This window comes from Ruegeria arenilitoris, from assembly GCF_013035315.1.
GTDB lineage: Bacteria > Pseudomonadota > Alphaproteobacteria > Rhodobacterales > Rhodobacteraceae > Ruegeria > Ruegeria arenilitoris_D.
Window position 1 is genome coordinate 177,292 of record NZ_WQHP01000005.1, and the last position, 111,520, is coordinate 288,811.

The window sequence follows — 111,520 nt, forward strand, 5'->3', positions numbered from 1 at the left end:
CAAGCGGCTGTTCGGCTGCCTGCCATCGGAAACACTGCATCGCAATTAGACGGAAGTTTAGTCTCAAAAACCCAGTCTCAAGAGATGTTTGCAGATTTTGGATAAGAATGATGCGTGATTTTGACAGCCAAAGAGGCCACCATTGTCGAGTAGTCTGATGGTTGCGCAGCGGCGCCTTCAGCCACAAGAATTCCGATCAAATTTTTTAGGAGAGATACATGAAACTTCTTACCAATCATTTATCGGCGGCAATTGCCCTCAGCCTCATTGCGGCGGGCGCCAGCGCCTCCAAGGCCCATGCAAATGAGGACACTGTCTCAACGGAGCTTCCGCCATTGATGCAGCAAATCAACAATGGCAACTGGCTTGAGGAGTCTGAGGCGCAGAAATTGGTAGACGAACTCTACTATCATAGAGCGATTCAGGCCTACTACGACATGTTACCGGCAATGAACACCATTGGCCTGCGCGATGGGTCTGAGGCAGTGTTTGGAGCGGGCTACAACGTCATTCCGATCTGGAAAGAAAGAATGGACTCCCGCGCCTGGGTTCCGACACCTAACGCTGACGTTATTTATTCAATGGGTTACGCAGATCTCAAAGAAACCGGCCCATTGGTTGTTGCGGCTCCACCCAATACAGTGAGCATGCTCACAGATTTCTTCCAAGTAACGTTGACGGACGTAGGCGCCGCTGGTCCAGATGGCGGAAAAGGCGGACTGTATCTCCTTCTTCCACCCAACTACGATGGCCCGGTTCCGAATGGCGGGTATTACACGTTCGAGTCTCCGACATACAACGTGTTTATCTTCTTTCGCACAATCATGAAGCAGGGTGATGGTGGTCCAGATCCCTCCGAGGCGGTCGCGACGGCGGAACAAATTCGTATTTACCCACTTTGGGAAGTGGAGAAGGATATTCCGGCAATGGAGTTCCCGAACGCCTCGGGCAAGCGCCTCAACATGATGTATGAAACCGATTTCGACTTTTGGACGAAAATGAAAGAGTTCGTGGACCATGAGCCTTACTCGGCCATTCCGCCGGCTACTCGCGGTGTTTTGGCTTCCCTCGGCATCAAGAAGGGTGAGCCATTTAATCCAACTGCCAAGCAAATGGAATCCTTGAACAAGGCGATGGAAGTTGCACCAAAGATGATCTTTGCCTCCAGGCAGGTCGGTCGACCGGATGGCCGTAACTTCTATTACTATGACAGACAGTATGAACGCGTTTGGTCTGGAGCTACCGCCGAGTTTATGCAGGACGGCTACCTCGACATCGACCAAAGGGCTGCCTTTATGCAATTTGCATACAGCACGTCACCAGCAATGGTTAAACGCGTTATCAATGGTGGTGCAAAATATCCGGTTACTGCCAGAGACGCGGACGGCGAATTCTTGAATGGTAGCCACCACTACAAGCTACATCTGCCGGCGGGTATTCCGGCGAAGCTGTTCTGGGCAGTAACGCTCTACAACGTAACCGATGGGACGATGCCGGAAACTGACCAGTTCATGCCGTCTATCAATCAATTCAACGATTACGAGAAGAATGATGATGGTTCGGTTGATCTCTACTTCGGTCCGACGCTGCCAGACGGCGCTCCTGAGTCCAATTTCATCAAGACCGTTGAGGGAAGAAACTTCCTGACAGCTGTGCGACTGTTTGGAACGGGTATCGAGTTCTTCGACCAAACTTGGAAACCCGACGATGTTGCGAAAATTGACTAATTTTCAAATCGTTGGATAAAAAAGTTCTGAAAGCCCGCAGGGAACTGTGGGCTTCCTGGACAACTGTGATCGCAGCGCACCAAGGAATCTGACCTTTCACAATCGCGAAGTATCTATTGCTCTCGTGGCAACCGGCAGAAAAGCAATTCCTCGTCGAATCCACAACATTTTGTAGCTTTCTGAAGTTGACCACAAAATGACACCCCCAACGAGGCGTCGGGGGCACAACTTAAGTGAACGGCTGGGGACTTACCCCCCCTATTTCTGTTTAACGGAAATAGGGGGGGGGTAAGTCAGGGTATGTCCCTCTCCCAAAACCCATTTCTTAATCTTTCGTTAACCTTTGATCCTAGAAATCCAGTTCCTTCGCTCTGAATCCGCCCGAATTTCAGCCGGTCCCAGGAAACCTCCCAGCTTTAATTCTGGCGAAACCCAGATGTCCGAGTGTGCGCGTGCCGGCAATCCCGCCGGCCAACAGCAAGAGCCGCCGGGCCGGAGAATGTGCAGTGACCAACGAAAGACCTATTTCAGCACCAATTCATTTTGATCGCTTTCCGTCCTGCGGATCCAAGAGCAGTCAATTTGAAACAGAAAACACATTCCGAAGAATACCAGCCTGCCAAATTCACAATATTGGAAGCCCGGCCAGGACGTATTCAAACAAAACGATTTCATGAAGGTGGCGTAGACAACTCGAGCCGGGCACGAAACTTCACATTTGAAGAGCGAGAAGTTTCGGATTTTGAAGACCTTCTTGCCCTAATCTCCGAACTCTCTCAATCAGTGCAAAAGGTTGCGGTGTCTGGATCTGTGAAGGAAGAGGTCCGCCATCACAAAAAAATCCGCCGTTTGGCCAAACCACGAAATGGCGCGAATCCAACTCTCGAAGACCTTGGCTGCTCCTGGCTACATTTCGACATCGATGATGTTGAACGCCCAGATCACCTGGACTGGGGAGATCCGCAGGCCCTGGCCGAATGGACCTGGCGCAATATCTGCCATGGATTGCCTGCGCTCAAGGATCTCTCGGTTGTCTGGCAAGCATCCTCGAGTGCTGCGACTGCCGGCAAAGACCATCTGGCCAAATTCCATTTCTACTGCCTTGCAGATCGCCCCCTCCTTGCACATGAGCGGCACCACCTTTTTGAACAGGTTGGCAGCGACGAAAGTCTGGCTCGGATTGCACAGCCAAACTACATCGCAGCCCCGGTATTTGACGGGGTTCCCGATCCATTGGAAGGAACACCAAGGATTGGGATCATAAGGAAAGAGCAAGAAAGACTGGACACGAGTTCGATAGCGTTTCCAAAAGAAGTGAAGAGAAGCAAACGCCAGACAAGGAATGGAAAGCCTTCCAAATCCTTGCCTTCGAAGGCCAATTCTTCTTCAGCAAAGACAATCACTACCAAGACAGGCGAAGCGCAGCTTTCGAAATCCTGTGCCAAGCTTGCCAGAGGAACGGATCGGAACACATCCATCTATAATGAATCCCAACTCATCGGAGGGTTTGTCAGTGCTGGCGAAATCTGTGAAGCCGAAGCGCTTGAAAGGCTTCTGAAGGCCGCCCACCAAACCGGGCACGACCGATATGAGGAAGCCGTAAGAAACGGGCTTCGGGATGGCCTGGCGCGTCCAATAGGTGGGGCCTCAGATGCGGAGGAACCCGCCCCCTATTATCCGCATAGCGCGATCCCAAAAGACCAAGCCATCGCAATGCATGCCAAGACTATTGAGGTCTGGGGAAACGAAGCTTTGGCATTTCTTCGCAAGCAAAGCCCAGGCAACCCTTCGCAAGGCAAAGATAGTCCACCCCGTGTTTTGCTTTCCGGGGCGCAGGGGGTTGGCAAAACCGCTGCCCTAGTTGGCCGCAATAGGCGGCCTGGCTTTCTACACAGCACTGAAGGCTTGGTGTCATTGATGCTTTTGCCAGATCACGAGAAGGTAGAAGAAGCCTTCAATGACTATAAGAGAAATGCACCCGCATCGGCTCCGCCAGCCATTTCCCTCAAGGGGCGCAATCGACCCGATCCAGAGGCCGACAATGACACCGTCAAAATGTGCCGGATCTATCCAACGGCGAGGAAGTTGTCGGAGCTTGGCTTTTCGATCCGATCCACCCTCTGCAAGAAATGCCCTTTTCAGATGGATTGTGGCTATCTCCGTCAGGAAGCTGACATCAAAGCACAGCTGAAGACCAAAGCTGGCTTGGTGATCTTTGCCCCGCATGAATACGGTCATCTTCCTTTGCCAGCAGAAACTTTGCCAGATCTTACCGTTTTTGATGAGCGGCCGCGCGATTTTGGGAAGGAAGAAGCCCATGTGTCGCTCATTGAGCTGACTGAAACTCTTCTGCCGCCTGCTAAAAACCAAAACCAACGAGGCGTTGAAATCGGGGATGCCATCGTCCTGCAAGATCAGGCGATTTCTCCAGTGAAGTCAGCCCTGCTGGCTGTGGCTGGAACCGGAGCGGGTGTTCAAATGGAGCGACTGCGCGATCTGGGCGTCTCACCTGAGCTGTTGCGAACCGCCATCAGGCATCTGGAGGAGCTAAAAACTGGCAATACGAACCGGGCTCTAAGGCCTCTTTTCGCATGCAAGGATGACACCATCGGTGAGGCCCAGCTTGGTGTCATCGGCAGTCGCCTTAATAGTAGCAAGGCCAGCCACGCAAGGCGTCTTCAGATGCTATGCGAATGCCTGCTGGCCGATATGGAAAGCGGTTTGGCCACCTCAAGTGCCGTGTTTGCTGATGTCGAAAGAGCGCGTCCGGCGCAGCATCAGGCAGGCTATACTGCGGTTCGCCTGCGCAATCTGAAAAATATCACCGGACGCCCGTTTTTGTATCTGGATGGCACAGCAAATGCTGATCTGTCTCGTCTGCTGTTCGGCTCGGATTTGGAAACGCATCACTACCCGGTGGAACGAAACGCAAAGGTCATGCAAATTTTGGGCTGCAATTTTTCCAAGCGCAGGTTGAGCCTGAAAGCACAGGAGAAACAGCGCACTTACGGAAGTATTAGAACGCAAAACGATACACTGCGTGACTTTGTAAATGGCGTGGTTGCGCGATACCCGAGTGCCGCTGTGTTCGGGACAAAAGACGTGATTGCTTCCTTGGATTTTGACCGCCCCGGACGGGCTGGCCACTTCGGCAAGCTCAGGGGTCAGAACAAGTGGGAAGCGTTTAACCAGGCTATCGTCATTGGTCGCGAACAACCTGGGCATTTGGATGTCGAACGCATTGCCAGAGCCTATGCCTCCGCAGCGGGAGAAGAATTCCAGCCGGGTGACTACGTCAAGCAACGCCGCGGCATCAGAGTGAAAAAAGGCAGCCATTCAATAGATGTATTTGCACATCGTGACCCTTGGGGAGACCGCATTCTGCAACAGATACGCGAAGCCGAGATCGAGCAGGCAATGGATCGTGTCAGACTAATCCACAATACCCAGCCAAAGGAGGTCTTCTTGATGTCACCCGTGGTGGCGAACGTAACCGTAGGTAGGATCGTAGAATGGCTGGATTTCAAGAAGGGAGGCAGCAAGGTTGACAAGGCCATTGCGAAATACGGGCTGATTTTCCAGTCACCGGCCGATTGCAACCGGTACATGCCTGAGTTCTGGCGGTCCAGACAAGTTGCCGCCACCGACAAAAACCGCGCGAAGCTTCTGTCAAAAGATCCATGTAGTATAGAACCATATGGGGGATTTGACGGTGAGAGCCTCCCTCTCCGTATCGAGTTCTGGCCAACGGTTGAGGCGGGCAAGAAGCCACCAAGCAAAGAGGCCTTGGTGTTTGCCCCGGAAAGTCAGGTGCGGGAAAAACTGGAGCGGTTCCTGAAGATCTCAGAGTTCCGCGTTCTCAACTTGTAGGACTCCAAAGAAACCGCCATCGTTGCCGAGAGGACCGTTCTCAAACGGTTAGCCTGCGGGAGAAAATAGAATGATCAAATATGTTTTAGGCGACGATGTCGGTCCTCTTGAGCACTGGCCTTTCGACAATCCCGCAAGCGGATATCAGATCAAAGAAGGCTCCCCGCAGGCATCAGGCCGCATGGATGCTGGCGGGCCAGGCCATACGACGCGCACGGGCATCTGGCGCTGCACCAAGGGCGTTTTTGAATGCACCGAGCAAGGCGATGAACTGATGACCATCCTGTCCGGTCGATGCCGGATGACCAACCTGACCAGTGGCGAGGTTCAAGAGTTGGGCCCGGGCGACAGTCTCTTTGTGCGTGATGGCAGCCGGGTGGTCTGGGACATCATCGAAGACGTGACAAAGGTGTTTTTCGGCCATAAAGCGGACGGGTTTTGACGGTGCACCGGCCACATGATTGAGTTTCGCCCGCTTTTCTAGGGCGTCCAGATTTGGAGCCAACGCACAAATTCTTTAACGTCAGATAAATCGAAAGATCTTAAAAATCGGGCAAACAAAAACAGAGGCATAGCCCGATGCATGTAGAATTTCACGAGGCAAATAGTTTCCCTGCCAGCCGCAGTTTTTCGGATCTCAAGGCAATTAATAAATACACCAACAGAGCTCGCGACGGTCAAAAGTTTGGTCCTCAAAAAAGAAAGGCAGAAAGAACGTTAGTTCGCGAAATCGCTCGTGTGACGTCCGCGCTCGAAAAGGCTGCGCTTCTTGTGATCAAGGACCCAACTTATGTTCCTATAATGGAGCGGCTTGAACATGAACTTTGTCAGATGCAGGAACAGCTTGCCAACTGCCCGGTGGAAAGGGCGTTGGCCATTGTTCAAAAGAAGGAAATTTCTTGAAGGATGCGGGCTTTGTGCTCAAGCGAAGCACCATCACCATATCGTTGTTCTTGAAGAGCATGGCCGAAGAGATCGCGTCTAATCCGGTTATCAACTTCAGCCGCGATCATTCGATCCTCAAATGCATGACGGAGTGAGTACATAACATGTCTATCGGACTCCATCAGACCATTGGATCTCAAATACTTGTTAACTGTGTTAGAAAGTGACGCTTTGCCTTTGTAGCTGGGAAAACCGTTCGGACATTCTTGGAACGCTTCAAGGCTAACGCCAACAAGAGGAATAGTTCGCTTGGAGGCATTGTTCTTCAAGTGTCGCCCGACCGGTGCGATTTCAATGTAGGGAACAGAACCCTCAAGATGGATGCGAGCCCTGTCCAGATTTGCGGCTTCGCTAGGTCGATACCCTGTATTGATCATACCCAACAAAATGCACCGCGCCTCGGTGTTTAATCCACTCAAAGCACCTTCAGACAAAATACGATTACGAATCCAATCGTCGGAGAATGATGGTCGAGATCGCCTCTCTGGTTCCTTCAAACTCAGACCAGACAGAGGCAAATCAATCTTAAGTCGCTTTTTTTCGTTAACTGTTTTTAGAATATCACCTAGGTGCGTGAAGTCCTTGTTAGCAGAGTTCTGTGTAACTTCGCCCATTTCAATTCGCTCAATCCACATCTCCCGGAAATCCAACAAATCATCCCGAGTGATCTCGGAAATTGCCACGTCTCCGGCGACCGCGATGAAATTCTTCACCGCTTTCTTCCGTGGGTTCTTCCACCTGCGAATCTGATCAGCGTCTTTACCTAGTGTCCTATCCCTGGCGAGGGACCAATACATTTCCAACGCTTGGGAAACCGAAATCTCCGGTGCAGCAACGGCGCCCAACAGAGCCTTCGCTTCGAACGTGTCTGGGCTGCCTTGCACAACTGGAATCGCCTCAACTCGTTTCAGCAATTCTTCGAGAGGAAGCTCAGCAACCTTCGGCATTTCCAAGTACCGAAACCCCCTCGATCTAGCCAAGTTTTGTGCTGCGCTAAACTGCTTTTCAGCTTCTACGGTGTCGCCGGCAAGGCGAGCTTCCCAGCTATCCAACATCTTCGCCCAAACAGATGGCGCTTTCTCCATTGCCAAACTCAGTGAATCGGTTTTCAGGCTGATCCAGACGGTTTTTCGTTCTTCGACGCTGGCGAAACGGCGTGGAACGCGCCTAACGATACAGTAAATAGAGCCTCTGAGTTTAACATTCACAGTTCAACAGCCTCCAAGCATGAAGAGATTTGTGCAGCAAAATGTGCAGCAAAAAACATCCAGCCTCAAGCGGGGAGTCAGTCAATCCAGCTGAAAATCAACTATTTACAGTGATTTAGAGGCAGGCTCTTGCTGGATAATGGCGGAGACGAAGGGATTCGAACCCTCGAGACGGTTTCCCGCCTACTCCCTTAGCAGGGGAGCGCCTTCGACCACTCGGCCACGTCTCCGCTGGCCGGTATATCCTTGCCTGTCGACCAGATACAAGGCGATTTTGATCGACGGAGGTATTTTTCTGAAAACGACCTCGCCAGTGACTTTGCGGATACGAAACTGATGCAAATGGACGTTTCAGTGTCCCGCCAACTTTCACAGCAAGCGAAGCCAACTGTTCCGTCAGCCCGGCGCATTGCCAGCAATCGTGGTGCGGATCAGGAACTCGGTGGCTGGGTCCAGAGCGTCACTGGCCATTAGTGCCTCGAAGGTAGGGGTTAATATGTCCGTGTCCCAAGGGCGGACTGCAAGTGCAATCCAGATCGCGAGGGTGCTGTCTGAGTCCAACAGGCGCTGAAAGACGTCGAGGATTTTCGGCTGCAATTCTGGGTGAGCCGAGCCAGCATCGGACAGGCTGCGGATCAGCAACCGTTTTTCGTCAATCGCGCGATCAGAGCGAGCGAGCGCGCGTTCGATATTGGAAACTGCTAACGCGCGATCGACCTCAATCCCTGCGAGTCCCCAATCATAGAGGTTTAAGCCGCCGCCGCGCAGTGCATCCTGATACCGAAGCCGCACGCGGTCTTTGGCCTGCGGGTCGGACTGAAGCCCAAGCAACCGGATGAAAGCAGGAGCATAGGCAAGGCGATTGGGATTTCGCATCTCTTGCAGCAATTGCGCGGTGGGTACAGCGTCCGTCAGATGCGCGACAGACTGATACGGTGCGCGATGGATTTCAATCAACGCCGCATTGCGCAACAGGCGGTCCTCGTGCGTCAGGTATGGGCTGAAAAATGCAACACGCACATCCTTGTCAGACCAATCTTTGCCCTCCTCCCGTAGGGCATTCAGAAACTGCGCGCGTTGTGGCGTCATCAGGAATGCTTTGGTCCAGCTGCTGCTCCCGCCTCGACCGGCTTTGTCCCGATACCCGGACCCATAAATCATCAGAACCGTCCGGCTTGGATCAGCACGAAAGGCTGCGCGGGTCACGCTATCGACCAGAAACGGGATCTCAGGCAACGCCGCGACTTGCTCTGGTGTGCCTTTCACAACCGAGATGGGTACGAAACGGAACGGGTTTTCGGGCGACGGCGCGGCCAACACAAGGACACGAGCCGACAGGATGCGATCGGCCAGCGAATACTCCGGCAACTCAACGCACACGCCGCAGGCCTGCGCCGGGCGCGGAACAGGCCCGAATCCAACGCAAAATAAAAGAACCGCAATCATATGCAGTATATGCCGCATGGGTGATGCTCCGTTCCCCCAACAGCCCAGTGCACAGGGCTGCTTTCGGATTTAGCGGGTAGCGTACCCTATTAATCCGGTTTCGGCGAATGGATTGCGGCTTCAGTTGCCGTGACCCTCACATCAGGTCGTTTTCCACATCCTCTGCCGAGATGCCCAAAGCGTCCAAACCGTTTTCCAGATGGTCCGACAAATGTGGTGTTCCAATCAGATAGTCGGCGCAGGGTGTCGACGCCTCGGACTTGGCGGTGGCGATAGCCTCGGCCAGATCTTCTGCGAAAAAGCTTTCGCGACCCACCCACATGACGGCCACCAACTCGGCCTGTTCGTCCTCGCTCATGCGGTCGATGAAGGCGCGCAGCTCACCCTCGGCACGACCCAACTCGCGCCCCATCATGGCGACCTGAGCGATCTTCCTTGCCGAAATTTCCATCATGACCAAACTCCTTGTGTTCGCGGTTCCACGAACAACCCAATCATTGGACTAGGACCGCGTCTTTGATCTTGGACAAAAAACCTCGCTTATGATTCGCGACTGCGCGAGATCGGGTGGTCGGGGACCGGAGACGTGCGGAACGGAACGAAACGCGCCTTTTTTATTTTCAGTTTCAGCGCCTGCCACACAATCAGAATGAACGTCCGCCGCGCCCCGAAAGGTCGGCGCAGCAACGACCACGCAATGCTGCGGTTGCTCAACCGCACGCGGGGGCCGGTCAGGGTGGCGATCAAGCCGCCATTGGCGCGCCCATAGTCGATCCAGACGCCCACACGTTCCGGCCGGTAGTCAAAGCGAAACGTGTAGTTGCCTTCGATCTTCTGGAACGGCGAGACATGCATCAGCTTATCCGCAACAATGCGGTCCGATGGCTGGATCGCTGCAAAACCGGGGTTGTGGCACAAATAGCTGTGGCGCGTGCCATAGGTGTTCGTCACCTCGGCAACGACCGCATACAGTTGCCTGGCCGCATTGAAGCAGAACCAGAAGCTGACCGGGTTGAAAACATGCCCCAATACGCGTGGCTGCGTCAGAAGCTCAAGCCTGGCGGGTTGTTCCACACCCATCTCGTCAAAACGGTCACGCAGCCATATTGCGCCTTGACCGTGCCCCGGCTCGCCTCCGTGATCCCGCTCGCGCCAACTCATGGCATTTGGGCGATTGATCGAAAACAGAAACGGAGTCTTCGGCAGGTTTTCCGGGTCCAGCAGAATATAGTCGATCGAGTAACGGAATGCGTTTTCGATCGCGCCTTTGCGTCCATGAAACGTGTGGCCTGAAATGTGGTCGATTTGGTTCATCTCGGGCTGATTTCCACTTTGCCTGTAAACCGTTCAAACGGCATTGTTTTTCGCAGGGTGTTCATACTTGGTATACGAATTCGGGCCTGAAATGGATTAATTTATTCGCGCAAGGTGATCCAGCTTGGGGCGCGCTGCGTAATGTGGTTATGTTTACCGAGATCGATACCGCGACCTTGGATGAACCGGTGGCCATCAGGCCTGCACAAAAACCTTGGCGCGCGAAGAAACGCATCAGGGGTAAACCGGTGAACGGAGCGGGAGACAGTTGTGACGCACGGGCTGAGTGGGTTGACCACGTCAGACGCATAAGGGACGCGCAGGATCAGGCCGCGTTTGCTGAACTGTTTCAGCACTTTGCGCCGCGTATCAAAGCGTTTCTGATCAAGTCGGGTTCTGATCCCGCCCTTGCGGAAGAATGTGCGCAGGAAGTCATGGCCACTCTATGGCACAAGGCGCACCTGTTCGATCCCGCGCGGGCAACCGTGGCCACATGGGTGTTCACGATAGCCCGGAACAAGCGCATTGACGTCCTGCGCAAGCAACGCCGACCCGAACCCGAAGATCTGGGATGGGGTCCCGAGGCGGAACCTGAACAGGACGATGTTATTGCGCTGCAACAGGAAACCGCGCAACTGCGGGACGCTCTGTCAGCGTTGCCAGAGGCGCAGAGACAACTGATCGAGAAAGCCTATTTTGGCGATCTGAGTCATCGGGAAATCGCATCCCAGACCGGATTGCCACTGGGTACGATCAAATCACGGATACGGCTGGCGCTGGACCGCTTGCGCCATGCGATGAACTGAGATGACGAGTATGAGCAACAAGATCAAACATCACCTGACAGACGACCTGCTGATGGCTTACGCCGCAGGCTCTCTGCCCGAGGCTTTCGACCTGATGGTCGCTACGCACTTGTCCCTGTGTGATGATTGCCGCGCGCGGGCAGAAAGTTTTGACGCTGTCGGCGGGCACGTTCTCGAGGAACAGGGCGACGTCGTTGCGATGAACGAAAAGTCGCTGGCCGAAACAATGGCTCTGATTGCCAAGGGTGCGCCGATTGCCAAACCTAAGCGCGCGCAGTGCTCGGTGCTGCCAACCCCGCTGCAAGATTACGTCGGAGGTGACGTGAACGACATTCGCTGGCGCCCCATTGGGATGGGTGTGAAGCAGGCGATCCTGCCAACTTCCGGCGACGCCATGGCGCGTCTGTTGTTCATCCCTGCCGGAACGGCAGTGCCGGACCACAGCCACAAGGGCATGGAGTTGACCATGGTCCTGCAGGGTGCGTTTTCGGACGAGGTTGACCATTTCGCGCGCGGCGATGTCGAGATTGCAGACCAAGACCTGCATCACACGCCCACGGCCGATATCACCGAAGACTGCATTTGTTTGGCGGTCACGGACGCGCCACTGAAATTCAACAAACTGATGCCGCGTCTGTTCCAGCCGTTCCTGCGAATCTGATCGGCTGGCGTCAACGTGCTACGCTGGCTCGGTAAAACGATTGGTGGAGACACAAATGATGTTGCGTTTTTTGATCCTGACACTCGCCCTTTTGGGTTTTGCGTCTTTGGCGTCGGCCCAAAGGGTCGCTGATGTAAAGTTCCAGCCCGGCAACTTCGGCACAATGGTCAACGGCACCATCACGGGCGACGAGTATTTCGACTACATGCTGGGTGCAAAAGCCGGGCAAGAGATGTTTGCCGATCTCAAGGTCAGTGACACGAATGGCAATGGCGTGATCTACTTCAACATCCTCCCGCCCGGAAGCGATGGTGCCGCGATCTATAACGGTTCAATCGACGGCAACACGGCCCGCATCGATCTGCCAAAGGACGGAGATTATACGATCCGTGTCTACTTGATGGGCAACGACCGCGATACCGGTAAGACGGTCGGCTACAATCTGGACCTGTCGATCCAGTAGCGCTCAGGCCTCAGACTTGCCCAGCGGCACGACGTTGGGATGTTCGTCCGGGGCCAGTTCTTCGAAATCGAAGTTGTCCAAACGCTGAGCCCGGCGCCCGGCTTTTTCGGCGCTGATCTTGATTTCCGAGATGTCCTTGGCCGCTTGCCCGAAATGCCGATCTAGGTTCGAGACGCGGTCTCCCAGACGCTCGACATCTTTGTGCAACATGCCAAGCTCTTTGCGGATCGCCCCCGCCTGTTCCCGCATACGCGCGTCTTTCAGAATTGCGCGCATTGTGTTCAACGTTGCCATGCAGGTGGTGGGCGACACGATCCAGACACGTTTGCTGAAACTCTCTTGCACCAGTTCGGGGAACTTTGCGTGCAGCTCGGCATAGACCGCCTCGGACGGCAGGAACATCAGCGCACCATCGGCGGTTTCGCCATCCAGTATGTATTTTTCCGAGATATCGGTGATGTGCTTGCGCACCGTACTGCGGAACATCTGAACGGCTGCCTTCAGCTCAATGTCATTGGTCGAACCAATCAGCGCTTCGTAGGCTTCCAAGGGGAACTTACTGTCGATGACAATCGGTCCCGGAGGGTTCGGCAGGTTGATCAGGCAATCCGCCCTTCGCCCGTTCGACAGGGTTGCCTGCAACTGAAAGCTGTCTGATGGCAGTGCCTTGGACACAATATCGTTCAGCTGAATCTCACCAAACGCGCCGCGCGTTTGTTTGTTCGACAGGATATCCTGCAACGACAGAACATCGCCAGAGAGTTTGGTGATGTTGTCCTGGGCCTTGTCGATGGCAGCCAGACGTTCCTGCAATTGGGTCAGTGAAGTTGCCGTCTGCTTCGATGAGCCATGCAGCGACTCCTTCATCCGCTCTTGCATCTCGGCCAACGCACGCGCCGATTTCATCGCGTTATCCGCCAGCCGGTCGTTCATCTGCTGCTGAACCGAGGACAGGCGGGACTCAACCGTCTGGATCACTTGCACCTGCGCATTAGCCTGCGTGTCCGAGACGTGCTGCAAACCGCCGCGCAGTTGTTCTTGCCCCTGCCCCAGTTGCTGAACATGCTGCCCCAGATGCGCCATCTGCCGGGCCAGTGGTTCTGCCATCCGAGCGGACCGCTGCGCGGCCCGCAACGACAGGAACAACAGCAGCAGGATCAGCGCGACAAGCCCGCCCACGGCAAGGATCACGGGGTCGTTCAACGCATATTGGGTTCCTGCAACCTCGATCATGTCGCCTCTGATGTTCTTGTTTTATTCTTCATAGCCCGACAAGGCCACCGGATCAACTGCGTCCGAACAGGCGTTCGATATCGCTCAGTTTCAATTCCACATAGGTTGGTCGCCCATGGTTGCACTGTCCTGAGTGCGGCGTCGCCTCCATCTCGCGCAGCAAGGCGTTCATTTCCTCGGCCCGCATACGGCGGCCCGACCGGACCGAGCCATGGCAGGCGACCCGGCTGAGGATGGCCTCGATCCGCGCCTTTACTGTCTGGCTATCCCCCTGATCGGCCAGTTCGTCCAGAATATCCAGAATCATCGCCCGGGCGTCGACCTCACCCAGAATGGCAGGCGTTTCCCGCACGGCGATGGCCCCACCACCAAAGGGTTCCAGCGTCAAACCAAGGCGTGAGAGGTCATCCGCAACTGCCATTAACCGCGTGCAGTCGCTGTCGGACAGCTCCACGATCTCGGGGATCAGCAGAGCCTGTGCAGCGACCCCGTTCTCAGCCATCTGGTTCTTGAGCTTTTCGTACACCAGACGCTCATGCGCTGCGTGCTGGTCGACGATGACCATGCCATCGGCAGTCTGGGCGATGATGTAGTTCTCATGCACCTGTCCGCGCGCGGCCCCCAAGGGCAGATCCTCGACCGGAACCTCCGGGGCGGGTGCCGGAGTCGGCTCTACTACACTGCCGCTGTAGTCATGGGACAGCTCGGCAAAGCCCGGAGCCTGCGCCTGATACGCAACTTGCCGCGCAGCGAGTGATGGGCGGTCCATCTGATACACTCGCGCAGGCGTGGGCTGCGCGGGTTCCGGTCGCATCGCGCCCAAAGTCGCGTTCGCCACGGTCGTTGATGCGCGGTGCCCTGCATTGGCCAGCGCGTGCCGAAGGGCCGAGACAATCAACCCCCGCGCCACGCCGGGATCACGGAAGCGAACCTCAGATTTGGCGGGGTGGACGTTCACATCCACCAATGTAGGGTCGCAGTCGATGAACAGAGCTGCCGCCGGATGACGGTCGCGGCTGAGGAAATCGAAATAAGCCGCGCGCAGCGCGCCTGTCAGCATCTTATCTCGCACGGGGCGACCATTCACGAACAGATACTGCGCCACCGCAGCACCGCGGGAATAGGTCGGCAAGGCGGCATAACCGTACAGTCGGATTCCTTCACGGGTGGCGTCGATCTGTAAGGCGTTCTCGGCAAATTCGCGCCCGATCACCCGGGCCAGACGGGCATGCAGCGCATCGAACAGATCGCCATTCTCACGATCGGCGCGGAAGGTCACGCGCCCCTCGCCCCCGCCCGAAACATCGCGCAGCGTGAAGGTGATTGCCGGCTCCGCCATGGCCAATCTTTTGACGGTGTCAGTGATCGCCTGAGCCTCTGCCCGGTCGGTGCGCATGAACTTGAGGCGCGCGGGCGTTGCAAAGAACAGATCGCGCAGCTCGACCACCGTTCCCGCACGCAATGCTGCGGGTTTCACAGCCTCCATCCGGCCACCGGATACGTGGACCTGCGCTGCCTCGCCCCCCGGCACACGGCTGGTGATGGTCAGCCTGCCAACCGCGCCCAGAGAGGGCAGCGCCTCACCCCGGAATCCGAATGTGTGGATATTCAGCAGATCAGAGCCGTCGATTTTCGAGGTCGCGTGGCGAGACAAGGCCAGAGGCAAATCCGCGGCGGCAATCCCACATCCGTCATCGGTGACGCGAATCAACGTCTTGCCGCCATCGGCAATGTTGATCGCGATCCGTGTTGCACCTGCGTCGATGGCGTTTTCCACCAACTCCTTGACCGCAGAGGCCGGACGTTCAACAACCTCGCCCGCTGCAATACGGTTGATCGCTGCGTCGTCAAGCTGCCGGATGACCGGGCGATTTTCGCTGATATTGGGGTTTGCCTGCGCCATACCACCAGACCTAGCACAGGCGCGCACGATTCTGCCACCGGTTTGGATAACATAAAATCAGGTGGGAGGGGGGCGTTCGAACAACCGTGCCCGTGCCGCCAGAAGGGCGAACAAACCGGTCACAATTGTTCGAACGATCCAAGTGAGTGGTGGTCATCCAAAATTCAATGAACAAATTTGTACCACGAATCCGGTCACATAAAGTGAAGACTCTGTATCTGGCATACAGGGTGGCGAAGTTCAGCCGATGGGGTGCAAAGGCCGGTGGCGGGAAGATGCCGGGTCAAGCAGTATTGGGCGCACCCGCGCGGGTTCGACAAGGACCCCAAATCGCCGCGCCTGCAAGGATCAGGCCGGACATCGTTGCGATCATGCCCGCCGCGCTGACCGCATCCGCTGCCCCCAGCCAAAGCGGGCCATACCCGGCCAGGATGTACCCTGTGACAGCCGACAGGATGGCGAAAACAACGCTCCATCCGATTTGAGTTTCCAACCGGTTGGTCATCATGCGTGCTGCCGCCGGTGGGCAGATGAACATCGCAATCACGATGATCGAACCGACGGCATCAAAGGCCGCAACTGCTGCGATTGCAGCCGTGATCACCAGGGCCATCCCCAGAGCGCCGGTTCGGATACCGACGGTACGCGCGAACCCCTCGTCAAAGGTGGAAATCTTCAACGGTCGCCAGAAAAGCCAAATGAACAGGGAAACCCCCAGCAAAGTCAGCGCGATCCGGGGCAGTTCTGGCGGCAATCCCGCCAGCGCCACCGGGTCCAGAACCGAGGGCCAACCCGTCGCGTCCAGCCAGATCAGGCTTTCCAGATTGCCATAAAGCGCATGCTCCACATCCAGGTGCACACTCGACGTGTCGGTCTGTTCCAGCAACAGAACCCCCGCGGCGAACATCGTGGTAAAAACCACGCCCATCGCGGCACCTGCTTCGATCTGGCCAAGCCGCCGAACGGCCTCGATCATGATCACGGCAAGGATGGCCGCGCCCGCAGCGCCCAGCATCATGGGCCAGGTGGAGATCGCGCCAGTCAGGATAAAGGCGACCACAATGCCCGGCAGCACCACATGGCTGATCGCGTCTCCGATCAGGGCTTGTTTGCGCAGCACCAGAAAGTTCCCAGGCAAGGCGCAGGCAATGGCCGCAAAGGTGCCAATCAGCAGCGGCGTCAGGGACAGGGGAACGAATTCTTCACCGCTCATGCCGGAACCTCCTGCGGGCCGCCAATCTGGCGATCAACCTCGGCGATCTGGTCGCGGGTCAAAACGGTTTCGATATCCCGCAACCCGTCATAAAGGGCAGCTGTCGCTTCGTGTGCCTGATCGGACCGGACAACCTCCCACCGTTTTTCGTCCCGCAGCGCCTTGGCCGCACGGGCCTTGCCAGTCTCCGTCGCGACGCCGTCAGCGCGCACCAAACCCGAACGCCGCAGCAGGCGCAGTGTCAGCGGCTCATAGATCTTCTGGCCCTGCGCCAAGGCCAGCAGACCCTGCCGGATATGCACCCGGCGCTGAAACCGAAGGTGCCTCAGAACGGCGGCAAGAACCCCACGAACGGGTGCGAACAGCAGAGACAGCGCGAAGAACCCAAAGCTGACCAGCACGATGATCGGACCGGTCGGAAGGTTGGGGGCCGAGGCAGACAGCGCCGCACCCAGATAACCCGCCAGTCCCCCGGCCAGCCCAGCCAGCAACACGACCCTTTCAGATCGCTGCGACCAGAACCGCGCCGTGACGGGCGGTATGATCAGCAAAGCGACGATCAGGATAAGGCCAACGATCTTCAGCCCCACGACAGTCACCGCCATCACCAGCCCCATCATGGCCAGGTCAACACGGTGCACTGGCAGACCCTGCGCAGCGGCGTATTCCGGGTCAAAGGCCACCATGGTCATCGGACGCCGAATGATCATTACTAACAAAAGCGTCGCTGCCCCACCCAACGCGATGATCAAAGCATCCGTCCACAGCATCCCGGCGGTCGAGCCCAGCAAGAACCCTTCCAACCCGGCCTGACGACCTACGCCCATGGTCTGGATAACGGTCAGCAAAACGATGCCAAAACCGAAGAAGACCGACAGAACTGCCCCAATCGCTGCGTCCTCGGCCAACCTGGTATGGCGCGTCAGCCAGTTCATGCACAGCAAACCGACCCAGGCCGATACCGCGGATCCGGCCAGCAATCCGAGTAGATTGCGCCCGTCCCCCCCCAACGCGACCAGCAGCATAAAACCGATGCAAACACCCGGCAGCGTCGCATGACTGATCGCGTCGCTGACCAAAGCGCGCTTGCGCAGAAACAGGAAAGTTCCTGTCACACCGGCCGAGATCCCAAGCAGAGTCGCACCAATCGCGACCAGCGTGGCGTTATAGCCCAGCTGAAGGGTCAGAGCGTCCCAGAGCATGATTACCCAAGCGCACGCGAGATCTGGTCGATCTGCGCCGTGGCCAGACGACCCCCATAGGCCGATTGCAAGGTCTCGGCGGTGAAGGCTTGAGCCACAGGCCCTTCGGCCACTTTGCGCGTGTTGATCAGGAAGACGTGGTCGAAATAGTCGGTGACGGTGGCCAGATCATGATGAACAACCACAACGGTCTTGCCGTCCTGTTTGAGCGATTTCAGGACCGCGATGATCGCCTTTTCGGTTGCCGCGTCGACACCTGCGAAAGGTTCATCCAACAGGTACAGGTCCGCGTCCTGCGCCAGAGCGCGGGCAAGAAACACACGCTGTTGCTGGCCACCGGACAGCTGACCGATCTGCCGATTGGCAAAGTCGTGCATTCCAACCCGGTTCAGGCACTCCATCGCGCGCGCCATGTGTCGGCCGCGGATACGGCCCAGCAATCCCAGCTGCCGGGACAGACCCATCAGCACGACATCAATTACACGGGTTGGAAAATCCCAGTCCACGCTTGCACGCTGCGGCACATAAGCGATCCGAGCGCGTTGTTTTTCAAGCGGTGCACCAAATACAGTAACCTGGCCAGACAAGGGCTTCACGATACCCAAAGCGGCTTTGAGAAGGGTCGATTTCCCTGCCCCGTTCGGCCCGATGATCGCGGTCATCGCACCGGGTTGCACTGTCATGTCCACCGAAAACACGGCGGGTTTCTGACCGTAAGACACGGTCAGACCACGAATGGCCAGCGGGCTGTCTTCAATATTCTGCTCGGTGATCGAAACACCCTGATGAGCCGCCAGCGAAAGCATCACTCAAAACCCCGCAGACAATTTGCCATTCAAACCTCGCTGGGGCACTTCGGCCCCCAACGCGCCTGCGATGACGGTAATGTTGTGGTCCAGCATGCCCACATATGTGCCCTCGTAGGTGCCCGGCTCTCCCATGGCGTCGGAATACAGCTCGCCCCCGATCGCGACATCATGACCTTTGGTCGCAGCCCCTTCGATCAGGGCGCGCATGGACCGGTCCGAGACCGAGCTTTCAACGAACACCGCCTTCAGCTGTTTGTCGACCAGCGTATCCACAAGCTCTCCGATCCGGTTCAGACCGGCCTCGGACTGGGTCGATATGCCTTGAATGCCCATGACCTCATAGCCGTGTTCGGCACCGAAATAGCCAAAGGCGTCATGGGCAGTCACCAGAACACGGTTGTTTTCGGGAACGGCGGCCAGCGCCTGATCGGCATAGGCCTTCAGCGCGTCAATCTCGGCGAGATGATTGGCCGCATTGGCCGCAAAGACATCGGCCGCCTCGGGGCGTGCCTGGGTCAGAGCGTTCTGAACCTCGACCACCACGTCGCGCCACAACGCAGGGCTCATCCAGACGTGCGGGTCGAATTTGTCGGCATAATCATCATGGGCGCGCAGCCGGGATTTATCCAACCCCTCGGCCACTGCCACGACTGACCGCTTTCGGGCAAGATCGTGGAAGAACTCTTCCATTTGAGCTTCCAGATACAGACCGTTCCAAAGGATCAGGTCTGCGCGTGTCATTGCCACGATGTCACTGCGGGTCTGGCGATACGCATGCGGGTCAACACCGGGACCCATCAGTCCCTTAACGTCCACCTGATCGCCACCGACCTGGCGCGCAGCATCCGCGATCATGCCCGTCGTTGCCACAACCTTCAGTGGCGCTTCGGCCCAGGCGGCAATCGGCGTGGCCACGACAAATGCCAAAGCAGCAAGGAATTGACGACGAATCATTGCAGACCTCATGGTGACGACCTCTTAAGAATGAATATGAGAACCATTCGCAACTAAGTCAACGCTCTTGCGAATTATTCGCAAGAAACTGCTATTTTTGTCCATTTGGTCAAAAAAATTGCATTCGCAAGCCCGCTATGCCTTCCATTCAGGCGCAAGCCATGCGAATTTGGCGCAAACCTCCCAAAGGATGTGAAGATGGATACGCAGAGCTCAGAAAGCCCCGTGCGCACAGCGCATCTGCCGCAAGTGACCGAGCCCAGAAACCCCGGCATGGATCTGGATCTGGACTGGGTGCGCGCCGTGCAAGCCAACACCTCGGCCATTGAGCGCCGCGCCGCGACCCTGCCCGGTCGCCGGTCGGTGAAAAAGGACTATCAGGCCGCGTGGCTCCTGAAGGCGATCACGATGATCGACCTGACCACCCTGTCGGGCGATGACACCGTAGGCCGCGTGCGCCGACTATGCGCCAAGGCCCGCCAGCCCGTGGCCTCTTCGGTTCTGCAAGCGCTGGACATGCCGCCGATCACAACGGGTGCGGTCTGCGTCTATCATGACATGATCGAAACCGCCGTCGACGCGCTGCATGGTACTGGCATTCCGGTTGCCGCCGTGTCGACCGGTTTCCCGGCTGGCCTGTCCCCGTTCCACCTGCGCGTGGCCGAGATCGAGGAAAGCGTGAAGGCCGGGGCCGAAGAGATCGACATCGTGATCTCGCGTCGTCACGTGCTTTCGGGCGACTGGCAGGCTTTGTATGAAGAGATGAAGGCCTTCCGCGTTGCCTGCGGCGATGCGCATGTCAAAGCCATCCTCGCAACCGGAGAGCTGGGCAGCTTGCGCAATGTCGCGCGCGCCTCGCTGGTGTGCATGATGGCAGGTGCGGATTTCATTAAGACCTCGACCGGCAAGGAAAGCGTCAACGCCACACTGCCCGTGTCGTTGGTCATGATCCGCGCAATCCGCGACTACTATGATCGCACCGGGTATCGCGTTGGCTACAAACCCGCAGGCGGCATCTCGAAAGCCAAAGACGCGCTGGTTTACCTGTCGCTGATCAAGGATGAGCTGGGCGACCGCTGGCTGGAGCCGGATCTGTTCCGCTTTGGTGCCTCGTCGCTGCTGGGAGATATCGAGCGGCAATTGGAACATTATGTCACCGGGTCCTACTCGGCTGGCTACCGTCACTCCATGGGCTGAGGACAAGAACAATGACAGTCAAAGAGATTTTCGAAACCATGGATTACGGCCCTGCCCCCGAAAGCGCTGCCGAGGCCTTGGCCTGGCTGGTCGATCAGGGAGACAAGTTCGGTCACTATATCGACGGTGCCTTCACTAAACCCGGCAAAGGGTTCGAAAGCCGCAACCCGGCGACCGGAGAGGTTCTGGCTAAGCTGACGCAGGCGAAACAGGTTGATGTGGACGCCGCCGTTGCCGCCGCCCGCAAGGCACAGCCAAAGTGGGAGAAGTTGGGCGGCGCAGGTCGTGCGCGGTACCTCTATGCTATCGCGCGCCTGTTGCAGAAGCATTCACGTCTGTTTGCCGTGCTGGAGAGCCTCGACAACGGCAAGCCGATCCGTGAATCGCGCGACATCGACATCCCTCTGGTGCAGCGGCATTTCTATTACCATGCAGGTATGGCGCAGTTGATGGAAAGCGAACTGCCCGATGCCGAGGCTCTGGGCGTTTGCGGGCAGATCATCCCGTGGAACTTCCCGCTGCTGATGCTTGCGTGGAAAGTCGCGCCTGCGATCGCGATGGGCAACACTGTGGTCCTGAAACCAGCTGAGTACACCTCGCTGACCGCTATGCTGTTTGCCGACATCTGTTCGCAGGCTGGCCTGCCGAAAGGCGTGGTCAACATCGTCACCGGAGATGGTGCTGTGGGTGAGATGATCGTGTCTTCGGACGTCGACAAAATCGCATTTACCGGCTCGACCGTCGTGGGCCGTCGTATCCGTGAGGCGACCGCTGGCTCTGGCAAGGAACTGACGTTGGAACTGGGCGGCAAGTCCGCCTACATCGTCTTTGACGACGCGGATATTGATTCAGCCATCGAGGGCTTGGTCGACGCGATCTGGTTCAATCAGGGCCAAGTCTGCTGTGCGGGCTCGCGCCTCTTGGTGCAAGAGGGCATCGCGGATCGCTTCCATGACAAGCTGCGTGCCCGGATGGACAAGTTGCGCATCGGCGATCCACTGGACAAGTGCATCGACGTAGGTGCGGTTGTGGACCCCGTTCAGTTGCAGACCATCAAGGGCATGGTCGAAAGCAACACCGTTGGGCATGTTCATCAAGCGGCTTGCGATCTGCCTGCGAACGGCTGTTATTACCCGCCGACGCTGATCTCGGGCCTCGAGACATCCGATCCGCTGATGCAGGAAGAGATCTTTGGTCCCGTGCTCGTTTCCTCTACCTTCCGCACGCCGGAAGAGGCGGTCGAGCTGGCCAACAACACCCGTTACGGGCTGGCCGCGACAGTTTGGACCGAAAACGTGAACCTCGCGCTGGATATCGCACCCAAGCTGGTCGCGGGTGTGGTCTGGGTGAATGCCACCAACCTGTTCGACGCCGCCGCTGGTTTTGGCGGTGTGCGCGAAAGCGGCTTTGGCCGCGAAGGCGGTTGGGAAGGTCTGGCGGCCTATACCAAGCCCAAGGGCAAGGCCAAGCCGCTGGCGAAGGTTGAAGCGATTATGGGCGAAGGTGCACCGGTCGATCCCATCGACCGCACCGCCAAGATGTATGTCGGCGGCAAGCAGGCGCGGCCCGATGGCGGCTATTCGAAGCCCGTCTGGGGCAAGTCTGGCCTGCTGGGCCATGTGGGCCTTGCCAACCGCAAGGACGTCCGCAATGCGGTTGAGGCTGCAGCGGGTGCCAAGGGCTGGTCCAAGACCACCGGGCATTTGCGCGCGCAGATACTTTACTACATCGGTGAGAACCTGTCGGCCCGCGCGGACGAATTCGCTGCGCGCATTGACGCCATGACCAGCAAGAAAGACGGCGCGAAAGAGGTTGAGGCCTCGATCCAGCGCCTGTTCACAGCCGCCGCATGGGCCGACAAGTATGACGGTCAGGTACATGGTGTCCCGATCCGCGGCGTGGCGATTGCCATGAAAGAGCCTGTTGGTGTCATCGGAGCGCTCTGCGCCGACGAAGCCCCTCTGCTTGGGTTGGTTTCGGCGATGGCCCCGGCGATAGCGATGGGCAACCGGACGGTTCTGGTGGCCTCGGAACCCTATCCGCTGGCCGCGACGGATTTCTATCAGATCCTTGAGACGTCCGACGTTCCCGCTGGCGTGGTCAACATCCTGACCGGCAACCATTCGGAGCTGGCGAAACCGCTGGCCTCGCACCTGAACGTCGATGCGGTCTGGTCCTTCTCGTCCACCGACCTGTCGAAAGAGATCGAGGCCGTCTCGGCCGGGAACCTGAAACGGACCTGGGTGAATAACGCGACGGCATTTGATTGGGGCGTGGACCATTCGCGCCGCTTCCTGCAGGCTGCGACCGAAGTGAAGAACATCTGGGTGCCCTACGGCGAGTAGGGCCCCCGACCAAGGGAGGCCCTCATGGATTTTGCAAACAAAACCGTCATCGTCATTGGCGGAACCAGCGGTATCAATCGCGGCATTGCCGAGGCCTTTGCGGCTTCGGGGGCAAAACTGGCCGTGGCCAGCCGGTCGCAGGATAAGGTCGATGACACAGTCGCCGCGCTGAAAGCTGCGGGCGCACAGGACGCCATCGGTGCGGCCTTTGACGTCCGCGACCCCGAGGCGGTAGCGGCGGGCTTGAAGCAGTTCCACGACGCGTTTGGTGACTTCGACGTGCTGGTGTCGGGCGCGGCAGGCAATTTCCCTGCGCTAATGTCAGAGATGTCCGTGAACGCGTTCAAGACCGTGGTGGACATCGACCTGATGGGCACCGTCCACGTGATGAAAGGGGCCTATCCCTTCCTCAAACGTCCCGGTGCCAGCATCATCAATATCTCGGCCCCGCAATCCTATCTGCCCTACGAAGGGCAGTCGCATGTCTGCGCAGCCAAGGCCGGCGTGGATCAGATCACCCGGTCGCTGTCGATGGAGTGGGGTGTCGAAGGCATTCGCGTGAACTCAGTCGTGCCCGGATTTATCGAAGGCACCGAAGGGGCCAAACGACTGGCTCCGACCGAAAACGCCCATGAAGAGCTGCGCAAGGACGTACCCTTAGGCCGTTGGGGGCAACCGCAGGACGTTGCAAATGCTTGCCTGTTCCTTAGCTCGGATCTGGCCAGTTACATCAGCGGCACTGTTATGGCGGTGGACGGCGCGCTGTATCAACGCGGGTCGGGTAAATTTGGCCAGATGATGGGTCAGATGCTGCGCGCGCAGGCGAAAGCACGCTCATAACCCCGATTAAGTTGTGAAGCTGTTCATATACAGTTTTGCCAGATTGACCCAGCGTAAGGCCCATCCAACACGAGGGTGGGCCAAGCATGCTGGATTTACCAATCGATATTCCCGAAGCCATCCAACTGGCGACAATGATCGGTGTGTTTGGGGCTGGGCTGTACATCCTGAACTACTTTCTGCTGCAGATCGGCGTCATCCGGGGCAACGGGGTCCTTTACCCCGTTCTGGTGATCGTCGCCGCGGGCTGCGTAATGATCAGCATGGCAGAAGAATTCAATCTGGCCGGGGCGATCATCCAGATGGCCTATATCGCAATCTCGGTCATCGGTTTGCTGCGCGGTTACCTGTCGCGCCATCTGGTTCGCTTTTCCCATCCCGAACGTCAGTTTATCTCTCACCACTTGGAGTCCCTGAAACCGCATCAGGCGCGCAGGTTGCTGAACACAGCCTCCATACGCGAATACAAAACCGGAGATATCCTGATCGAAGAAGGCAAGATCACGGATTTCCTAGGCTACGTCCTGAGCGGACAGACAACCATTTTGAAGAACGGTCAGGTCATCAACACCTGCGGGTCAGATGAAATACTAGGAGAGCTGACATTTAGCCTTGGTCTGCCTGCAACAGCCACGGTAATCGCCACAGAACCCACCACGTGCCTTGTGTTCGACAACATCCGCCTGTCGCGTCTGCTTCGGCGCAACCGGCATATCGACGATGCGCTGAAGGCCGCGCATTTCCGTCATGCGCGGCAAAAGCTGCTGAGCAGTAACAAACACACGCTGCGGGCCCAAAAGCAGCCCGCAGCGGCCTAAACGGGTTTAGCCGTCCAGACCCTCGGGTTTTCCGACGATGGTGAAATGCAGCCCCTCGGGGTCTAGTAACTCGCTGGCCACGCGGTTGACCTCTTCCAGCGTCACCGCGTTCACCTTGTCATTGCGGGTGGCGATATAATCGATGGGAAGGTCTTCCATCTGCATTCCGACCATGATCCCTGCGATCTGGCCGTTGCCGTCGAACCGCAACGGGTATGCGCCGGTCAGATAGGTCTTGGCGTCATCCAACTCTTCCTGCGTCACACCTTCGGATGCCGCGCGTGCCCATTCGTCCCGGATGACTTCAACCGCCTCGGCGATGCGATCATTGCTGGAGGAGACCGATCCCAGATAGACCGACGCCAGATCCTTGGGCACAAGATAGGTCGCGATACCGTAGGTCAGACCACGTTTTTCGCGCACTTCCTGCATCAGTCGGCTTTCAAAGCCCCCGCCACCCAGAATGTGGTTCAGGATAAAGGCCGCAAAGAAATCGGGATCATCGCGGTCAATGCCCGCATGACCGAACAGAGCAACCGATTGCGGGGTATTGAATTCGACTACGCTGACGCCGCCGGGGATGGTCACGTCGGCGCGTTCCGGGATCGGTTTACCGGCTTCAGGCAGGTCAGCCAGCAACTTGTCCAGCAATACGCCCAACTCTTCGGCGGTGATATCGCCCACAGCACCGACATACATGCGGTCTTTGGCAAAGACATCCTCATACGCCGTGACCACGTCATCACGGGTCAGGGCCGACACGCTTTCGATTGTCCCCTTGCCTTCCGAGCCATACGGATGTTCGCCATATGCCATCCGTGCAAAGTTGCGGCCTGCGATGTCATTCGGGTCGGTCTGATCCGATTTCAAACCCGACAGCACCTGCGCCTTCACACGCTCAACCGCGTCCTGATCAAAGCGCGGTTCGTGGATTGTGGTGCGCAGAAGGTCGATCACCTCATCCCGGTTTTCGGTCAGAAACTGCGCCGAGATCGATACCGTGTCGTCAGTGGCATTGTACCGGAAGGACGCGGCCAGAGACTCCAGTTCGCGCGCATAGGTGCGGGCATCCATGTCACCCGCGCCCTCTTCGATCAATCCGCTCATTAAATAAACCGCGCCGCGTTTGTCCGGATCATCCAGCGAAGTACCCCCGCGAAAACGCAGTTCCAGCGCTGTGAAGGGGATCGAATGATCCTCGACCAGCCAGGCTTTGATTCCGCCGGGCGAGGTGACCTCTTTTATTTCGATTTCGGCCCAGGCGGGCAGAGCAATCACAAAGGCGATCAGAGTTACAAAAATCCGTTTCATTGCGTCACCTCATCGTCACGCATCAGCCATCCGGTTACCGATGTTTCGGGCTGTATCACTTCGCGGGCAGCGGCGATGATCTCGTCGCCGGTCACGGCCTGCAGGATCTCGGGCCACGCCTGCACATCCTCGACGGTCAAACCGCTGGTCAGAGCCCGGCCATATCGGTTGCCAATCCCGTCCACATTGTCGCGAGCATAGGTTTGCGCGGCACGCAGCTGCATCTTGATCCGGTCCAGGTCTTCTTCGTTCACACCTTCGGCGATGAAATCGGCCACAGCCTGATCCATCGCGTCTTCGGCCTCTTGCAAAGACACCCCTTGCGCCGGAACCACCAGCAAATCAAAGGTCGTGTCATCCAATGAGACGCCGCGATAGAAAGCCCCGGCGTACACGGCCTTTTGCTGCTCGAACTGCAGCTTTTCGTTCAGATAAGACGTGGTGCTTCCGCCAAGAAGTTCAGCCAACAGAAACAGCGCAGCGGCCTTTTCCTGCTCGCCCGGATCGCGTTCTGGGGCCAGATAGCTGCGCTGAACGTAAGGTTGCGACACCCGCGCGTCCTTGAACGTCAGGCGTCGTTCCGCGGTCTGGGGCGGTTCCTGCGAACGGAACCGTTCGGGCAGGTCCGGGTTGGCCGGGATCACACCATAGTATTCTTCGGCCAGGGTTTTGACCTCGTGGGGTTCGACATCGCCCGTGACGACCAGAATGGCGTTATTGGGCGCGTAATGTGTCTGGTAGAAGGACAGCGCATCCTCCATGTCCAGCGTCTCCATCTCGTGCCGCCAGCCAATGATCGGGACGCCGTAGCGATGGTTAAGATACTGCGCTGCACTCATCTGCTCGCCGAACAGGGCCCGAGGGCTGTTGTCGGTGCGCTGGTTACGCTCCTCTAGGATCACGTCGCGTTCGGTCGCAATGTCCTCTTCGGTCAGACGGATATTGCGCATCCGGTCCGCCTCCATCCGCATCATCAATTCCAGACGGTCTGCAGCGACACGCTGGAAGTAGGCGGTGTAGTCGTAAGACGTGAACGCGTTGTCGTTGCCACCATTCGCTGCAACGGTGGCCGAGAATTCACCCGGTGCCAGCGTGTCGGTTCCTTTGAACAGCAGATGTTCTAGGAAATGCGCGACACCCGAGGATCCCACGGGCTCATCCGCGGATCCCGCGCGATACCAGACCATGTGCTGCACGACTGGCGCGCGATGATCCTCGATCACGACGACATCCATGCCGTTATCCAGCGTAAAGGTTGTCACCGCTTCATGCCCCTCGCTTGCAGCGAGAGGGGTCGCGGCCATCAGGGCAGCCGACAGGGCAAGGGCCCGAACCATGGGGCGTCCTCCGTTTGATCTATTGTGTTCAAACTACGGTGACGCCGCGCGGGTTCAAGCCTGATGACGAAAAGTTAAAGATTATTCATTAACCGGCGGCGACGACGGAGTTTCGATGCCGGCGCGGCGGGCCGCTTCGTTCTGGGCGTCTGGATTCAGAGTCTCGCGGCGGTAAACCTGCGAATAGCGGTCCACATTGAACAGGCGCAGACGCGTCAGGCGAGATTGCTTTCTGCGGAACTCGGCATCTTCGGCATTGACCACCTGCCGTGCGTTGGCTGGGACGCCATAGCGGCTGGTCGCGGTCACAAGCGCTGCATCGGTCGACGGAATGGCTGTGTTCGGATTCAACGCAGCCGCGTTACCACCAAGGGCTGCGACCGCTTCGGCCTTTGGATTAGGATCAGTCAGGTTGCCGCCACCGGGTGTCGGCGCAGGTAGGAACGCGTAATCCTTTGGCTGGGTCAGGGGCTTGACCGGCAGGACAGAGAACTCGTCCGGCCCCGGCCCCGGTGCCTGAAGATGGCGCAGGCCAATATCGGAACAGCCCGCAGCAGCAAAGGCCAATGTCACAGCAAAAATGGAACGCGGCAGCCGCATCAGAGTCTCCAGCCTGTTTGAGGCGCTTTTATCGCATTTCAAATGGCGCGTCACGAGGCCTTTTTGCCCTCGAACAAAACCAGACCGATCGCTCCGGCGAAAATAAACACATCTGCCAGATTGAACACGAAAGGATTGTTAATGCCGCAACAGGACATATTCAGGAAATCCAGAACATAGCCGTACAGCACGCGATCCACCACGTTGCCAAGTGCGCCCCCGATCAGCAGCCCACCGCATACCAGCATCAGCTTCGACGGGAACGTGCGCATCAGCCAGACCAGCACGCCGATTGAGATTGCCAGCGACACACCGATCAGAACCCAGCGCGCAGCATCGGAGTCACCTTGGAACAGGCCGAAATTGATGCCCCGATTCTCGCCGTACTTGAACACCAGTAGCGGCGGCAGAACGTCGATATGTCCCTCGGCCACGCGCATCACGTGAACGACCAGATACTTGCTGATCTGGTCGATCAAAAACGCGGCCACCGCAGCCCAGAGCAGAAGGCGCATGCGCATCAGTGACGAAAGTGGCGCATGCCGGTGAAGACCATCGCCAAGCCAGCCTCGTCCGCCGCCGCGATCACCTCGTCATCCCGCATCGAGCCGCCGGGCTGGATCACGCAAGTGGCACCGGCCTCAGCGGCCTCCATCAGGCCGTCGGGGAAGGGGAAGAACGCATCCGAGGCCACGGCCGAGCCGATGGTCAGCGGTTGTGCCAAGCCCAGCGCATCTGCCATGCGTTCGGCTTTTTTGGCAGCAATCAGGGCTGAGTCCACGCGGCTCATCTGACCCGCACCCACACCGACGGTCGCGCCGTCCTTTACGTAAACGATGGCGTTGGATTTAACGTGCTTTGCCACTTTCCACGCAAACAGCAGGTCGCGCATTTGCTCGTCGGTCGGGGCTTTCTTGGTGACCACTTTCAGGTCATCCATGCCGACAAAGCCGTTGTCCTTGTCCTGTACCAGCAGACCACCGGCCACCTGACGCACGGTCTTGCCGCCGGCCGTCACATCCGGCAGTCCTTTGGTGGTCAGCAGGCGCAGGTTCTTTTTCGCGGCAAAGATCGCCTTGGCCTCATCGGACGCGCCCGGAGCAATCACGACTTCGGTGAAGATGCCGGTAATCTCTTGAGCGGTTTCGGCATCCAACGGTTGGTTCAGTGCCACGATCCCGCCAAAGGCCGAGGTCCGGTCGCAGTCGAAAGCTGACTTATAAGCCTCCAGCAAGGTCGCGCCTGTGGCAACACCGCAAGGGTTGGCGTGCTTGATGATGGCGCAGGCCGCGCCTTGCGCCGGATCGAATTCAGCGACTAATTCGAACGCTGCATCCGTGTCGTTGATGTTGTTGTAGCTCAGTTCCTTGCCCTGATGCTGCACAGCGGTCGCGACGCCCGGGCGGTTGGTGCCGTCCGTATAAAACGCCGCCTGCTGATGGCTGTTTTCGCCATAGCGCAGAGTCTGTTTCAACTCACCAGCAAAGGCCCGACGCTTGGGGGCCTCAAGTTGCAGCGCTTCAGCCATCCAGTTGGAGACAGCAGTGTCATAAGCAGCGGTCCGGGCATACGCCTTTTGCGCCAGCCACTGGCGGAAGCCGTAGGAGGTTTTGCCGTAATTCTCTTCCAGTTGATCCAGCAGCGAAGAGTAATCCTCGACATCCACAACCACATTTACGAAGGCATGGTTCTTGGACGCGGCGCGGATCATCGCGGGACCGCCGATATCGATATTCTCGATGCATTCGTCGTATCCCGCACCTTTGGCCACGGTCGCCTCAAACGGGTATAGGTTCACCACCAGCAGGTCGATTGCACCGATGCCGTGTTCGTCCATCGCGGCGACGTGGGTGTCGTTGTCGCGCAAAGCCAACAGGCCGCCATGCACCATCGGGTGCAGGGTTTTGACACGGCCATCCATCATCTCGGGGAAGCCGGTGATCTCGCTGACGTCTTTCACCTCAAGCCCCGCATCGCGCAGCGCCTTTGCGGTACCGCCGGTCGACAGCAGCTCGACCCCGCGCTCGGCCAACGCCTTGCCCAGCTCGATCAGCCCGGTCTTGTCGGAAACGGAAAGCAACGCGCGGCGCACGGGGTGAAGATCGGTCATGGGTCCAAAGGTCCTTTTGGCGTCAGTCAAACTCGGGCTCGTCCCGGTGCAGATCGCGTACGGCATAGGCTGTATCCTGTGCCTTGCTCAGCGTCCACCGGATGCGGGTCGCATACTCCATTGCGCGCCCGGATAGAACGATCTGTTTTGTCGCGCGTGGCTTTAATCGGCCTTTTTCAAGATAAACGCTTGGCTCGACTGACAATTTTCCTACGCCATCATGGCGGAAAACCCAAATCTCGCCGCTTTTGAGCGCCATCGACACCGCCGCCCCACCCAAATCCAGCGCTGCATCCACATCCGGATGCAGGTGAAATCGAATATCAAAACCGATCCCCTTGAGGCCTGAGGCGTCCAGCGCCTTGTCAAACTGCCGTTTTGCCTTGTCGGTGGCTGTCAGCAGAATATCCTCACACGCCAGCTCTCGCCCGTCAAAGCGCAGCTCGAACGTGCGGGCATGGGTCAGACCAAAGACCTTGGTGTATCCGTCATGCCCGGCCATGAACCTTGTGCCTTCGATAGCGTCCTCAAAGTCGACCGGGACCTCTTGCGGCGCATCCACCAGCGCTTCACGTTCGCTGCCGGGAGTAGGATCGGCCAACCGAGCACTTGAATACCCGTCCAGGCACAGCGTCGAATGTGACGGCGTGGCCCTGCCCGCGCGTCGCCATTCCATCCCGAAGCTTTCACCCGAGCCGCAATTCACGATCAACGGCCTGCGGCCCGAAGTTAGTTCGAACGCGAGGGTCGAGGCATGAGCATTGTAGGACGCCGCCCCCTTGGGTGGCGGGCTGGCGTCCACGATGACACTGGTCCGCGCTGCGTAAAGGCGGGCAAACCCCATCGAAAGCCCCGAGGCGTGCTGCGGCCTCACCCCGCTTTGGGCAAGGGCCTGATCCAGACGCCCCTCGACCCCGCGCCCGCCGCCATGAAACCGGGCCAGCGCCCCGTCAGAATGGCGCAGGCTGCGCAAGGTGGGGGCCATGCGTTTGATGGCATTCGCCTGCGCCCCGGGCGTGCCGCGCCCCAATTCGCTGAGCGCAGCAGAGGTCCAGGCCAACAGCGTAAAGACCTCAAGCAATTCTTCCGGGTTTCGGGTCGGGATACCGCCCTGAGCATCAATCTGGCTGTCGCATTCACGTGCCAGGGCCCGCAAGGCCGGATCGGCCAGTTGTTCCAACCCCTCCAACGCTAGCCCAGCCTGCACTAGGCCAGCTAACGCCTCGAAACGAGGCAGCCCCGGTGTTGCCGCCTTCCAGCGTTTGGACAAAAACCATGTCTGCTGCGCCAACGCGCGGAAGAATATCTTGCGCTGCGAGTCGTCCATGCCGCGCAGCAGGAATCCCGCGTGGTTGATCCAGCGGATCACGCGCCGTCCGGTCAGGTCGGGTGCCCAGCCCGGCCCTTGACCGCGACCATGCGCCTTGATCCAGCCCCAGACCCAGCGCTGCGCTTTTTCGCGGGCGCGCATGTCACCCACAGCGGCCAGATCGTCCAACCAGGCAAAGCCGTGACGTTCATTGTCAAAACCGGTGCTGGGGGCGAGAACATCCCACAGCTCGGTGTCTTGCGCCTCGACCAGATAGCCTGCGAACAGCAAATTCCCGGCAACCAGCTGACGTCCGCGGGCAAATGACCCAACTGTGCGTGGTTCGGGCTCGCCAACAAACCCCGAGACCGCTTTGCGCCGCTGACTGAGCCGCGCGTAGAGACGGTTCTGAAACCGTGTCCACCGATTGGTCATGGAATCCGTCTTTGACATGACGCTCGTTACTCTGCCCCTTGCGCTCTGCTGGCGCCTGAGACCCAACGATAGACCGCCACGATCGTCAAGTCATCGAAAAGCGTGCCATTACGTCGATTTGTTCAGGCAGGCGATATAGAACCCGTCCATTCCGCCGCGATCCGGCCAGTAATCAGGACGCAGACGCAAGCCGCCTTCTTCGGTAATCCAACCTGGTTCGACCCCGGCAATGCTAAGGGCGTCGCGGTCCACGGCCATTTCGGGATATTGATCCAAAGCCTCTTCAACCTGCACCTCGCCCTCATCCGGCAGCAGCGAACAGGTGCAATAGACCAGCCGCCCGGCGGGCTTTAGCAAGGTCCAGGCATGCGCCAGCATTTGAGCCTGCAGCTCGATCAGCCCGCCGAATTCCGAGCCGTCTTTGGCAAAGGGCAGATCTGGGTGACGGCGGATCGTACCTGTGGCCGAACAGGGCGCATCCAGCAGGATGGCGTCAAACTGGCCTTGATGTTCCAGCGCGTCCCCAGCGACAACGGTCGCCTTCAATCCGGTGCGCTGAAGGTTTTCGCGCACCCGCTCCAACCGGTTCTCGGACACATCCAGCGCGGTGACTTCAGCCCCGGCAGCGGCCAGTTGCAACGTCTTGCCCCCTGGCGCGGCGCAAAGGTCGAGGATCTTTTCACCGGGCTGCGGAGCCAACACACGGACCGGCAACGCAGCGGCGGCGTCCTGGACCCACCAGTCGCCTTTGTCATAGCCCGGCAGTGCCGAGACCTGCCCGGCATCTTGCATACGCATCGACCCGGTCGGCAGCGCCTCACCCGGGCCGGTTGCGCCTGGCTTTACAGTGATGTCCAGTGGTGCGCCGTTGAAATGCGCCTGTTCCATTCCGGCAATTGCGTCATCACCCCATGCCATGATCAACGGTTCGCGCAGCCATTCAGGCAGACGTGGCACCCGCATCTTGGGCCAGGCCTCGGGGCCTTCAGCGGCCACTTTGCGCAGCACCGCGTTGACCAGCCCTTTAAGCCGCCCATGCTTGCGCGACCGGCCCACAATCTCGACCATCGAATTGACCACCCCATGCGCAGCTTCGCCGTGGCACAGCTCAACAGCGCCCAGACGCAGAGCATTGTGCACGGTCAGGGCCGGTGTCCGGTTCAGGTGATTGTCCAGCAGGCGGTCTGCGCGTTCAAGCCCGCGCAGGGTCTCTAACGTCAGGCGTTGTGCCCGCGCGCGATCCTCGGGCCCCAGCCGATCCAGCGCTCCAGCGGCCAGACACTCGGACAGCAGCCGCCCCTCTCCCAGAATCTGATCCAGCAGATAGATCGCGCTGCGTCGCGCCGCTGTTGCGTTGTCGGACATGGAACCGCCTTTGATGAAACCCTCATCCACATTGCCAAATGCGGACGGGGGCGTATATCAAGCTCGTGCACGGAAAGGAACCCGATGTCATGAGTGACGACCGCAAAGACCTGCCCCCTGCCGCCCAGCGCGCGCTGGCCGAGGCCGAAGAGCGCCGCAAAAAGGCAGAGGCAGAGGCCAAGAAAATGCCCAAGGAACTGGGCGGGCGCGACGGTCCCGACCCGGCCCGTTACGGAGATTGGGAGAAAAAAGGCATCGCGATCGACTTCTGATCGCTCATCCCCGCAACGCGTCCAGAAAATCCGAAATCAGGGCGCGCTGTTTTTTGGACTTTGCCCGATCTTCGGGCCAGGTCAGCCAATAGCCATCTTTCGTTTTCAACTCGGGCAAGTTCAACCTGCGCAGCCGGCCCGCTTGCAAATCTCCTTTTGCCAAAGCGACCGACCCTAGCGCCACGCCCATACCTTGCCGCGCCGCTGACAGTGCATGCTCCATCGAGTCAAAGCTGATATTCGACGTCGTCACATCGCTCTGATCCGTTTTTCGCGCCCAGTCCCGCCATCCAGGCCGTTCCCCCCGCAGATCGATCAAAGGCGCGCCCCATTCCATGCCCGGTGCTGCCATCGGCACCAGCACTTCAGGAGCGATGAGTTCGGAATCCCGCCCCGGCCATGCACCGCGGCCATAGCGGATTTGCAGCCATGTCCGTTCCTCATCCAAGGAAGAGCGGCGCGCGACGGAATCCGTCATCACACGCACCTTCGGCCGCATCTCCTGAAACCGCACGAGGCTGGGTACCACCAGCGCGTGGATGTTCGACGACAACCCCGCCACGCGCAGTTCGCGCGGCGACTTTCCAAACAAATCTTCTGTGTGCCGCTCAAGCGCCTGCAGGCTGTCTTGCACCAGTGGCAGATAGCTTTCGCCTTCGACCGTCAGCGACACGCCCCGTGCCTCGCGCACAAACAACGTCCGCCCCAACCATGCCTCAAGGTTTCCGATCCGTTGGCTCACCGCAGCCTGCGTCAGCCCGAATTCCCGTGCAGCTGCTGAAAAACCGCCCAGACGCCCCGCCGCTTCGAACACGCGCAGCCAGTCCAATGGCGGCAAACCGACGTTTTTTTTAGCCATTAGTTTTTCCAAGCCTCAGCAGAAAGAAGGATTAATTGTGGTAATGCCATAAAGGGCGTATCTGCTCAAGCAAAGCCGCGCTGAACAGGAGACCCCCATGCTGCGCACCGCCACTCACGACGCCTCGGTTGTGACCGTTGAATTCGATACCGGCACCAAGGCCCGTTTCCACGCCATCTGGCTGCGCGACAATGCGCTAGACCCAGAAACCCGCGCCCCCGGCAACGGCCAGCGTCTGATCACCATCGGTGATATCCCCTCAGATATTTCGGTCAGCGCCGCCGAGGTCCGCAACGGAGATCTGACCGTTACTTTCCAACCGGAAGATAAGACCGTCACCTTCCCCGCCGATTGGCTGGCCGCGCACAGCTATGACCACGACCATGACCTCGCAACCGGGCGGACCGCCCCTGGCATCACCACGTGGGAACGCGGGATCGACGCGCCCAGCGCAGATTGGGACGAGGTTCATGCCAACCCGGCGGCCAAACGTGGCTGGCTGGCGGCAGTGGCCGAGTACGGCTTTGCCAAACTGACCGGCGGGCCGACCGAACCGGAGTCGCTGCTGAAGGTGGCCGATCTGTTCGGTTATGTCCGCCAAACCAACTATGGCCCCTATTTCGAGGTTCGGACTGAGGTGAACCCCACCAACCTCGCTTATACCGGCCTTGGCCTGCAGGCGCATACCGACAATCCCTATCGCGATCCGGTTCCGACGCTGCAAATTCTGTACTGCCTTGAGAACAGCGCCGAGGGCGGCGACTCAATCGTGGTCGATGGCTTCCGCGCCGCCGAGAAGCTGCGCGAACAGAACCCCGATGGGTTTGCCTTGCTGGCAGGCTATCCCGCGCGGTTCGAATACAAAGGCTCGGACGGTGTCTGCCTGCGTTCCCGCCGCCCGATGATCGAACTATCGCCGGATGGCGAGCTTGTTGGTATCCGTTTCAACAACCGCTCGACCGCACCGCTGGTCGATATCCCGTTCGACCAGATGGAGGCCTACTACGCCGCTTATCGCCAATTGGGTGAAATCATCGACGACCCGGCCATGGGCGTGTCGTTCAAATTGGAACCGGGCGAGAGCTTTATCGTCGACAACACCCGCGTCCTTCACGCGCGTCTGGGCTATTCCGGAGCGGGCTCGCGGTGGTTGCAGGGATGTTACGCCGACAAGGACGGTCTGCTGTCAACGCTGGCGGCAATGGAAATGGACCAGCCGGAGGCGGCGGAATGAAACCCGATTTCTCGACCTTGAACCGGGACAATATCGTGGCCTTCATCGGCGATATCTTCGACCGTCGGGGCGGCGAAGAGTACCTCGGCGAACCCGTCACTATGGCCGAACATATGCTGCAAGGCGCGACCATCGCCGAGCAGAACGGTCAGCCCGAGGAAATCATCGTCGGCGCCCTGCTGCACGACATCGGCCATTTCACATCCGAGTTCGGCACCTATCATCCCGACGATACGGAAGATCGCCATCATGAGGATGCGGGCGCGGAGGTGCTGGAACAGTTCTTCCCCTCGGTCATCACCGATTGCTGCCGCTACCACGTGGCGGCCAAGCGTTATCTCTGCGCCACCAAACCCGAATACTTTAATCGGCTCTCTGCTGCTTCGGTTCATACGCTGGAATTGCAAGGTGGTCCGATGAATGCAGAAGAGGTCGCAGAATTCGAAGCCAATCCGAACCTGAAAGAGATCATTCAGGTCCGGTATCTGGATGAGGCTGGCAAGCGCGCGGATATGGAAACACCGGATTTCGCCCATTTCGCACCGATGGTGCAGCGCATGGTCGACAAGCATCTGGGCGCATCATGACCGCGCCGGAATACATCTTCGAGGCCAGCTCGAAACCGTCGCTGCCTTGGCACGAGGTTCCTCTGATCCGGGCTATGGACGAGACAGTCAGAGGCTATGGCTGCCTGGTCGACGATCCCGACACATTTGAGATTGAGATCGTGCGCTGGCCCCAACAGGGCTGGCGCCCGATTGACGAGGGCACCGGCGACGAGGGCGGTTGGGTCGAAGGCACGTTCAAATGCGATTGGCTGGGCGATGTTCTTTACGGCGAGAACGAAGCGGTAAAAGGGCATTATGTGCTCGGCTGGTCTGTGGACCCGCAACAGGCGCAGACGATGCGACAAACCGCACCGCGCGATCAGGTTCTGCTGTGGCACATGAACTATCATCCGGATGGAGGTCAGATGTTCTGGCCGCTCGACAACAAGCCCTTCATCGTCCCCCTCGCCTTGCCCGGAGACAACCTGACGCCGGACAAAGTGGTGGCCTTCTGGTGCGATGGGTCACGCGGCCTCTATATCCATCCCGGCATCTGGCATGAGGGGATTTTCCCGGTCGAAGACAATCAGCGGTTCCTTGACCGGCAAGGTAAGGTCCACGCCCGTGTCAGCGCAGATATCGGTAAGGAATTCGGAGTTTACCTTGCCTGCCCGCTGCAGGCCGACAGAATCAAGGACCTCTGAAGGACTGGGCAAACGCCGGTATCGTGCATGTTCACAATCCCTTAACCATTGGCAGCCACATCTGTGATACGCTCGACACTGTCCATCTCAAAGGGAGGCCTCTGATGGGATTGAATAGGCGTCGCGTGGTTCAGCTTGGAACCGCAGCAACGGTCGGAACCCTGCTTCCGCGTGTCGGGGCTGCGGCCACTAACCAGAATGAGACGTTCGAACAGGAGTTCGCGAACACGCTCAATCAACTGAGAACCGCGTTCACCGAGCTTGGTTTTAGTGAGGCTGAGCCGCTGTCGCTGGCCTCGGGGGTCGATGACTATAACGGCGGGTTGCGGCACGATTTCGATCAATCCGTGCTGCCTTCGGGAAAATATGTGATTCAGCCGCTGGCACGCGTTGCGGATGTTGACGAAAAGTCACGAGCCGATGTGTTGCCCCTGTTTCACGAGGTGGGCTGTCATCCTGCTGATGCCGATGGGCAGACCACGACCCGGCTGATGATGCAAATTCTGACCCAGAGCTTCGACCTAGACCCGTCCCGCATCGCCTTTGTCAGCGTGCCGCAAGCCGATGACATGCGCCCGGTGCTGGACGCGTTGGGCCTGCCTTTCAGCGAAAAGGTACTGTTGCGCGATGAGGCCGAGGCATTGGCGGCGCGTGATGCCTCAGGCTTTTTCTTCCCCGACCCGTTTGGTGATGAGTATCTTGTCACAATGGGCGTCTACTATCGGCTGGATGGTACGGACGAAACTGCTCCAACCGCTTACCCGCCGTCCGACAACTGGACCGAAATCGGCGAGGTTGTGATTGGCGGACAGGCAGCACCCCTTGGCATATCCATAGGAGCCGAACGCCTGACCTATGCGCGTACAGGCCAGTTCCCGACCTGGGACCAGCGACTAGGCGCGCTGTTTTCCCGGATCGAGAACGAGGGCGCTGAACCGCCCGGACTTTCCGCGTTCCGCTAGAGGCGATTAAAGCCCCAGAACGTCCACCATGTCGTATTGGCCCGGATCTTTCCCCTGACCCCACAGCGCCGCCTTCAGCGCGCCACGGGCAAAGATCGCACGGTCAGTGGCCAGATGGCGCAGAACGATACGCTCGCCGGGGGCAGCGAACAGGACGTCATGCTCGCCGACAATGTCTCCGCCACGAATGGCATGAAATCCGATGTCGCCGCGCTTGCGCGCGCCTGTAATGCCGTCGCGGCCCCGGTCAGCCACATCCACTAGCTTGACACCTCGCCCTTCGGCGGCGGCCTCGCCCAGCATCAGCGCGGTGCCCGAAGGCGCATCGACCTTATGGTGGTGGTGGCCTTCGATCACTTCGATATCGAAATCCTCATCCAGCGCCGCCGCAACTTTCTTGGTCAGCTGCACCAGCAAGTTCACCCCAAGGCTCATGTTCCCGGCCCGCACGATCACCGCGTGACGAGACGCAGGCTCGAGCGCGGCGATCTGTTCGTCTGTCATGCCGGTGGTCCCGATCACGTGCACGCAACGGGCCTGTGCAGCCAGAGCGGCAAACTCCAGTGTTGCCTCTGGTGCAGTAAAGTCGATCACCGCCTGCGCTTGCGCGAAAGCTTCCAGCGGATCGTCCGTCACAACCACGCCCAGCGCTTGTCCACCCATCGCTGTGCCAACATCCTGACCGATCCAGTCATGACCCTTACGCTCGACCACACCAACAAGACGCGCCTGATCGCTGTCAGTGACAGTCTTGATCAGCATCTGCCCCATACGGCCCGAAGCCCCTGTGATGACGATCCCCGGAATATGGGTCATTGCGCTGGTCCTTTCGCGTTAGTCGGCTCAAAGCCTCCTACCCGGTTCGCGCCCGCTTGGCAAAGCCCAGCTTTGGGCTTAGATCGGAGTTATGGCAAAGAACAAATTCCACGATGGCCCCGGCCCGTCCCAAAGACAGCTGCGCGTCGGCGAACTGATCCGCCGCACCCTGTCCGAGGTTCTGGCGCGCGGAGATGTCCACGACCCTGACTTGAACCGCATGTCGATCACCGTGGGTGAGGTGCGCACCTCGCCCGATCTGAAGATCGCCACCGCCTATGTGCTGCCATTGGGCGGCAAGGGCCAGGAAGACGTGATCGACCTGCTGGCCCGCAACAAGGGTGAGCTGCGGCGCGTGATCGGCAAGAAACTTAACCTGAAATTCTCGCCCGATCTGCGGTTCCGGTTGGATGACACATTTGACCGTCTGGACGACACCCGCCGCATGTTCGAACAGGACGCGGTGCGCCGCGATCTGGACGAGTGATCCGGGCAATTGTTACTCTGAGCGCGGTCCTCTGGGCGGCGCAGGCCTCTGCGGTCACTTGCGAGAAACTGACCCATGAGGACAAGCGGTACACCATCTGCGAGGTGGATGCCGCCAATGAAGATCTGCGTCTGTTCCTGAACGACAAAAACGGAGACCTGCTGGGGCACTTCTCATCGGTGAATGATGCTCTGGGCTCTGATGATAAACGCCTGGCCTTTGCGATGAACGCGGGCATGTATCACGACGACCGCTCACCGGTTGGGCACTACGTCGAAGACGGGCAAGAACAGATGCGCGTCATCCCGAATGCCGGGCCAGGCAATTTCGGATTGCTGCCCAACGGCGTGTTCTGCATCCGGGACGGTCGGGCCGATGTGTTTGAAACGTTGGATTACGTAAATCAGGCCCCACAGTGCCGTTTTGCCACCCAATCCGGCCCGATGCTGGTCATTGACGGCGAATTGCACCCGCGTTTTCTGGTGGATTCAACTTCGCGCTATGTGCGCAACGGGGTGGGCACTAGTAACAATGGCGCCCGTGCCGTATTCGCGATCTCGGACGACTACGTGACGTTTCACGAATTCGGCAGCCTGTTCCGGGACGTGCTGAACACGCCGAATGCGCTGTTCTTCGATGGCAATATCTCTCGCATGTATGACCGGGCGAACAACCGCTCGGATGTCGGGTTCTCGCTGGGGCCGATCGTCGGCGTGGTCGAAGACGCACCCTGAAATTGACAGGGGCAGAGCTATCCGCTAACTCGCGCGCCTCAGCAAGATTCAAGGTGTAGAATGGGACGCAAACGCAAGGGTCGCGACATTTCCGGTTGGCTGGTTGTGGACAAGCCTGCGGGCATGACCTCGACGTCGGTCGTCAACAAGGTGCGTTGGGCGATGGACGCCAAGAAAGCGGGCCACGCAGGTACGCTGGACCCCGAAGCAACAGGCGTTCTGGCCGTGGCTTTGGGTGAGGCGACGAAGACCGTTCCCTATATCACCGATGCTTTGAAAGCCTACACTTTTACCGTGCGTTTGGGTCAGGCCACCAATACCGACGACGCCGAGGGCGAAGTGATTGCGACCAGCGATGCGCGCCCTTCGGATGAGGACATCAAACAGGCCCTAGCCCCCTTTCTGGGTGACATCATGCAGGTCCCGCCCAAGTTCTCGGCCGTCAAGATCGACGGCCAGCGCGCCTATAAACTAGCTCGCGATGGCGAAGACGTCGAATTGTCGGCCCGCCCGTTGTGGGTCGAAGAATTGATCCTGGTCGACCGTCCCGACGCGGATCACGTGGTGCTGGAGATGACCTGCGGCAAAGGCGGATACGTCCGCTCGATCGCCCGCGATCTGGGTGCGGCGTTGGGATGCCATGGACACGTCAAAGAGCTACGCCGCATTTGGTCCGGCCCGTTCGAAGTCGAAGATGGGCTGTCTATCGAACAGATCGACGAGATGGCCAAGACCAGCGCCTTGGACGACTACCTGCATCCGCTGGAAACCGGCCTCGCCGACTTACCTGAGCTGAAATGCACACCCGAAGGTGCCACCCGCCTGCGCAACGGCAATCCGGGTATGGTTCTGGCCTCGGATGTTGAATACGGAGACGAGGCCTGGGCCTCGCTGGACGGCAAGGCCGTGGCGGTTGGGATCTACAAATCCGGCGAATTGCACCCCAGCCGGGTGTTCGTCGCCTGAACGCCGTGCTAGGCGGGTGTCATGATCACCCGTTCGCACACCAAGGGCGACGCGCCCTCGACCGCCATCTATTCCGATTGCGAGAAATATCGCTATAGCCTGACTCGTGTTTGGGACGCGGACGGACGCAAGGCGCTGTTCGTCATGCTGAACCCCTCGACCGCGACCGAGGTGCAGAACGACCCGACAGTCGAACGTTGCGAACGCCGCGCACGGGCCTTGGGGTTCGGAGCGTTTCAGGTGACCAACATCTTTGCCTGGCGCGACACCGACCCGCGCAAGATGCGCGCCGCCGCCGATCCGGTTGGACCCGAAAACGACGCGGCCATTTTGGACGGCGTCGGATGGGCCGACCAAGTCATCGCAGCATGGGGCACGCACGGCGCACATCTGGAACGCGGCCCAGCGGTGGAGGCCCTGTTGCGGGGCACCGGCCAGCCCCTGTTTCATCTGGGCCTGACCAAGGACGGCCACCCCAAACACCCACTTTACATCGCATATACACAACAGCCCGAACCGTGGTGACCAAAGGTTAACCACAAGTCCAGCTTGGCTTTGACCAACTGACTGATCACATGGGATATTTCACCTTCGGAGAAGTCCGTTCTCGGAGGGTTACCATGTTTCTAGTAGGACTAATTGGCTTGGCAGCAATGGGTGGTGCAGCTTTTGCGGTGGGTGATCTGTTCGACTCTGACGAAGAAGAGGGAGAGGATGACATCATCGAGGATGAACCGCCGGCGGTGTCAGAGGGGAACTTTCTGGACGTGGGTGAAAACGTCGACGACCCGGAGCCTTCGACCGGCACCGTCATCTCAGAGTTTGAGGGGGATTTGGTCATCGCGGGGGACGACGGCGCGGATGTTCTGACCGGGCAGGACGGCGACGATCAGATCAACGGCTATGGCGGCGATGACACGGTGATCGGCGGCCTTGGCGATGACACCCTGCATGGCGGAGAGGGCACCGATACCATCGCGGGTGGTGGCGGTGACGACGTTCTTCATGGCGAAGACGGCGACGATACCCTGTCTGGGGATGAAGGTGATGACAGGCTGTATGGCCATTTCGGCGCGGACAGATTGGATGGCGGCGAGGGCGACGACGAACTCTATGGTGGTCAGGATAACGATACCCTGACTGGCGGTGAAGGTGAGGACGCCCTGCACGGTGGGTTCGGCGATGACGTGCTGGAAGGTGGTTCCGGTGAAGATGTGCTGTTCGGCGGTGATGGAGACGACGTTCTGTCAGGCGATGACGGCGAATCCGAAGAGTCGGTCGACTTTCTGAACGGCGGCGCCGGGGATGACACGATCATGGCGCATAGCGGCGATGTGGTGACCGGCGGCGACGGCGCAGACAGCATCCAGCTGGCACCCGAGGACGGCGGCGCACCGGTCAAAGTGATGGATTTCGAACCCGGCCAAGACAAGCTGTTGATCTCCTGGGAGGGGGAAGAAGAGCCAGACATCCAGCTTGAAACCGACACTGAGAACGAAAACCTGACCCGTGTACTGGTCGACGGGCAGAACGTCGCCCAACTGCTGGGGGCGGAGGGGCTGACGGTGGATGACATCCAACTGATCAACGGGCAGGATTTGTCACAGCTTGGCGCGCTTGGCTGACGCCGCAGATTCCCTTTGCCATTTGCCTCAAATCCGCTTATACGCGCCCATCCGTATCGGAATCGGTACGGATTTCTCCATGGGCCTGTGCTGGACGACATCCCGGCCTGCGCCATTCACTCTAACCTTTAAAGGAGACCCCGATGTCGATTACTGCCGCTGAAAAAGCACGCGTCATGAAAGAATTCGCAACCAAAGACGGCGACACCGGCTCGCCAGAAGTCCAGGTTGCCATCCTGACCTCGCGCATCACCACCCTGACCGAGCACTTCAAGACCCACAAAAAAGACAACCACGGTCGTCGCGGTCTGCTGAAGATGGTCGCCCAGCGTCGTAAGCTGTTGGACTACCTGAAGGGCAAAGAAGAAGCGCGCTATCAGGACCTGATCAAAAAGCTGGGCATCCGCCGCTAAGTGTCATTTGTGCGCATAGGACGGGGTTTGAGACCCGGTTTGTCTGATTGGAACGCCCGCCATCCTGGCGGGCGTTTTTTTGATTCCTGTTTCGAACGACGTGTATTCACAGTCCTTAACTTCCGCCCGCTCCATTCCTTGAAAGAGATCAAAACACAGCTGGTTTCCATCTTTCAATCTAACTGGATTATGCTGGTGATTATTTTTCCGCCCATAAGCGGCTAAATGCCCGCACAATTTACTTAATATTTGCCCGCTCTACCAAATCCCCTATGCTTTCTATACATGCGAATTTAAGACGTCAGTTTTTTGGGTTTTAGGAGAGTTCCGATGAAAGCAGTGGCGCTTGTGTCTCTATTGCCGTTGGCTCAGTTCATGCCGAACTTGGCACATGCGCAGAGCACCGCGACCGACAGCGCATTCGATGGCGCGTATGTGGGTCTGGAACTTGGCGCGGCGACATCAGATGGCACTACGGATTACCCGGTTTTGTCCGGCGGAAATGTGAACGCAACCTTTGACCCGGACAACGGGCGCAGCTTTGGTGGTCTGGTCGGATATAACATGCAACGTGGCGATTGGATTTACAGTGCCGAGTTTCGGTATTCGAACATGTCCCACGTTCTGCAAAACGACGCCCCCGATCCCGAGCGGCGTGAGGTTTTGGACTTTTCCGACCTGCGCGGCAGGGTGGGTTATGTGACCGGCGACTTCATGTTCTACGGCGCGCTGGGATGGTCCTGGTCGCGCTTCCGCGTTCATCCCAGTAGAACTTTCAAACCCCGTGACAGTCAGACCACGTTGAACGGTTTCAACATCGGTCTGGGTATGGAGTACAATGTCTCGGACAAGTGGTTGGTAGGCGCAGACTATACCTATCGCGACCTTAGCGGCAGATTCGACGACGCCTCCAGCGACTCGGACATCGATCTGAGTACAATCACTGCCCGGGTTGCGTATCGATTCTGACGAACCCCGAGAGAGTTTTGACACGATCCGCCTCAGCCGGAAGTTTCGAACTTTGCAGTTACCGTGCTGTTTGGGCGACCCACCTGCAAGGACCGTGATTTCGAGGAAGAAAAATGCCAGTTTACCCAAACCACCGCGCGATATTTGTGAACATCCCAAAAAACGGTGGATCAACGCTGACCACGATGCTGAAACGCAATCGTTTCCTTGGACGACGGGTGAACAATACAGACCCCCGCTGCGATGATTGCGAGTTTGTCTCGCAATATCTCGATGTGCTTGGGGATGAGGCCGCCGATTACTTCAAGTTCAGTTTTGCAAGAAATCCCTGGGACCGGTTTGTCTCGGCTTATCACTACGTTTGCCAGAGGCGCCTGGAAATGACTCAGGTGACGTCACACGGATCATTTGCAGAATTCACCTCCGCATTCTCAGATGACCCCGAGGCTTTCCTGCATATCCGCTATTTCAGACCTCAATGGACCTATCTGACAGACGCCACCGGTGCGGTGCCATTGGATTTTATCGGCCGGTTGGAAAGGTTCGAAGACGATCTCAAGGTGGTGCTGAAAAAGATAGGGCTGCGGCGCTCGCTCGTACGCCGGAGAAAGCAAACGAAACGCTCTGATTTTCGCGACTACTATGACGATGAAAGCCGCGCAGTGATCGCGCGGGTTTACGAACGGGACATTGACCTGTTGGGGTATGAGTTCGAGGACGGAAACCGCAGACAAAAAACCGGGGTTCTCGGGTTTCTGAAATAGCCTCTCAGGCGCGCTCAAGATACCAGGCCAAAACTGAAAATGCCCGCCGAATGGCGGGCATTTTCAGTTCATCCGATGTCAGCTTACATCTTCGCCCGTTCCGATTTCAGCGCCAGCCACAGGCAGTAGCACATGATCAGAACCACCAACGTGAACGGGATGCCGGTCGATACCGCCGCGCCCTGCAACGCCGCCAGTCCTCCGCCAAGCAGCAACGCAATGGCCACCAGACCTTCCAGAGTGCACCAGAACACGCGTTGGATCACCGGGGCATCCATCTTGCCGCCCGCAGTGATCGTGTCGATAACCAACGATCCGGAATCAGACGAAGTAACGAAGAAGATCACGATCAAAATCAACGCGATCGGGGCCACGATACCGTAGAGCGGCAGCTCTTTCAGGAAACCAAACAGCGCACCCTCGGGGGCATAGCTGTCGATCACCGTTGCACGGACACCTTCGGCTCCGCCCGCATTCAGCATGTCGATGGCTGCGCCACCGAATGTCGACATCCACAGGGCGCAGACGGCTGTGGGGGCCAACAAGGCGCAAATGACGAATTCACGCACCGTACGACCCTTGGAAATGCGAGCAATAAACATACCCACAAATGGCGACCATGCGATCCACCATGCCCAGTAGAAAGTCGTCCAGCCGTGGAAGTAGCTGGTGTCTTCGCGCCCGAACGGGTTCGAGAGCGCCGGTAAGTGCAACACATAGTCCGTCATCACGTTGAAGTACCGCGCTATCGCAGTTCCGACTCCTGTCACGGCGATCACAAACAGGAACAAGCCAACAGCCATGATCATGTTGATTTCGCTCAACCGTTTGACGCCTGCATCCATACCCAGCAGAACCGAGCCAAGGGCGATCATGGTGATGCCGATGATCAGCAGAACGACGACTGTCGGGCTGGGTTCGATCCCGAAGACTTCGTTCAGGCCCGCCGCAACTTGTTGTGCGCCCAAACCAAGTGAAGTGGTAAGGCCGAACAGCGTGGCAAAGACCGCCAGCGTGTCGATAATATGGCCCCACCATCCCCAGACGCGCTCGCCCAAAATCGGGTAGAAAGCGGATCTGAGGGTCAGGGGCAAATCCAGGTTGTAGCTGAAGACTGCAAGGCTTAGACCGACGGCTGCATAGACCGCCCAGCCTTCGAGGCCCCAATGGTGAATGGTGCCAACGACACCGGCGTATTCATTACCCGGCACCGCAATGTCGATACCCAGCGGAACCGCGTTACCATCTTCCGCGAAGTTGTAGTAAACCGGCTCCATCACGCCGAAGAACAGCAGCCCAATGCCAATACCGGCGGCGAACATCATCGCGATCCATCCGGCGTAAGAGTAGTCAGGTTTGGCGTCCTTGCCTCCGATCCGAACGCTGCCCACCGGCAGAATGATCAGAACAAGACAAAACAGGGTGATCGCATCGACCGATAGCACTAGGAACCAGTCAAACGTGCTGGTCAGCCATGGCCTGAGCCACCCAAAGAACGTGGCGGCCGCTTCTTGGTTGGCCAGTGCGATCAGAACGAACGCAAAAATCACGATGCTCGAGATCAGGAAGACGGGGTTGTGGATATCCAGACCGAAAGGCCGGACGTTGTCTTGCCCAAGTTCGTATTCGGTCTCAAAATCATAGATCCGCGGATCCGGATCTAGCATTTTTTTGGTGTCAGCCATTCGACAGCCCTTCTGTTCGCGCAATGCAAACGCCAAGGTATTTTGCCGGATGACGGTTCTGAGTTATCAACTCCCTTGGCGCGCTCCCGTCATGTCGACCTTGGAGGAAGTGTTAAGATGTTACATCCAAAGCAATATTTCTCAAAACGCATTCTTTTTGCAGAATGTTTTACACTCAACCGGCATCAATACACGACCCTGCCGGGCGTGCTCGGACGCGTTCGGTTTCCCTTTCCTTTGGGTCCAATCTCATGTATGCGCCTGACATCTGAGACGTTGTGCCCTGACCCCGGCACTCGAATGGAAGATAAACTGGGGTCGGTGGCAATGGGGCCGCCATGCAAACCGGAGACCCGCAGGGGCGGGAGTGCTCCGTTCTAGGATACGCATATGTTTGATGTAACGAAGAAATCAATTCAGTGGGGCGAAGAGACGCTGACACTGGAAACCGGCAAGGTTGCCCGTCAGGCCGACGGCACCGTGATCGCCACGCTGGGCGAAACCAGCGTCATGGCCAACGTGACCTTTGCCAAGCAACAAAAGCCCGGTCAGGACTTTTTCCCGCTGACCGTCCACTACCAAGAGAAATACTATGCCGCCGGTAAGGTTCCGGGTGGCTTCTTCAAGCGCGAGGCGCGCCCGACCGAGAAAGAGACGCTGACCGCGCGTCTGATCGACCGTCCGATCCGCCCGCTGTTCGTTGACGGCTTCAAGAACGAAGTTCTGGTCATGTGCACCGTGCTGAGCCACGATCTGGTCAACGACCCCGACATCGTTGCGATGATTGCCGCTTCGGCTGCCCTGACCATCTCGGGCGCTCCGTTCATGGGCCCGATCGCCGGTGCTCGCGTTGGTTTCGTGGATGGCGAGTACGTCCTGAACCCGACCGTGGACGACATGCAGGACCTGCGCTTGAACCCCGAACAGCGTCTGGATCTGGTTGTTGCCGGCACCAAAGACGCCGTGATGATGGTGGAGTCGGAAGCGTACGAACTGTCCGAAGCCGAAATGCTGGGCGCTGTGACCTTCGCGCATGAGCAAATTCAGCCGGTCATCGATCTGATCATTTCGCTGGCCGAAGAAACCGCGAAAGAGCCGTTTGAATTCGCCGCGCCCGATTACTCGGAGCTGTATGCTGCTGTCGCCGCTGCTGGCGAAGAGCAGATGCGCGCCGCCTTCGCGATCACCGACAAGCAAGAGCGCACCGCCGCTGTTGCCGCTGCCCGCGAAGCGATCAAAGAAGCGCTGACCGAGGAACAGCTGGAAGACGCGAACCTTGGTTCGGCGATGAAAAAGCTGGAAGCCGGTATTCTGCGCGGTGACGTCGTCAAAGGCGGCAAGCGCATCGACGGCCGTTCGACCACCGACATCCGCGGGATCGAAGCCGAAACCTCGATGCTGCCCCGTACGCATGGTTCCGCTCTGTTCACCCGTGGTGAAACGCAGGCGCTAGTCGTGACCACGCTGGGCACCGGTGACGATGAGCAGTTCATCGACGCGCTGCATGGCAACTTCAAATCGAACTTCCTGCTGCACTACAACTTCCCCCCCTATTCGGTGGGTGAAGTTGGCCGCGTGGGTGGCCCCGGCCGTCGTGAGATCGGCCACGGCAAGCTGGCATGGCGCGCCCTGCAGGCGGTTCTTCCTGCGGCAACTGACTTCCCCTACACGATCCGCATCGTGTCCGAGATCACCGAATCCAACGGATCGTCCTCGATGGCGTCGGTCTGCGGCGGTTCGCTGTCGATGATGGACGCAGGCGTTCCGCTGAAAGCGCCGGTTGCCGGTGTGGCCATGGGCCTGATCCTCGAAGATGACGGCAACTATGCCATCCTGTCCGACATTCTGGGTGACGAAGACCACCTGGGCGACATGGACTTCAAGGTTGCGGGTACCGAAAACGGCATCACCTCGCTGCAGATGGACATCAAGGTGGCGGGCATCACGCCCGAAATCATGGAGAAAGCCCTGGCGCAAGCCAAGGACGGCCGGATGCACATTCTGGGCGAGATGGGCAAAGCCCTGTCCGAGACCAATGAGTTCTCGGTCCACGCCCCGCGCATCGAGACCATGAACATCCCCACCGACAAGATCCGTGAAGTGATCGGTTCGGGCGGTAAGGTCATCCGCGAAATCGTCGAGGTTTCGGGTGCCAAGGTCGACATCAACGACGATGGCGTGATCAAGATCGCCTCGCCCGATGGTGAATCGATCCAGAAGGCATACGACATGATCCACTCGATCGTGGCCGAGCCGGAAGAGGGTCAGATCTACACCGGTAAAGTGGTCAAGATCGTCGATTTCGGTGCTTTCGTGAACTTCTTTGGCAAGCGTGACGGTCTGGTGCATGTGTCCCAGATCGAAAACCGCCGCCTGAACCATCCGTCGGACGTTCTGAAGGAAGGTCAGGAAGTAAAGGTCAAGCTGCTGGGCTTTGACGATCGCGGCAAGGTCCGCCTGTCGATGAAAGTCGTCGATCAGGAAACCGGCGAAGAGATCGTTCCCGAGAAGAAAGAAAAGAAAGAAGACGCAGAGTAATCTGCCCTACTTTTCAATAGCAAAGGTCCCGGTGGAAACACCGGGGCCTTTCTCTTTTGTGCCTCAGTGTTTCTGAACGCGCCTTAATGAACTTTAGGAAATCTTAATTCAAAACACCCCGGAATAAACTGAAGCTGCTCATCCATCAGGTGTAAATTTCGCACATAGTTATCATGTTAAAGGGTGGAAAAATGGCCAAGCAGATCGCAGTGGACGTCGGCGACGGAGCCGCGAAAACAAACAGCGTCACATTGGTGGAAGGCGACAAGTACTTCTTTGGAAATGTCAGCACAGCCAGCGACGATTTCGACGGCATCATGAGCACCAATTCGACTTACGAAGATATGGTCGAGTTGTTCTATCAAGCGCTCGGCGGGAATGTTGAAGGTGTGAAAGTCACCGGGCTGGATTGCGACGGATACACGTTGGAAATCACCAACGACGCCGGTGTGACAGATACGTTGCGGGTGAATGCGGATATGTCTTTGCTAGACCAGAACAGCGGTTTTAGCGGCAACGTTGGCGACAATCGCGAGTCCTTCAATGTGGTCTCGGCGACCGACAATACCAAAAACAGCAAGATCATCGGGACTAGCAAAAACTATGTGGACGATGAGCTGGGCGCAGTCGGAGGAATCGGCGATCTGGTCGGTGGATCCGCCAAAGGCGAAAGCGACTATCAAGCGCTCTTGCAAGCAGCGATGGACGGCGATCCCCGGGTGACTTTGCTGGATATCGACGGCAGCAGCTTTACGATCCAGATCAACAGGAACGATGTCACCGATACGTTTTTGGTCAAAGACGCAGGTGGGATCATTGCAAATGTGTTCGGCCCGGATTCGTTGATCAACCCAAAGAACACAGATGACCAATTTGTTTTCGTGTCCGCGGATGACGCGCCCGGCAAGAAAATCGGTATCGGTACCGACGCGGTCGCTGCCCCAGACGAACCCGGCCCCTTGGGCGGTTCCCTCAAGGTTCAAGATCTGGCCGGAGTGGTCGCGCAGGCAGATCAGATTGAAAAATGTCACCGTTACGGAAATCGGCGGGCTAACTCAGATTGAAATCGCGGGCAGCGACGGTTCGACGGATGTTGTAACGTTCGAAACGGATTGGCTGGTCTAATCACCGCAAACACGCATGCAAAGCGGGCGCTGCCTTACAGCGCCCGCTTGTTCTGACCGTTAGTGCGCCACCCCGGACGGCCCGTGTTTCATCACATGCCACTGGCCATAGCTGTCATTCAGGTCAAGCTTGATCGCCGCATCCGCCTTGGTCGAAGCGCTTCCGATCTCGGCCAAAGTGAATTCGATCCCGCCGGGAATATCGATCCGCACGCGATGCGCACCGCCGCCGTGGGGTGCCTGGATTGGTTGGCCGTTAGATCGCAACACATCGCCAATCTCGACCCGGGCTTTGCGTCCGTCCATATCCATTTCGAAATCAATCGGCACATAAAGAGTGTCGTGGACCGTGTCACACATGGCCCGGAACACGAACCAATGGGTGGCCATTTCCTCGGTCTCCTCGCCATGAAAGACCTTCTCAAGCGCCGCGCGCTGCGCGTCTGATGCACTGGGATCAATGATCACCTGCATCTCTCCGCCGCCCTCGAAAATCGGGCCAGGCCAGGCGTAGATCAGCGCCGCCTTGGTGCCGGACAGATCAAGCTCGCCAAAGTGGCCCTTGGAAACGTCAAGCACTTCGAAGCCGCGGCAGTTGCCGTGGGTTGGCAATTCTTCGAATTGGCAGGGGCAGGCATAGCTGCAGTTGCAATTCCCAAACGCGTCCCCTTCAAGGTACCAATCTGTAAAGGCCATCGTCTTCTCCTGTGTTGAACAGTTCAAAGCCCGACGTCTGAGGTAACTTGCCCGTTTCAGCGAGTATAGCATGTTTTGAGGCGATCGCACTGACGTCAACGCGACCCGCGCCAAACCATCGGTTAGATCACGGGACGGTGTTTCTTTCGAGTTCCTCTTTCCCCCAAGGCCACCGTGTTCTATGCACGACGCCATGAAGTCTTTTGTCATCCACATGACCTCAAGCGCAGCGCGACGGCCCAACGCCGAACGTCTGTGCGCCCTTCTGCCAAATGCAGAGTTGTTCGAGGCCGTGAATGGCAAAGACCCTGAACAAATCGCCGATGTTCAGCTGTTTCCCGGCGACCTGTACAGGCCCAGATACCCTTTTCCGCTGCGCGCAGCCGAGATTGGCGTTTTTGAAAGCCACCGCCGTATCTGGCGCAAGCTGGTGGATGAAAAGATAGATCGCGCGATCATCACGGAAGACGATCTGCGCATTGATCCGTGCCGCATGTCCGAAGCGTTAGAAATGTTGGACCCGATCGCGACCGAGGATCACTATATTCGTATTCCCGTGAAGCAACGCGAAAACGCGGCGCTGACTCTGGCCAGGCACAACGGGCTACGACTGATCCTGCCCAAGGTCATAGGCCTGCAATGTGTTTGTCAAATGGTGGGTCGGCGCGCGGCTGAACGTTTGCTGGCAGTGACGAACCAGATCGACCGCCCAGTGGATACGTTCCTGCAGATGCACTGGATAACCGGCCAGCCGATTTTGTCGCTGCAGGGTAGCGGCAATCAGGAAGTCGCTCGGGAGATTGGCGGATCGACCATTCAGACCAGCCCGCCGCTGGCTGACAAGCTGACGCGGGAGTTCAAGCGCGCCGCCTATCGTCGGAGGTTATATCAGTTCCCGCAGCACAATGCCGCCTGAGCGCCTCGTGTATCGGGCGGGACAATAGCCCCGCCCGTGCTGATTTAGCTGGGCGCCTTTGTCTTGCGCAGGTACGGGAAAATGGTCTCGAACTCGCCAAACTTCTCTTTCGCCTCTTCATTCGAGACGGCAGGCGGGATGATGACGTCTTCGCCCGGCACCCAGTTTGCAGGGGTTGCAACGCCTTTCGAGCTCATCTGCAGCCCATCCAACGCGCGCAGGATTTCCGCAAAGTTGCGACCGACGGTCATCGGGTAGGTCATCGACAGTTTCAGCTGTTTGTCGGGGCCAATGATAAAGACGGAACGCACGGTCGCGCTGTCTGCGGGGGTGCGCCCATCGGGCAGATAGGCCTCGGCTGGCAGCATGTCGAACGCTTTGGAAACGGCCAAACCATCGTCAGCGATAATCGGGAAGCCGGGATTGGCCTTGCCATAGGCTTCGATGTCCTTCTTCCACTTGCGGTGATCTTCGGCGCTGTCGACGGATACACCAATGACCTTGGTGTTGCGCGCTGCCCATTCGTCGTTCAGCTGCGCCACGGCAGAAAACTCGGTGGTGCAGACCGGAGTGAAATCCTTGGGGTGCGAGAACAGGATTGCCCAGCTGTCGCCGATCCAGTCATGAAACTGAATGGTGCCCTGATCCGTTTCTGCAGTGAAATTCGGAACGGTGTCATTGATGCGCAAACCCATGGGGCATCTCCTTTCGATGTGAAATATCCGAGTCGGTCGTCAAAGACCTAATAACTCTGGGCCATTGTTAAACCATCCGCAGACCAAAAGGGTACGGATTTCTGAGGAAATAATTTGATCAAATTCCTCCTTGCCACGCTGACCGGGCAGTGCCAGAGTAGCCAAATTCCCGTTATCCGGGCCACAGGATCAGGAGGAAACGCGATGATCGAAAAGCGCAATTTCTACATCAACGGCGCATGGGTCGCCCCATCCGCGCCGCATGATTTCGAGGTGATCAACCCCTCGACCGAAGAACCTTGCGCCGTTATTTCGCTGGGCGCGCAGGCCGACACGGACGCCGCCGTAGCAGCCGCCAAGGCTGCCCTGCCCGGTTGGATGGCAACCCCTGTGGAAGAGCGCATCGCCCTGGTCGAAAAGCTGATCGGGATTTACCAATCCCGGTCCGAGGATTTGGCACAAGCCATGTCAATTGAGATGGGTGCGCCTATCGATATGGCTCGCACGCAGCAGGCTGGTGCGGGGATCTGGCACCTCAGCAACTTTGTCAAAGCGGCCAAGGCGTTTCAATTTGACCGCCCTCTGGGTGATCATGCTCCGAATGATCGGATCATTTATGAGGCCGTTGGCGTCGCGGCTCTGATCACGCCATGGAATTGGCCGATGAATCAGGTCACGCTCAAGGTCGGTGCGGCAGCGATTGCAGGCTGCACCATGGTGCTGAAACCCTCCGAACAAAGCCCCCTGAATGCGATGATCTTTGCCGAGATGATGGACGAGGCCGGTTTCCCTGCCGGTGTGTTCAATCTGGTCAATGGCGACGGAGTTGGCGTGGGGTCGCAACTGTCGGCGCATCCGGATGTCGATATGGTCAGCTTTACCGGCTCGACCCGCGCCGGGACAGCGATCTCAAAAAACGCAGCCGACACTTTGAAGAAAGTGCATCTTGAACTGGGCGGCAAAGGCGCGAATGTCGTCTTCGCAGACGCCGATGAAAAAGCTGTGAAGCGTGGCGTTCTGCACATGATGAACAACACGGGCCAAAGCTGTAACGCCCCCAGTCGCATGTTGGTGCAGCGTCCAATCTATGATCAGGCGGTCGAGACTGCGGCCGAAGTGGCCAACATGGTCTCGGTCGGCAGCGCTCAGGACGAAGGCCGCCATATCGGCCCCGTCGTGAACGAGGTGCAATGGACCAAGATTCAGGACCTGATTCAAAAAGGTATCGACGAAGGCGCACGTCTGGTTGCGGGCGGCACTGGGCGGCCCGAGGGGCTGAACAAGGGTTACTACGTGCGCCCCACGGTTTTTGCCGATGCCAACAATCAGATGACCATCGCGCGCGAAGAGATCTTTGGCCCGGTTCTGACGATGATCCCGTTTGACACCGAAGAAGAGGCCGTCGAGATCGCCAACGACACGCCTTATGGCCTGACCAACTATGTCCAGACACAGGACGGTGACCGCGCCAACCGTATGGCGCGTGTCCTGCGCTCCGGCATGGTCGAGATGAACGGGCAGTCCCGCAGCGCAGGTTCTCCGTTTGGCGGGATGAAACAGTCGGGCAACGGGCGCGAAGGCGGGCTGTGGGGGCTTGAGGATTTCCTTGAGGTCAAGGCCGTCTCAGGCTGGACGGCCTGATAGTCGGCAACCTTTACCACATTGCGAGGCGCAGATTGCGCTTCGCTGCTATGCCGGTTTTGCTGCCGACTGATGCAATTCCGTGTCCGGCTCTAGGTGGATAACAAACACCGAACCGGGATACTTTTGGACCAAGGCCTCTTCAATGTCGTCGCAGATGACATGTGCGTCTGCGACCGACATTTCCCCATCGACCACAAGGTGAAACTCCACGAAAATCATGTTGGCTGACCGGCGTCCGCGCAGGTCATGATATTCAAGCGCAGGTCCCAGATTAGCCTCGATCGTTTCGCGCACAGCACCCAACTCTCTGTCGGTCAAAGAAGCGTCCATTAGTCCGTCGACCGAGCTGCGGATGACCTTCCAACCTTCCCACAGGATGTTGATGGCCACCAGGATCGCGATGATCGGATCCAGGATGAACCACCCCGTCGCCATCGCCACTAGCAGGCCGACAACAACACCGACCGAAGTCATCAGGTCGGTCAGGATGTGCTTGCCGCTGGCGACCAATGCAGGTGAGTTTTCGCGCCGACCGAACCGCAACAGCAGAAACGCCCAGATACCGTTCAGGCATGTCGCAGCTATGTTGATGGCAATGCCCAGCATCGGCGCACCCGCCAGATGCGGTTCAAACAGCGCCGACGTGGCCTCGCGCAGGATCAACAGGGCCGCGAGAACGATTAGTGTACCTTCGACCACAGCCGAGAGGTATTCGGCTTTCTTATGCCCGAACGGGTGCTTTTTGTCCGGCGGCATTCCCGAGATTCGCACTGCAAAAAACGCCAGCAGAGCCGCTGCAACGTTTACAACCGATTCCAGAGCATCCGACAGCAGCGCAACAGACCCGGTGACCCACCACGCCAGCAGCTTGAGCAGCAGTACCGCAAGGGATACCGGAATGGCCCATGCCGCAATGGTTTGCGTGATGTTTCTGCTTGGCTGCCTCATAGGCCCTGACTATCACAGGTCACTTGGGCAGGCAGGTTCTTTTTGGTGTGACTAAGCGTCGGCCTGCGCGGCCTCATAAGCCAGCATGGCGCGCTTGACTGGAAGGCCCCAATGATAACCCCCTAATCCGCCGGACTTTCGCAACGCCCGGTGACAGGGGATCAGCCAGCTGACTGGGTTTCGCCCCACAGCCGTTCCGACCGCACGCACCGCCTGTGGCGATCCCACGCGTTGGGCGATTTCGGAATAGGTCGTGACTTGCCCGGACGGAATGTGCATCAGCGCCTCCCACACCTTGATCTGCAAAGGAGATCCGATCAGGTAGAGCGGCGTGGGCTCCAATCGGTCGCTGGCCGCACCAAAGGCGCTAAGGACCCAAGGGCGCAGTCGCATCGGGTCTTCGACGAAATTAGCCTTGGGCCAGCGCGAGATCATGTCCTCCATCGCAGCCTCTTCACCGGTCTCGGCCCCGAAGGCCATGCCACAGATGCCCTTATCGGTGCCCATGACCAGCGCAGGACCAAAGGGGCATTCGAACCAACCCCAGTAAATCGTCAACCCTGCACCTTTGCGGGCGTATTCGCCCGGGCTCATGGATTCCCATTTCAGGAACAGATCGTGCAGACGACCACTGCCAGACAGGCCCACATTGTGCGCCGTCTCCAGCGTGGTGAACCGTTCGCGCAACAGCGCCTTGGCATGGCCAAGTGTCAGATACTGCTGGTACCGCTTTGGCGACACTCCGGTCCAGCGTGAGAACAGCCGTTGGAAATGCGCGGGGCTCATGTCCATCTCGCGGGCCAGCTCTTCAAGGCTCAGGCCCTCGCCGCCCTGATCGATCAGGTCGATGGCACGGCGCATGACGTTGTAGTGGTATCCGCTTTCCGGGGTCTGGACGTTCATGACTCTCACCTCGTTGTCTTGTCCCAAGCATAGCCTGCACGCAACGCCCTCGCGACCCGGAACATGCGCATTGGCTTTGCACTTGTATCGCCGCGTCCTGAACGGCATTAAGGCCCGGATGGCAAAACAGCTTGGATATCACACGATCCGCGAGATCTTTACGCGTTTTCACGACGCCGACCCCGCCCCCAAGGGTGAGCTGGATCACGTGAACGTCTATACTCTGGTCGTTGCGGTTGCGCTGTCGGCGCAGGCGACCGACGCGGGCGTCAACAAAGCGACCAAGGAGCTGTTCAAGATCGCCGACACACCGCAGAAGATGCTGGATCTGGGCGAAGAGGGCCTGACCGAGCACATCAAGACCATCGGCCTGTTCCGGCAGAAGGCCAAAAACGTCATTAAGCTCAGCCGAATTCTGGTCGACGAGTATGGTGGCGAGGTGCCCAATTCTCGTGCCGCATTGCAGTCCCTTCCCGGTGTCGGACGCAAGACCGCCAATGTGGTGTTGAACATGTGGTGGCAATACCCGGCGCAGGCGGTGGACACACATATCTTTCGGGTCGGCAACCGCTCGGGCATCTGCCCCGGCAAGAATGTCGACGCCGTCGAACGCGCCATCGAGGACAACATTCCAACCGATTTCCAGCTGCATGCACATCACTGGCTGATCCTGCATGGCCGCTATCACTGCAAGGCGCGCAAACCCATGTGCGGCACCTGTATCATCCGCGATCTCTGCGAATTTGAGGACAAGAACCTATGAAAACCTACCAACTCGCCGGCATCGGAAATGCCATTGTCGACGTGATTTCTCAGGCCGATGACAGTTTTCTCGAACTGATGGGCATTGAAAAAGGTATCATGCAGTTGGTCGAACAGGAGCGAGGCGAGTTGCTATACGCCGCGATGGAAGGCCGGGTGCAGACGCCAGGCGGATCGGTCGCCAACACGATCGCTGGCGCGGGCGCACTGGGGCTGGATTCGGCGTTTATCGGGCGCGTCCACGACGACGCTCTGGGCCGGTTCTATGCGGACGCGATGAACGAGGATGGCGTCGACTTCGTGAACCCTCCGGTACCGGGTGGTGAGCTGCCGACCTCGCGTTCGATGATCTTTGTCTCTCCAGATGGCGAGCGGTCGATGAACACCTATCTGGGGATTTCCTCGGAACTGTCGTCTCAGGACGTCTCGGAAGAGGTCGCGGGCAACAGCCAGATCATGTTCCTTGAGGGCTATCTGTTCGACAAGGAAAAAGGCAAAGCGGCGTTTCTTGAAGCCGCGCGCAACTGTCACAAGGGCGGCGGCAAGGCGGGTATCGCCATTTCCGACCCATTCTGCGTAGAACGCCACCGGGTCGATTTCCTGCTTCTGATCGAAAACGAACTGGATTTCGTCATCGGCAACGAAGCCGAGATCAAATCCCTGTTCGAAACCGACGATCTGGAAGAAGCGCTGGCCAAAACCGCCGCGATCTGCCCTCTGGTCGTGTGCACACGTTCAGGCGATGGCGTGACCGTTCTGCATGACGGCCAGCGCATTGACGTGCCGGTGGAAAAAGTAGTCCCTGTGGATGCAACCGGCGCAGGCGATCAATTCGCCGCCGGGTTCCTGTTCGGTATGGCCACAGGCCGCGACTACGAAACCTGCGCCAAGATCGGCAATGTCTGCGCCCGCGAAGTCATCAGCCATATCGGCCCCCGCCCCGAGGCCAACATGCAAGAGCTGCTGCGTGCCGAAGGGTTGCTGTAACGAACTAATATCCAGCCGCCGCGTCGTTCAGTGCCCAGTCGTACTGGTACGCTCTGACACGCGGCGTCTGTTGAATACGGGCGCGTAGCTGGGGATCCGCTACTGTTTCGAGATAGGTTAGAACGGCCTTTTCATTCGGCGCAAAATCCTCGCGGAACCAGATATAGATTTTCGACAGGATAAGCCCGCCGCGGTCGTCAAACCGAACTCCGCGCGGGTCGTTGACATAAGCGCGCTCGGCAGCGGCGAAGTCGCGTTCCAGCGTTTCAGCGCGCCATGCGCGGTCCATCAGGTTGGGACACCCCACAGCAGCGCAGTTCAGCGCATAGTGAATCCGGGGCTCGTTGAAAGTCGGGCGGATGATGCGATGCTCAATATCGTTCAGGGTCAGGCTTTGCCCACCCACTTGCGCAATTGGACGGTTCCACGGCCCGATCGAGACCGGACCGTCCTTGATGTCACGGATCGACGCGACGGGATAATTCTCAAGAACAACCTCGACGGTCAGCGCGTTGTAGAGGTTGATCCAATAGGCCAGTTGCTGATCACGGGTCAGCTGCGCCGGATCGATGGCATGCAACGCGGTAAGGTAGCTCTGCACTTGCGCCCGGTCCTGCGGCGACACTTGCCCATAGGCCACCCGGTTCACCCCTTGCGCGTCCGTGGCAACATAGCGGCCCAGAAACCTGTCCCAGATTCGATGATCGACCGCTTCACCGGGCGGCTGAGCAAACCGGGTTAGGGTCTGCCCCGGCAGGGCCTCGGGCACTGGCAAGGCCAGACGTTCGACGCTTGCACAGGCGGCTAGCACCGGCAGCAATAGCAGGATCAGAAGATTTCTCATGACGCATCCTTTTGGGTTCGCCGCAGGGCTCGCATCTGCCCTTTGAGCCGTTTGAGAGGGGCCAGCGCAGGGTCGTTCAGATCCGGCAGGTCGGGACCACCGGACAGGCGCGGCACCGCCGCGTTCCACCAGCTTGGGCCGGTTGGACCGTCGATACGCTCGGGCGTGGCCAGATGCTGGTCGCGTTGCGCGTTGTGAACACACATGGACAGCGGACCGTTGGCTGTGGCGACCATGAAAACGCAAGATGCGCAGCGATCCTCTTCCAGCGCATCCGCTGCCATGAAGTTATGGATGAACACGGATTGCCTTCGGACCGGTCCACGCAAAAGGCCACTGCGCAGACGCAATACACGGCCCAGAAGATGCACCCCAGCCCGAAGGGCAAGCAGTGGATTGCGCCGCACCAGACGCCGGGCGCTGTCGCGGATGTCGATATGACCATCTGCCGACTCATCGGCCTGCTCAAGCGCGGCCATTACTTTATGTGTTAGTTGCTTCGCGGACAGAACCGACACCGCACGCCCACCGGCCGTGACGACGCTTGCATAACGGTTGCACTTGGAATGGCCCACGGAAGCCGTGTCAAAATGCATTGGCGTTTCGTACCCGGCCTCAATCGCGCGTATCACACTGTCCTGGGTAATCCCATCGGGTCGTTCGCGCAGCACCCCCCGGCCGGTATCGGCCTGCATCTGGAACGAGACAAAGGCGACCTCTGGTCGATCCCGCAGGAACCTCGCCAGTGATGGAAGCTCTTCGAAATTGTCGCCGAACACGGTCGTGTTGAACAAGACCCGCAGACCCAGACCGCGTGTGCGGCGGATATAGGCGCGGCGCACCGTATTCAGCTCGGCCTCGCTGGCAAAGCCTTTGCGTTCTTGAGTCATGTCGACGTGAAAGGCCACATCATCCAGACCCGCCGCCGCCAATCGGGTCAGAAAGGCGCGGCTGGCGCGGATACCGTTGGTCATCAGGCAGGATCGCATGCCCAACCTTTTGATCTCGCGGCACAGGGCCTCGAGGTCTTCGACCTTGCGCAGGGTCGGATCCCCGCCGGTAAGTTGGACCGAGACACCGGGGCCGTAATGACTGTGGATCGTAGCAAGGCGCGCGAACAAAACCGAAAGCGGCGGATCATAGGTCATCTCGGCCCGGTCCGAGAGATAACAGAGGGTGCAATCCAGATTGCAGCGCTGGGTGACTTCCAGCGCGACGCAAGCAATAGGATAGAACCGGCCCGCAGTCTGACCGGCACCATACTCCCCACACGCCTGCAAACCGCCGCGCAACGCAGCGCGACGGTCAGAACCCGTGAACTTGCGTCCGGCGGGCTTTACGGAAGTGAGAAAGGAGGCGGTGTCCTTCATACCCGTCAAGCTAGACAGGTCGATCAGATGCGGCCACGCCCCCTCACGCCAACGTGCGGCTTGGTGATTGAATCACCCGCAGCACCCGCCGGATTGTTTCAACGGAGCGGTTGTTGGCGCTTCGTTCAGGTTCGCACCCCGCCCCAGCCATGTCCGTTCGGCCAGATAGAAATCGGTGAACCGGGTGACAAAGTCCTCGGACACAGTTTTCTGCGGGATGCCGGTCGCCAGCAAGGCCTGTTGCCAAGCCTTCACCTCGGGGTAGTCCGCGAGCATGTCGTGCCCGCTGTGATCGGACACGATAGCAGCGCGATGGAGCAACGGCAGCCACGCCAAATCGACATTGCTCAGCGCCTCACCCGCGAAGTAAGGACCGTCGCCAAGCTGCTTTTCAGCCTTCGCGAAAGCGGCGTTCAGCTTGGTCGTGCGGTCATTGTAGATCGCCTGATCCGCGCTTTGCATCGCGCTGCACTGAATCAGATAATGTTTGCTGGCCTGATAACTCCACGCGCGGTTCAGGGCGCGCTGTTCGGGTGTCAGGTCGGGCTGCAGCGGCGCGGCTACCTCGTCGAGGTATTCAGCAATTGCGTCAGATTCGAACAGCGCGGTGCCGCCCTCGGTCACCAGAACCGGCACCTGGCCTGTCGGCGACAGCTCCAAAAACCAGTCCGGCTTGTCGCTGAGGCTGATGTAGTCGATCTGATAAGGCACCTGCTTCGCTTCCAAAAGCGCGGTGACGCGCTGAACGAAGGGACAGATTTTGAAACTGATGATACGGATCATGTGTCTTTCCTTTTGCTGGTTTCATCTGTCAGACGAAGCCCACGCAAAAAAGACGACGATGAGATCAACATTTTTTGCAGGATTGCGGTTTTTCCTGAACGTCCGAGATATTGCCCCGCACATCCATCGAGATATTGCAGCACTCCTCGAACGCTTGTCGCAGCTCTGCACGTCCCTTCTGAACGCGGGACTTGAGCGTTGAATAGGCCAGCCCCTTTGACTGCGCGTAGTCCTGCTGGGACATGCCATTGATGTCGATCGCCATCAGCATATCCGCAGTTTCCTGTGGCAAACCTAGAATGAACGGCTCGACACAGCCCTCAAGGTCCTGACGCGTTTCCGGATCATCCCGGTGATACCAAAGATCATCCGGGTGCGCCTCGGCCCGGCCCGATTTCCGGTAATAGTCGATGATCGTGCGATCGGCTGTTTGAAACAACCATGGCTGCAGTTTCGCCGGGTCTTTAAGGTTTGGTAGACCGGTGAAAACTTTGACCAAAATCTCTTGCAGCAGATCGTCCACATCTGCAGCATTTGACACACGCGAATGCAGAAACGCCTTTAGACGTGCGCGGTACTTGGGCCAGATGTCCTCGATCTGCATGCCGTCTTATGACAGGTGATCGGCAAAGGCGGCAACCACCTGTTCATACACCTCACGTTTGAACGGCACGATCTCGTCGATCAGCTTACCGGGGTCCTGCCATTTCCATTGGGTGAATTCCGGGTGTTCAGTCTGAATGTCGATTTGATCGTCGCGGCCAGTGAACCGCAGTAAAAACCATTTCTGTTCCTGCCCGCGATAGCGGCCTTTCCAGATTTTGGGCACGATGTCGTGCGGCAGATCATAGGGCAGCCAGCCGTCCGTTTCGGCCACAACCTCGACCAGATCAGCCGTTACCCCGGTTTCCTCCCACAACTCGCGCAGGGCAGCATCGCGGGGGTCTTCGCCCTTGTCGACTCCACCTTGCGGCATCTGCCATGCCTCTTTGTGGCGATCATTGCGCTGGCCGACAAAAATCTTGCCCTCACCATTCATCAGCATAAGTCCCACGCAGGGGCGATACGGCAGTTTGGCGATTTCTTCGGGGGTCATGCGCGGCCTCATGAATTATGTTGGAAACTCTGTAACAAGCGTTTCAGAAACAGCAAAGGGTTTGACGTTAGGTTTCGCGTGACAAAGTTTACGCGAACGTCAATCTAACGCTGAGAATTCGGGAGGGAGAGTTCGCCATGACTGCGTACCCAAACATGCTGGCCCCGCTGGACCTGGGCTTTACCACTTTGAAGAACCGCGTCCTGATGGGATCGATGCATACGGGCCTTGAGGAAACCGGCGACTGGAACCGCGTGGCCGAGTTCTACGCTGATCGCGCCCGTGGTGGCGTCGCGCTGATGGTGACAGGCGGGATTGGTCCGAACCTTGAAGGCTCGGTCCTGCCGGGTGCGTCGATGATGACCAACGACAAAGAGGTGGCGAACCATTCAATCGTAACCCAACGCGTGCATGAGGCGGGCGGCAAGATCGCGATGCAGATCCTGCATGCAGGACGGTATGCTTATGGCCCGAAATGCGTGGCCCCTAGCCCGGTGAAATCCCCGATCTCGCCCTTCCCACCGAATGAGTTGGACGAAGAGGGTATCGAAAAGCAAATCGTCGACATCGTGAACGCCGCCGTTCTGGCGCAGAAGGCGGGCTATGATGGTGTCGAGATCATGGGCTCCGAGGGGTATTTCCTGAACCAGTTCCTGGTGACTCACACCAACAAGCGTGAGGACCGCTGGGGCGGGTCCTATGAAAACCGCATGCGCCTGCCGATTGAGGTCGTGCGCCGCACGCGCGAGGCCGTGGGCACCGATTTCATTATCATCTACCGCCTGTCGATGATCGATCTGATCCCCAACGGCTCGACCCATGAAGAGGTCGTTGAACTCGCCCAGCGCATCGAAGAAGCCGGTGCCACGATCATCAACACCGGCATCGGTTGGCATGAAGCTCGGATTCCGACCATTGCCACCAGCGTGCCGCGCGCGGCCTTTGCCTGGGTGACAAAAAAGCTGATGGGCAAGGTGTCGATTCCAGTTATCACCTCGAACCGGATCAACACGCCCGAGGTTGCCGAAGAGGTCCTGTCGACCGGTTGCGCCGACATGGTGTCTCTGGCCCGTCCGATGCTGGCCGATGCGGATTTCGTAAACAAGGCGATTGCGGGTGAAGCGGCAAAGATCGCGCCTTGCATCGCTTGCAACCAGGCCTGTCTGGACCACACGTTCAGCGGCAAGCTGACCTCGTGCCTGGTGAACCCGCGCGCCTGCCATGAGACCGAACTGGAAATCACCGCCGCTGAATCGCCAAAGACTGTTGCGATCGTCGGCGCTGGCCCGGCTGGTCTGTCGACCGCGATGACCGCCGCTCAGCGTGGGCATGACGTTACCATTTTCGACCGCGCTGCTGAGATCGGGGGCCAGCTGAACATGGCCAAACAGGTTCCGGGCAAAGAAGAGTTCTGGGGCTTGGTCGATTGGTACCGCACTATGATGGACGATCTGGGTGTGAAGGTAGAGCTGAACCGTGAAGTAAGCGCCGACGACCTGACCGGCTTTGACGAGGTGGTCATCGCCACCGGCGTCACACCCCGCGACCCTCAGATTCCGGGTCAGGATCGCGAAAACGTTCTGAACTATATCGACGTCCTGCGTGATAAGGCCGAGGTCGGTGAATCCGTCGCTGTAATCGGCGCGGGTGGTATCGGGTTCGACGTGTCGGAGTTCTTGCTGGAGGACGGCCACAGCGTCACCACCGACCTGCCCGCATGGATGAAGGAATGGGGTGTGACCGATCCGGCTGAACACCGCTCGGGTCTGGCCCCAGAAGGTCCGCAACCCGCGGCACCGGCGCGTGACGTGACCCTGCTACAACGTAAGAAACAGGCGCATGGCAAAGGTCTGGGCAAGACTACTGGCTGGATTCACCGCGCCACGCTGAAAATGAAGGATGTCAACTTTGTTGGTGGCGTGAACTATGAGCACATCGACGAAGATGGCTTGCATGTCAGCTTTGGCGAGGAACGCGCCGACCCAACGGTGATCGCAGCGGATACAATCGTTTTGTGTTCCGGTCAGGTGTCCGAGCGCAGTCTGGCTGATGCGCTGATCGAACGCGGTATCACTCCTCATGTGATCGGCGGGGCAGATGTGGCCGCCGAACTGGACGCCAAGCGCGCGATCAATCAGGGCACGCGTCTGGCCGCTACGTTCTGAAACACATCACATTTGCGCTGAAGAAAGCCGTCTCGAAAGAGGCGGCTTTTTTGTGTCGCTTGACCTCACTGGTACCAAAGTACATATGTACGAAATGGGTCAGAAAATTGAACGCGCGCAAACAGGAATTCGAATCGAAAAGCGCCTGCTGAAAGTCCTCAAAGGACTCGCAGAGTCGCTGGACATGACACTTGGCGATCTGATTGAAGGCATCGCCCTGCACAGTTTTGAAAACAAACCGGCGTTCTCTGAGGAAACGCTGGAGAAGATCAAGCAGCTCAAAAGTGTCTACGACCTCGACTGGACAGCCGAGGACAGTCACCGGTTCAAGGAGGACGGAGAATGAGCGCGATATCACCAGCGCGTTTGAGGCACACGCCATCGACAACACGACCTTCGGACATGCCGAACATGTTCAGGTCGCATATGATCTACTGCGCAAATATGATTTCATCGATGCGGCCGCGATCTACGCCAAAGGCATACGTACGCTCGCGGCCAAGGCTGGCGCGCCGGACAAGTTCAACCTGACAATCACCTATGCGTTTATGAGCCTAATCGCCGAGCGTCTTGCCATGACTCAAGCTAAGACCTTCGAAGCTTTCACCAAGGAAAACCCCGATCTGATGACTAAGACCGTACTCGATCAATGGTATTCAAAGGATCGCTTGAATTCGGCACTGGCGCGTGGTGTTTTCTTGTTGCCTGCCGCCGCATAGAGAACACGACGGCATCGCCGCGCATCCTATTCCACGTTGATCGTGATCACCTCGGACACGATTGGGGGCGAATGCGGCACGTGGCCTGCGTCACCCAGCACCAGTTGCAGCGTGTGTTGGCCCGCAGGCAATTCAAGCGTCGTTTCGGTTTGCCCTCCGCCAAAGTGCACATGGTTATCATCTGCTGGAAGACCATAGGCCAACTCGTCCAAGCCATCTTCGCCTTCGCCAATCGGGGGGCGGTTGATCAGAAGATGGTGATGCCCGGTATTCTCTGCCTCGGTGCCGGCGGGCGCCACGCCCATTCCGCTCAGTCCAAAGACAACGGTGACTGGGGACGAGACCGTGTCGCCATCCGCGAGGTTCACAAAATAGACCCGCGCATCCGGGTTCGAGGGCGTCTCGCCACCGCCCCAGGCAAGGGTAGCGGAAAGACATAAGGCTGCGGTGATAAAAATGGCTTTCATGATCTCCTCCGTCGACACAAATTTGCCATTGTCATGTTAACACAATCGCCCTCAGACGCCTAAAAACCTTGGCTTACTGGCTTTGTGCCCATCTGGGAAACCACCGTTTCCGCGTTTCCCATATGCAAACGATCCGATTTGAATCCCTGATATTATCCAATGTCTGCCCTGTTTCCGCCCAGATTGGGCGTCAGTTTTGGAAAAAAGGACTAAGACCTGGGGAACGAGAATGGACAGACTGACCGAAATGGAAGCCTTTGCCAATGTGGTAGACCAGGGTGGTTTTACCGACGCGGCAAAGAAAATGGGCATCTCCAAATCGGCCGTGTCAAAGCATGTATCAAGCCTCGAGGCCCGATTGGGTGCGCGGCTGCTGAACCGCACGACACGGCGCGTATCGCCCACTGAAATTGGCCTTGCCTACTATGACCGCGCGCGGCGCGTGTTGAATGATGCCGGTGAAGCCGACGCTCTGGTGACCTCGATGCAGTCCGCCCCCTCGGGTCTGCTTCGGATCAGTGTGGCGACGGATTTCGGCGTGAATCACCTGTCTCCGGTCCTGTCGGATTTTCTAGCTGCCTATCCCGACATCACTGTGAACATGGTTCTCAACAATCGCTATGTCGAACTGATCTCGGAAGGGTTTGACGTGGCCGTGCGCATTGGCGAGCTGGAAGACAGCACCCTGCGCGCCCGCAAGTTGACCGAAACGGTCAAGCGGATGGTCGCGGCCCCAAGCTATATCGAGAAATTCGGCCGACCGCAGAAGATTGACGATCTGAACGAACACAAGCTGCTGCACTATTCCAGCCAGTCTTCCGGCAATGTCTGGAAACTGACGGCGCCTTCAGGTGAAAAGCGGCAAGTGCGCACCGCCGGATGGCTAAGCGTCAATGACGGCCAGTCACTGCTGAACGCGGCTATTTCCGGCCTGGGGATCGCATATCTGCCCAGCTATCTTTACGCAGACGCGCTGAAGTCTGGTGCCGTTCTGGACGCCATGCCCTCGCTGCCGGATGAGGTTCAGGGCGTGTATGCCGTTTACCCGCCCGGCCGTTTCACGCAGCCCAAGGTGCGGGCTTTCATAGATTTTCTTGTCGATGCCTTTCACGAGAAAGGTCCGATGGACTGGTGAATTAACCTCGGTGAAACTGAATGGCCCGCGTCTTGTGCGCGGGTCTTTTTTTGAGCAGAACAGGCCTGAAGTGAGGACGCCTAGTTGACCAACAGCACCGCCTCGACCCGGCGATTCAGCTCACGGCCTTCGGGCGTGGCGTTCGATGTGAGCGGGGCCAGATAGCCGATACCGCGCGCCTCAAGCCGGTCGGCGACAACCCCATGCGCTTCGATCAGACGGGCGCGCACAGCTTGTGCCCGCCCCGTGCTGACCGAAATGTTGGCGTCCAGTGCCCCGGTGTCATCGGTATGCCCCACAAGCGCCAGACGGGTTTCCGGGTTTTTCGCTAAAAACTCAGCGATCAATTCCAGCGAGGAAAATGGCCCTTCGCCCAGCGTCATCTCTCCGGTACGGAAATGCAGATCGTCCAAAATAACGTGACCATTCTGTTCAAGCCCCGCAAGCAGATCTGCGGGTGGCGTCACCGTGTCTTCGATTACCAAGGGCGGCGGGGCCTCGGCCCCAACGGGCGTGACCCGGATCAACTGCACATAGCCATCCGGTGGATTGCGGCTGACCAGCAGACTGACCACATCGCCCCCACGAAGAGCGGACAGAAAGCGATAATCCTGAATGGCCACATACATGTCCGGCGTCGGCACGACCTCGGTACCAAAGCGAAAATCGAACCCGCCACAAACGCGCGCCTCGCAATCCAGCAGGATCTCGTACCCTTGCGCTTCGATCTGGTCGCGCAGCGGTGCCAGCAACTGAAGCGTCGTGCTGGAGCCTGACTGCAGTCGCCATGTCAGCCTTTCAACCTTACCTTCGACTTCACGCACAGGAACCGCACCGTCGGCGAAGGGACCGATGGGCAACTCATAGCTGTCCAGCTCGCTGGTGCGATCACTCACAAGCCGCGCGCCGGCTGGCAGGGTCAGGTTTTGGGCCGCCACCTGACCAGCCATCAACAAAAGACAGATTGCGGCCGCTCGGATCATCGGGCCTGCGCGTGATATTCGTCGTTCGGGGCCATAGCCGTCGCACTGGCGACCCGGTTCGACATATTGAAAAAGCCGGTCACATTGGCGATGTCCCAGATGTCCCGGTCGCTGAAGCCTGCATCCCGCAGTCGCTGGCGGTCAGGTTCTTCGATCTCGGTGCTGGCAGTGGTCATCCTGGCGGCAAAATCCAGCATGGCGCGTTGGCGCTCGTCCAGTGGGGCCACGCGGTAGTTCATAACCAGCATCTCGCCCAATTGCGGATTACCAGACAATTGCCGGACGGCCGCACCGTGGGCCACCAAACAGTAAAAGCACTTGTTGATCGCAGACACGACCACCGCAATCATCTCGCGTTCCAGTTTCGACAACGCGCTGTCGCCCAGCATGAGGTCGTTATACATGGCCGTAAACGCGTTCAGCTTGTCGATGTCGAAGGCATAGGCCCTAAGGACATTGGGCACAAACCCCAGCTTATCGACGCAGATGTCAAAGTATTTCTGCGTCTCTGGTGGCAGCGGATCCACCATCGGCAGATCCAGCGCGGTAGGCATTGTTTGGTCGGTCACTTCGGTCACTCTCCTTGGGCAAGGTGACGGTAATGGTATTCTCCGCTGATCTCCATCCCAAGCGCACGGTACAGCCCGTTTGCCCCGTCATTGGCCTTGGTGCAGATCACACTCAGCGTATGTGCGCCTTTTTCTTTGGCCCAAAACGCCGCCTTTCGCATGGCCCATTGACCCAGGCCCTGGCGGCGATGCTCTGGCAGGATTTCCAGCGCATGCACCATGGCGATACCGTCATGGATGGCGACAAATCCCGTTCCAGCAGGTTTGTCAGAGTGGCGCAGCAACAGACCGGTTTTTGGCCCCTTAGCGCGGTCCATGACGGCCAGTCGTTCGGGCCCGATCCCTGCTTGCGCCCAAATTTCGACCATGATCGCCAAAGGGCTCCAAATGGTGAAGGCTGTGACTTTCGGGATCGGTTGATCTGCCAAGTGATCGACGGGACATTCGTAAATATTGACCGGATCAAGAATGTCATAACCGCGGTCCGCAAGCTTTTGATCCAACACTTCATCACCCGGTCGCAGGCAAAAAAATGGCCGTTGCCCCATCGCACACATCGCCTCTTCGGCGGCTGTAATCTCGTCTTCTGACGCGGGCCCCATCGCGCTGGCGGCTGACACGCGCGAACCGCCGCCCAGTCCCTGCCGCAGTTGGAACGGCCCAAGTGTCTCGTATCGCGCTGCGGGCCATGTGCCGTCGACGACGGCCGCCCAGTTCGGGCTCAAAGCCCCAACTCTTTCGCCAACCTTGTGGTGGCCGCGTCAACTTTTGACCCATCTGTGCCGCGAACCACCACGTTAGAGCCGAATACGCCGTTCACCTGGAACGGATAGCTGCCGATGGCAAGGTCGGGGAAATCGTCTGCCAAGGTGGACAAGATCGACGCGATATCCCCCTCGCCCCGATTGACGCGCAGCGTTTGCGACAACAGTGGGTCACCGCCCGTCAGTTTGGGCAGAACACTGGCAACCATAGCCTGAAAGATCGTCGGAATCCCCGCCATCACATGCACATTGCCCAACGTGAACCCCGGCGCCGTCGATACCGGATTGTCGATCAACGTTGCTCCATCGGGGATACGTGCCATGCGCAGACGCGCTTCGTTCAGTTCCAGCCCCGAATTCTCATAGTGCCGTTCCAACAGCGCCCGCGCATCGTCCCGCACGTCGATCAAGGCACCAAAGGCCCGCGCAATGCAGTCGGCGGTGATATCATCATGCGTCGGGCCAATACCGCCACTTGTAAACACGTGATCGAAACCTTCGGACAGGGTGCGCACGGCTTCTTCAATGGCCGCCGCTTCATCACTGACCATGCGGACTTCTTTGAGGTCGATGCCCTGTTTCGTCAGTTCCTGCGCAAGGTAATGCATGTTTGCATCCCGTGTGCGCCCCGACAGGATTTCATCCCCGATCACAAGCATTGCTGCGGTTGGGTTCGCCATGTCCTGTCCTTTCCTACTGACACTTTGGGCGCAAGATATCGTTCCTACCGGGTCGAGCAAGGGCCGTGTGTCAATCCCGCAGCACTTCGGCCGGCAAATCCGCTGTAATGCGCTCGAACAGATCCATATCGTGCATTGACCGCGCAAGGATCATTGCACCTTCCATCCGGGCAATCATATCTGCGGCACGAGTCTCCGGATTCGGCGTTCCCGCTGCGCGAAACACCGTTTCAAGCCACACGAGATTGCGCTCAAAGAACTCGCGCGTGCGATTGGCGACCGGATCTGGCAGTCTGGCGATTTCGGCACCGAACATTCCGCACAAGCACATAAGGTCCTGTTCGATCAACGCTTGCCGATAGGCGGCCACATACTGCACCAACAGCTCGGACGGCGTGGACTCGTCCAAGCGGCCCAACGCACCCAGAAATTGATCAGTGTAGCGACCGACCAGCGCCTCGCCCAAGTCCTCTTTGGTCGGAAAATGATAGTGGATACTGGCCGATTTGATCCCGATTTCCGCCGCGATATCGCGGAAACTAAAGGCATAATACCCGCCTTGCCGCGCCATTTTCTCGGCCACGTCCAGAATGCGGTTGGCTGTATCGGACAGGGTTTTTTCGGTCTTGGGCATCTGCAGTCGAACCTAGTTTTTTACCTATCAATAGATAGGGCTTGTATTTGGTTTTGCCAGTCCAATATATCTACCTATCAATAGATAGGGAATCTGATCATGACACAATCAACAACTCTTATCATCGGCGGAACCAGCGGAATGGGCTTGGCCACCGCACGGAAAATTGTAGCTCAGGGGGGCCACGTTACACTGGTCGGATCGTCCGCCAGCAAGCTGGACGCCGTGAAGGCAGAATTCGGTGACGCCGCAGAGACACACCAGGTAAACCTGCGAAACTCGACAGAGGTCGACGTGCTAGTCGCACGGATCAAAGCCGAGACACGCAGCATCCAGGGTCTTGTGAACGCAGCCGGAACGTTCGCGCCAAAACCGTTTTTGGAACACTCTGGCGAGGACTTCGACAGCTACATGGACCTGAACCGCGCCACCTTCTTCATTACGCAGGCTGTCGCTGAAAACATGAAGATGCACGGGGGTGGTAGCATCGTGAACATAGGCTCTATGTGGGCAAAACAAGCCGTCCGGGCCACCCCATCTTCGGCCTACTCGATGGCCAAAGCCGCGCTTCATTCCCTGACACAACACCTTGCGATGGAACTGGCGGAGCATGGCATCCGTGTGAATGCCGTCTCGCCCGCCGTCGTCGTAACCCCCATCTACGGTGCCTTCATCGCGCCGGACCAGATCGAGTCGACCCTGACCGACGCTTTCGACGCGTTTCACCCGATCGGCCGCGTCGGGCGGCCCGAGGATGTGGCAAGCACGGTCACGCATCTTCTGTCCGAGGACGCCTCATGGGTGACCGGCGCCATTTGGGACGTCGACGGCGGTGTTATGGCAGGCCTCGTCTGACACTTCCCTTGCGGGCGAGGGCACGCTAAGCCGGGTGGCATGAAGTTTGCCACCCCGTTGATCCCTGCCCGCCTGATCCGCCGCTACAAACGCTTTCTCGCCGATTGCCAGTTGGAAGATGGCCGTGAGGTTACCGCCCACTGCGCCAATCCGGGATCTATGATGGGACTGGCCGAACCGGGGGAAAAGATCTGGTTGGAGCCGAATGACGACCCCAAGAAAAAACTGAAATACGGGTGGCGACTGGTCGATCATGAAAACGGGCATTTCACCGGCGTCGACACCTCCGTCCCGAACAAAGCATTGCGCAAGGCGCTTGAGGCAGGCGAAATCCCCGAACTGGCCGCCTATCAAACCGTCCGCCCCGAGGTGAAATACGGTGAAAACAGCCGTATCGACTTTTTGCTGACCCAACCCGGCCTGCCCGATGCCTATGTCGAGGTCAAAAGCGTAACGCTCTCTCGTGAACCCGGTCTGGCCGAATTCCCCGACAGCGTCACTGCGCGCGGCACCAAACATCTGGGTGAGTTGGCCGCCATGGCGGAACATGGCCACCGAGCAATCATGTTGTACTTGGTACAACGCACCGACTGCGACCGCTTTGCCCTAGCTGCAGATATAGATCCGAACTACGCCGCCGCATTCGAGGTTGCGCAGGAAAAGGGTGTCGAACGGTTAATTTTCGCCACCCAGATCTCGCCGGATGGGATAAAACTGGATGTCGACAGACCACCATTTGGCTGCAGGTAACGCGAAAGAGCTGAACGTGACGATGACTCCAACAGACCTTGTCCGAAGCTTTTACACCGATGTATGGAACCGGCGCGATTATCGCGTGGCGCATGAGATCATTGATGCTGACTTTAGATTCCGAGGCTCTCTGGGGCCGGAGAAACGCGGCCTTGAGGGGTTTCTGGAATATGTCGACGCGGTACATGCCGCATTGGGGAACTACACGTGCACCATTGAAGACATAGTTCACTCAGAAAACCGGGTCACCGCGCGCATGACATTCCGCGGCAAGCACAGGGCCGAGTTTTTTGGCGTTGCCCCGACAGGCAGAGATATCGAATGGGCCGGTGCTGCGTTTTTTTCGGTCGTGGAAGGAAAGCTGTCCGAGCTCTGGGTGCTTGGGGATGTGGATTCGGTCAAGCAGCAGCTGGGCGCGGCAATGAGTGGCCATTTTTAGGTTTCTGCGGCCGCAGCACCGGGGCGTCTTGTATCCGCTTGAGGGCGCTATGAGGCACTCACAAGCAGTCAAACCCGCGTCCGTTGCCACTTGAATTTCCGGATTTACGCGCCATCTGACAGCCTCAAACGCGCGCCCTCTGGAACTTTCTGCACAAGCAGCGTAAAAGGAGCGCTGCGCGCAATATTTGGAGCTTAGCGTCGATGAAAGAACATCGTGGCCGTCTGACTAAGGATGGCATCCGCATTTACGAACAGGGTGACTTTGCCGGCATGCATGCGGCAGGGGCCTTGGCCGCGCGGATACTCGACGACATTGCTGAACATGTCTTTCCGGGCCAGACCACTGGCGCGATCGACGGGTTGATCACGCAAATGGTTGAGGATGCGGGCGCAACATCGGCGACGATTGGCTACAAAGGGTACCAGCACGCAAGCTGTATCAGCGTGAATCACGTGGTCTGCCACGGCATTCCCGGCGACAAGCGATTGAAGGATGGCGACATCCTGAACATCGACGTAACGGTGATCGTCGACGGCTGGTTCGGCGATACTTCGCGCATGTATGTGGCAGGCAAACTGCCCCGCAAGGCCGAGCGTCTGATTCAGGTTACACATGACGCGCTGTTCAAGGGTATCGAAGCGGTCAAGCCGGGCAAAACCTTTGGCGATATCGGCCACGCGATTCAAGCCTATGTCGAGGCGCACCGGATGAGCGTTGTACGCGATTTCTGTGGTCACGGTCTGGGCCGTGTATTCCATGCGCCTCCTAATGTGCTGCACTACGGCCGCCCGGGCACGGGTGCCGTGCTGGAAGAAGGCATGTTCTTCACCATCGAGCCGATGGTGAATCTGGGTCGCCCCGAAACCAAAACGCTGGCTGATGACTGGACCGCAGTAACGCGCGACAAGTCGTTGTCGGCACAGTTCGAACACTCGGTCGGTGTGACGGCAGATGGGGTCGAGATCTTTACCCTGTCACCAGGCGACAAGTTCCACCCGACTTATTCGTCCTGACTTTCGGCCTGATCCCGTAGCAGTTTCAGCAGCAATGTCTCTGACCCCCACGGCGTAACCGCGTCGTGGATGAAAACGGGTGCGCGCATCGGTTTAGGCTCTGGCCCAGTGGCAGAGTCGGCATCCTTGGAAAGAGCCCAGAGAGGCGTGGTCACAGCGCGATCCATGACCCGAGCGTAACACGGTCGCGTCAGATTCCCAAAAGTGATGGGACATCGGCCATATCGGTGAAGACCTCTGCCCCCAGGTCGACCAGCTTTTCGGCATTTCCCTGCGGCGCGTAGGCCAGACAACGCATGTCGGCACGTTTCGCCGCCGTCACACCGTTCTGGCTGTCTTCGATCACTACGGGAGCCATGGCGTTGAACTGCCTGGCCGCAGTCAGAAACATGGTCGGGTCCGGTTTTGCGGTGCCCAGCACATGAGCGGAAAACGCCACCTTGCTCAGGCGGTCCCACAATCCGTTCTGTCCCAGCGTGATCTGCATCTTTTCCGGACTACCGTTGGATGCGACACAATAGTCTATGCCCTTTTCATCCAGCGCGCTCAGCAGATCCGCGACGCCCGGCATCAGGTCAACACCGCCCCGCAGGCGGTCGTAGGTTTCGGCATAGACCTCATCCACCCAGTCATCCGGCAGATTTGCGCCAAGCGCGCGCGCCTTGTCGCGCACCCAAACCATGGTGCCCCCCAGAAAGAACCCGACGCTGTCTTCAAGCGTTAGGTCCAATCCATAGCGGCCCAGGTTGTCGACCAGCACCTGATTGGACAGCGGCTCGCTGTCGACCAGAACGCCATCGCAATCGAAAATCACCAGATCGTGCATAGGAACCTCTCGGATATGCTTTCGATCGGGCGTAACCGACGCGGGTGGCGACTGCAATCGGGCATCGTGAGCGGTGCAAGGAGAGGCCGTAACCGCCGGATCAGCGGCCACGGCGACCCTGTCACGCCAAGGCCGCAGCGACGGCGTCTTTCATTGAGGTGCGCGCGCGACCGATAAGGGTCTCCAAGGCATTGCCTTAATCATGCAACCAACCATCGGTTGCGCCTGCCTCAGCATCAGCGAAAAACGCAGCGGCGAATTCCCTAAGCCGAACGAGGCTAGACATTCGCAATACGTCTATTTAGACACTGAATTGTAAGGGATGTCTCTGCCGATTTGTGCAGATACTTCAGCAGCCATGTCCGAGAGCGCGAACGCCTCCCCACGCTATTTTTTAGTTCTGTTCCCGTGACCGTGCTGAGCCACAACAACAGCCAACGCCTCCGCGTAGACTTTGCGGGCAGCCGGGGTAGTTCAGGCAACTGCGTCGTCTTAACCGACGATCCTTCGCATCAACGAGATATGCGTGTCGCCATACTTCCGGCTGTCTTCCAATGTGAAACCGTCCGGCGCCGCCATCGGGGCATTCTCTTCCCATACGATGAGCGCATCGTCCGCGATCCAGCCGCCTTCGACCGCTTTGGTTAGGGCCTTTTGACCCATGGATTTTCCATAAGGTGGGTCGAGGAAAACCAGCGCGAAGGGATCGCCGCCATTCTCGCCTAACCGCGTGACATCGCGGCGGATCAGGTCTGTGCGGTCGGCGCTGCGGGTAAGGTCGATGTTTTTGCGGATCAAGCCCTGCGCCACGTGCCCGTCATCGACAAAAGTGACATGCACCGCACCGCGTGACAGCGCCTCGAGCCCCAGAGCGCCAGTACCGGCAAACAAATCCAGGACACGTAGACCTTCAAAGTCGACCTGATGGTTCAGGACGTTGAACAGGCTTTCGCGCACCCGGTCTGTGGTGGGGCGCAAATGCGCCCCGGCATCGCCTTTGCCGACCGAGGCCAAAGCCCGGCCCCGGAACTCACCGGCGATGATCCTCACGCTTTGAGCAGCGGTTTAAGGTCCGCCTCGGGATCGGCAACAACCGCCGGATCAGCGGTTTTGCCCGCGTCGATCAGGCGCTTGCCGACCATGTAAGCACGCGGGTCATTCATTGCGTCGACGGCGATCAGTTGATCACCCTTGTAATACCAGAAGGACACCGTCTGCCCCTCGCCCTTGCGGGTCACAACGCGGTCATAACCGGTGTTCAGACCCGCAATCTGCAGTTTTACGTCATACTGGTCCGACCAAAACCACGGCGTCGCCACGTAGTCTTTGGCAGCACCCAGCATGTTCTGTGCCACGATCTCAGCCTGATCAATGGCGTTCGGAACACTCTCCAGCCGGATACGGCCGCCATTATGTGGGAACGAGGCGCAATCGCCCGCCGCCCAGATCGACGGATCGGATGTGCGGCCGTGGGCGTCGGTTTTGATGCCATTGTCCAGATCGAGGCCCGCCATTTCGGCCAATTGGGTCGAGGGGGCGATGCCTACGCCAACGACGACAAAATCGACCTCAAGCTCTGTTCCATCTGTCAGAACGGCACCGGTGACCTTGCCGTTCTCACCGACCAGACGATCCAGCCCGACCCCTTCGCGAATATCGGCACCGTATTCCGCGTGCAAAGCGCGGAAGTAGTCGCTGGTCTCGGACGCAGCGACACGCTGCAGGATACGGTCAGCCATCTCAACCAGAGTGACTTTGACCCCGCGCTTGGCGCAAACAGCCGCAGCCTCAAGCCCGATATAGCCGCCACCCACGATCAGAGCGCGGGCACCTTCTTTCACGCGGGGCTCCATCTCGTCGATATGGGTCAGGTCGCGCACGACATGGACACCTTCGAGGTCACCACCAATCGCCGCAGGCAGATACCGTGGGTCGGACCCGGTGGTCAGAGCCAGCTCATCATAGGAAATCACCTCATCACCCACGGTCACAGTCTTGGCCTTCGGATCAATTGCAGTCACGCGTTGGCCCAGACGCAGGGCGATGTTGTTCTCGGCGTAAAAGCTTTCGGGGCGCAGGAATAGGCGTTCAAGCTCCATCTCGCCCAGCAGGTAAGCCTTGGAGAGTGGCGGGCGCTGATAGGGCAAATGAGACTCGGCCCCAATCAGCGTGATGTCGCCTTCGAACCCGTCTTTACGCAGCCGCGCAACAAGGGATGATCCTGCTTGCCCAGCTCCGATCACAACAATATGGCTCATCTTCGTCCCGCCCTGTGAATTTCCCATGGTTTCATTTTTCGGCTCACCTATATTGCGGCTGAGGCCGACTCTGCAAATCCAATCGACAGGAGGATCAAGATGATTTCAACCGGTGATATGCTTCCCGACGCAACGTTGACCCAAATGGGGGCAGAAGGACCCGAAGAGGTTCGGATTTCAGACAAGACCAAAGGCCGCAAGGTCGTGATATTCGCAGTACCCGGCGCATTCACACCCACCTGCCATTCCGCGCACGTGCCCAGTTTCATGCGCACCAAGGACCAATTCGCAGACAAGGGCGTCGACGAGATCATCTGCGTTTCGGTCAACGACCCCTTTGTGATGGGCGCATGGGGCGAAGCCACCGGCGCGAAAGCGGCTGGCCTGACCATGCTGGCCGACGCCGCATCCGAGTTCACCAAAGCCATCGGTATGGACTTTGACGCCCCCCCTGTCGGGCTGATCGCGCGGTCCAAGCGCTATGCGATGTTGGTTGAGGACGGCAAGGTCGTAGCGTTGAACCTGGAAGAAAACCCAGGCGCCTGCGAAATTTCTGCGGGTGAAGGACTGCTGGAAAGCATCTGATCTTACCGGGCCCCGGTACGCCGGGGCCACGTTAACCCTATTTCACTTGATGCAACTCTCTGATGGGTCGATACTTCCCCCATTCAATCAGGGAGTTTTTTTTGATGAAACTCAAAGTCATCACCATCCTTCTGGGCGCTTCTGGCGCAATTGCGGCCTGCGGCCCGGCCCCGACACCTCAACAACAGGCTGCACGACAGCACGAGATTGCCTGCCTCAGCGGCACTTTGGGCGGGGCGTTGATCGGCGGCGTGATTGGCAACCAATTCGGCGGTGGGTCCGGCCGGGACATTCTGACCGCTGGCGGGGCCGTGGCGGGCGGTGCCGCAGGCCAGCGTTACGCGTGCTGAAGGAGAGCGACCATGAAATCAGGAATTTTGACGGCCGCATTCGTATTGCTGGCCAGCGCTGTATTGGCAGAATCCGTGGCGGAATTGCATGAACGGGAACTCAATGCGATAGACGCCAACAATGACGGCTTTTTGTCCAAAGATGAGTTCAACGCCTTTTCGGACTATGCCTTTCAGGCCATGGACGAAGACAAGAACGGCACCTTAGGCATGGCAGAAGCCAAGCCGTTTTTGGACATAAAGCAATTTCAGAACGTTGACCGAAACAACGACAGCGTTATCTCTCGCGCAGAGTATGACGCGCAAATGAATGATGATTTTTCAGCCGCTGATCAGGACGGGAACGGTCTTTTGGATTGATCGCACCGCCGGCGGATCGATAGGAGCATTGAATGAATAAGTGGATTACCATTGGCATTCTGGGAGTCCTTGCCGCCTGCGACGCGCCGCAGTCTCCTGTAGTCACCGGACCGGACGGTCAGACGCGAATTCAGATCAATACATCGGGTCTGACCTGCTACGATACCCGCTGCCTAGACATCAACCCGGCCGCCCGCAGCGTGCGCTCGGTCGGGAACCGCACAACCGGCATTCCGGGCAACATAAACGTCAGCGACGGCACCGTCACACCGGCCGAGTTCCGGCGTCTGGGCGAAGTTGCTTCCCTGGCAGGCGGAATGGGTTCGAGAGGAGACCGCTAAACGAGGCTGTCCATCTTGCGGGCCAGTTTCGCGTCCAATGAAGACAAACCGCCCACATCATGGGTGGAAAGAACCACTTCGACCGTGCGGTAGACGTTCGACCATTCGGGGTGGTGGTTCCATTTTTCGGCAAAAATCGCCACTTGGGTCATCCAGCCGAAAGCGTGGACAAAGTCCTCGAATATAAAGGTTTTAGTGATCGCGTCCCGGTCCTTGACCATGGTCCAGCCGTTTTCGAACAGCGGATCCAGAAGAGGGCCGCGTGTCTCGGTCGACAATAGTTCCGTCATTGCTGTTCCTCCGGGTTCGACTTTCTGAACGGGCCATAATCCGTCAGAATCTCGATCTCTTCTCCCACTGCGCGGGCCTCGGCGTCCAGATATTTTCTGATCGCATCGGCAAAGCCCGGATCGTTGACCCAATGCAGACTGTGCGTGCGCGTGGGCAGATAACCGCGCGCCAGCTTGTGTTCGCCCTGCGCCCCGGCTTCGACCCGCACCAGACCCTCGGCAATGGCAAAGTCGATTGCCCTATAATAGCACAGTTCGAAATGCAGGCAGGCGTGATGCTCGGTACAGCCCCAATAGCGACCAAAAAGCGTCTCGCGACCGATAAAATTCAGCGCCCCGGCAATCGAATGCCCGTCCCGTTCCGCCAAAACCAGCGCCATGTCATCCGCCATGGTTTCATGCGCAATATCAAAGAACTGGCGGGTCAAATAGGGCATGCCCCATTTGCGCGACCCGGTGTCCTGATAGAATTGCCAGAAAGCATCCCAGTGTTCCGGGCGCAGATCACCACCGGTCAATGTCCGTATCTCGCCGCCAAAGCCGCATGCCTGCGCGCGCTCTTTACGAATATTCTTGCGCTTGCGCGAAGACAGAGCCGCAAGAAACCCGTCAAAGTCAGCGTAATCGTCGTTCAGCCAGTGAAACTGCTGCGAGTGGCGCGTCATCAGGCCCATCTGCTCACCGGCCAGCGCTTCGTCCTCGGTGCAGAAGGTCGCGTGAATGGATGAGACCTGATTGTCCGCCGCCAGTTGCACCGCGCCTTGCACCAGTGCCGACATCCCTATCGCCTCGTATCCCGTGCGCACCAAAAAACGCCTACCCGTCGCAGGCGTGAAAGGCACAGCAATCTGCAGTTTGGGATAATAACGCCCGCCGGCGTTCTCATAGGCGTGTGCCCAGTTGTGGTCAAAGATGTACTCGCCCTGGCTATGAGACTTGGCGTACATCGGCGCTGCGGCGATGAGCATTCCGTCCAGATAGGCCGTCAGATATTGCGGCTGCCACCCGGTTCCACGTCCGACCGAGCCACTGTGTTCCAGCGCGATCAGAAACCGATGGGTGGTAAATGGATCAAGCGGGCGGCCACCATCAGCGGCCTCGGGACAGGCGCAACTGTCCCACTCTGCCGCAGATATCTGAGACAGCGAGCCCAGTACCTGAACCTCAATCTGTGCCTGATCCATGTGCCCTCCGCGTCTGGTCTTTATCTGTGACGACGTGGGCCGGGTTCAACCCGGATGTGCGGCCAGATACCCTTCGAAGGTCACATTGTCGGCAACTTCGCGGGCCTTTGCCTCTTGTTCAGGCGATCGCACCGTCCAGCACAGGATCGGCACACCGCGCGCCTTCAGCTCGGCCACGCGAGGACGGTTCAGGTCGGTCACTTCATGGCTGATGAAACTGGCGCCAACCCGGTCGAAATCGGGAATCCCGCGCAGGTGGTCACAGACGGCGTGTGGCAACAGTTCTTCCTTGGGCTGGTACGACCCCGTCACGATGCCACGCGGCAGGTGCGGGGCTAACCGCGCCAATTCAGCGACCGAGTTGGGGTTGAACGACATCAACGCAACCGGCCCGTCATAGCCTTGCAACGCCCGCACCGCGTCGCGTTCCAACGCCCCGACAGATGTGCCCATGGCGCCGTCCTGATCCTTGAACTCGATCAGCAGAGGCACATTGCCGGATACAATCTTCAGCACCTCGTCAAAGGTCGGTATGCCGTCATCAGCATGCAGCAGTTTAGTGCCCGAGGCCTGATCGGCAGTGATCTGCTGGATTGGACCAGACTGCCCCGTCAGGCGGGCCATGTCATAGTCATGAAACACCATCGCCCGATTGTCGGCGGTCAGCTGTAAATCAATCTCGATCGCGTAGCCTGCCTGAACAGCGGCACGAATGGCCGCCCGACTGTTTTCCGGGCGGTTGTCCTGTTTGTCATGCAGCGCACGATGTGCCACAGGCACGGTCAGGAAGGCTTCGGGCAGTGTTGGGATCATTGAACTTCGAAGATGCCTTCGATTTCAACCGCCACACCCAGTGGCAGCGCAGCCGCGCTCACTGCGGAACGCGAATGGCGACCCGCATCGCCCAGCGCTTCGACCAGGAAATCCGAGGCCCCATTGATCACTTGTGGCTGGTTGGTGAAATCGGCGGTCGAGTTCACAAAACCGGTCAGTTTGACAACGCGCACCAGCTTTTCGATGTCACCACCACAGGCGGCTTTGACCTGCGCCAACAGGTTGATCGCACAGACCTTGGCTGCGGCGGCACCTGCGTCGACATCCATGTCGTCGCCCAGCTTGCCGGTGATCAGCTCATCCGCTTTCGAGATCTGGCCCGAGACGTACACGATGTTTCCCACGCGCACGAACGGCACATAGTTTGCGGCCGGTGCTGGTGCATCCGGCAGCGTAACGCCCAGGCTTTCCAGTTTCGCGGCGATGCTCATGAGGTTTCCTCCCAAATTCGAGTCGGGGCGAAGCTAACCGGGAAGTCGGCAATGGAAAAGTGACAAAACGGACATGCAGCTCACGCCGCTTGTGGGCGTAACTTTTCTTATTCCGAACTGTTGAACTTGTGTCACTTTACCTTCGACCATCGGGCGGGTTAAACGCTATTTGTTTCCTTATGGCTGTGAAACAACTATGTGACATTGAATTGCGCTGCGTACAGCGGCGACAGGCAGTATTGATTAAGTGTTTGGGTTTAAATGACCTAAATGGTTTGGAGTAGCAGAACCCGTGTTGAGCAGAATCAGCCTTATTCCCCTGATCGCCCTGTCACTGATGACGGTTCTGAGCGCCTGCGCCACGCGCCCACCCGAAGGCGCGCCGCCGAGTCAGGTCTTTGACCCCTACGAACGGAACAACCGCGGCGTTCACAAGTTCAATCTGGGCGTCGACCGCTTTCTGTTCCGCCCGGCCTCGAAAGGGTACGTAAAGATCGTGCCCGATCCGATGGTGACCAGCTTTAACAACTTTGCTGAAAACCTGACGATGCCCGGCCAGGCGCTGGACTATCTGCTGCAGGGAAATATCAAGCAATCGGGCAATGCGTTGTTGCGGTTCGTAATCAATTCGACCGTTGGCGGCTTGGGGCTATCGGCCCCCGCGGACGAACTGGATCTGCCGCCTGTCGACACGGATTTCGGTGAAACCCTGCATGTCTGGGGCGTCGGCGAAGGCGCTTATGTCGAGCTGCCATTTTACGGCCCCTCAACCCAGCGCGATGCGATTGGCGTTGTGGTCAACCTCTTCTCGAACCCGATCAACTTTACGCCGGTCCGCCCGGTCGACAATATCGGCGTCTATGCCGAGGTTGTCCGCCGCATGGGAGACCGAGGACGGTTCTCTGACACCGTTGACTCGATCCTGTATGAAAGTGCCGACAGTTACGCCCAGGCGCGCACCATTTACATACAAAATCGCCGCTTTGAACTGGCGAGGGACGATGAAGAAACCTATCTGGGATTGTATGATGACCCCTATGCCGATATCGGAACCGACCCTGTCAGGGACCCCTACCTAGACCCATACGAGGACCCCTATGAGGACCCCTATGCCGAGTAACCTTATGAACCGTCGCAGTTTTGTCACCACCGGCCTTGCCGGTATGGCACTGACCGCCCTTCCCCTTTCCGCCTTCGCCCAGACCGAAGCCAGCGCCAAGGCTCTGGTTGTTAGTGTCGTGGATGAAATCAACCGTGTGATCGCATCGGGCAAATCCGAGAAAGCGATGATCCGCGATTTCGAGAAGATTTTTGTGCAATATGCCGATGTGCCGATCATGGCACGTTATGTGCTAGGGGCAGATGCCCGTTCGGCCAGCCCGTCACAACTGAAGCAATTCACCAAAGCGTTTCAGGGCTATATCTCGAACAAGTATGGCCGCCGCTTCCGTGAATTCATCGGTGGACAGGTTACCGTCCGCAACGCTCGCAAGATCAAGGCAGGATACGAGGTGCGCACCTCAGTCAAGCTGCAGGGCTCGTCCCCGTTTGAGGTCACATTCCTGGTTTCGGACAAGTCGGGCCGCGACAAGTTCTTCAACATGTTTATCGAAGGGGTGAACATGCTGCTGACCGAACGGACCGAAGTCGGTGCGATGCTGGATGCTCGTGGCGGTGATCTGAACCGCCTGATCAAGGACATGAACCAGAACAAGGTCAGCTGATCTGGTTCAAATGAAAAAGCGCCGCGCGATTGGCTTCGCGCGGCGCTATTGCGTTTAGTTCAGGCGTTCACCGGTTTCCTTGGCAAAGTACGACACTTTGCTCATGTCGAAAGCAAGGTTGAGCATCTTGCCTGCCTGCGCGCTGGTTTCCGCATGCAAACGCGCGGTGACCTGTTTGCCGCCCAGTTCCGAGACCACATAGGTGTCTGCGCCGGCAGGTTCGACCATGTCGACCATGCAAGCCGCTTCCTGAACGCCGTCGCCAGCGCGGAACCCGGCCTCGGCAATATCTTCGGGACGCAGACCCAGAATGACATCCTGTGGCAGCGACAGATCGCGTGCATCGTTCAACAATAGCGTTTCGCCTTGGTCGCGCGCGATGGCGATCTGGGTACCAGAGCCGTTCCTAGTCGCTTGCGCCGGGATCAGGTTCATCGCGGGCGAGCCCATGAAATCGGCCACAAACAGGTTAGCCGGATTGTTGTAGATCTCGGCCGGGGTGCCGATCTGCTGCACCACACCGCCCTTGAGAACCACGATCTTGGTGGCGAGGGTCATCGCTTCGATCTGGTCATGGGTCACATAGACGATCGAGGCATCCAGCGTCTGGTGCAGCTTTTTGATCTCAGTCCGCATCTCAACCCGCAGCTTGGCGTCGAGGTTCGACAGCGGTTCATCGAACAGGAACAACTTAGGATCGCGCACCAGCGCCCGGCCCATCGCCACGCGCTGACGCTGACCGCCCGAAAGCTGGCTGGGGCGGCGGTTCAGCAGGGGTTCGATCTGCAGCAGCGAAGCGACCTCTTTCAGCTTGGCATCCTGCGTCGCCTGATCCACCCCGCGCACTTTCATGCCGAAGGTGATGTTCTTGGCCACGGTCATGGTCGGGTACAGAGCATAAGACTGGAACACCATCGCGATGTCGCGGTCCTTGGGGCTGACATGGGTCATGTCGTTGCCACCGATGGACAGCGTCCCGCCGGTGATTTCCTCAAGCCCCGCGATGCAGTTCAGCAAGGTGGACTTACCGCACCCCGAAGGCCCGACCAGCACCAGGAAGTCCCCCGGTTCGATCGAGATGTTGATGTCTTTCAGAATCTCGGTCGCGCCGTAATTCTTGTACAGATTGTTGATATCTAAGATGGGAGCCATGGGTTATCCCTTCACGGAACCGGCGGTCAGGCCGCGGATGAAATACTTACCGGCAACGACATAGACGAGCAGCGTCGGCAGCCCCGCGATGATCGCGGCGGCCATGTCGACGTTGTATTCTTTGACGCCGGTGGTGGAGTTTACGATGTTGTTGAGCGCAACGGTCACGGGCTGCGTTCCTGCCTGGCTGAACGACACGCCGAACAGGAAGTCGTTCCAGATCTGCGTGAACTGCCATATCACGGTCACCACGACGATGGGCAGCGACAGCGGCAGGAAAATCGACCAGAAGATCCGCAGGAAACCGGCCCCATCGACGCGGGCTGCCTTGGTCAGCTCGGCCGGGATCGTGACGTAGTAGTTGCGGAAGAACAGCGTGGTGAATCCCAGCCCGTAGATCACGTGAACGAAGATCAGACCCGGAATGGTCCCGGCGATCCCCATCATGCCCAGCAACCGCGCCATCGGCAGCAAGACGACCTGAAACGGGATGAAACAGCCAAACAGCATCAGCGAGAAGATGATGTTCGCGCCTTTAAACCGCCACTGCGCCACGACATAGCCATTCAGCGCGCCCAGCAGGGTCGAAATCGCCACCGCAGGCACCGCGATCAGGACCGAGTTCCAAAAGTAAGGCCGCAGACCTTCGCACTGAATACCAGTACAAGCCCCGGACCATGCGGTTTTCCAGGCGTCAAAGCTGACTTCGCGCGGCAGCGAGATCAGGGATCCGGTGCGAATCTCCTCAAGGCTTTTCAGCGATGTGGTGACCATCACGAACAGCGGCATCAGGTAATACAGCGCGAACAGGCCAAGCAGGACGTACAGCAACCATCGCAGGGCAATTTTGCCAGCGGCGCTTTGGGTGCGGGTTTGAGATTGGGATTGGGGCATCGACAGATCAGTCATTTTTCGCCCTCAGCTCTGAGTAAAGATAAGGAACCACGATGGCAAAGACGACCAGCATCATGATCATCGCAGACGAGGCCGCCTGACCGATATCACCGCGCGAGAACGCCATGGCGTACATGTACGTGGCAGGCAGATCGGTTGCGTAACCCGGACCACCGCCTGTCAGGGCGATGACAAGGTCAAAGCTCTTGATTGCCAGGTGGGCCAGAACGATGAAGGCAGACAGGAAAATCGGTGCCATCGAAGGTATGATGATCGCCGTATAGATGCGCCACGTGGGGATACCATCGACCTGTGCGGCCTTGATGATCTCACCATCCACTGACCGCAGACCGGCGAGGAACAGCGCCATGACGAAGCCCGAGCTCTGCCAGATCGCAGCCATCACGATGGTGTAGATGGCGTAGTCGGGGTTCACCAGCCAGTCGAACTCGAAATTCGGAAAGCCCCAGCCCTGCACCATGGACTCGATCCCAAGACCGGGGTTCAAAATCCACTTCCACGCGGTGCCCGTGACGATCATCGACAGCGCCATCGGGTACAGGTAAATCGTGCGGATCGCGCCTTCAGCGCGGATCTTCTGATCCAGCAGGATGGCCAGCAGCAGGCCCAGCACCATCGCGATCACGATGAACAGCGCGCCAAAGATATACAGGTTGTTGATTGCCGTGTCCCAGCGCGGGGAGTCGAACAGGCGTTCATACTGAATGAAGCCCTTGATCTCGTATTTCGGCAGTAGTTTCGATCGGGTCAGCGACACCCATGCAGTCCATCCGATAAAGCCGTAGACAAAGATCAATACGGCGATGAACGACGGTGCCAGCACCACCTTGGGCAGGTGGTTTTCCAGCCATTCGGACATTTTAGCCTCCGGGGAAAGGTGCTCTGCCCCGCATTATAGGGGGCAGAGCGTGTTGGATCAGTAGCTGTTTGCTACCGCGTCCGCCAATTGCTGAACCGCGTCTGCCGAGGACATATCCGAGTTGAAATGCGCGGTCACAACGTCTGTGATCGCACCGGACTGCGACCCGCGCAGCGCCATGCCGTGGGCGTAGGACGGCAGCAGCGAACCTGCGTCCGAGGTCGCTCCCATATCTTCGGCCGACAGATTGGCACAGATGTCGAAATCATCCAGCGCCACATCGGTCCGCGCGGGGATCGAGCCTTTGTTCAGGTTGAACACTTTCTGGAAGTTCGGCGCGACGATCAGCTTGGCCAGCAGGTCCTGACCGGCTTTCTTATCGTCGCCGTCCACGTCGAACATGGCAAAGCTGTCGACGTTGTACAGGTAACCGTCACCGGGGGTCGAGGCGCACAGGAAGTCTTCGCCGGGCTTCTTGCCAGCTGCCAGGAATTCACCTTTGGCCCAGTCGCCCATGATCTGGAACGCCGCTTCGCCGTTCATGACCATGGCCGTCGCCAGGTTCCAGTCGCGGCCCGAGAAGTTCTCATCCACATAACCACGTAGGGTGCGCATCTGGTCAAAGACCTGAACCATGGTGTCCGAAGTCAGCGCTTCGGGGTCCAGATCAACCAGCGCCTTCTGGAAGAACTCAGGCCCGCCAATGCCCAGAACCACCGTTTCAAAAACGGTCGCGTCCTGCCATGCCTGACCACCGTGGGCCAACGGGATCACACCAGCGGCCTGCAGTTTATCCGCTGCGGCGTTGAACTCGTCCCAAGTTGTCGGCATTTCGATACCATTAGCCGCCAGAACGTCTGCGTTGGCCCAGATCCAGTCCACACGGTGTACGTTCACCGGCGCGGCGCACCAAGTACCTTCGCACTTCATGTGATCCGCGATCGAGGCGGGCAGCACCTCGGCCCAGCCTTCGGCATCGGCAACAGATGAGATGTCAGCCAGAACGCCTTCTTCGTACCATTCCTGAATGGCGGGGCCTTTCAGCTGAACGGCAGTCGGTGCGTTGCCAGCCAGAACGCGGGCCCGCAGCGCGGTCATTGCCGCGTCACCGCCGCCGCCTGCAACTGGCATATCGGTCCATGTGCCACCGTTCGAGGCGAACTCTTCCTGCAGAACAGCGACCGACTTGGCCTCACCGCCCGAGGTCCACCAATGCAGAACCTCGGCCTGAGGCTCGGCCACAACCGACGACGCGGCCGCAACGGCCAGTGTCGATACGGTGGCAAATGCAAAACGATTCATGTCTTGTCTCCTCCCTGAGAACTCAATGGCTGCCGAAGCAGCGATTGCGCTATTACTGAGGGCCAAACGCCATCTGACAACGCGTAATCCGCGCCAAGATGCAGACGAAGCCCAATTTTTCACCACTTTTGTTACAGCGTGTTACGTTGACATTGAATCCGTTTCCGTTCGTTACAATTGACGACGTCGGAGGAACATTATCGGGAGGACAGACAGAGTGAGCATTCCGCGGCTTCTGGTGGTGGATGACGACCCTGACATGCGGTCGATGATGACTCAGCTGATGCAAAAGAACGGGTTCATCGCTCTGCCCGCCAGCACTGAGCGAGAAATCCGCGCGCATTTGTCCAACGGTCGGATCGACCTGATCCTGTTGGACGTCATGCTGGGGGATGAAAACGGCATCGACATCTGCGCCCGACTGCGGCGGGAACAGGATGTACCGATCATACTTGTGTCGGCGTTGTCCGCGGATCATCAGCGCATGGCTGGATACGAGGTGGGTGCCGATGACTACATCGCCAAGCCGTTCAACCCGCAACTGATGCTGGCCCGTATTCGCGCAGTGATGCAACGCGCGCGGCGATCATCGTCGCTGGCCTATCGCCGCCGAACCCGCACCTTCCGTTTTGACGGTTGGGTCTATGACGGCAAGCGCGACGACCTGCATTCTCCCGAAGGCTATCTGGTGTCGCTGTCCCAAAGGGAAACCGCCCTGCTCAAGGTGTTACTGGCCAACCCGCATATCCCGCTGACCCGGGATGAGATCGTCGCTGCGCTGGATGTGACCGGCGACAGCGACAAGTCCGAAGCTCAGGGGCGCGCCATCGACATGCTGGTCGGGCGCTTGCGGTCCAAAATCGAGGCCAACCCGAAAGATCCGCAAATGCTGCGCACGGAACGCGGGGTCGGCTACATCTTTGGTGCCGACATCTCGGTCGAAGAATGACCCTGCGACTGCGCAATCTGGGGTGGCTGTGGGCGCTGTCGGCTTTTGCTGCAGGGCTTTTGTCAGCAGGGCTGTGGTTCGCATCTGCGCGCGCCTGGAATGATTACCTGCTGCAGTCTTTTGTTGCCGGTTTCACGGTTTACGAAGAACTGCGCACTGGCATGGCCCCGTCCGAGGGGCTTTCAATTACCCCCTTGTCACCGCAGGACGCAGCGCTGGCCGAAAATGGCGAGTTTCAGCGCTTGCCCGGCTTCTCTGACCGCCGGTTTGTTACAAACCTGTCGATCCTGACGGACAGTTCCTCGCCGCTCAGCGGGCGCGAATTGACCGTCGCGATCCTGTCCGACCGTTTGATTTATCCGGTATCGGACATCGTCTCCGGTATTGATCAAACCGGCCCCGAGAAGATGGGCAATCTGACCCGATTGCTGGCAACCTATTGCAGCGAGCCGATCCTGATCGCGAAATTTGGTCGGGAGGCCTGGTATCAGGTAGATGGCACGCGAATTTGGGGCTGTCAGGCCGCACCTATGGATCTACGCCTGCCCGCCATTCTGTTGGGGATCGTTGCGCTTGCGGTCATTCTGTCCTCGGTCAGCAATGTGTCGGACACGTTCACCCGGTTCGCGCATGCCCTGCGCCAGCGGCAGCGTTTGGGCGGACCGGAAAGCTATGAGGCTGATGGCCCGGATGAGCTGCGCGACATTGTATCGGCAGTAAACGCCCATCTCGAGGCCGAGCGCGCTCAGTTGGAAAAGCGGGCAACCGTCTTGTCTGGCGTCAGCCACGATCTGGGCACACCCGCGACCCGCGTGCGCCTGCGGGCCGCACTGATCCCAGATGACGAACTGCGCGAAAAGCTTGAGGCGGATGTTGATCAGATGACCGGCATGATCGAAAGCGTCCTGACCTACACGCGGTCCGAACTGGATGTCGAGGAACCACAACAAATTTCTCTGACCTCGCTGGTCGAGTCTCTGGTCGCCGACTATCAGGACATGGACCTGCCCGTGACCCTGAAACAGACCGATCCGGTCGCGATCGAAGGGGCCACCTCGGTTTTCATGTCCAAACGCGGCGTTGGGCAATTGCCCGAAACCCGCCGTGTGCTGGTCATGGGGCGGCCGATCTCTCTCCGGCGTGCGCTGACCAACCTGATCGACAACGCCCTGAAATACGGGCGGCACGCTGAGGTCCAGTTGGAAACCGATGCGACCACCGCCACAATCACCGTCGAGGATAAGGGCACCGACCTCTCCGTCTCGGATATTGAGAACCTGATGGCCCCATTTCGGCGGGGGTCCAACACCGGATCATCGGACGGCTTCGGCCTGGGTCTGACCATCGCCGCAACCGTGGCCGAACAACATGGCGGCGCGATGCGGTTCGAAGCCGGCGAGCGCGGCCTGCGCGCCCGCCTACAGATCGCCCGGCAATAAAACCTAGGTTGTGTAGCTGCGAACCAAAGCACTGGCGATCAAAGACCAACCATCTGCAATGACGAAAAATGCCAGCTTGAACGGCAAAGAGACTGTGGCAGGCGGCACCATCATCATACCCATCGACATCAAGACCGCGGCGACCACAAGGTCGATGATCAGAAAGGGCAAGAACACTAAAAATCCGATCTGAAAGGCGCGGGCAATTTCCGACAGCATAAAGGACGGCATCAAGATCGACAGCGGCGCATCCGGCGACAGAGGAATAGCGTCCCCTTCGGGGCGCAAGGCGGCCATGGCGTGAAACGTATCTGCGTCCAGTCGCGCCGCCATAAAGGCTCTGAATGGCTGCAAAGCGCGCCCCAGCGCGGGCTCAACCTCCATCGTTTCATTGACCAATGGCCGGATGCCGGCTGTCCAAGCCTCGGTAAAGACCGGGTCCATGACGAAATAGGTCAGGAACAAAGCCAGGCTGACGATCAGCATGTTTGGCGGAGATTGCTGCAAGCCAATCCCCTGCCGCAGGATCGCCAAAACGGTGATCAAAAACGGAAAGCAGGTGATCATGATCGCGAGTCCCGGTGCGAGACTCAGAACCGTAATCAACAGGATCAGCTGAATCGTACGCGCCGAGATCGAACCGCCCTCGCCCAACGACACCGATAACTCTTGTGCCGTGGCCAGCGACGGGGTCAACGCGTCTGCTGATTGGGGGCTGATCGGGAAATAGTGGACTTGCGACTGGCACCGATCGGATAAAGGCCAAGCAATCCTCCTCATGGGCCATTCTTCCCGTCAGATCTAAATGCGAACATAAAATGTGACATCCGTATTGAACGGCCTGAACGAGCTTTTGGGTCCCTCCCTACCACAGCTTGAGAAACGCCCGCCCTGCATTTCAGCTGCCAATCTTGGGTTTGAGACCCGGGTTGGTCCAGCCCCTTCCCCAGATCAAGTCGCATCGCTGCGTAACTCGTAGTTTCAAGAGTTTGACCGCATCGATAAGTAGCAGGTTCTCAAACCGGCAAAGTCATATACCTATTCCGGCTTTGGAGCAGGGGCGTTGGACTTGCTGGAGAAACAGCACCTGGAAGCGGATTGGATTGCCGCCATCCCACGTTATCTGGACGGTACTCCTAAGTCAGGGCCAAACCCGTCCGCAAGCCTTCTAGGCTGCGAAAGCGATGCCGCATTATGGGCGATTTGAAGATCAGACATTGGCGCCTGGATGTTGCAAACAAAGATTGTCGCGTTGAGCCTTGGCAAAGAGTTTGACCAGGCAATGGATCTGTTGCAGGCGCATAACACAGAAGCTTCTGACACACTGAACCGTGTGGCGTTGATCTTGACCGAGTGGGCAGACGACGCGACATTCCTGCGCCGCGTTTTGACTCTGACGCCAAGGCAGAAATAGGCGCTTTCAACAGGTACCGCTGTTGCTGTGGCCAAAAGATTGGCCGCGCCCGATTTTGCCAATGTCGCGCTGGAACTGGCCAACCGACCGCAGGACAAAAAGGGGCGCTTGGATCGGGTCGGGATTGGGGCGAAGGCCACTCCGCTCCAGCACCAACCGCGTCAAGCAGTGCAGAAACTTTCAGATGACCCTTCAGACGCCGCGCAATCGCTGAGGGGACAAGCGATGCAGATGACAGAAGACTACGGAGCAACAGCCGATTTGTTCCGCGAGATTGGACAAATCGAAGAAGCCTACCGGTATGTTTGGCTGGCAGATCGCCCAAGCAGGTTGGATGAGGAGAGCGGATCAAAGTTCTCTGCCATTCACCAAACGACGCAGGCCCTTTCCACCCCACCCAATCGCATACCCGAAAAGCCACTGGCCGATGCGCAGAGCTTGTTGGAGGACGGCGCACAAACGCGGGAACGTATTTTGGATTTACTGGCGAAGGTCACCCCGTGACTGGCCCGATAGGCCCTGCGCCATTGCTCGGCGCTTGTCGTGCTCGGCGTTTACGGATCGAACACCAAAGGCAACACGTCAGAGATCTTGGAACCGGGTTTGGTCCAACCCAAGATGGCATCCCGGATCGCATCCGCACGCTCCTGTCCGACTACAGGCACAGCAAAATCCGTATATTTTGCAATCACGTCCTCTTTGCTGAACGGGCCTTCGGGTCCGCCGCGCGCGTGAATGTCGCCGGAGGTCAAGCTGCGCCCATCGGTCGTTTCCAATGTGACGTCGGCCCATCGCCCCTTGGGGAAACGAGTACTGTGACGCGCATCTTCGCGAACGTGAATGCGAGGCAGCATAGCTGCCACAGTTGGATCCGACAGCCCGACGCCTGAGATATGTTCAACTCCGATCCGGCCGTAGATCGCTTGAACCGCCACCGCAAAAGGCAGCGAATACTGTGCCTGAGATGTCGTTTTAGGCATCCCGCCGTAAAGACAGGCGGCTTCGTGAAAGCTGTTGATATGTAGGGATTTGATCTGTTCATGGGTCAGGTCATGCTCGATCATCACCGCACGCACACCGTCGATTGCCGCATGCGCCCAACGGCATATTGGGTAGGGTTTCACATATTGATGCTCGACCTGCCAGAATTGACCAAGATCGGCCCAGAACGCGGCGACATCATCAGCTTCGATGGTGATTGCTGGTGCTCCGGTGAACCCACGCTCGGCCAAAATCGCCGAAGAGATACCGACCATAGCGCCCCAGCCTGATCCGTCATGCAACATGGTCGGGTTCGCGATTTCGCGCATCATCTGGCTGCGTGGGCCGTGATATTCGGCGATGCCCAAAGCTTGGCGAAACTGCGCAGTCGAATGACCACGCAAACGCGCGGCCATTGCCACCACGCCCAGTGCATTCCACGCCCCGGAGGTGTGATAATCGCTGACCGATGCATGCAGCGACATGCCCGCGCGCCCCGCGACCTCATACCCCGTGATCACGGCCGCCAAAGCCTCGGGGCCAGATACCTCTGGGCAGTGCACACCCAGCGCGATCAGCGCCGGCAACACAACAACGCCGATATGGCCCTTTGTCGGGTTGTAACCGTCATGCCCATCTAGATTGTCGGTCTGGGTTGCGGCCGCATAAGCCGCCCCAGCCATACTGACAGGCCGACCGTCGAACATCATCGGAACGCTGTAGCCCGCGTTAGAACTGGCATAAAGCAGGGCCGCCGTATCGCGAGCAATCACGCCAGCTTCCATCGGACCCGAGGCGATGAGGATGCCCATTGTGTCCAGCATCATCAGGGCTGCAGTTTCTTTGGCGCTGTCTGGCATCATGTCCGCGGGACAGTTCAGAGCGAACTCTGCGACGCGCTCGAAAGTTCCGCTCATTTCGCTGCTTCCATGACCTTCGGTTGAACATCGCGAAGCCGATGTCCTGACGGGTCAAAAGGTGGCTCGGCCAAAACTTTGGCTTTGTGCGGTCTGCCAAGGATAAAAATTTCAACCGTATCCCCGGGCCGGGCAACAGCCGGGTTGGCATAACCGATGGCAAGCGACTTGCCGACCGAATAGCCATAGGCGCCTGACGTCACGCGACCCACCGGCGTGCCATCGGGGGTAAAGATCGGTTCTCCTCCCGTTGCGTCGGCATCCGTCACCTCGACCTCAAAGATCGACAAAACCTCGCGCGTGGGGTTGTCCTTGACCTTCAGATAAGCGTCCTTGTGCAGGAAATCCTTGTCCAGCTTGATCAGCCCCGCCAGTCCGACTTCCTGTGGCCAATATTCCTGCGAATACTCGCGGCCCCATGAACCATACCCTTTTTCGATGCGCAGAGAACCAAGGGCGCGACCACCCACCGGGCCGCCGTCCAATGCGCCCGCGGCGTCCAAAAGTGCTGTATAGAGTCTGATTTGATCCTCTTCAGCGCAGTGCAGTTCCCAACCCAGATCGCCGGTAAAGCTGACGCGGATGGCCAGGCAGGTCACACCTGCGACTTCAATGGTCTGAGAGCGCATAAAGCGGAACGCTTCGTTCGACAGATCCGAATTGGTCAGGCGCTGCAACAGATCGCGCGCCTTGGGGCCAGCCACGTTGAATCCGGCGATGCGGTCTGTTGCCACTTCGAACGTCGTGTTTTCGGGCAGATCGATCATGTTGAAGAACCGCTGATGATAGCGCTCGGCCATGCCAGAGCCGATCATCATGTATTCGTCTTCGGCCACCTTGGTGATGGTGAAATCGCCAGCGACACCGCCACGAACCGAAATCAGCGGGGTCAGGCAGGACCGTCCGACCTCGGTCGGTACGCGGTTGGCGACCAACTGGTCCAGCCAATCATGTGCACCCAGCCCCTTGATGACGTAGTTGGCAAAGTTCGAGATATCGATCACGCCTACGCTTTCGCGCAGCATCTTCACCTCACGGCCCACGGGCTCCCACCAGTTCTGGCGAGTGAAGCCGATTGTCTCTTCCGTACCCGGCTGATCAGCAAACCACAGCGGGTGTTCCCAACCGCAGTTCAAGCCGAAGACGCAGCCCATGTCCTTTTGCATCTGGTACGCGGGGCGCACGCGGGCCGGACGTCCGGCGCTGCGTTCTTCGTTGGGGAAGTGGATGGCGAAGCGATGGGTATACTGGTCCTCGACCCGCGCCTTGGTGAACTTCTTGTCCGCCCAATCACCAAATCGGGCAAGATCCCAGGCGAACATGTCGTATTGAGGCTCGCCCTCGATCATCCATTGCGCTGCCAGCAGACCAAGACCACCCGATTGCGAGAATCCCGGGATAAGGCCGCCACAAAGGAAGTAGTTCTTCAACTCGGGCACAGGACCCCAAAGCGCGCTTGAATCGGGCGACCAGATCATCGGCCCGTTGATCACCCGCTTGACCCCAGCTGTGGCGGCTACCGGCACACGCTCGGTGGCGCGGATCACGTTTTCCATGATGCGGTCCAGATCGTCGGGGAACAGATCATGGGCAAAATCCAGCGGCGTGCCGTCTTCGGCCCAGAACTTCATGTCCTTTTCATAGGCCCCGATCAGCAACCCGTTGCCTTCCTGTCGGAAGTAATATTCGCCATCCCGATCCGCGATCGAGGGCAGACGGCGGCCCAGATTGGCAACTTCATCGATGGATTCGGTCACGAAATACTGATGCTCAGTCGGCTGCAAAGGCAGGGTCAGACCGGCCAGCGCCGCCACTTCGCGGCCCCAGAGACCGGCGGCGTTCACGACCCACTGTGTATGGATGTCGCCCTTTTCAGTGCGCACGATCCACGACCCGTCCGGCTGCTGATCAGTCCCTAATACGGGGCAAAACCGCTCAATCGTGGCTCCCATGGCCCGCGCCCCCGCGGCGTAGGCATGCGGCACGCCTGAGGGATCGACGTTGCCGCCGTCGGGTTCGTACATGATGCAGCGGATATCGTCGAACTGCGCCAGAGGGTGCAGCTCTTTTGCTTGCTCGCGGCTGACTTCGTGGAAGTTCAGCCCATAAAACCGCGCCTTGGCTTCCTGAAGACGCAACTGATGCTCGCGCTCTTCAGTTTGGGCCAAATACAGCGAACCGGGCTGGAATACGCCACAGCTTTGGCCGGTTTCCTGCTCCAGCTCTTTATACAGGTTCATCGTATAATGCTGGATGCGGGTGATGTTGTTGTTGTCGTGAAGGCCATGAATATTGGCCGCTGCGTGCCAGGTCGATCCCGACGTCAGCTCATCCCGTTCCAGCAGGACGACGTCCCGCCAGCCCAGCTTGGCCAGATGATAAAGTATCGAACAACCTGCCAAGCCTCCGCCGATCACTACGGCCTGTGCGTGCGTTTTCATGAGCGTGATCTCCTGCCGACGGCACCGCAATCGGCACCCTTTGACAGGAGTCAGCCACAGGTCGCAGGTAGCTTATGCTCTGTTCCCGACGCGAAATGTCGGGAACAGAACCAAGATAGCCGGTTTTGATCAGTAGGGCGCCGCGACATCGTTCATCGAGACGTAGACCGTCTTCATTTCACTGAAGTGATTGATTGCCAGTTTCGAGTTCTCGCGCCCGACGCCCGACATCTTGGATCCACCAAACGGCGCTTCGACCGGGGCCAGGTTGTAGGTGTTGATGTAGCAAGTACCCGCCTCGAATCCGGCGACAATGCGGTGGGCGCGGGTCAGGTCGTTGGTAAAGACACCAGCGGCCAACCCGAACTCGGTATCGTTGGCACGGGCCAAAACCTCTTGTTCAGTGTCGAAATCGAGGACGGACATGACCGGACCAAAGATCTCTTCGCGGGCGATGGACATATCGTCGGCCACATCTGCAAAGACCGTGGGTTGCATGTAGTAGCCGTCGCCTTCGATCCGGGTGCCGCCATAGACCAGTCGCGCGCCTTCAGCTTTACCCTTTTCGACATAGCTCAGCGCAATATTCAGCTGATTTTCACTGACCATCGGTCCAAAATTGACGTTTTCGTCCAAAGGGTCACCAATTATTGCGTTTTCCAACCGCTCGGAAAGACGCTTGAGGAAGGCCTCTTTGATCCCTTTTTGCACGAAAACGCGGGTTCCGTTCGAACAGACCTGACCCGAGGAATAGAAATTGCCCAGAATCGCGCCCGATACGGCGTTTTCGATGTCTGCGTCATCAAAGACGATCATCGGGGATTTTCCGCCCAACTCCATCGTCACGTGCTTCATGCCATCGGCGGCGGCAGCATAGACCTTGCGGCCGGTGGGCACCGATCCGGTTAAGGACACCTTGGCCACGCGCGGGTCGGTCACCAGCGATGCACCGACGTCGCCATAGCCTTGGATCACGTTATAAACACCCTTGGGCGCACCCGCCTCGATCAGGATCTCAGCCACCTGCAAGGCCGACAGCGGTGTCGTTTCGGACGGTTTGAAGACCATCGTATTGCCGCAAGCCAATGCGGGAGCACCTTTCCAGCACGCGATCTGGGTCGGATAGTTCCATGCACCGATGCCCACACAGACGCCCAGCGCCTCACGGATGGTATAGACAAAGTCTCCACCACCCAGCGGGATGTGTTCCCCCGTCAGCGATGCGGCCAGCCCACCGAAATACTCCAGCGCATCCGCACCCGAAGTGGCGTCCGCCACAAGAGTTTCCTGCAAGGGTTTTCCGGTGTCGTGCGTTTCCAGGATCGACAACTCGCGGTTACGTTCGCGCATGATGTCTGCAGCCCGGCGCAGGATGCGGCCACGCTCTGTCCCTGTCAGCGCCGCCCACTCTGCTTGGGCGTTTTTGGTACTATTTAGAGCCTGATTCACGATATCGGGCGTAGCGGAATGCAACCGCGCGATAACTTCACCCGTGGCGGGATAGATCACGTCTATGAGGGCACCATTGGTGTCTTCGACATATGCACCATTGATGAAATGGCTGGCCTTGGGCTGGAACTTCATGCCGGTTTCCTTCTCAGAGGTCTTTTCCCATCCGCTTATCTTTTATTGATTGGTCAGTCAATAAAACCGCATCACGGCGGACTCCCGCTGATGTGAGGAGGGCTCCACTTGAAAAAAATGGTCAATGTTCCATCTATGTTCTTCATAGTCAGAGGAGCATTCCGATGTCTTACCAAGCCCGAGATGCGGCGCTGAGTGGCCCGTCGAACGACTATCACCTACTGCCCGTCACTGACCGGCAAATGCGGTATGCCCGCGCCATTGCGCAGCAGTCAGCCTTGGAGATTCCGGTTGAGGCCCAGCGCGATCGCCGTTCAATGTCTGCCTGGATTTCCGCGCACAAGCCGGTCGATCCGTCGCCTTTCGCGAATTATCCAACCGGCAAGCAAGTCGCCTTTGCCGAGCGGATATCCCGCACCAAACGCCGCCCGATTCCGTCCGAGTGTTTTCGGGACAAGCAGGCCATGTCTTTGTGGATCGACCACAACAAATAGCCCTGTATCAGAGCCTATTTCTCGTGGTTGCGCGCATATAACGCGACGGCCGCAGCCACGAACAAGCCCAACAAAATATAACCGGTCACAGCTTCGGATACCGCAAGACCGCGGCACAACCCTGTTGGGGACATGTCGCCATATCCAACCGTGGTGAAAGTGACATATGAAAAATACAGGATGTCGCCCGGTCCATTGGCCCCGATGACGCAGTTGTCGTTATAGCCAAACGCGCCATAAACGGCCGCAAACAGGAACGGCACGACCTGGATGAATGACACCCCCATCAGGAACAGCAATCTGCGCGGAGAGGTGACCTGGGTCATATAAAACCAGGATTGAGACACAATCCAGACGAACAGAACAACTGACGCGAAGGTACCTATTGTGTCACCAGCCGTGGCCTCACTCAGCCGTGATAGGCCAAACCAGGCCAAAAAGCTGGCCAGCACCATTCCGGCGGCGGACAGAAGGGTGGATTTCCATTCGGCCAAAGTTGTGGGTTTGCGGGACATTGCGCCTCCGATCCGCTGAATTGCTCCGGATCATCCGGCTTTCGACGCTGTCTCGCAACCGGAATTGCGATCCGGGTCAGTCGGCGCCCAAATGCTCTTCGCCGCGTTGACGCGACAGCAGGATCTGCTTCTGACGCTCGCGGAAACGCATCTTGTCCGCCTCAGAGGTTTCGTTGATGCAGTGATGGCAGCACACGCCATGCTCGTATTCCGGGCGCTTCATATCCTCGGGCAGGATCGGGCGGCGGCACCCATGGCACAGGTTATGCGGCCCCTCGACCAACCCGTGCCCGACTGAGACACGGTTGTCGAACACAAAGCACTCGCCCTGCCATGTGCTGTCTTCGGCGGGCATCTCTTCAAGGTACCGCAGGATACCGCCTTTCAGGTGGTACACATCCTCGACCCCCTGCCCCAGCAGGAAGTTCGTCGATTTTTCGCATCGGATGCCGCCGGTGCAGAACATGGCGACCCGCTTGTTGTGAAAACGGTCCTTGTTCTCTTCCCACCAGGCCGGGAATTCGCGGAAACTGGCTGTTTCAGGGTCCACTGCGCCCTCGAACGTACCAATCGCCACCTCATAGTCATTGCGTGTGTCGATCACCACAACATCGTCCGAACGGATCAGATCATTCCAGTCCTCAGGCTCGACATAGTTGCCCACGCGGGCGCGCGGGTCGATGTCGGGCTGACCCATGGTCACGATCTCTTTTTTCAAGCGCACCTTCATCTTGCCAAAAGGCGGATGATCCGCAGTCGCCTCTTTCCACTCAAGATCGCCACAGCCGGGCAGTGCCTTGATATGCGCCAGAACGGCGTCGATCCCGGCACGAGGGCCAGCGATAGTGCCATTGATACCTTCTTGCGCCAGCAGCAACGTGCCTTTGACCGATTGCGCACGGCAAAGATTCAACAGCGGGTCGCGCAGGGCGGCGTGATCCGGAAAACGGGTGAAGTGATAGAGAGCAGCGATTGTATACATGCGCGCGGTCTAAACCTGCTGGGACAGAGTCGCAAGGGACCGGATTGACGCCCCCCCTTCAGCCGCCTACCGATAGGGTGCTTTGAGGAGGCCCGCGATGACCCATGCCCTGATTGTAGTCGATGTTCAGAACGATTTCTGCCCCGGAGGTGCCCTGGCCGTGCCCGGAGGCGACGAAATCGTAGCCCCGATCAACGCCATGATGGAGGACTATGACGCCGTGATCCTGACGCAGGACTGGCACCCTGCAGGTCATTCCTCGTTTGCCAGCGAACATGACGGCAAAGACCCGTTCGACATGACCGATATGCATTATGGCCCGCAGGTCTTGTGGCCTGATCACTGCGTACAAGGCACTGAGGGCGCCAGCTTTCACCCTGAGTTGAAGACCCACGCTGATCTGGTCATTCGCAAAGGGTTCAGGCCTGGTATCGACAGCTACTCGGCGTTTTTTGAGAACGACCAAAAGACACCAACGGGCTTGGAAGGTTACTTGAAGTCCCGCGGCATCAACAAGCTGACCCTTGTGGGATTGGCCACGGATTTCTGCGTGCATTTCTCGGCTGTGGATGCGGCGCGTCTGGGATTTGATGTGACCGTTCGCATGGACGCGTGTCGGGCCATCGACCTGGACGGGTCACTGGCCGCAGCCAAAGAGGCGATGCGGTCTGCCTGTGTGAAGCTGGTTTAAGGCGTACTGCCGGTTTCAGCGAGGTATCTGAGAACGGCAAACAAGATTACCGCCAGCCCCAGCGCCACGCCAATACGTCCCGGCAAGGTGCGGCGTTCCGGTGTCGCAGGCGATTTGTATCGCGGGTTCGGTGTCCAATCGACCACCTTGCGTTGCTGACCATTGCGCGGCCTGGCGGTTTTGACCTCTGCCAGAAAACGGTGGAAATCAAACTCGCCGCAGTATTCGCCTTTGATGCCCATCTTACGGATATTGTCGAACAGGGCACGCAGGATACGCTCGCGTTCGGGTTCGTCCCGAGGCGGATAAAAGCCATGCGCCAGCTCGCTGTCGGTTGCGCCCAGATCGAATCCGGCATCCTGGAAAATCTTGCGGATTTTTGGGGATGTCGCCCTGAGTGCATCGGCAGTTTTAACGTCGCGAAACTGAGCGCGCACAGTTTCTGCTCTCGCCGCATTTGCCTGCGCCGTATCAGGATCATCTTTTACTTGCTCAACAAAAACGATGTCAAAATCGTACTCAAGAACCATTCACTAAGTTAACCTCGTTCAACCATCCCTTTCTTTTCACTAAACGGTGAAAAGATCACACAATATGCTCGCAATGTGACCTGACCTTGTCATTGTTATCATTCTAGCGACTCTTGCCATTCCACGCACCGATTGATCTAACAACGGAAATCGCAGGAGTTCCCCATGGTCGATATTGCGACGCGTGTGTACAATCATAAATGGAAGATCGACCCGATTGTACGGTCTTTGATCGACACAGATTTCTACAAACTGCTGATGTGCCAGTCAGTGTTTCGAAATAAGCCCCAAACGGATGTCACTTTTTCTCTGATCAACCGGTCGAATCACATCCCTTTGGCCAAACTTATCGACGAAGGTGAGCTGCGTGAGCAGTTGGATCATATCCGATCGCTCAGCCTGAGCCGAGGGGAAAGTACGTGGCTGCGGGGCAATACGTTCTACGGCAAACGCCAGATGTTCCGCTCGGATTTCATGGAATGGTTCGAAAACCTGCGCCTGCCGCCGTATCACCTGGAACGCAAGGGCGATCAGTACGTACTGACATTCGAAGGCAAATGGCATGAGGTCATGCTGTGGGAAATCCCTGCTCTGGCGGTCCTGATGGAACTACGCTCGCGCGCGGTGTTGAACGACATGCGCCGGTTCGAGCTGCAGGTGCTGTATGCCCGCGCCATGACCCGTGTCTGGGAAAAAATCGAACAACTGCGCGAAATCGACGGGCTGGGGATCGCGGATTTCGGCACCCGGCGGCGGCATTCATTCCTGTGGCAGGATTGGTGCGTGCAGGCCATGATCGAAGGACTTGGCCCCGCGTTCAGCGGCACCTCGAACTGCCTGATCGCGATGCGACGCGAGGTCGAGGCAATTGGCACCAACGCGCATGAGCTGCCCATGGTCTACAGCGCCCTCGCCAAGGACGACGTGGAACTGGCGCAGGCCCCCTATGACGTGCTCAGCGACTGGCACGAGGAACATGACGGCAACTTGCGCATTATCCTGCCAGACACTTATGGCACGCATGGCTTTCTGGACCGCGCGCCCGATTGGTTGGCCGGCTGGACCGGTATTCGCATCGACAGCGGCGATCCGGCGGCCGGGGCCGAAACGGCGATCAAGTGGTGGCAGTCACGCGGCGAAGAACCGATGGAGAAACGCGTGATCTTCTCGGACGGGCTGGATGTCGACAAGATACGCGAGCTGCACGCCCAGTTCGCGGATCGGACCAAAGTGTCCTTTGGGTGGGGAACACTACTGACCAACGATTTCCGCGGACTTGTGCCGAATGACGCGCTGGCACCCTTCTCGCTGGTCTGCAAAGCAGTATCCGCCAATGGTCATCCGACTGTGAAACTGTCGGACAACCCGGAAAAGGCGATGGGCCCCAAAGATGAGATCGAGCGTTACAAACGCGTCTTTGGTGTCGGCGCGCAAGAAGCCATCGAGGTCATCGTTTAGACCCTAACCGTGATAAGCCGCCACGGTTTTGAGCTGCGAGAAGCCATAGAGCGCCTCGAATCCCTTCTCGCGGCCGTGGCCGGACTTACCGACGCCGCCAAAGGGCAGTTCAACTCCTCCACCAGCGCCGTAATTGTTGATGAAAACCTGCCCCGAGCGGAGTTGCTTTGCCAGTCGCATCTGCCGCGCCCCGTCCCCGGTCCAGACGCTGGCGACTAGACCATAATCGGTGCTGTTGGCGATCTTCACTGCGTCTTCTTCGGTATCGAATGGGATCAGAACCTGAACTGGCCCAAAGATCTCATCCTTGGCCAGAACGTGATCTGGAGGGACATCTGCAAACAGCGTCGGCAGAACATAAGCCCCCTCGGACGGGGCGCCGTCCACGATGTGCCCTCGCCCGGCAACGGTTAAATCGGCACCCTTGGCCAGAAAACCTGAGACGGTGTCCTTTTGCCGGGCTGAAATCAAAGGACCGACGCGGAGGTCATCCTGCGCCGGACCAACAGTCAGCTCATCATAGGCTGCAGCCATGCGCTGTTTGACCTGATCATACACACCGCGTTGCACCAGAATGCGGGATGAGGCGGAACACGTCTGCCCGGCATTCTGAATCCCAGCGTTCACCAGAAACGGCAGGGCCGCGTCCAGATCGGCATCGTCAAACACCAACTGCGGTGACTTTCCCCCCAGCTCTAGCGTCACAGGCACTACGTTCCGCCCGGCCGCCTGTTGTACCAAGGCTCCGGTCGCGACTGACCCGGTGAACGAGATATGGTGCACGCCCGAATGACCCGACAATGCGGCTCCGGCCTCGGCCCCCAATCCGGGTACCACGTTCAGCGCCCCTGCGGGCAATCCGGCCTTTTGTGCCAAATGGGCAAAGGCGAGCGCTGTCAGACAGGCCTCTTCCGCGGGTTTCAGAACGCAGGCGTTGCCCATCGCCAATGCAGCGCCAACCGAACGGCCAATGATCTGCATGGGATAGTTCCACGGCACGATATGGCCCGTGACTCCGTGCGGTTCGCGCAGCGTGTAAACAGTGTAGCCGTCCAGATACGGGATCGTCTCACCCATGACTTTATCCGCAGCACCGCCGTAAAATTCGCAATACCGCGCCAGAGCCACAGCATCAGCCCGCGCTTGCGTCAGGGGTTTGCCCACGTCCATCGCCTCAAGCTGGGCAAGGTCATCAACGCGTTCCAGAACCAGGTGCCCCAACCGTGTGAGGATACGGCCCCGCTCCAACGCGGTTTTACGGCCCCAATCTCCGTCCAGCGCAGCTTGGGCCGCATGAACTGCGGCGTCCACATCCTGCGCATCGCCGCGAGCAATCTGGCAAATCTCGGACCCGTCCGAGGGGTTGATCAAAGGCAATGTCTTTTTTTGAGCAGGCGCGACCCAGCTACCACCAATCAGACAAAGGCTGGGATCAAACCATAGAGGGCTGGGCATATGACACTCCTGTTTTGGCTCTAACAAAGGACATTATGCGACGACTTTCCCGATTTCGGGCAATGTCGGCGCAGCGTTGATCAGGTCTTTGGTGTATTGATGCTGCGGGTCTGAGAAGACGGCATCCGTGCGCCCGTCTTCCACGATCTGGCCCGACCGCATTACCATAACGCGGTCGGTGATGGTGCGCACGACACTCAGGTCATGACTGATGAACAGATAGGTCAAGTCGTAGGCCTCGCACAGCTCGACCAGCAGATCCAGGATCTGGGCGCGGACCGAGACGTCGAGGGCCGAGACCGCTTCGTCAAACAGGATCAATTCGGGCCGGATGATCAGGGCGCGCGCAATCGCAATGCGCTGTCTTTGCCCGCCCGAAAACTCGTGGATGTACTTCCCCATGTCATCGGGGCTGAGACCCACGGCTGTCAGCATCTCGGCAATCCTGTCCTGCCGTTCCGAACCGGTGGGAGGCGTTTCCAGCAGGTGAAAGGGCTCGCTGATCAGGCGTGCAACGCGGTGACGTGGATTGAAACTGCCATAGGGGTCCTGAAACACCACCTGCATCTTGCGTCGCACGGCAAGATTAGCTTTGTGGCCCGAGAGTACCGGTTGACCATCCAGGCGAATATCCCCGCCCTGCACCTCTTCGAGGCCCAAAATTGCCCGTGTTAGGGTCGATTTTCCACAACCAGACTCACCAACCAACCCCAACCGTTCCCCGCGATTGAGCGTAAAGCTCACGTCATCGACTGCACGATGATGGCCCGGTGTGTCAAACAGGCCCTTGCGCGGCAATCGATAGTCGCGAACCACATTTGTCACCTCGAGCAAAGGTTTCGGTTGCCCGGGGACGGGCAGCGTTACCTGATGGCCCGAGGCTTCGAACAGCATGCGGGTATAGGGGTGCTGCATGTGGCGCAAAAGGTGGCTAGTCGCCCCGGATTCAACCACTTCGCCGTGACGCATGACGACGATCCGGTCGGCCATATCCGCCACCACGGCGAGGTCGTGGGTGATCATCAGCAGCCCCATGCCAAATTCGGTGACCAGCCCTTTCAGAAGATCAAGAATCTGCGCCTGCGTGGTGACATCCAGCGCCGTGGTCGGTTCATCCGCGATCAGCAGTTTGGGACGCAAGGCAATCGCCATAGCGATCACAACGCGCTGGCGCTGCCCCCCTGACAGTTCATGCGGAAAGCGGGACAATGGGAACCGGTCCGGTGGAAGACCGACACGGGTCAGAACCTCTTCGGCGCGCGTACGGGCCTGCGGGCGCGGCATTGCCTTGTGGATCAGAATGGTCTCCATCACCTGATCGCCTATGGTCTTAACCGGGTTCAGTGCGGTCATCGGTTCCTGGAACACCATCCCGATCGCGGCCCCGCGCATGGCGCACATCTGATCCTCGGTTTGGCCCAACAGGTCCGTTTCGTTCAGCCGAATAGCACCATCTGTCTGCGCGCCGTTCGGCAGCAACTGCATCACCGCCAGAGCGGTCATCGACTTGCCCGATCCGCTCTCACCGGTCACGGCCACAATCTCACCGGGCGCGATGGACAGGTTGACCTGTTTCAGAATATCCGCGCCGTGAATGGTCAGCGACAGGTTTTCGATCTGCAACAAGCTCATGCGCGGGCCACCCTGATCCTGGGGTCCAACCAGTCGCGCAACCCGTCGCCCAGAAGGTTCAGGCCCAGCACTGTGACAATGATTGCCAAACCGGGAATCAGAGCCAAATGCGGGGCAAAACTGACCATTGTTTGCGCGTCGGCCAGCATCCGGCCCCAGCTGGGCGTGGGCGGTTGCGCGCCTAGGCCGACATAGGACAGGCCCGCCTCGGCCAAAATGCCCAGGCTGAACTGGATGGTGCCCTGCACGATCAAAAGGTTCGCAACGTTGGGCAGGATGTGCTCGACCGAAATCCGCGCCGCCCCTTTGCCTGAAACACGGGCGGCAAGGATGAACTCCCTCTCCCACAGCGACAGAGCCGCGCCGCGCGTGATGCGGGCGAAAACGGGGATGTTGAAAATCCCGATGGCAATGATGGCATTAATTGCGCCTGCGCCGAAGACTGCGGTGATCAGGATGGCGATGACAAGCGAGGGGAAGGCAAAGATCAGATCATTGCCGCGCATGATCACCTCGTCCAGCCAGGAGCCTTTGCGCGCGGCCGCTGCCAGACCCAGTGGCACGCCCAGCGCCATCCCGATGCCGACGGCCACCAGTGCCACCGCGATGGAGGTTCGTGCGCCGACCATGATCATCGAGAACATGTCGCGCCCGAAATGGTCCGTGCCGAACCAATGCTCGGCATTTGGCGGCTGGAGCTTGCCGGGAATGTTCAGCGCCGCGTAATCGTATGGCGTCCAGACAAAGGATACCAATGCTGCCAACAAAACCAGCGAGGACAGGCACGCGCCAAGGATCAGGTTGCGGCTCATGTGCGGCTCCTCAGACGCGGATCCACGGCGGCATAAGCCAAATCGACCAGAAAATTCACCGTGATGACCGCAAACACCAGCAACATAACCACGGATTCAACAACGATCAGATCGCGTGCGGAAATGGCCTGAAAAACCAACCGCCCAAGGCCCGGAAGGTAGAAAACCTGCTCGATGATGATCGATCCGGCCAGCAGGAATGAAAACTGCAGCCCAATGATGGTCAGCACGGGGATCAGAGCATTGCGCACCCCGTGCCGCCACAGCGCCTGACGCCGCGAAAGCCCTTTGGCGCGGGCGGTGCGCATGAAGTCCTCGCCTAGGATGTCCAACAATGATGACCGCATGACCCGCGCCAGAATGGCCGCTTGTGGCAAGGCTAATGCGATGGCGGGCAGTGTCAGAGAGTGAACCCCGGTCCAAAAGCCATTGTCCCAGCCCGCGAACCCTCCGGCATTGAACCAGCGCAGGTTGATCGCAAAGATCAGGACCAGCATCATGGCGAACCAGAAATTGGGCACCGCGATGCCCAGCTGCGTCGCCCCCATGACCGTCAGATCACCCGGCTTGCCCCGGCGCGCGGCAGCGTAGATGCCGACCGGAAATGCGATCACCGTCGACAGGGTCAGCGCATACAGCGCCAGCGGCAGTGAGACCCAAAGCCGATCTGCAATCATCTGCGAAACAGGCGTGCGATAAGTGTAGGACGTGCCGAAATCCCCCACCATCATGCCGCCAACCCAGTTGAAATACCGCTGCACTTTTGAGCCATCCAAACCCAACTCAGCCCGCAAGGCAGCCAGCGTATCTTCTTGCGCGTTGACGCCCAACATAAAGGACGCCGGATCACCCGGCGCGACCTCTATCACGGCGAAGATGACCACCGAGGCAACGGCCAGGCTGATCATCAGCGATATCAGACGTTTGAGGGCATAGCGAAGCATTGGGGTCACGTTAGGGTCAGCTATGCCGCGGGTCCAGCACCTATGGTGTCAGAAGATATGCAAATATCGCGTAACCCACGATTGCGGCATAGCCCAGGGGGTAGATCCACTTGATCGCGTAGTTATCCAGCATGCGGGCCCCATCTTCGCGGCCTGAGACCTTTAGCTTGCGTAGCGCGACGTTGAAAACGATCAGCGCTCCGGTTATCAGGAACATGCACTGCAGCACGAAATCCAGAAAGGTCAGGTAACCAAGCTTTGGTAAATCGGCAGAGATGGCCCAGTTAAACGCGACGAAGACCAGCAGGTTGCCGCCCGCAATCTCGATCCGCCTCCGATATTCGTCGAGGAAAAACAGCGCCCAACCCACGGTGATCAGCACCAGCATCGGAAGGAAGACGCGGATGACGTAATAGGTCAGATGCCTGTGACCTTCGAAGATTAATGAAACCTGATCGCTCCGCTGACCCGACAATCCGATGACCTGCGATCTTTCCAGTCGCGGATTATCGAGAATCCACTCTTCCTCGCCCAGCATATCCCCAAGGCCCGAGGACTCCTCCAATGGATAATAGGATACGAAGTCCGACGGAAAAACCGAGACGACCTCGAAATGGAACTCCTGCGTGTCGAACGGGTATTTTCGGAAATCGAAATGAGGGGCCTGCAAAGTCAGCGACGATTTCTCGACATAGCGAACACGCCCATCGTGGCGCACTGCAGCCGCGGATTCGTGAATCCATTTGTTGGTCTGCTGGTTGTGGATTACAAAGGCCGGAACAATCGTTCCAATTTTTGCCGCGTGATCCGCCAGGTCCGGCGGATAAAAGACCCTAAAGTCACGCCCCAGGTCCTGGGGATCAAAGGCCAGCGCCGGGTCCGTCCACTCAACACGCAGAACAACTACGGCGCCGTAGTTTTCAGCCTTCTGGTCAACGCTGGTGATCTGATCAATCTGGATTCCGATGCCGACATCCAGCGGGTTTTCCGGAGTACCAACTAGCGCATCCAACCGGCCATCCAGCGTGTTTTGCGCCCCAACACTTGGCACCGTCGTTATGGTCGAAACAACGGTTATACTGATGAGAAATAGGGCGCGAAACAACGACATCACAAAACGTATTCACAAACAGTGGGAAACAGGGGCCCGTTCCAGCGGACCCCTGCCCCGGATCATTCAGACCAGCTGATCTGAGTTAGGTCGATTGCCGCCGTAGGTGCGTTTGTCCAAAGACCCTGAACACCGGCCTTGGCGACACCCAGTTTGGCCAGTTGGAACAGGTACCCATTAACGAAATCGCTTGAGATCAGGCGCTGCGCCTCACCCAACAGGCGCGTACGCTCTTCCGGGTCGGTGGTCGAATTCAACGTATCCATCAGCGCCTGAAAGTCGGTACTGTCATACTGGAAATAATAGTCGGGCCGGGCATAAATGCCGATATCCATCGGTTCGGTATGGCTGACGATGGTCAGACCGAAATCCTTGCCCTTGAACACCGACTCAAGCCACTGGGCCCATTCCACGTTGATAATTTCTGCGTTGATCCCGACCTCGGCCAGTTGGGCGGCGACAATCTCTCCGCCGCGCCGCGCATAGGATGGGGGTGGCAGGTGCAGCGTTGTATCAAACCCGTCCGCATAACCCGCATCCGCCAGCAACTGGGCCGCCTTCTTCGGGTCATAGGTCGAGTTTCCGGTCAGATCGACATAGGCCGGATGGTGTGGCGCAAAATGCGTCCCGATGGGCGTACCATAGCCGAACATCGCACCATCAATGATGGCCTGACGATCAATGGCATGGGCCAATGCTTCACGGACCTGAATGTCATCGAAGGGGGGCTGTTTGTTGTTGGTCGACAGAATAGTTTCCCCTTCCGTCGAACCGACCAGAACCTGAAAGCGGGGATCGGCCTCGAACTGGGGCAGGTTCTCGGGTGCCGGGAAGTTGTCAAAAACGTCGATGTCTTCGGCCATCATGGCAGCAAACGCGGCCGTCGGGTCCGAGATGAATTTGAACGTTGCAGTCTCTAACGCAGGCTGGTCGCCCCAATAATCCGGGTTGCGGTTCAGCGTGATGCTGTCGCCCTGCACCCACTCGCCAAAGGTGAAAGCCCCTGTCCCGACAGGGTTGGTTTTGATGTTCTCGATGCTTTCCGGCGCAACAATCACCGCGTCGCCCCAAGCGAGGTTGAACAGGAAATTCCCGTTTGGTTCAGACAGCGTCACTTTGACGGTCAGTGGATCGACCACATCGACACTTTCGATCCCGGCAAACAGAGCCTTCTGCGCATTTGCGCTGTCATCGGATCGCGCGCGGTCCAGGCTGAACTTGACGTCCTCGGCATCCATCGTTGTGCCGTCGTGGAATGTCACGCCATCGTGCAGCTTGAAGGTATAGACGGTTCCGTCATCCGAGATTTCCCAGCTTTCGGCCAGACCGGGCACAACCGATCCATCACCCATAAAGCGGGTCAGACCTTCGAAGATATTGGTATAGACCACCGAATCGATAGCCTGCGCTGCAGCGCTGGTCGGATCCAGATGCGGCGGCTCAAGCTGCATCGCGATGGTGATGTCAGATTTGGCCAAAGCCTGCGTTGCAAACAGGCTGGCACTGACCGCCAGCACCGAGGCAAAGGATCGAAATACCTGCTTTGTCATCAAAATATCTCCCCACTGAATTAAGGAACCCGGTGATTTTTTGGGTCTTTCTGCACCTAGCTTCCCTTTAAACCTAAGGTCATTCAAGGAAATGTTCGCGCAATCGGGGTTTCTATGGCCCGTGGCGATCTGCTATGCCGCGCTGCAACATGACAACCGGAGGAGCGAGAATGAGCGCCACCGCCCGCAAAAAAGCCCCGAACGCCCAGGATATTCGCGCCCGAAAAGGCGGCGCGCCTCTGGTCAGCCTGACCGCCTATACCACGCCTATGGCGCGGTTGATGGATGACCATTGCGATTTCGTTCTGGTGGGTGACAGCGTCGGCATGGTGCTGCACGGCTTGGAATCGACGCTGGGTGTGACGATGGAGATGATGGTGATGCATGGTCAGGCCGTCTCCCGCGGTCTGAGCAAAGCGATGATGGTCATCGACATGCCCTTTGCCAGCTATGAGCATTCGCCGGCCGAGGCCTTCCGCAATGCCGCCCGGCTGATGTCGGAAACCGGTGCCGGTGCCGTCAAGCTTGAGGGCGGCGTCGAAATGGCCGAAACCATCCGCTTTCTGGTCAAGCGCGGCATTCCGGTGATGGCGCATATCGGTCTGACCCCTCAGTCGATCAACACGTTGGGCGGATACAAGGTTCAGGGCCGCGACGAACAAGCCGAGGTCGTTCTTACAGATGCCCGCGCGGTGGCTGAGGCCGGCGCATTCTCGGTCGTGCTGGAAAAAGTCCCGCAAGGGCTGGCCGATCAGATTACGGCTGAGGTTGCCATACCCACCATCGGGATCGGGGCTTCGGCAGGATGCGACGGTCAAATTCTGGTCGTGGACGACATGGTCGGCTTTTTTACCGCCTTTAAACCGAAATTCGTCAAACGCTATGCCGAGCTTGGCCCATTGGCCGAAGCCGCCATCGCCGAATACGCCGCCGAAGTGCGCGCAAGAACCTTTCCGGCGGACGAACACGTCTTTGCCGATCAGGCCCCGGCCAAAGGACCTAAGACATGACCGCCCCAATCCTGCGCCGTCTGGCCGACCTGCGCGCTCTGACCTCGGACTGGAAGCGTAAGGGCGAGGTGATTGGCGTTGTCCCGACCATGGGTGCACTGCATCAAGGGCATCTGTCTTTGGTCGAGGCTGCAAAGGCAGGGTGTGACCGCGTGATCGTGACGATCTTCGTGAACCCCAAACAGTTCAACAATCCCGAAGATCTGGCCAAGTACCCGCGCACCGAAAACGAAGATGCCCAGAAGCTGGCCCCCTATGGCGTCGACGCGATCTATGTGCCGGAACCCGAAGAGATTTACCCGCAAGGCTTTGCCACCACCGTATCCGTCGCCGGTCTGACCGACGTGATGGAGGGTGAATTCCGTCCCGGCCATTTCGACGGCGTCGCTACAGTCGTGGCCAAGCTGTTCCTTCAAACGCAGGCGGATCGAGCCTATTTCGGCGAAAAAGACTATCAGCAATTGATGATAGTAACCCGCATGGCCCGCGATCTGGACATTCCGACCGAAGTTATTGGATGCCCCACGGTGCGCGAGGCCTCGGGTCTGGCCATGTCGTCACGCAACCTGCGTCTGACGTCCCAGGGGCTTGAGGTGGCTGCCAACAAGAATCGGATCATGAACGATCTGGCCGCCGCCCTTCAAAACGGCTCAGAATTCGGCCCCTTGGCGAAACAGGCAGAGACCGATCTGCTCGCAGCAGGCTTCACGCAGGTCGAATACATCCAACTGCGCAGCGCCGATACGCTGGAACCTTTGACCCATGCCAGCCGCCCAGCCCGCCTGTTTGCTGCAGCCTGGGCAGATGGTGTTCGGTTGATCGACAATATTCCTGTCTGAACGCTCTGGTACGTTTGTCAGTGTTTGCGCTAAAGTCCCGCAAAACATAACGGGAGAGGCACGAGGCGTGACCTATATTCTTGCCATTGATCAGGGCACCACTTCATCGCGGGCCATTCTTTTTGACGCCAACATGCAGCGCGTCGGCACCGCGCAGCACGAGTTCACCCAGCATTTCCCGCAGGAAGGCTGGGTGGAACACGATGCCGAGGAGATCTGGGACAGTGTTCTGCGCGTTTGCCGCGAAGTGATGGAGGCGGTCGGCGTCACTCCCGATCAAATCGCGGGGATCGGCATCACCAACCAGCGCGAAACGACCGTCGTATGGGACCGGAACACCGGCAAGCCAATCCACAAAGCGATTGTCTGGCAGGATCGCCGCACCGCCGAGATCTGCGCCCGCTATAAACAAGCTGGGTGCGAGGATGACGTGACCGCCCAGACTGGGCTGCTGCTGGACCCCTATTTCTCGGGCACCAAGGTCAAATGGCTTCTGGATACGGTCCCCGGCGCACGCGAACGCGCCGAGGCCGGAGAGCTGATGTTCGGAACTATTGACAGTTTCCTGATCTGGCGACTGACCGAAGGGCGCAGTCACGCCACCGACGCCACCAACGCCGCGCGCACCCTTCTGTTCGACATCCACAAGGGTGAATGGAGCGCCGAGATCTGCGATCTTCTGGACGTGCCAATGAACATGTTGCCCGAGGTCCATGATTGCGCCTCGGACTTCGGAGAAACGACCCTATTTGGGGGAAACATCCCAATTCTGGGGGTTGCCGGGGACCAGCAGGCCGCCACCATTGGTCAGGCCTGTTTCCAGCCCGGCATGATGAAATCCACCTATGGCACCGGTTGCTTTGCGTTGCTGAACACAGGCGACGCGCCTGTCGCCTCAAAGAACCGCCTGCTGACGACCATTGCCTATCAGTTGGACGGCAAACGGACCTATGCGCTGGAGGGGTCGATCTTTGTGGCCGGTGCCGCGGTCCAATGGCTGCGTGATGCCCTGCAAATCATCGAAACTGCCCCCGAAAGCGGTGAGTTGGCCCAGCAGGCCGACCCGAACCAACACGTGGTTCTGGTGCCTGCGTTTACCGGCCTCGGCGCGCCGTATTGGAAGCCTGACTGCCGGGGCGCGGTGTTCGGTCTGACCCGCAATTCTGGGCGGGCCGAGTTCGCCAAGGCCACGCTGGAAAGCATCGCCTATCAGACTCGCGACCTGTGGCACGCAATGCAGGGTGACTGGGGTGCGGATACCGACGTTACCTTGCGCGTTGATGGTGGTGCCAGCGCGTCGGATTGGGCGATGCAAGGCTTGTCGGACTATCTGGGGGCCGAGGTCGACCGCCCAGTGATGCAAGAGACGACTGCCTTGGGCGCGGCTTGGTTGGCCGGGATGCGGGCCGGGATTTACCCC

The 111,520-nt window shown here is 58.4% G+C and carries 115 protein-coding genes and 1 tRNA gene (2 of these 116 running past the window's edge); 55 read left to right on the forward strand and 61 right to left on the reverse strand.

What is annotated here, in order from left to right:
• From GOV53_RS12695 to GOV53_RS12715, 5 genes are all read left to right on the forward strand, one after another.
• Positions 1-49: the 3' portion of a helix-turn-helix domain-containing protein gene (locus GOV53_RS12695; protein WP_170467178.1), read on the forward strand. The gene continues 935 nt to the left of window position 1, outside the view; 49 of the gene's 984 nt are visible here — the last part of the coding sequence; the start codon falls outside the window, past its left edge; its stop codon occupies positions 47-49.
• A gap of 169 nt (positions 50-218) precedes the next feature.
• Positions 219-1,727, forward strand: coding sequence for a DUF1254 domain-containing protein (locus tag GOV53_RS12700; RefSeq protein ID WP_170352520.1), 1,509 nt, complete (start codon positions 219-221; stop codon positions 1,725-1,727).
• A 582-nt stretch (positions 1,728-2,309) separates the two neighbouring features.
• The gene (locus GOV53_RS12705) at positions 2,310-5,597 is read left to right on the forward strand and encodes a hypothetical protein (RefSeq protein ID WP_170467180.1); all 3,288 of its coding nucleotides are present in this window, start codon (positions 2,310-2,312) and stop codon (positions 5,595-5,597) included.
• A 70-nt stretch (positions 5,598-5,667) separates the two neighbouring features.
• Complete coding sequence (locus GOV53_RS12710) at positions 5,668-6,039, forward strand: cupin domain-containing protein (protein WP_170467182.1); 372 nt, start codon at positions 5,668-5,670, stop codon at positions 6,037-6,039.
• Between the two features lie 137 nt (positions 6,040-6,176).
• Positions 6,177-6,500 carry a hypothetical protein gene (locus GOV53_RS12715; protein WP_170467184.1) on the forward strand — a complete coding sequence of 108 codons (324 nt, stop codon included), beginning with the start codon at positions 6,177-6,179 and terminating at the stop codon, positions 6,498-6,500.
• On the opposite strand, the gene GOV53_RS12720 is transcribed toward GOV53_RS12715, so the two are convergent.
• The 5 genes from GOV53_RS12720 to GOV53_RS12740 all read right to left on the reverse strand — a co-directional run bounded on the left by GOV53_RS12720 (position 6,479) and on the right by GOV53_RS12740 (position 10,510).
• Positions 6,479-7,750 (reverse strand): DUF6538 domain-containing protein, encoded by a 1,272-nt coding sequence (locus GOV53_RS12720; protein WP_170467186.1) that lies wholly within the window; start codon positions 7,748-7,750, stop codon positions 6,479-6,481. The genes GOV53_RS12715 and GOV53_RS12720 overlap by 22 nt on opposite strands.
• Before the next feature lie 140 nt (positions 7,751-7,890).
• A tRNA-Ser gene (locus GOV53_RS12725) sits at positions 7,891-7,980 on the reverse strand.
• A gap of 166 nt (positions 7,981-8,146) precedes the next feature.
• Positions 8,147-9,214 (reverse strand): hypothetical protein, encoded by a 1,068-nt coding sequence (locus tag GOV53_RS12730; RefSeq protein ID WP_170467188.1) that lies wholly within the window; start codon positions 9,212-9,214, stop codon positions 8,147-8,149.
• Between the two features lie 118 nt (positions 9,215-9,332).
• The gene (locus tag GOV53_RS12735; protein ID WP_170467190.1) at positions 9,333-9,650 is read right to left on the reverse strand and encodes a DUF3775 domain-containing protein; all 318 of its coding nucleotides are present in this window, start codon (positions 9,648-9,650) and stop codon (positions 9,333-9,335) included.
• An 86-nt stretch (positions 9,651-9,736) separates the two neighbouring features.
• The gene (locus GOV53_RS12740) at positions 9,737-10,510 is read right to left on the reverse strand and encodes a DUF1365 domain-containing protein (protein ID WP_170467192.1); all 774 of its coding nucleotides are present in this window, start codon (positions 10,508-10,510) and stop codon (positions 9,737-9,739) included.
• 149 nt (positions 10,511-10,659) lie between these two features.
• Here GOV53_RS12740 and GOV53_RS12745 point away from each other — a divergent pair, with 149 nt between their 5' ends.
• From GOV53_RS12745 to GOV53_RS12755, 3 genes are read left to right on the forward strand one after another with little or no spacing between them, the layout of a single operon-like run.
• Complete coding sequence (locus GOV53_RS12745) at positions 10,660-11,316, forward strand: sigma-70 family RNA polymerase sigma factor (RefSeq protein ID WP_170467194.1); 657 nt, start codon at positions 10,660-10,662, stop codon at positions 11,314-11,316.
• A 10-nt stretch (positions 11,317-11,326) separates the two neighbouring features.
• Entirely contained in the window at positions 11,327-11,977 is a 651-nt protein-coding gene (locus tag GOV53_RS12750) for a ChrR family anti-sigma-E factor (RefSeq protein WP_170467196.1), read from the forward strand.
• A 55-nt stretch (positions 11,978-12,032) separates the two neighbouring features.
• Complete coding sequence (locus GOV53_RS12755; protein WP_254439279.1) at positions 12,033-12,440, forward strand: hypothetical protein; 408 nt, start codon at positions 12,033-12,035, stop codon at positions 12,438-12,440.
• 3 nt (positions 12,441-12,443) lie between these two features.
• Here the strand turns inward: GOV53_RS12755 and GOV53_RS12760 are convergent, their stop codons facing one another.
• From GOV53_RS12760 to GOV53_RS12785, 6 genes are all read right to left on the reverse strand, one after another.
• On the reverse strand, positions 12,444-13,673 hold the full coding sequence (locus GOV53_RS12760) for a DNA recombination protein RmuC (protein ID WP_170467198.1): 1,230 nt from the start codon (positions 13,671-13,673) through the stop codon (positions 12,444-12,446).
• 52 nt (positions 13,674-13,725) lie between these two features.
• The gene (mutL, locus tag GOV53_RS12765; RefSeq protein ID WP_170467200.1) at positions 13,726-15,576 is read right to left on the reverse strand and encodes a DNA mismatch repair endonuclease MutL; all 1,851 of its coding nucleotides are present in this window, start codon (positions 15,574-15,576) and stop codon (positions 13,726-13,728) included.
• A gap of 283 nt (positions 15,577-15,859) precedes the next feature.
• Positions 15,860-16,789 carry a metal ABC transporter permease gene (locus tag GOV53_RS12770; RefSeq protein ID WP_170467202.1) on the reverse strand — a complete coding sequence of 310 codons (930 nt, stop codon included), beginning with the start codon at positions 16,787-16,789 and terminating at the stop codon, positions 15,860-15,862.
• Positions 16,786-17,991 (reverse strand): metal ABC transporter permease, encoded by a 1,206-nt coding sequence (locus tag GOV53_RS12775; RefSeq protein ID WP_170467204.1) that lies wholly within the window; start codon positions 17,989-17,991, stop codon positions 16,786-16,788. The genes GOV53_RS12770 and GOV53_RS12775 overlap by 4 nt, the downstream gene beginning before the upstream one ends.
• 2 nt (positions 17,992-17,993) lie before the next feature.
• Positions 17,994-18,797 carry a metal ABC transporter ATP-binding protein gene (locus tag GOV53_RS12780; RefSeq protein WP_170467542.1) on the reverse strand — a complete coding sequence of 268 codons (804 nt, stop codon included), beginning with the start codon at positions 18,795-18,797 and terminating at the stop codon, positions 17,994-17,996.
• Positions 18,798-18,800: 3 nt separating this feature from the next.
• Complete coding sequence (locus GOV53_RS12785; RefSeq protein WP_170467206.1) at positions 18,801-19,754, reverse strand: metal ABC transporter solute-binding protein, Zn/Mn family; 954 nt, start codon at positions 19,752-19,754, stop codon at positions 18,801-18,803.
• Between the two features lie 198 nt (positions 19,755-19,952).
• Between GOV53_RS12785 and deoC the strand changes: the two genes are divergently transcribed.
• From deoC to GOV53_RS12805, 4 genes are all read left to right on the forward strand, one after another.
• Positions 19,953-20,951: a deoxyribose-phosphate aldolase gene (deoC, locus tag GOV53_RS12790; RefSeq protein ID WP_170467208.1), complete on the forward strand. Its 999-nt coding sequence runs from the start codon at positions 19,953-19,955 to the stop codon at positions 20,949-20,951.
• Between the two features lie 11 nt (positions 20,952-20,962).
• On the forward strand, positions 20,963-23,296 hold the full coding sequence (locus GOV53_RS12795; RefSeq protein ID WP_170467210.1) for an aldehyde dehydrogenase family protein: 2,334 nt from the start codon (positions 20,963-20,965) through the stop codon (positions 23,294-23,296).
• A 24-nt stretch (positions 23,297-23,320) separates the two neighbouring features.
• Entirely contained in the window at positions 23,321-24,136 is an 816-nt protein-coding gene (locus GOV53_RS12800) for an SDR family oxidoreductase (RefSeq protein ID WP_170467212.1), read from the forward strand.
• An 86-nt stretch (positions 24,137-24,222) separates the two neighbouring features.
• Positions 24,223-24,954, forward strand: a complete 732-nt coding sequence (locus GOV53_RS12805; RefSeq protein WP_170467213.1) for a cyclic nucleotide-binding domain-containing protein — start codon at positions 24,223-24,225, stop codon at positions 24,952-24,954.
• A gap of 6 nt (positions 24,955-24,960) precedes the next feature.
• Here GOV53_RS12805 and GOV53_RS12810 read toward each other — a convergent pair whose 3' ends face one another.
• The 7 genes from GOV53_RS12810 to GOV53_RS12840 all read right to left on the reverse strand — a co-directional run bounded on the left by GOV53_RS12810 (position 24,961) and on the right by GOV53_RS12840 (position 33,421).
• Positions 24,961-26,265, reverse strand: coding sequence for a M16 family metallopeptidase (locus tag GOV53_RS12810; protein WP_170467215.1), 1,305 nt, complete (start codon positions 26,263-26,265; stop codon positions 24,961-24,963).
• The gene (locus GOV53_RS12815; protein WP_170467217.1) at positions 26,262-27,602 is read right to left on the reverse strand and encodes a M16 family metallopeptidase; all 1,341 of its coding nucleotides are present in this window, start codon (positions 27,600-27,602) and stop codon (positions 26,262-26,264) included. Before GOV53_RS12815 ends, GOV53_RS12810 begins: the two co-directional genes overlap by 4 nt.
• 81 nt (positions 27,603-27,683) lie before the next feature.
• A complete protein-coding gene (locus tag GOV53_RS12820) occupies positions 27,684-28,202 on the reverse strand; it encodes a DUF3035 domain-containing protein (RefSeq protein ID WP_170425729.1) in 519 nt (172 codons plus the stop codon).
• Positions 28,203-28,252: 50 nt separating this feature from the next.
• Positions 28,253-28,723, reverse strand: a complete 471-nt coding sequence (lspA, locus tag GOV53_RS12825; RefSeq protein ID WP_170467218.1) for a signal peptidase II — start codon at positions 28,721-28,723, stop codon at positions 28,253-28,255.
• Complete coding sequence (gene purH, locus GOV53_RS12830) at positions 28,723-30,312, reverse strand: bifunctional phosphoribosylaminoimidazolecarboxamide formyltransferase/IMP cyclohydrolase (protein ID WP_170467220.1); 1,590 nt, start codon at positions 30,310-30,312, stop codon at positions 28,723-28,725. The genes lspA and purH overlap by 1 nt, the downstream gene beginning before the upstream one ends.
• Positions 30,313-30,334: 22 nt before the next feature.
• Positions 30,335-32,074 carry a heparinase II/III family protein gene (locus GOV53_RS12835; protein ID WP_170467222.1) on the reverse strand — a complete coding sequence of 580 codons (1,740 nt, stop codon included), beginning with the start codon at positions 32,072-32,074 and terminating at the stop codon, positions 30,335-30,337.
• Positions 32,075-32,164: 90 nt separating this feature from the next.
• Positions 32,165-33,421 (reverse strand): RsmB/NOP family class I SAM-dependent RNA methyltransferase, encoded by a 1,257-nt coding sequence (locus tag GOV53_RS12840; RefSeq protein ID WP_170467223.1) that lies wholly within the window; start codon positions 33,419-33,421, stop codon positions 32,165-32,167.
• An 89-nt stretch (positions 33,422-33,510) separates the two neighbouring features.
• Between GOV53_RS12840 and GOV53_RS12845 the strand changes: the two genes are divergently transcribed.
• Positions 33,511-33,693: a DUF1674 domain-containing protein gene (locus GOV53_RS12845; protein ID WP_113791212.1), complete on the forward strand. Its 183-nt coding sequence runs from the start codon at positions 33,511-33,513 to the stop codon at positions 33,691-33,693.
• A 4-nt stretch (positions 33,694-33,697) separates the two neighbouring features.
• On the opposite strand, the gene GOV53_RS12850 is transcribed toward GOV53_RS12845, so the two are convergent.
• A complete protein-coding gene (locus tag GOV53_RS12850; protein ID WP_170467225.1) occupies positions 33,698-34,552 on the reverse strand; it encodes a LysR family transcriptional regulator in 855 nt (284 codons plus the stop codon).
• Positions 34,553-34,649: 97 nt separating this feature from the next.
• Between GOV53_RS12850 and tmpA the strand changes: the two genes are divergently transcribed.
• The 4 genes from tmpA to GOV53_RS12870 all read left to right on the forward strand — a co-directional run bounded on the left by tmpA (position 34,650) and on the right by GOV53_RS12870 (position 38,000).
• A complete protein-coding gene (gene tmpA / locus GOV53_RS12855) occupies positions 34,650-35,786 on the forward strand; it encodes a 2-trimethylaminoethylphosphonate dioxygenase (protein WP_170467227.1) in 1,137 nt (378 codons plus the stop codon).
• Entirely contained in the window at positions 35,783-36,373 is a 591-nt protein-coding gene (gene tmpB / locus GOV53_RS12860) for a (R)-1-hydroxy-2-trimethylaminoethylphosphonate oxygenase (protein ID WP_170425744.1), read from the forward strand. Before tmpA ends, tmpB begins: the two co-directional genes overlap by 4 nt.
• The gene (locus tag GOV53_RS12865) at positions 36,370-37,038 is read left to right on the forward strand and encodes an ureidoglycolate lyase (RefSeq protein ID WP_170467229.1); all 669 of its coding nucleotides are present in this window, start codon (positions 36,370-36,372) and stop codon (positions 37,036-37,038) included. Before tmpB ends, GOV53_RS12865 begins: the two co-directional genes overlap by 4 nt.
• 104 nt (positions 37,039-37,142) lie before the next feature.
• The gene (locus GOV53_RS12870; RefSeq protein ID WP_170467230.1) at positions 37,143-38,000 is read left to right on the forward strand and encodes a hypothetical protein; all 858 of its coding nucleotides are present in this window, start codon (positions 37,143-37,145) and stop codon (positions 37,998-38,000) included.
• A 6-nt stretch (positions 38,001-38,006) separates the two neighbouring features.
• On the opposite strand, the gene dapB is transcribed toward GOV53_RS12870, so the two are convergent.
• On the reverse strand, positions 38,007-38,816 hold the full coding sequence (dapB, locus tag GOV53_RS12875; RefSeq protein ID WP_170467231.1) for a 4-hydroxy-tetrahydrodipicolinate reductase: 810 nt from the start codon (positions 38,814-38,816) through the stop codon (positions 38,007-38,009).
• Between the two features lie 91 nt (positions 38,817-38,907).
• Between dapB and rbfA the strand changes: the two genes are divergently transcribed.
• The 8 genes from rbfA to GOV53_RS12915 all read left to right on the forward strand — a co-directional run bounded on the left by rbfA (position 38,908) and on the right by GOV53_RS12915 (position 44,774).
• Positions 38,908-39,303: a 30S ribosome-binding factor RbfA gene (rbfA, locus tag GOV53_RS12880; RefSeq protein WP_170401134.1), complete on the forward strand. Its 396-nt coding sequence runs from the start codon at positions 38,908-38,910 to the stop codon at positions 39,301-39,303.
• Entirely contained in the window at positions 39,300-40,037 is a 738-nt protein-coding gene (locus GOV53_RS12885; RefSeq protein WP_170467232.1) for a phosphodiester glycosidase family protein, read from the forward strand. Before rbfA ends, GOV53_RS12885 begins: the two co-directional genes overlap by 4 nt.
• Positions 40,038-40,097: 60 nt before the next feature.
• Positions 40,098-41,003: a tRNA pseudouridine(55) synthase TruB gene (truB, locus tag GOV53_RS12890; protein ID WP_170467233.1), complete on the forward strand. Its 906-nt coding sequence runs from the start codon at positions 40,098-40,100 to the stop codon at positions 41,001-41,003.
• Positions 41,004-41,024: 21 nt separating this feature from the next.
• Positions 41,025-41,528: a DUF1643 domain-containing protein gene (locus GOV53_RS12895; RefSeq protein WP_170467234.1), complete on the forward strand. Its 504-nt coding sequence runs from the start codon at positions 41,025-41,027 to the stop codon at positions 41,526-41,528.
• Between the two features lie 95 nt (positions 41,529-41,623).
• The gene (locus GOV53_RS12900; protein WP_170467235.1) at positions 41,624-42,628 is read left to right on the forward strand and encodes a calcium-binding protein; all 1,005 of its coding nucleotides are present in this window, start codon (positions 41,624-41,626) and stop codon (positions 42,626-42,628) included.
• A 143-nt stretch (positions 42,629-42,771) separates the two neighbouring features.
• On the forward strand, positions 42,772-43,041 hold the full coding sequence (rpsO, locus tag GOV53_RS12905) for a 30S ribosomal protein S15 (protein ID WP_008757925.1): 270 nt from the start codon (positions 42,772-42,774) through the stop codon (positions 43,039-43,041).
• 330 nt (positions 43,042-43,371) lie between these two features.
• Complete coding sequence (locus GOV53_RS12910; RefSeq protein WP_170467236.1) at positions 43,372-44,010, forward strand: outer membrane protein; 639 nt, start codon at positions 43,372-43,374, stop codon at positions 44,008-44,010.
• 113 nt (positions 44,011-44,123) lie between these two features.
• Positions 44,124-44,774, forward strand: a complete 651-nt coding sequence (locus tag GOV53_RS12915) for a sulfotransferase family 2 domain-containing protein (RefSeq protein ID WP_170467237.1) — start codon at positions 44,124-44,126, stop codon at positions 44,772-44,774.
• Positions 44,775-44,857: 83 nt separating this feature from the next.
• Here the strand turns inward: GOV53_RS12915 and GOV53_RS12920 are convergent, their stop codons facing one another.
• Positions 44,858-46,459 (reverse strand): BCCT family transporter, encoded by a 1,602-nt coding sequence (locus GOV53_RS12920; protein WP_170467239.1) that lies wholly within the window; start codon positions 46,457-46,459, stop codon positions 44,858-44,860.
• Positions 46,460-46,849: 390 nt separating this feature from the next.
• On the opposite strand from GOV53_RS12920, the gene pnp reads away from it, so the two are divergent.
• Together pnp and GOV53_RS12930 are read left to right on the forward strand one after the other, a co-directional pair.
• Positions 46,850-48,997, forward strand: coding sequence for a polyribonucleotide nucleotidyltransferase (gene pnp, locus GOV53_RS12925; protein WP_170467241.1), 2,148 nt, complete (start codon positions 46,850-46,852; stop codon positions 48,995-48,997).
• A 191-nt stretch (positions 48,998-49,188) separates the two neighbouring features.
• Positions 49,189-50,061, forward strand: coding sequence for a hypothetical protein (locus GOV53_RS12930; protein ID WP_170467243.1), 873 nt, complete (start codon positions 49,189-49,191; stop codon positions 50,059-50,061).
• A gap of 120 nt (positions 50,062-50,181) precedes the next feature.
• On the opposite strand, the gene GOV53_RS12935 is transcribed toward GOV53_RS12930, so the two are convergent.
• Positions 50,182-50,817, reverse strand: a complete 636-nt coding sequence (locus GOV53_RS12935; RefSeq protein WP_170467245.1) for a DUF1326 domain-containing protein — start codon at positions 50,815-50,817, stop codon at positions 50,182-50,184.
• 193 nt (positions 50,818-51,010) lie between these two features.
• Between GOV53_RS12935 and GOV53_RS12940 the strand changes: the two genes are divergently transcribed.
• On the forward strand, positions 51,011-51,733 hold the full coding sequence (locus tag GOV53_RS12940) for a glycosyltransferase family 25 protein (protein WP_170467247.1): 723 nt from the start codon (positions 51,011-51,013) through the stop codon (positions 51,731-51,733).
• Between the two features lie 44 nt (positions 51,734-51,777).
• Here the strand turns inward: GOV53_RS12940 and GOV53_RS12945 are convergent, their stop codons facing one another.
• Positions 51,778-52,428: a peroxiredoxin gene (locus GOV53_RS12945; RefSeq protein WP_170425774.1), complete on the reverse strand. Its 651-nt coding sequence runs from the start codon at positions 52,426-52,428 to the stop codon at positions 51,778-51,780.
• Positions 52,429-52,632: 204 nt separating this feature from the next.
• On the opposite strand from GOV53_RS12945, the gene GOV53_RS12950 reads away from it, so the two are divergent.
• Complete coding sequence (locus tag GOV53_RS12950) at positions 52,633-54,069, forward strand: aldehyde dehydrogenase family protein (protein ID WP_170467249.1); 1,437 nt, start codon at positions 52,633-52,635, stop codon at positions 54,067-54,069.
• Positions 54,070-54,117: 48 nt separating this feature from the next.
• Here GOV53_RS12950 and GOV53_RS12955 read toward each other — a convergent pair whose 3' ends face one another.
• A complete protein-coding gene (locus GOV53_RS12955) occupies positions 54,118-55,020 on the reverse strand; it encodes a cation diffusion facilitator family transporter (protein ID WP_170467251.1) in 903 nt (300 codons plus the stop codon).
• A gap of 51 nt (positions 55,021-55,071) precedes the next feature.
• Positions 55,072-55,923 carry a bifunctional helix-turn-helix domain-containing protein/methylated-DNA--[protein]-cysteine S-methyltransferase gene (locus GOV53_RS12960; RefSeq protein WP_170467254.1) on the reverse strand — a complete coding sequence of 284 codons (852 nt, stop codon included), beginning with the start codon at positions 55,921-55,923 and terminating at the stop codon, positions 55,072-55,074.
• 118 nt (positions 55,924-56,041) lie between these two features.
• On the opposite strand from GOV53_RS12960, the gene nth reads away from it, so the two are divergent.
• Positions 56,042-56,686 carry an endonuclease III gene (gene nth, locus GOV53_RS12965; RefSeq protein ID WP_170467544.1) on the forward strand — a complete coding sequence of 215 codons (645 nt, stop codon included), beginning with the start codon at positions 56,042-56,044 and terminating at the stop codon, positions 56,684-56,686.
• Complete coding sequence (locus tag GOV53_RS12970; RefSeq protein ID WP_170467256.1) at positions 56,683-57,672, forward strand: adenosine kinase; 990 nt, start codon at positions 56,683-56,685, stop codon at positions 57,670-57,672. Before nth ends, GOV53_RS12970 begins: the two co-directional genes overlap by 4 nt.
• Positions 57,673-57,676: 4 nt before the next feature.
• On the opposite strand, the gene GOV53_RS12975 is transcribed toward GOV53_RS12970, so the two are convergent.
• The 5 genes from GOV53_RS12975 to GOV53_RS12995 form a co-directional block, all read right to left on the reverse strand.
• A complete protein-coding gene (locus GOV53_RS12975) occupies positions 57,677-58,516 on the reverse strand; it encodes a DUF547 domain-containing protein (protein WP_170467258.1) in 840 nt (279 codons plus the stop codon).
• The gene (locus GOV53_RS12980; protein WP_170467260.1) at positions 58,513-59,886 is read right to left on the reverse strand and encodes a radical SAM protein; all 1,374 of its coding nucleotides are present in this window, start codon (positions 59,884-59,886) and stop codon (positions 58,513-58,515) included. The genes GOV53_RS12975 and GOV53_RS12980 overlap by 4 nt, the downstream gene beginning before the upstream one ends.
• Before the next feature lie 72 nt (positions 59,887-59,958).
• A complete protein-coding gene (locus tag GOV53_RS12985; RefSeq protein WP_170467262.1) occupies positions 59,959-60,669 on the reverse strand; it encodes a glutathione S-transferase family protein in 711 nt (236 codons plus the stop codon).
• Between the two features lie 64 nt (positions 60,670-60,733).
• Positions 60,734-61,273 carry an RNA polymerase sigma factor SigZ gene (gene sigZ / locus GOV53_RS12990; RefSeq protein ID WP_170467264.1) on the reverse strand — a complete coding sequence of 180 codons (540 nt, stop codon included), beginning with the start codon at positions 61,271-61,273 and terminating at the stop codon, positions 60,734-60,736.
• 6 nt (positions 61,274-61,279) lie between these two features.
• Positions 61,280-61,765, reverse strand: a complete 486-nt coding sequence (locus GOV53_RS12995; RefSeq protein WP_170467266.1) for an RNA pyrophosphohydrolase — start codon at positions 61,763-61,765, stop codon at positions 61,280-61,282.
• A gap of 137 nt (positions 61,766-61,902) precedes the next feature.
• Here GOV53_RS12995 and GOV53_RS13000 point away from each other — a divergent pair, with 137 nt between their 5' ends.
• The 3 genes from GOV53_RS13000 to GOV53_RS13010 are packed head-to-tail and all read left to right on the forward strand — an operon-like array spanning position 61,903 to position 64,649.
• Positions 61,903-63,930: an NADPH-dependent 2,4-dienoyl-CoA reductase gene (locus tag GOV53_RS13000; protein WP_170467268.1), complete on the forward strand. Its 2,028-nt coding sequence runs from the start codon at positions 61,903-61,905 to the stop codon at positions 63,928-63,930.
• A gap of 52 nt (positions 63,931-63,982) precedes the next feature.
• Positions 63,983-64,276 (forward strand): hypothetical protein, encoded by a 294-nt coding sequence (locus GOV53_RS13005; RefSeq protein ID WP_367648777.1) that lies wholly within the window; start codon positions 63,983-63,985, stop codon positions 64,274-64,276.
• The gene (locus GOV53_RS13010; RefSeq protein ID WP_170467270.1) at positions 64,215-64,649 is read left to right on the forward strand and encodes a hypothetical protein; all 435 of its coding nucleotides are present in this window, start codon (positions 64,215-64,217) and stop codon (positions 64,647-64,649) included. The genes GOV53_RS13005 and GOV53_RS13010 overlap by 62 nt, the downstream gene beginning before the upstream one ends.
• A 26-nt stretch (positions 64,650-64,675) precedes the next feature.
• Here the strand turns inward: GOV53_RS13010 and GOV53_RS13015 are convergent, their stop codons facing one another.
• Positions 64,676-65,116, reverse strand: coding sequence for a DUF4399 domain-containing protein (locus GOV53_RS13015; protein ID WP_170467272.1), 441 nt, complete (start codon positions 65,114-65,116; stop codon positions 64,676-64,678).
• Between the two features lie 229 nt (positions 65,117-65,345).
• Here GOV53_RS13015 and GOV53_RS13020 point away from each other — a divergent pair, with 229 nt between their 5' ends.
• Positions 65,346-66,251, forward strand: coding sequence for a LysR family transcriptional regulator (locus GOV53_RS13020; protein ID WP_170425800.1), 906 nt, complete (start codon positions 65,346-65,348; stop codon positions 66,249-66,251).
• 80 nt (positions 66,252-66,331) lie between these two features.
• Here the strand turns inward: GOV53_RS13020 and GOV53_RS13025 are convergent, their stop codons facing one another.
• From GOV53_RS13025 to GOV53_RS13045, 5 genes are all read right to left on the reverse strand, one after another.
• On the reverse strand, positions 66,332-67,234 hold the full coding sequence (locus tag GOV53_RS13025; RefSeq protein ID WP_170467274.1) for an OmpA family protein: 903 nt from the start codon (positions 67,232-67,234) through the stop codon (positions 66,332-66,334).
• Entirely contained in the window at positions 67,231-67,803 is a 573-nt protein-coding gene (locus GOV53_RS13030; protein ID WP_170467276.1) for a peroxidase-related enzyme, read from the reverse strand. Before GOV53_RS13030 ends, GOV53_RS13025 begins: the two co-directional genes overlap by 4 nt.
• A gap of 5 nt (positions 67,804-67,808) precedes the next feature.
• Entirely contained in the window at positions 67,809-68,528 is a 720-nt protein-coding gene (locus GOV53_RS13035; RefSeq protein WP_170467278.1) for a GNAT family N-acetyltransferase, read from the reverse strand.
• The gene (locus GOV53_RS13040; RefSeq protein WP_170467280.1) at positions 68,525-69,247 is read right to left on the reverse strand and encodes a competence/damage-inducible protein A; all 723 of its coding nucleotides are present in this window, start codon (positions 69,245-69,247) and stop codon (positions 68,525-68,527) included. Before GOV53_RS13040 ends, GOV53_RS13035 begins: the two co-directional genes overlap by 4 nt.
• A gap of 70 nt (positions 69,248-69,317) precedes the next feature.
• Positions 69,318-69,881, reverse strand: coding sequence for a TetR/AcrR family transcriptional regulator (locus tag GOV53_RS13045; RefSeq protein WP_170467282.1), 564 nt, complete (start codon positions 69,879-69,881; stop codon positions 69,318-69,320).
• Between the two features lie 99 nt (positions 69,882-69,980).
• Here GOV53_RS13045 and GOV53_RS13050 point away from each other — a divergent pair, with 99 nt between their 5' ends.
• From GOV53_RS13050 to map, 4 genes are all read left to right on the forward strand, one after another.
• The gene (locus tag GOV53_RS13050; protein ID WP_170467284.1) at positions 69,981-70,736 is read left to right on the forward strand and encodes an SDR family NAD(P)-dependent oxidoreductase; all 756 of its coding nucleotides are present in this window, start codon (positions 69,981-69,983) and stop codon (positions 70,734-70,736) included.
• Between the two features lie 39 nt (positions 70,737-70,775).
• A complete protein-coding gene (gene sfsA, locus GOV53_RS13055) occupies positions 70,776-71,486 on the forward strand; it encodes a DNA/RNA nuclease SfsA (RefSeq protein ID WP_170467286.1) in 711 nt (236 codons plus the stop codon).
• On the forward strand, positions 71,455-71,925 hold the full coding sequence (locus tag GOV53_RS13060) for an ester cyclase (protein WP_217361248.1): 471 nt from the start codon (positions 71,455-71,457) through the stop codon (positions 71,923-71,925). Before sfsA ends, GOV53_RS13060 begins: the two co-directional genes overlap by 32 nt.
• A gap of 203 nt (positions 71,926-72,128) precedes the next feature.
• Positions 72,129-72,941, forward strand: coding sequence for a type I methionyl aminopeptidase (map, locus tag GOV53_RS13065; protein ID WP_170467288.1), 813 nt, complete (start codon positions 72,129-72,131; stop codon positions 72,939-72,941).
• On the opposite strand, the gene GOV53_RS13070 is transcribed toward map, so the two are convergent.
• The 4 genes from GOV53_RS13070 to GOV53_RS13085 all read right to left on the reverse strand — a co-directional run bounded on the left by GOV53_RS13070 (position 72,929) and on the right by GOV53_RS13085 (position 76,025).
• Positions 72,929-73,096: a hypothetical protein gene (locus tag GOV53_RS13070; RefSeq protein WP_367648778.1), complete on the reverse strand. Its 168-nt coding sequence runs from the start codon at positions 73,094-73,096 to the stop codon at positions 72,929-72,931. The genes map and GOV53_RS13070 overlap by 13 nt on opposite strands.
• Before the next feature lie 35 nt (positions 73,097-73,131).
• Positions 73,132-73,767, reverse strand: coding sequence for an HAD family hydrolase (locus tag GOV53_RS13075; RefSeq protein ID WP_170467292.1), 636 nt, complete (start codon positions 73,765-73,767; stop codon positions 73,132-73,134).
• Positions 73,768-74,259: 492 nt separating this feature from the next.
• A complete protein-coding gene (gene rsmD, locus GOV53_RS13080) occupies positions 74,260-74,817 on the reverse strand; it encodes a 16S rRNA (guanine(966)-N(2))-methyltransferase RsmD (RefSeq protein WP_170467294.1) in 558 nt (185 codons plus the stop codon).
• Positions 74,814-76,025 (reverse strand): NAD(P)/FAD-dependent oxidoreductase, encoded by a 1,212-nt coding sequence (locus GOV53_RS13085; protein WP_170467296.1) that lies wholly within the window; start codon positions 76,023-76,025, stop codon positions 74,814-74,816. The genes rsmD and GOV53_RS13085 overlap by 4 nt, the downstream gene beginning before the upstream one ends.
• Positions 76,026-76,124: 99 nt before the next feature.
• On the opposite strand from GOV53_RS13085, the gene GOV53_RS13090 reads away from it, so the two are divergent.
• From GOV53_RS13090 to GOV53_RS13105, 4 genes are all read left to right on the forward strand, one after another.
• Positions 76,125-76,610: a peroxiredoxin gene (locus tag GOV53_RS13090; protein ID WP_170467299.1), complete on the forward strand. Its 486-nt coding sequence runs from the start codon at positions 76,125-76,127 to the stop codon at positions 76,608-76,610.
• 104 nt (positions 76,611-76,714) lie between these two features.
• Positions 76,715-76,960, forward strand: coding sequence for a glycine zipper 2TM domain-containing protein (locus GOV53_RS21450; protein ID WP_170425831.1), 246 nt, complete (start codon positions 76,715-76,717; stop codon positions 76,958-76,960).
• 12 nt (positions 76,961-76,972) lie between these two features.
• Positions 76,973-77,320, forward strand: a complete 348-nt coding sequence (locus tag GOV53_RS13100) for a hypothetical protein (RefSeq protein WP_170467301.1) — start codon at positions 76,973-76,975, stop codon at positions 77,318-77,320.
• A gap of 32 nt (positions 77,321-77,352) precedes the next feature.
• Positions 77,353-77,661, forward strand: coding sequence for a hypothetical protein (locus GOV53_RS13105; protein WP_170425835.1), 309 nt, complete (start codon positions 77,353-77,355; stop codon positions 77,659-77,661).
• Here the strand turns inward: GOV53_RS13105 and GOV53_RS13110 are convergent.
• The 4 genes from GOV53_RS13110 to GOV53_RS13125 are packed head-to-tail and all read right to left on the reverse strand — an operon-like array spanning position 77,658 to position 80,400.
• Complete coding sequence (locus GOV53_RS13110; RefSeq protein ID WP_170425837.1) at positions 77,658-77,951, reverse strand: 4a-hydroxytetrahydrobiopterin dehydratase; 294 nt, start codon at positions 77,949-77,951, stop codon at positions 77,658-77,660. The genes GOV53_RS13105 and GOV53_RS13110 overlap by 4 nt on opposite strands.
• Positions 77,948-79,135: a GNAT family N-acetyltransferase gene (locus GOV53_RS13115; protein ID WP_170467303.1), complete on the reverse strand. Its 1,188-nt coding sequence runs from the start codon at positions 79,133-79,135 to the stop codon at positions 77,948-77,950. Before GOV53_RS13115 ends, GOV53_RS13110 begins: the two co-directional genes overlap by 4 nt.
• A 45-nt stretch (positions 79,136-79,180) precedes the next feature.
• Positions 79,181-79,948, reverse strand: a complete 768-nt coding sequence (locus tag GOV53_RS13120) for a glycerophosphodiester phosphodiesterase family protein (RefSeq protein ID WP_170467305.1) — start codon at positions 79,946-79,948, stop codon at positions 79,181-79,183.
• Positions 79,945-80,400, reverse strand: a complete 456-nt coding sequence (locus tag GOV53_RS13125; protein WP_170425843.1) for a RidA family protein — start codon at positions 80,398-80,400, stop codon at positions 79,945-79,947. The genes GOV53_RS13120 and GOV53_RS13125 overlap by 4 nt, the downstream gene beginning before the upstream one ends.
• A gap of 337 nt (positions 80,401-80,737) precedes the next feature.
• Between GOV53_RS13125 and GOV53_RS13130 the strand changes: the two genes are divergently transcribed.
• Together GOV53_RS13130 and GOV53_RS13135 are read left to right on the forward strand one after the other, a co-directional pair.
• Complete coding sequence (locus GOV53_RS13130; protein ID WP_170467549.1) at positions 80,738-81,520, forward strand: MlaA family lipoprotein; 783 nt, start codon at positions 80,738-80,740, stop codon at positions 81,518-81,520.
• Positions 81,510-82,124: an MlaC/ttg2D family ABC transporter substrate-binding protein gene (locus GOV53_RS13135; protein WP_170467307.1), complete on the forward strand. Its 615-nt coding sequence runs from the start codon at positions 81,510-81,512 to the stop codon at positions 82,122-82,124. The genes GOV53_RS13130 and GOV53_RS13135 overlap by 11 nt, the downstream gene beginning before the upstream one ends.
• 54 nt (positions 82,125-82,178) lie before the next feature.
• Here the strand turns inward: GOV53_RS13135 and GOV53_RS13140 are convergent, their stop codons facing one another.
• The 4 genes from GOV53_RS13140 to GOV53_RS13155 are packed head-to-tail and all read right to left on the reverse strand — an operon-like array spanning position 82,179 to position 86,352.
• Positions 82,179-83,276, reverse strand: coding sequence for an ABC transporter ATP-binding protein (locus GOV53_RS13140; protein ID WP_170467309.1), 1,098 nt, complete (start codon positions 83,274-83,276; stop codon positions 82,179-82,181).
• 3 nt (positions 83,277-83,279) lie between these two features.
• A complete protein-coding gene (locus tag GOV53_RS13145; protein WP_170467311.1) occupies positions 83,280-84,185 on the reverse strand; it encodes a carbohydrate ABC transporter permease in 906 nt (301 codons plus the stop codon).
• Positions 84,178-85,050: a carbohydrate ABC transporter permease gene (locus GOV53_RS13150; protein WP_170425851.1), complete on the reverse strand. Its 873-nt coding sequence runs from the start codon at positions 85,048-85,050 to the stop codon at positions 84,178-84,180. The genes GOV53_RS13145 and GOV53_RS13150 overlap by 8 nt, the downstream gene beginning before the upstream one ends.
• A 57-nt stretch (positions 85,051-85,107) precedes the next feature.
• The gene (locus GOV53_RS13155; RefSeq protein ID WP_170467313.1) at positions 85,108-86,352 is read right to left on the reverse strand and encodes an ABC transporter substrate-binding protein; all 1,245 of its coding nucleotides are present in this window, start codon (positions 86,350-86,352) and stop codon (positions 85,108-85,110) included.
• 217 nt (positions 86,353-86,569) lie between these two features.
• On the opposite strand from GOV53_RS13155, the gene GOV53_RS13160 reads away from it, so the two are divergent.
• Both GOV53_RS13160 and GOV53_RS13165 read left to right on the forward strand, forming a co-directional pair.
• Positions 86,570-87,301, forward strand: a complete 732-nt coding sequence (locus GOV53_RS13160) for a response regulator transcription factor (protein ID WP_170467315.1) — start codon at positions 86,570-86,572, stop codon at positions 87,299-87,301.
• Complete coding sequence (locus GOV53_RS13165) at positions 87,298-88,740, forward strand: sensor histidine kinase (protein ID WP_170467316.1); 1,443 nt, start codon at positions 87,298-87,300, stop codon at positions 88,738-88,740. Before GOV53_RS13160 ends, GOV53_RS13165 begins: the two co-directional genes overlap by 4 nt.
• A gap of 3 nt (positions 88,741-88,743) precedes the next feature.
• Here the strand turns inward: GOV53_RS13165 and fliP are convergent, their stop codons facing one another.
• On the reverse strand, positions 88,744-89,520 hold the full coding sequence (fliP, locus tag GOV53_RS13170) for a flagellar type III secretion system pore protein FliP (protein ID WP_170467318.1): 777 nt from the start codon (positions 89,518-89,520) through the stop codon (positions 88,744-88,746).
• Between the two features lie 448 nt (positions 89,521-89,968).
• Between fliP and GOV53_RS13175 the strand changes: the two genes are divergently transcribed.
• On the forward strand, positions 89,969-90,154 hold the full coding sequence (locus GOV53_RS13175) for a hypothetical protein (protein ID WP_170467320.1): 186 nt from the start codon (positions 89,969-89,971) through the stop codon (positions 90,152-90,154).
• 27 nt (positions 90,155-90,181) lie between these two features.
• Positions 90,182-90,658 (forward strand): hypothetical protein, encoded by a 477-nt coding sequence (locus GOV53_RS13180; protein ID WP_170467322.1) that lies wholly within the window; start codon positions 90,182-90,184, stop codon positions 90,656-90,658.
• 50 nt (positions 90,659-90,708) lie between these two features.
• Here the strand turns inward: GOV53_RS13180 and GOV53_RS13185 are convergent, their stop codons facing one another.
• From GOV53_RS13185 to betB, 3 genes are all read right to left on the reverse strand, one after another.
• Positions 90,709-92,052: an MmgE/PrpD family protein gene (locus tag GOV53_RS13185; RefSeq protein WP_170467324.1), complete on the reverse strand. Its 1,344-nt coding sequence runs from the start codon at positions 92,050-92,052 to the stop codon at positions 90,709-90,711.
• Entirely contained in the window at positions 92,049-94,493 is a 2,445-nt protein-coding gene (locus GOV53_RS13190; RefSeq protein WP_170467326.1) for a GcvT family protein, read from the reverse strand. Before GOV53_RS13190 ends, GOV53_RS13185 begins: the two co-directional genes overlap by 4 nt.
• Positions 94,494-94,622: 129 nt before the next feature.
• A complete protein-coding gene (gene betB, locus GOV53_RS13195) occupies positions 94,623-96,077 on the reverse strand; it encodes a betaine-aldehyde dehydrogenase (RefSeq protein ID WP_170467328.1) in 1,455 nt (484 codons plus the stop codon).
• A 164-nt stretch (positions 96,078-96,241) separates the two neighbouring features.
• On the opposite strand from betB, the gene GOV53_RS13200 reads away from it, so the two are divergent.
• Positions 96,242-96,571 (forward strand): hypothetical protein, encoded by a 330-nt coding sequence (locus GOV53_RS13200; protein ID WP_170467330.1) that lies wholly within the window; start codon positions 96,242-96,244, stop codon positions 96,569-96,571.
• Positions 96,572-96,585: 14 nt separating this feature from the next.
• Here GOV53_RS13200 and GOV53_RS13205 read toward each other — a convergent pair whose 3' ends face one another.
• Together GOV53_RS13205 and trhO are read right to left on the reverse strand one after the other, a co-directional pair.
• On the reverse strand, positions 96,586-97,086 hold the full coding sequence (locus tag GOV53_RS13205) for a potassium channel family protein (RefSeq protein ID WP_170467332.1): 501 nt from the start codon (positions 97,084-97,086) through the stop codon (positions 96,586-96,588).
• Positions 97,087-97,162: 76 nt separating this feature from the next.
• The gene (gene trhO / locus GOV53_RS13210; protein ID WP_170467334.1) at positions 97,163-98,068 is read right to left on the reverse strand and encodes an oxygen-dependent tRNA uridine(34) hydroxylase TrhO; all 906 of its coding nucleotides are present in this window, start codon (positions 98,066-98,068) and stop codon (positions 97,163-97,165) included.
• 97 nt (positions 98,069-98,165) lie between these two features.
• On the opposite strand from trhO, the gene pncA reads away from it, so the two are divergent.
• Positions 98,166-98,759, forward strand: a complete 594-nt coding sequence (pncA, locus tag GOV53_RS13215; RefSeq protein WP_170467336.1) for a bifunctional nicotinamidase/pyrazinamidase — start codon at positions 98,166-98,168, stop codon at positions 98,757-98,759.
• Here pncA and GOV53_RS13220 read toward each other — a convergent pair.
• A complete protein-coding gene (locus tag GOV53_RS13220) occupies positions 98,756-99,289 on the reverse strand; it encodes a hypothetical protein (protein ID WP_170467338.1) in 534 nt (177 codons plus the stop codon). The genes pncA and GOV53_RS13220 overlap by 4 nt on opposite strands.
• A 165-nt stretch (positions 99,290-99,454) precedes the next feature.
• On the opposite strand from GOV53_RS13220, the gene pncB reads away from it, so the two are divergent.
• On the forward strand, positions 99,455-100,747 hold the full coding sequence (gene pncB, locus GOV53_RS13225) for a nicotinate phosphoribosyltransferase (RefSeq protein WP_170467340.1): 1,293 nt from the start codon (positions 99,455-99,457) through the stop codon (positions 100,745-100,747).
• Positions 100,748-100,750: 3 nt separating this feature from the next.
• Here pncB and GOV53_RS13230 read toward each other — a convergent pair whose 3' ends face one another.
• From GOV53_RS13230 to GOV53_RS13255, 6 genes are all read right to left on the reverse strand, one after another.
• Positions 100,751-102,202 (reverse strand): aldehyde dehydrogenase family protein, encoded by a 1,452-nt coding sequence (locus GOV53_RS13230; RefSeq protein ID WP_170467342.1) that lies wholly within the window; start codon positions 102,200-102,202, stop codon positions 100,751-100,753.
• 33 nt (positions 102,203-102,235) lie between these two features.
• Entirely contained in the window at positions 102,236-103,834 is a 1,599-nt protein-coding gene (locus tag GOV53_RS13235) for an ABC transporter ATP-binding protein (protein WP_170467344.1), read from the reverse strand.
• Positions 103,831-104,646: an ABC transporter permease gene (locus GOV53_RS13240; RefSeq protein ID WP_170467346.1), complete on the reverse strand. Its 816-nt coding sequence runs from the start codon at positions 104,644-104,646 to the stop codon at positions 103,831-103,833. Before GOV53_RS13240 ends, GOV53_RS13235 begins: the two co-directional genes overlap by 4 nt.
• Entirely contained in the window at positions 104,643-105,590 is a 948-nt protein-coding gene (locus tag GOV53_RS13245) for an ABC transporter permease (RefSeq protein ID WP_170467348.1), read from the reverse strand. Before GOV53_RS13245 ends, GOV53_RS13240 begins: the two co-directional genes overlap by 4 nt.
• Positions 105,591-105,630: 40 nt before the next feature.
• On the reverse strand, positions 105,631-106,701 hold the full coding sequence (locus tag GOV53_RS13250; protein ID WP_170467349.1) for a hypothetical protein: 1,071 nt from the start codon (positions 106,699-106,701) through the stop codon (positions 105,631-105,633).
• A gap of 62 nt (positions 106,702-106,763) precedes the next feature.
• On the reverse strand, positions 106,764-108,251 hold the full coding sequence (locus tag GOV53_RS13255; protein WP_170467350.1) for an ABC transporter substrate-binding protein: 1,488 nt from the start codon (positions 108,249-108,251) through the stop codon (positions 106,764-106,766).
• A gap of 170 nt (positions 108,252-108,421) precedes the next feature.
• On the opposite strand from GOV53_RS13255, the gene panB reads away from it, so the two are divergent.
• The 3 genes from panB to glpK form a co-directional block, all read left to right on the forward strand.
• Entirely contained in the window at positions 108,422-109,261 is an 840-nt protein-coding gene (gene panB, locus GOV53_RS13260; RefSeq protein ID WP_170467351.1) for a 3-methyl-2-oxobutanoate hydroxymethyltransferase, read from the forward strand.
• The gene (gene panC, locus GOV53_RS13265) at positions 109,258-110,100 is read left to right on the forward strand and encodes a pantoate--beta-alanine ligase (RefSeq protein WP_170467352.1); all 843 of its coding nucleotides are present in this window, start codon (positions 109,258-109,260) and stop codon (positions 110,098-110,100) included. The genes panB and panC overlap by 4 nt, the downstream gene beginning before the upstream one ends.
• A gap of 67 nt (positions 110,101-110,167) precedes the next feature.
• On the forward strand, positions 110,168-111,520 hold the 5' portion of the coding sequence (gene glpK / locus GOV53_RS13270; RefSeq protein ID WP_170467353.1) for a glycerol kinase GlpK. The gene runs 126 nt beyond the window's last position; 1,353 of the gene's 1,479 nt are visible here — the first part of the coding sequence; the start codon lies at positions 110,168-110,170; its stop codon lies off the right edge, out of view.

Excerpts from the sequence above, each read along its gene's own strand:
- GOV53_RS12700 (WP_170352520.1), top strand. The coding sequence starts at position 219 with ATGAAACTTCTTACCAATCATTTATCGGCGGCAATTGCCCTCAGCCTC.
- GOV53_RS12710 (WP_170467182.1), top strand. The coding sequence starts at position 5,668 with ATGATCAAATATGTTTTAGGCGACGATGTCGGTCCTCTTGAGCACTGG.
- GOV53_RS12715 (WP_170467184.1), top strand. The coding sequence starts at position 6,177 with ATGCATGTAGAATTTCACGAGGCAAATAGTTTCCCTGCCAGCCGCAGT.
- GOV53_RS12730 (WP_170467188.1), bottom strand. The coding sequence starts at position 9,214 with ATGCGGCATATACTGCATATGATTGCGGTTCTTTTATTTTGCGTTGGA.
- GOV53_RS12735 (WP_170467190.1), bottom strand. The coding sequence starts at position 9,650 with ATGATGGAAATTTCGGCAAGGAAGATCGCTCAGGTCGCCATGATGGGG.
- GOV53_RS12740 (WP_170467192.1), bottom strand. The coding sequence starts at position 10,510 with ATGAACCAAATCGACCACATTTCAGGCCACACGTTTCATGGACGCAAA.
- GOV53_RS12745 (WP_170467194.1), top strand. The coding sequence starts at position 10,660 with ATGTTTACCGAGATCGATACCGCGACCTTGGATGAACCGGTGGCCATC.
- GOV53_RS12750 (WP_170467196.1), top strand. The coding sequence starts at position 11,327 with ATGAGCAACAAGATCAAACATCACCTGACAGACGACCTGCTGATGGCT.
- GOV53_RS12755 (WP_254439279.1), top strand. The coding sequence starts at position 12,033 with ATGATGTTGCGTTTTTTGATCCTGACACTCGCCCTTTTGGGTTTTGCG.
- GOV53_RS12760 (WP_170467198.1), bottom strand. The coding sequence starts at position 13,673 with ATGATCGAGGTTGCAGGAACCCAATATGCGTTGAACGACCCCGTGATC.
- mutL (WP_170467200.1), bottom strand. The coding sequence starts at position 15,576 with ATGGCGCAGGCAAACCCCAATATCAGCGAAAATCGCCCGGTCATCCGG.
- GOV53_RS12770 (WP_170467202.1), bottom strand. The coding sequence starts at position 16,789 with ATGAGCGGTGAAGAATTCGTTCCCCTGTCCCTGACGCCGCTGCTGATT.
- GOV53_RS12775 (WP_170467204.1), bottom strand. The coding sequence starts at position 17,991 with ATGCTCTGGGACGCTCTGACCCTTCAGCTGGGCTATAACGCCACGCTG.
- GOV53_RS12780 (WP_170467542.1), bottom strand. The coding sequence starts at position 18,797 with ATGCTTTCGCTGGCGGCTCATCAGGGTGTTTCGATCACCGAGCAGAAT.
- GOV53_RS12785 (WP_170467206.1), bottom strand. The coding sequence starts at position 19,754 with ATGATTCGTCGTCAATTCCTTGCTGCTTTGGCATTTGTCGTGGCCACG.
- deoC (WP_170467208.1), top strand. The coding sequence starts at position 19,953 with ATGGATACGCAGAGCTCAGAAAGCCCCGTGCGCACAGCGCATCTGCCG.
- GOV53_RS12795 (WP_170467210.1), top strand. The coding sequence starts at position 20,963 with ATGACAGTCAAAGAGATTTTCGAAACCATGGATTACGGCCCTGCCCCC.
- GOV53_RS12800 (WP_170467212.1), top strand. The coding sequence starts at position 23,321 with ATGGATTTTGCAAACAAAACCGTCATCGTCATTGGCGGAACCAGCGGT.
- GOV53_RS12805 (WP_170467213.1), top strand. The coding sequence starts at position 24,223 with ATGCTGGATTTACCAATCGATATTCCCGAAGCCATCCAACTGGCGACA.
- GOV53_RS12810 (WP_170467215.1), bottom strand. The coding sequence starts at position 26,265 with ATGAAACGGATTTTTGTAACTCTGATCGCCTTTGTGATTGCTCTGCCC.
- GOV53_RS12815 (WP_170467217.1), bottom strand. The coding sequence starts at position 27,602 with ATGGTTCGGGCCCTTGCCCTGTCGGCTGCCCTGATGGCCGCGACCCCT.
- GOV53_RS12820 (WP_170425729.1), bottom strand. The coding sequence starts at position 28,202 with ATGCGGCTGCCGCGTTCCATTTTTGCTGTGACATTGGCCTTTGCTGCT.
- lspA (WP_170467218.1), bottom strand. The coding sequence starts at position 28,723 with ATGCGCATGCGCCTTCTGCTCTGGGCTGCGGTGGCCGCGTTTTTGATC.
- purH (WP_170467220.1), bottom strand. The coding sequence starts at position 30,312 with ATGACCGATCTTCACCCCGTGCGCCGCGCGTTGCTTTCCGTTTCCGAC.
- GOV53_RS12835 (WP_170467222.1), bottom strand. The coding sequence starts at position 32,074 with ATGTCAAAGACGGATTCCATGACCAATCGGTGGACACGGTTTCAGAAC.
- GOV53_RS12840 (WP_170467223.1), bottom strand. The coding sequence starts at position 33,421 with ATGTCCGACAACGCAACAGCGGCGCGACGCAGCGCGATCTATCTGCTG.
- GOV53_RS12845 (WP_113791212.1), top strand. The coding sequence starts at position 33,511 with ATGAGTGACGACCGCAAAGACCTGCCCCCTGCCGCCCAGCGCGCGCTG.
- GOV53_RS12850 (WP_170467225.1), bottom strand. The coding sequence starts at position 34,552 with ATGGCTAAAAAAAACGTCGGTTTGCCGCCATTGGACTGGCTGCGCGTG.
- tmpA (WP_170467227.1), top strand. The coding sequence starts at position 34,650 with ATGCTGCGCACCGCCACTCACGACGCCTCGGTTGTGACCGTTGAATTC.
- tmpB (WP_170425744.1), top strand. The coding sequence starts at position 35,783 with ATGAAACCCGATTTCTCGACCTTGAACCGGGACAATATCGTGGCCTTC.
- GOV53_RS12865 (WP_170467229.1), top strand. The coding sequence starts at position 36,370 with ATGACCGCGCCGGAATACATCTTCGAGGCCAGCTCGAAACCGTCGCTG.
- GOV53_RS12870 (WP_170467230.1), top strand. The coding sequence starts at position 37,143 with ATGGGATTGAATAGGCGTCGCGTGGTTCAGCTTGGAACCGCAGCAACG.
- dapB (WP_170467231.1), bottom strand. The coding sequence starts at position 38,816 with ATGACCCATATTCCGGGGATCGTCATCACAGGGGCTTCGGGCCGTATG.
- rbfA (WP_170401134.1), top strand. The coding sequence starts at position 38,908 with ATGGCAAAGAACAAATTCCACGATGGCCCCGGCCCGTCCCAAAGACAG.
- truB (WP_170467233.1), top strand. The coding sequence starts at position 40,098 with ATGGGACGCAAACGCAAGGGTCGCGACATTTCCGGTTGGCTGGTTGTG.
- GOV53_RS12895 (WP_170467234.1), top strand. The coding sequence starts at position 41,025 with ATGATCACCCGTTCGCACACCAAGGGCGACGCGCCCTCGACCGCCATC.
- GOV53_RS12900 (WP_170467235.1), top strand. The coding sequence starts at position 41,624 with ATGTTTCTAGTAGGACTAATTGGCTTGGCAGCAATGGGTGGTGCAGCT.
- rpsO (WP_008757925.1), top strand. The coding sequence starts at position 42,772 with ATGTCGATTACTGCCGCTGAAAAAGCACGCGTCATGAAAGAATTCGCA.
- GOV53_RS12910 (WP_170467236.1), top strand. The coding sequence starts at position 43,372 with ATGAAAGCAGTGGCGCTTGTGTCTCTATTGCCGTTGGCTCAGTTCATG.
- GOV53_RS12915 (WP_170467237.1), top strand. The coding sequence starts at position 44,124 with ATGCCAGTTTACCCAAACCACCGCGCGATATTTGTGAACATCCCAAAA.
- GOV53_RS12920 (WP_170467239.1), bottom strand. The coding sequence starts at position 46,459 with ATGGCTGACACCAAAAAAATGCTAGATCCGGATCCGCGGATCTATGAT.
- pnp (WP_170467241.1), top strand. The coding sequence starts at position 46,850 with ATGTTTGATGTAACGAAGAAATCAATTCAGTGGGGCGAAGAGACGCTG.
- GOV53_RS12930 (WP_170467243.1), top strand. The coding sequence starts at position 49,189 with ATGGCCAAGCAGATCGCAGTGGACGTCGGCGACGGAGCCGCGAAAACA.
- GOV53_RS12935 (WP_170467245.1), bottom strand. The coding sequence starts at position 50,817 with ATGGCCTTTACAGATTGGTACCTTGAAGGGGACGCGTTTGGGAATTGC.
- GOV53_RS12940 (WP_170467247.1), top strand. The coding sequence starts at position 51,011 with ATGAAGTCTTTTGTCATCCACATGACCTCAAGCGCAGCGCGACGGCCC.
- GOV53_RS12945 (WP_170425774.1), bottom strand. The coding sequence starts at position 52,428 with ATGGGTTTGCGCATCAATGACACCGTTCCGAATTTCACTGCAGAAACG.
- GOV53_RS12950 (WP_170467249.1), top strand. The coding sequence starts at position 52,633 with ATGATCGAAAAGCGCAATTTCTACATCAACGGCGCATGGGTCGCCCCA.
- GOV53_RS12955 (WP_170467251.1), bottom strand. The coding sequence starts at position 55,020 with ATGAGGCAGCCAAGCAGAAACATCACGCAAACCATTGCGGCATGGGCC.
- GOV53_RS12960 (WP_170467254.1), bottom strand. The coding sequence starts at position 55,923 with ATGAACGTCCAGACCCCGGAAAGCGGATACCACTACAACGTCATGCGC.
- nth (WP_170467544.1), top strand. The coding sequence starts at position 56,042 with ATGGCAAAACAGCTTGGATATCACACGATCCGCGAGATCTTTACGCGT.
- GOV53_RS12970 (WP_170467256.1), top strand. The coding sequence starts at position 56,683 with ATGAAAACCTACCAACTCGCCGGCATCGGAAATGCCATTGTCGACGTG.
- GOV53_RS12975 (WP_170467258.1), bottom strand. The coding sequence starts at position 58,516 with ATGAGAAATCTTCTGATCCTGCTATTGCTGCCGGTGCTAGCCGCCTGT.
- GOV53_RS12980 (WP_170467260.1), bottom strand. The coding sequence starts at position 59,886 with ATGAAGGACACCGCCTCCTTTCTCACTTCCGTAAAGCCCGCCGGACGC.
- GOV53_RS12985 (WP_170467262.1), bottom strand. The coding sequence starts at position 60,669 with ATGATCCGTATCATCAGTTTCAAAATCTGTCCCTTCGTTCAGCGCGTC.
- sigZ (WP_170467264.1), bottom strand. The coding sequence starts at position 61,273 with ATGCAGATCGAGGACATCTGGCCCAAGTACCGCGCACGTCTAAAGGCG.
- GOV53_RS12995 (WP_170467266.1), bottom strand. The coding sequence starts at position 61,765 with ATGACCCCCGAAGAAATCGCCAAACTGCCGTATCGCCCCTGCGTGGGA.
- GOV53_RS13000 (WP_170467268.1), top strand. The coding sequence starts at position 61,903 with ATGACTGCGTACCCAAACATGCTGGCCCCGCTGGACCTGGGCTTTACC.
- GOV53_RS13015 (WP_170467272.1), bottom strand. The coding sequence starts at position 65,116 with ATGAAAGCCATTTTTATCACCGCAGCCTTATGTCTTTCCGCTACCCTT.
- GOV53_RS13020 (WP_170425800.1), top strand. The coding sequence starts at position 65,346 with ATGGACAGACTGACCGAAATGGAAGCCTTTGCCAATGTGGTAGACCAG.
- GOV53_RS13025 (WP_170467274.1), bottom strand. The coding sequence starts at position 67,234 with ATGATCCGAGCGGCCGCAATCTGTCTTTTGTTGATGGCTGGTCAGGTG.
- GOV53_RS13040 (WP_170467280.1), bottom strand. The coding sequence starts at position 69,247 with ATGGCGAACCCAACCGCAGCAATGCTTGTGATCGGGGATGAAATCCTG.
- GOV53_RS13045 (WP_170467282.1), bottom strand. The coding sequence starts at position 69,881 with ATGCCCAAGACCGAAAAAACCCTGTCCGATACAGCCAACCGCATTCTG.
- GOV53_RS13050 (WP_170467284.1), top strand. The coding sequence starts at position 69,981 with ATGACACAATCAACAACTCTTATCATCGGCGGAACCAGCGGAATGGGC.
- sfsA (WP_170467286.1), top strand. The coding sequence starts at position 70,776 with ATGAAGTTTGCCACCCCGTTGATCCCTGCCCGCCTGATCCGCCGCTAC.
- GOV53_RS13060 (WP_217361248.1), top strand. The coding sequence starts at position 71,455 with ATGTCGACAGACCACCATTTGGCTGCAGGTAACGCGAAAGAGCTGAAC.
- map (WP_170467288.1), top strand. The coding sequence starts at position 72,129 with ATGAAAGAACATCGTGGCCGTCTGACTAAGGATGGCATCCGCATTTAC.
- GOV53_RS13075 (WP_170467292.1), bottom strand. The coding sequence starts at position 73,767 with ATGCACGATCTGGTGATTTTCGATTGCGATGGCGTTCTGGTCGACAGC.
- GOV53_RS13085 (WP_170467296.1), bottom strand. The coding sequence starts at position 76,025 with ATGAGCCATATTGTTGTGATCGGAGCTGGGCAAGCAGGATCATCCCTT.
- GOV53_RS13090 (WP_170467299.1), top strand. The coding sequence starts at position 76,125 with ATGATTTCAACCGGTGATATGCTTCCCGACGCAACGTTGACCCAAATG.
- GOV53_RS21450 (WP_170425831.1), top strand. The coding sequence starts at position 76,715 with ATGAAACTCAAAGTCATCACCATCCTTCTGGGCGCTTCTGGCGCAATT.
- GOV53_RS13100 (WP_170467301.1), top strand. The coding sequence starts at position 76,973 with ATGAAATCAGGAATTTTGACGGCCGCATTCGTATTGCTGGCCAGCGCT.
- GOV53_RS13105 (WP_170425835.1), top strand. The coding sequence starts at position 77,353 with ATGAATAAGTGGATTACCATTGGCATTCTGGGAGTCCTTGCCGCCTGC.
- GOV53_RS13110 (WP_170425837.1), bottom strand. The coding sequence starts at position 77,951 with ATGACGGAACTATTGTCGACCGAGACACGCGGCCCTCTTCTGGATCCG.
- GOV53_RS13115 (WP_170467303.1), bottom strand. The coding sequence starts at position 79,135 with ATGGATCAGGCACAGATTGAGGTTCAGGTACTGGGCTCGCTGTCTCAG.
- GOV53_RS13120 (WP_170467305.1), bottom strand. The coding sequence starts at position 79,948 with ATGATCCCAACACTGCCCGAAGCCTTCCTGACCGTGCCTGTGGCACAT.
- GOV53_RS13125 (WP_170425843.1), bottom strand. The coding sequence starts at position 80,400 with ATGAGCATCGCCGCGAAACTGGAAAGCCTGGGCGTTACGCTGCCGGAT.
- GOV53_RS13130 (WP_170467549.1), top strand. The coding sequence starts at position 80,738 with ATGACGGTTCTGAGCGCCTGCGCCACGCGCCCACCCGAAGGCGCGCCG.
- GOV53_RS13135 (WP_170467307.1), top strand. The coding sequence starts at position 81,510 with ATGCCGAGTAACCTTATGAACCGTCGCAGTTTTGTCACCACCGGCCTT.
- GOV53_RS13140 (WP_170467309.1), bottom strand. The coding sequence starts at position 83,276 with ATGGCTCCCATCTTAGATATCAACAATCTGTACAAGAATTACGGCGCG.
- GOV53_RS13145 (WP_170467311.1), bottom strand. The coding sequence starts at position 84,185 with ATGACTGATCTGTCGATGCCCCAATCCCAATCTCAAACCCGCACCCAA.
- GOV53_RS13150 (WP_170425851.1), bottom strand. The coding sequence starts at position 85,050 with ATGTCCGAATGGCTGGAAAACCACCTGCCCAAGGTGGTGCTGGCACCG.
- GOV53_RS13155 (WP_170467313.1), bottom strand. The coding sequence starts at position 86,352 with ATGAATCGTTTTGCATTTGCCACCGTATCGACACTGGCCGTTGCGGCC.
- GOV53_RS13165 (WP_170467316.1), top strand. The coding sequence starts at position 87,298 with ATGACCCTGCGACTGCGCAATCTGGGGTGGCTGTGGGCGCTGTCGGCT.
- fliP (WP_170467318.1), bottom strand. The coding sequence starts at position 89,520 with ATGAGGAGGATTGCTTGGCCTTTATCCGATCGGTGCCAGTCGCAAGTC.
- GOV53_RS13175 (WP_170467320.1), top strand. The coding sequence starts at position 89,969 with ATGTTGCAAACAAAGATTGTCGCGTTGAGCCTTGGCAAAGAGTTTGAC.
- GOV53_RS13185 (WP_170467324.1), bottom strand. The coding sequence starts at position 92,052 with ATGAGCGGAACTTTCGAGCGCGTCGCAGAGTTCGCTCTGAACTGTCCC.
- GOV53_RS13190 (WP_170467326.1), bottom strand. The coding sequence starts at position 94,493 with ATGAAAACGCACGCACAGGCCGTAGTGATCGGCGGAGGCTTGGCAGGT.
- betB (WP_170467328.1), bottom strand. The coding sequence starts at position 96,077 with ATGAAGTTCCAGCCCAAGGCCAGCCATTTCATCAATGGTGCATATGTC.
- GOV53_RS13200 (WP_170467330.1), top strand. The coding sequence starts at position 96,242 with ATGTCTTACCAAGCCCGAGATGCGGCGCTGAGTGGCCCGTCGAACGAC.
- GOV53_RS13205 (WP_170467332.1), bottom strand. The coding sequence starts at position 97,086 with ATGTCCCGCAAACCCACAACTTTGGCCGAATGGAAATCCACCCTTCTG.
- trhO (WP_170467334.1), bottom strand. The coding sequence starts at position 98,068 with ATGTATACAATCGCTGCTCTCTATCACTTCACCCGTTTTCCGGATCAC.
- pncA (WP_170467336.1), top strand. The coding sequence starts at position 98,166 with ATGACCCATGCCCTGATTGTAGTCGATGTTCAGAACGATTTCTGCCCC.
- GOV53_RS13220 (WP_170467338.1), bottom strand. The coding sequence starts at position 99,289 with ATGGTTCTTGAGTACGATTTTGACATCGTTTTTGTTGAGCAAGTAAAA.
- pncB (WP_170467340.1), top strand. The coding sequence starts at position 99,455 with ATGGTCGATATTGCGACGCGTGTGTACAATCATAAATGGAAGATCGAC.
- GOV53_RS13230 (WP_170467342.1), bottom strand. The coding sequence starts at position 102,202 with ATGCCCAGCCCTCTATGGTTTGATCCCAGCCTTTGTCTGATTGGTGGT.
- GOV53_RS13235 (WP_170467344.1), bottom strand. The coding sequence starts at position 103,834 with ATGAGCTTGTTGCAGATCGAAAACCTGTCGCTGACCATTCACGGCGCG.
- GOV53_RS13240 (WP_170467346.1), bottom strand. The coding sequence starts at position 104,646 with ATGAGCCGCAACCTGATCCTTGGCGCGTGCCTGTCCTCGCTGGTTTTG.
- GOV53_RS13245 (WP_170467348.1), bottom strand. The coding sequence starts at position 105,590 with ATGCTTCGCTATGCCCTCAAACGTCTGATATCGCTGATGATCAGCCTG.
- GOV53_RS13250 (WP_170467349.1), bottom strand. The coding sequence starts at position 106,701 with ATGTCGTTGTTTCGCGCCCTATTTCTCATCAGTATAACCGTTGTTTCG.
- GOV53_RS13255 (WP_170467350.1), bottom strand. The coding sequence starts at position 108,251 with ATGACAAAGCAGGTATTTCGATCCTTTGCCTCGGTGCTGGCGGTCAGT.
- panB (WP_170467351.1), top strand. The coding sequence starts at position 108,422 with ATGAGCGCCACCGCCCGCAAAAAAGCCCCGAACGCCCAGGATATTCGC.
- panC (WP_170467352.1), top strand. The coding sequence starts at position 109,258 with ATGACCGCCCCAATCCTGCGCCGTCTGGCCGACCTGCGCGCTCTGACC.